Annotated in this window: 82 protein-coding genes, 2 tRNA genes, 3 rRNA genes and 1 riboswitch (2 of these 88 only partly in view); of the genes, 69 read left to right on the top strand and 18 right to left on the bottom strand. The window is 39.1% G+C overall.

Translation table 11 applies throughout. From position 1 onward, the window contains the following. Together glnD and map are read right to left on the bottom strand one after the other, a co-directional pair. Nucleotides 1–2100: the 5' portion of a [protein-PII] uridylyltransferase gene (glnD, locus tag PCNPT3_RS10620; protein WP_041771538.1), read on the bottom strand. Its footprint begins 519 nt before the window's first position; 2100 of the gene's 2619 nt are visible here — the first part of the coding sequence; the start codon lies at nt 2098–2100; the stop codon falls past the left edge of the window. A gap of 378 nt (nt 2101–2478) precedes the next feature. Then, nucleotides 2479–3276 (bottom strand): type I methionyl aminopeptidase, encoded by a 798-nt coding sequence (gene map, locus PCNPT3_RS10615; protein WP_015465867.1) that lies wholly within the window; start codon nt 3274–3276, stop codon nt 2479–2481. Nucleotides 3277–3663: 387 nt separating this feature from the next. Here map and rpsB point away from each other — a divergent pair, with 387 nt between their 5' ends. The 17 genes from rpsB (at nt 3664) to tilS (ending at nt 23527) form a co-directional block, all read left to right on the top strand. Next, entirely contained in the window at nt 3664–4395 is a 732-nt protein-coding gene (rpsB, locus tag PCNPT3_RS10610; protein ID WP_015465866.1) for a 30S ribosomal protein S2, read from the top strand. A 94-nt stretch (nt 4396–4489) separates the two neighbouring features. Beyond that, nucleotides 4490–5362, top strand: coding sequence for a translation elongation factor Ts (tsf, locus tag PCNPT3_RS10605; protein WP_015465865.1), 873 nt, complete (start codon nt 4490–4492; stop codon nt 5360–5362). Nucleotides 5363–5524: 162 nt separating this feature from the next. Further along, nucleotides 5525–6319, top strand: coding sequence for a UMP kinase (gene pyrH / locus PCNPT3_RS10600; protein ID WP_015465864.1), 795 nt, complete (start codon nt 5525–5527; stop codon nt 6317–6319). 17 nt (nt 6320–6336) lie between these two features. Next, the gene (gene frr / locus PCNPT3_RS10595) at nt 6337–6894 is read left to right on the top strand and encodes a ribosome recycling factor (protein ID WP_015465863.1); all 558 of its coding nucleotides are present in this window, start codon (nt 6337–6339) and stop codon (nt 6892–6894) included. Nucleotides 6895–6948: 54 nt separating this feature from the next. Further along, nucleotides 6949–7692 carry a polyprenyl diphosphate synthase gene (uppS, locus tag PCNPT3_RS10590; RefSeq protein ID WP_015465862.1) on the top strand — a complete coding sequence of 248 codons (744 nt, stop codon included), beginning with the start codon at nt 6949–6951 and terminating at the stop codon, nt 7690–7692. A gap of 60 nt (nt 7693–7752) precedes the next feature. Then, nucleotides 7753–8601, top strand: a complete 849-nt coding sequence (locus PCNPT3_RS10585) for a phosphatidate cytidylyltransferase (protein WP_015465861.1) — start codon at nt 7753–7755, stop codon at nt 8599–8601. 1 nt (nt 8602) lies between these two features. Beyond that, nucleotides 8603–9805 (top strand): 1-deoxy-D-xylulose-5-phosphate reductoisomerase, encoded by a 1203-nt coding sequence (gene ispC, locus PCNPT3_RS10580; protein ID WP_015465860.1) that lies wholly within the window; start codon nt 8603–8605, stop codon nt 9803–9805. Then, nucleotides 9799–11178, top strand: a complete 1380-nt coding sequence (gene rseP, locus PCNPT3_RS10575) for a sigma E protease regulator RseP (protein ID WP_015465859.1) — start codon at nt 9799–9801, stop codon at nt 11176–11178. Before ispC ends, rseP begins: the two co-directional genes overlap by 7 nt. 51 nt (nt 11179–11229) lie before the next feature. Next, complete coding sequence (gene bamA, locus PCNPT3_RS10570) at nt 11230–13650, top strand: outer membrane protein assembly factor BamA (protein ID WP_015465858.1); 2421 nt, start codon at nt 11230–11232, stop codon at nt 13648–13650. Nucleotides 13651–13786: 136 nt separating this feature from the next. Further along, the gene (locus PCNPT3_RS10565; RefSeq protein ID WP_015465857.1) at nt 13787–14296 is read left to right on the top strand and encodes an OmpH family outer membrane protein; all 510 of its coding nucleotides are present in this window, start codon (nt 13787–13789) and stop codon (nt 14294–14296) included. A 198-nt stretch (nt 14297–14494) separates the two neighbouring features. After that, complete coding sequence (gene lpxD / locus PCNPT3_RS10560; protein WP_015465856.1) at nt 14495–15511, top strand: UDP-3-O-(3-hydroxymyristoyl)glucosamine N-acyltransferase; 1017 nt, start codon at nt 14495–14497, stop codon at nt 15509–15511. A 16-nt stretch (nt 15512–15527) separates the two neighbouring features. Then, the gene (gene fabZ, locus PCNPT3_RS10555; RefSeq protein ID WP_015465855.1) at nt 15528–15980 is read left to right on the top strand and encodes a 3-hydroxyacyl-ACP dehydratase FabZ; all 453 of its coding nucleotides are present in this window, start codon (nt 15528–15530) and stop codon (nt 15978–15980) included. After that, nucleotides 15980–16768, top strand: coding sequence for an acyl-ACP--UDP-N-acetylglucosamine O-acyltransferase (gene lpxA / locus PCNPT3_RS10550; protein ID WP_015465854.1), 789 nt, complete (start codon nt 15980–15982; stop codon nt 16766–16768). Before fabZ ends, lpxA begins: the two co-directional genes overlap by 1 nt. A 52-nt stretch (nt 16769–16820) precedes the next feature. Further along, nucleotides 16821–17969 (top strand): lipid-A-disaccharide synthase, encoded by a 1149-nt coding sequence (gene lpxB / locus PCNPT3_RS10545; protein WP_041771536.1) that lies wholly within the window; start codon nt 16821–16823, stop codon nt 17967–17969. Next, on the top strand, nt 17962–18576 hold the full coding sequence (gene rnhB / locus PCNPT3_RS10540; RefSeq protein WP_015465852.1) for a ribonuclease HII: 615 nt from the start codon (nt 17962–17964) through the stop codon (nt 18574–18576). Before lpxB ends, rnhB begins: the two co-directional genes overlap by 8 nt. Before the next feature lie 63 nt (nt 18577–18639). Further along, nucleotides 18640–22152 carry a DNA polymerase III subunit alpha gene (gene dnaE, locus PCNPT3_RS10535; protein ID WP_015465851.1) on the top strand — a complete coding sequence of 1171 codons (3513 nt, stop codon included), beginning with the start codon at nt 18640–18642 and terminating at the stop codon, nt 22150–22152. 49 nt (nt 22153–22201) lie between these two features. Further along, nucleotides 22202–23527, top strand: a complete 1326-nt coding sequence (tilS, locus tag PCNPT3_RS10530) for a tRNA lysidine(34) synthetase TilS (RefSeq protein ID WP_015465850.1) — start codon at nt 22202–22204, stop codon at nt 23525–23527. Here the strand turns inward: tilS and PCNPT3_RS10525 are convergent. Beyond that, a complete protein-coding gene (locus PCNPT3_RS10525) occupies nt 23507–24400 on the bottom strand; it encodes a GGDEF domain-containing protein (protein WP_015465849.1) in 894 nt (297 codons plus the stop codon). The two genes, tilS and PCNPT3_RS10525, sit on opposite strands and share 21 nt — an antisense overlap. A 231-nt stretch (nt 24401–24631) precedes the next feature. Between PCNPT3_RS10525 and PCNPT3_RS10520 the strand changes: the two genes are divergently transcribed. Continuing rightward, on the top strand, nt 24632–26575 hold the full coding sequence (locus PCNPT3_RS10520) for a cation:proton antiporter (RefSeq protein WP_015465848.1): 1944 nt from the start codon (nt 24632–24634) through the stop codon (nt 26573–26575). 19 nt (nt 26576–26594) lie between these two features. Here the strand turns inward: PCNPT3_RS10520 and PCNPT3_RS10515 are convergent, their stop codons facing one another. Then, nucleotides 26595–27788, bottom strand: coding sequence for an NnrS family protein (locus tag PCNPT3_RS10515; RefSeq protein ID WP_015465847.1), 1194 nt, complete (start codon nt 27786–27788; stop codon nt 26595–26597). A 36-nt stretch (nt 27789–27824) separates the two neighbouring features. Between PCNPT3_RS10515 and frsA the strand changes: the two genes are divergently transcribed. The 4 genes from frsA (at nt 27825) to PCNPT3_RS10495 (ending at nt 32038) form a co-directional block, all read left to right on the top strand. Next, complete coding sequence (frsA, locus tag PCNPT3_RS10510) at nt 27825–29084, top strand: esterase FrsA (protein ID WP_015465846.1); 1260 nt, start codon at nt 27825–27827, stop codon at nt 29082–29084. 54 nt (nt 29085–29138) lie between these two features. Next, the gene (gene crl / locus PCNPT3_RS10505) at nt 29139–29531 is read left to right on the top strand and encodes a sigma factor-binding protein Crl (protein WP_015465845.1); all 393 of its coding nucleotides are present in this window, start codon (nt 29139–29141) and stop codon (nt 29529–29531) included. A 98-nt stretch (nt 29532–29629) separates the two neighbouring features. Continuing rightward, nucleotides 29630–30739, top strand: coding sequence for a glutamate 5-kinase (gene proB / locus PCNPT3_RS10500; protein ID WP_015465844.1), 1110 nt, complete (start codon nt 29630–29632; stop codon nt 30737–30739). Nucleotides 30740–30790: 51 nt separating this feature from the next. After that, nucleotides 30791–32038, top strand: a complete 1248-nt coding sequence (locus tag PCNPT3_RS10495) for a glutamate-5-semialdehyde dehydrogenase (RefSeq protein ID WP_015465843.1) — start codon at nt 30791–30793, stop codon at nt 32036–32038. 114 nt (nt 32039–32152) lie between these two features. On the opposite strand, the gene xseA is transcribed toward PCNPT3_RS10495, so the two are convergent. Beyond that, entirely contained in the window at nt 32153–33484 is a 1332-nt protein-coding gene (xseA, locus tag PCNPT3_RS10490; RefSeq protein ID WP_015465842.1) for an exodeoxyribonuclease VII large subunit, read from the bottom strand. A 636-nt stretch (nt 33485–34120) separates the two neighbouring features. Between xseA and guaB the strand changes: the two genes are divergently transcribed. The 21 genes from guaB (at nt 34121) to rpoS (ending at nt 58402) form a co-directional block, all read left to right on the top strand. After that, the gene (gene guaB, locus PCNPT3_RS10485; protein WP_015465841.1) at nt 34121–35587 is read left to right on the top strand and encodes an IMP dehydrogenase; all 1467 of its coding nucleotides are present in this window, start codon (nt 34121–34123) and stop codon (nt 35585–35587) included. Nucleotides 35588–35692: 105 nt separating this feature from the next. Continuing rightward, nucleotides 35693–37273 (top strand): glutamine-hydrolyzing GMP synthase, encoded by a 1581-nt coding sequence (gene guaA / locus PCNPT3_RS10480; protein WP_015465840.1) that lies wholly within the window; start codon nt 35693–35695, stop codon nt 37271–37273. A 205-nt stretch (nt 37274–37478) separates the two neighbouring features. Beyond that, nucleotides 37479–38030 carry a 1,6-anhydro-N-acetylmuramyl-L-alanine amidase AmpD gene (ampD, locus tag PCNPT3_RS10475; protein WP_015465839.1) on the top strand — a complete coding sequence of 184 codons (552 nt, stop codon included), beginning with the start codon at nt 37479–37481 and terminating at the stop codon, nt 38028–38030. 123 nt (nt 38031–38153) lie between these two features. After that, a complete protein-coding gene (locus tag PCNPT3_RS10470; protein WP_015465838.1) occupies nt 38154–39791 on the top strand; it encodes a CTP synthase in 1638 nt (545 codons plus the stop codon). A gap of 100 nt (nt 39792–39891) precedes the next feature. Beyond that, nucleotides 39892–41199, top strand: a complete 1308-nt coding sequence (gene eno, locus PCNPT3_RS10465) for a phosphopyruvate hydratase (protein WP_015465837.1) — start codon at nt 39892–39894, stop codon at nt 41197–41199. Nucleotides 41200–41497: 298 nt separating this feature from the next. Further along, entirely contained in the window at nt 41498–42058 is a 561-nt protein-coding gene (locus PCNPT3_RS10460; protein WP_015465836.1) for a hypothetical protein, read from the top strand. 310 nt (nt 42059–42368) lie between these two features. Then, complete coding sequence (locus PCNPT3_RS10455; protein WP_015465835.1) at nt 42369–44390, top strand: hypothetical protein; 2022 nt, start codon at nt 42369–42371, stop codon at nt 44388–44390. Nucleotides 44391–44597: 207 nt separating this feature from the next. Next, a complete protein-coding gene (locus tag PCNPT3_RS10450; RefSeq protein ID WP_232207361.1) occupies nt 44598–45017 on the top strand; it encodes a hypothetical protein in 420 nt (139 codons plus the stop codon). A 46-nt stretch (nt 45018–45063) separates the two neighbouring features. Further along, entirely contained in the window at nt 45064–45882 is an 819-nt protein-coding gene (locus PCNPT3_RS10445; protein ID WP_015465833.1) for an FTR1 family iron permease, read from the top strand. Continuing rightward, the gene (locus PCNPT3_RS10440) at nt 45879–47300 is read left to right on the top strand and encodes an FAD-dependent oxidoreductase (RefSeq protein WP_015465832.1); all 1422 of its coding nucleotides are present in this window, start codon (nt 45879–45881) and stop codon (nt 47298–47300) included. The genes PCNPT3_RS10445 and PCNPT3_RS10440 overlap by 4 nt, the downstream gene beginning before the upstream one ends. Before the next feature lie 30 nt (nt 47301–47330). After that, nucleotides 47331–47954, top strand: a complete 624-nt coding sequence (locus PCNPT3_RS10435; RefSeq protein WP_015465831.1) for a hypothetical protein — start codon at nt 47331–47333, stop codon at nt 47952–47954. Beyond that, nucleotides 47951–49399, top strand: coding sequence for a hypothetical protein (locus tag PCNPT3_RS10430; protein WP_015465830.1), 1449 nt, complete (start codon nt 47951–47953; stop codon nt 49397–49399). The genes PCNPT3_RS10435 and PCNPT3_RS10430 overlap by 4 nt, the downstream gene beginning before the upstream one ends. A 35-nt stretch (nt 49400–49434) precedes the next feature. Further along, the gene (locus PCNPT3_RS10425) at nt 49435–52362 is read left to right on the top strand and encodes a multiheme c-type cytochrome (protein ID WP_015465829.1); all 2928 of its coding nucleotides are present in this window, start codon (nt 49435–49437) and stop codon (nt 52360–52362) included. A gap of 237 nt (nt 52363–52599) precedes the next feature. Then, nucleotides 52600–52878, top strand: a complete 279-nt coding sequence (gene ftsB / locus PCNPT3_RS10420; protein WP_015465828.1) for a cell division protein FtsB — start codon at nt 52600–52602, stop codon at nt 52876–52878. A gap of 12 nt (nt 52879–52890) precedes the next feature. After that, on the top strand, nt 52891–53559 hold the full coding sequence (gene ispD / locus PCNPT3_RS10415; RefSeq protein ID WP_015465827.1) for a 2-C-methyl-D-erythritol 4-phosphate cytidylyltransferase: 669 nt from the start codon (nt 52891–52893) through the stop codon (nt 53557–53559). Nucleotides 53560–53563: 4 nt separating this feature from the next. Next, nucleotides 53564–54052: a 2-C-methyl-D-erythritol 2,4-cyclodiphosphate synthase gene (gene ispF / locus PCNPT3_RS10410; protein ID WP_015465826.1), complete on the top strand. Its 489-nt coding sequence runs from the start codon at nt 53564–53566 to the stop codon at nt 54050–54052. Nucleotide 54053: 1 nt separating this feature from the next. Beyond that, nucleotides 54054–55085 carry a tRNA pseudouridine(13) synthase TruD gene (truD, locus tag PCNPT3_RS10405; RefSeq protein WP_015465825.1) on the top strand — a complete coding sequence of 344 codons (1032 nt, stop codon included), beginning with the start codon at nt 54054–54056 and terminating at the stop codon, nt 55083–55085. Next, the gene (surE, locus tag PCNPT3_RS10400; protein ID WP_015465824.1) at nt 55082–55825 is read left to right on the top strand and encodes a 5'/3'-nucleotidase SurE; all 744 of its coding nucleotides are present in this window, start codon (nt 55082–55084) and stop codon (nt 55823–55825) included. The genes truD and surE overlap by 4 nt, the downstream gene beginning before the upstream one ends. A 14-nt stretch (nt 55826–55839) precedes the next feature. Next, nucleotides 55840–56421 carry a YqaA family protein gene (locus PCNPT3_RS10395; protein ID WP_015465823.1) on the top strand — a complete coding sequence of 194 codons (582 nt, stop codon included), beginning with the start codon at nt 55840–55842 and terminating at the stop codon, nt 56419–56421. A 3-nt stretch (nt 56422–56424) separates the two neighbouring features. Further along, nucleotides 56425–57357, top strand: coding sequence for a peptidoglycan DD-metalloendopeptidase family protein (locus tag PCNPT3_RS10390; RefSeq protein WP_015465822.1), 933 nt, complete (start codon nt 56425–56427; stop codon nt 57355–57357). Nucleotides 57358–57460: 103 nt separating this feature from the next. Beyond that, nucleotides 57461–58402: an RNA polymerase sigma factor RpoS gene (rpoS, locus tag PCNPT3_RS10385; RefSeq protein ID WP_015465821.1), complete on the top strand. Its 942-nt coding sequence runs from the start codon at nt 57461–57463 to the stop codon at nt 58400–58402. A 53-nt stretch (nt 58403–58455) separates the two neighbouring features. On the opposite strand, the gene PCNPT3_RS10380 is transcribed toward rpoS, so the two are convergent. The 4 genes from PCNPT3_RS10380 to PCNPT3_RS10365 form a co-directional block, all read right to left on the bottom strand. Further along, nucleotides 58456–58821 (bottom strand): diacylglycerol kinase, encoded by a 366-nt coding sequence (locus tag PCNPT3_RS10380; protein ID WP_015465820.1) that lies wholly within the window; start codon nt 58819–58821, stop codon nt 58456–58458. A 217-nt stretch (nt 58822–59038) separates the two neighbouring features. After that, the gene (locus PCNPT3_RS10375; RefSeq protein WP_015465819.1) at nt 59039–60481 is read right to left on the bottom strand and encodes a sensor histidine kinase; all 1443 of its coding nucleotides are present in this window, start codon (nt 60479–60481) and stop codon (nt 59039–59041) included. Next, on the bottom strand, nt 60468–61154 hold the full coding sequence (locus PCNPT3_RS10370) for a response regulator transcription factor (RefSeq protein ID WP_015465818.1): 687 nt from the start codon (nt 61152–61154) through the stop codon (nt 60468–60470). The genes PCNPT3_RS10375 and PCNPT3_RS10370 overlap by 14 nt, the downstream gene beginning before the upstream one ends. A gap of 2 nt (nt 61155–61156) precedes the next feature. After that, nucleotides 61157–62797, bottom strand: coding sequence for a phosphoethanolamine transferase (locus tag PCNPT3_RS10365; protein WP_015465817.1), 1641 nt, complete (start codon nt 62795–62797; stop codon nt 61157–61159). Between the two features lie 319 nt (nt 62798–63116). On the opposite strand from PCNPT3_RS10365, the gene PCNPT3_RS10360 reads away from it, so the two are divergent. The 10 genes from PCNPT3_RS10360 (at nt 63117) to PCNPT3_RS10315 (ending at nt 81171) form a co-directional block, all read left to right on the top strand. Next, nucleotides 63117–63647, top strand: coding sequence for a prepilin-type N-terminal cleavage/methylation domain-containing protein (locus PCNPT3_RS10360; RefSeq protein WP_015465816.1), 531 nt, complete (start codon nt 63117–63119; stop codon nt 63645–63647). Then, nucleotides 63641–64261 carry a pilus assembly protein PilW gene (locus PCNPT3_RS10355; protein WP_015465815.1) on the top strand — a complete coding sequence of 207 codons (621 nt, stop codon included), beginning with the start codon at nt 63641–63643 and terminating at the stop codon, nt 64259–64261. The genes PCNPT3_RS10360 and PCNPT3_RS10355 overlap by 7 nt, the downstream gene beginning before the upstream one ends. 318 nt (nt 64262–64579) lie before the next feature. Continuing rightward, nucleotides 64580–65722 (top strand): 3-phenylpropionate MFS transporter, encoded by a 1143-nt coding sequence (locus tag PCNPT3_RS10350; RefSeq protein WP_015465814.1) that lies wholly within the window; start codon nt 64580–64582, stop codon nt 65720–65722. 120 nt (nt 65723–65842) lie between these two features. After that, nucleotides 65843–66310, top strand: a complete 468-nt coding sequence (locus tag PCNPT3_RS10345; RefSeq protein ID WP_015465813.1) for an FxsA family protein — start codon at nt 65843–65845, stop codon at nt 66308–66310. Between the two features lie 169 nt (nt 66311–66479). Beyond that, nucleotides 66480–66725, top strand: coding sequence for a DUF1107 family protein (locus PCNPT3_RS10340; protein WP_015465812.1), 246 nt, complete (start codon nt 66480–66482; stop codon nt 66723–66725). Nucleotides 66726–66860: 135 nt separating this feature from the next. Then, nucleotides 66861–67151: a co-chaperone GroES gene (locus PCNPT3_RS10335; protein ID WP_015465811.1), complete on the top strand. Its 291-nt coding sequence runs from the start codon at nt 66861–66863 to the stop codon at nt 67149–67151. Nucleotides 67152–67192: 41 nt separating this feature from the next. Further along, entirely contained in the window at nt 67193–68833 is a 1641-nt protein-coding gene (gene groL / locus PCNPT3_RS10330) for a chaperonin GroEL (protein WP_015465810.1), read from the top strand. 648 nt (nt 68834–69481) lie between these two features. Beyond that, the gene (gene avs4 / locus PCNPT3_RS10325; RefSeq protein WP_156801525.1) at nt 69482–74206 is read left to right on the top strand and encodes an AVAST type 4 anti-phage nuclease Avs4; all 4725 of its coding nucleotides are present in this window, start codon (nt 69482–69484) and stop codon (nt 74204–74206) included. Nucleotides 74207–74894: 688 nt separating this feature from the next. Then, on the top strand, nt 74895–75785 hold the full coding sequence (locus tag PCNPT3_RS10320; RefSeq protein WP_015465808.1) for a metallophosphoesterase: 891 nt from the start codon (nt 74895–74897) through the stop codon (nt 75783–75785). Between the two features lie 589 nt (nt 75786–76374). Next, nucleotides 76375–81171 (top strand): NAD-glutamate dehydrogenase, encoded by a 4797-nt coding sequence (locus tag PCNPT3_RS10315; protein WP_015465807.1) that lies wholly within the window; start codon nt 76375–76377, stop codon nt 81169–81171. 706 nt (nt 81172–81877) lie between these two features. On the opposite strand, the gene pntB is transcribed toward PCNPT3_RS10315, so the two are convergent. The 4 genes from pntB to rapA form a co-directional block, all read right to left on the bottom strand. Next, nucleotides 81878–83251 carry a Re/Si-specific NAD(P)(+) transhydrogenase subunit beta gene (pntB, locus tag PCNPT3_RS10310; protein WP_015465806.1) on the bottom strand — a complete coding sequence of 458 codons (1374 nt, stop codon included), beginning with the start codon at nt 83249–83251 and terminating at the stop codon, nt 81878–81880. 2 nt (nt 83252–83253) lie between these two features. Continuing rightward, entirely contained in the window at nt 83254–84792 is a 1539-nt protein-coding gene (locus PCNPT3_RS10305; protein ID WP_015465805.1) for a Re/Si-specific NAD(P)(+) transhydrogenase subunit alpha, read from the bottom strand. Nucleotides 84793–85181: 389 nt separating this feature from the next. Then, entirely contained in the window at nt 85182–85841 is a 660-nt protein-coding gene (locus PCNPT3_RS10300; RefSeq protein ID WP_015465804.1) for an RluA family pseudouridine synthase, read from the bottom strand. Nucleotides 85842–85900: 59 nt separating this feature from the next. Beyond that, complete coding sequence (gene rapA / locus PCNPT3_RS10295; RefSeq protein ID WP_015465803.1) at nt 85901–88813, bottom strand: RNA polymerase-associated protein RapA; 2913 nt, start codon at nt 88811–88813, stop codon at nt 85901–85903. Nucleotides 88814–89422: 609 nt separating this feature from the next. Between rapA and PCNPT3_RS10290 the strand changes: the two genes are divergently transcribed. The 5 genes from PCNPT3_RS10290 (at nt 89423) to rrf (ending at nt 95082) form a co-directional block, all read left to right on the top strand. Continuing rightward, nucleotides 89423–90967, top strand: a 16S ribosomal RNA gene (locus PCNPT3_RS10290). A 142-nt stretch (nt 90968–91109) separates the two neighbouring features. Continuing rightward, a tRNA-Ile gene (locus tag PCNPT3_RS10285) sits at nt 91110–91186 on the top strand. Nucleotides 91187–91304: 118 nt separating this feature from the next. Beyond that, nucleotides 91305–91380: transfer RNA gene (locus tag PCNPT3_RS10280), tRNA-Ala, on the top strand. 476 nt (nt 91381–91856) lie between these two features. Beyond that, a 23S ribosomal RNA gene (locus PCNPT3_RS10275) occupies nt 91857–94748 on the top strand. A 218-nt stretch (nt 94749–94966) separates the two neighbouring features. Then, nucleotides 94967–95082: ribosomal RNA gene (gene rrf / locus PCNPT3_RS10270) — 5S ribosomal RNA — on the top strand. The 16S, 23S and 5S rRNA genes sit together here with 2 tRNA genes alongside, the layout of an rRNA operon. 1331 nt (nt 95083–96413) lie before the next feature. Here the strand turns inward: rrf and ribB are convergent. Further along, nucleotides 96414–97079 (bottom strand): 3,4-dihydroxy-2-butanone-4-phosphate synthase, encoded by a 666-nt coding sequence (gene ribB / locus PCNPT3_RS10260; RefSeq protein ID WP_015465802.1) that lies wholly within the window; start codon nt 97077–97079, stop codon nt 96414–96416. Nucleotides 97080–97177: 98 nt separating this feature from the next. After that, nucleotides 97178–97331, bottom strand: a riboswitch (FMN riboswitch). Nucleotides 97332–97527: 196 nt separating this feature from the next. On the opposite strand from ribB, the gene htpG reads away from it, so the two are divergent. Then, nucleotides 97528–99435 carry a molecular chaperone HtpG gene (gene htpG / locus PCNPT3_RS10255; protein WP_015465801.1) on the top strand — a complete coding sequence of 636 codons (1908 nt, stop codon included), beginning with the start codon at nt 97528–97530 and terminating at the stop codon, nt 99433–99435. A 128-nt stretch (nt 99436–99563) separates the two neighbouring features. After that, nucleotides 99564–100208, top strand: a complete 645-nt coding sequence (adk, locus tag PCNPT3_RS10250) for an adenylate kinase (RefSeq protein WP_015465800.1) — start codon at nt 99564–99566, stop codon at nt 100206–100208. Nucleotides 100209–100532: 324 nt separating this feature from the next. Here the strand turns inward: adk and phnX are convergent, their stop codons facing one another. After that, a complete protein-coding gene (gene phnX, locus PCNPT3_RS10245; RefSeq protein WP_015465799.1) occupies nt 100533–101375 on the bottom strand; it encodes a phosphonoacetaldehyde hydrolase in 843 nt (280 codons plus the stop codon). A 70-nt stretch (nt 101376–101445) separates the two neighbouring features. After that, nucleotides 101446–102558, bottom strand: a complete 1113-nt coding sequence (gene phnW, locus PCNPT3_RS10240) for a 2-aminoethylphosphonate--pyruvate transaminase (protein WP_015465798.1) — start codon at nt 102556–102558, stop codon at nt 101446–101448. Nucleotides 102559–102823: 265 nt separating this feature from the next. Here phnW and PCNPT3_RS10235 point away from each other — a divergent pair, with 265 nt between their 5' ends. From PCNPT3_RS10235 to hemH, 8 genes are all read left to right on the top strand, one after another. After that, the gene (locus tag PCNPT3_RS10235; protein ID WP_015465797.1) at nt 102824–103831 is read left to right on the top strand and encodes a putative 2-aminoethylphosphonate ABC transporter substrate-binding protein; all 1008 of its coding nucleotides are present in this window, start codon (nt 102824–102826) and stop codon (nt 103829–103831) included. A 106-nt stretch (nt 103832–103937) separates the two neighbouring features. Beyond that, nucleotides 103938–105041, top strand: a complete 1104-nt coding sequence (locus PCNPT3_RS10230; RefSeq protein WP_015465796.1) for a putative 2-aminoethylphosphonate ABC transporter ATP-binding protein — start codon at nt 103938–103940, stop codon at nt 105039–105041. A 9-nt stretch (nt 105042–105050) separates the two neighbouring features. Beyond that, nucleotides 105051–106775: a putative 2-aminoethylphosphonate ABC transporter permease subunit gene (locus tag PCNPT3_RS10225; RefSeq protein ID WP_015465795.1), complete on the top strand. Its 1725-nt coding sequence runs from the start codon at nt 105051–105053 to the stop codon at nt 106773–106775. 7 nt (nt 106776–106782) lie between these two features. Next, a complete protein-coding gene (locus PCNPT3_RS10220) occupies nt 106783–107496 on the top strand; it encodes a UTRA domain-containing protein (protein WP_015465794.1) in 714 nt (237 codons plus the stop codon). Between the two features lie 233 nt (nt 107497–107729). After that, nucleotides 107730–108635, top strand: a complete 906-nt coding sequence (locus tag PCNPT3_RS10215; protein WP_015465793.1) for an EamA family transporter — start codon at nt 107730–107732, stop codon at nt 108633–108635. Nucleotides 108636–108757: 122 nt separating this feature from the next. Further along, nucleotides 108758–110167, top strand: coding sequence for an FAD-dependent oxidoreductase (locus tag PCNPT3_RS10210; protein WP_015465792.1), 1410 nt, complete (start codon nt 108758–108760; stop codon nt 110165–110167). A gap of 74 nt (nt 110168–110241) precedes the next feature. Then, complete coding sequence (locus tag PCNPT3_RS10205) at nt 110242–111120, top strand: LysR substrate-binding domain-containing protein (RefSeq protein WP_015465791.1); 879 nt, start codon at nt 110242–110244, stop codon at nt 111118–111120. A gap of 116 nt (nt 111121–111236) precedes the next feature. Further along, nucleotides 111237–112196, top strand: coding sequence for a ferrochelatase (gene hemH, locus PCNPT3_RS10200; protein ID WP_015465790.1), 960 nt, complete (start codon nt 111237–111239; stop codon nt 112194–112196). On the opposite strand, the gene PCNPT3_RS10195 is transcribed toward hemH, so the two are convergent. Next, complete coding sequence (locus PCNPT3_RS10195; RefSeq protein ID WP_015465789.1) at nt 112193–113323, bottom strand: cupin domain-containing protein; 1131 nt, start codon at nt 113321–113323, stop codon at nt 112193–112195. The genes hemH and PCNPT3_RS10195 overlap by 4 nt on opposite strands. A gap of 179 nt (nt 113324–113502) precedes the next feature. Further along, nucleotides 113503–114846 (bottom strand): aminotransferase-like domain-containing protein, encoded by a 1344-nt coding sequence (locus PCNPT3_RS10190; RefSeq protein ID WP_015465788.1) that lies wholly within the window; start codon nt 114844–114846, stop codon nt 113503–113505. A gap of 312 nt (nt 114847–115158) precedes the next feature. Between PCNPT3_RS10190 and PCNPT3_RS10185 the strand changes: the two genes are divergently transcribed. Further along, on the top strand, nt 115159–115343 hold the 5' end (the start) of the coding sequence (locus tag PCNPT3_RS10185; protein ID WP_015465787.1) for an NAD(P)-dependent oxidoreductase. 685 nt of this gene lie beyond the right edge of the window; the window shows 185 of its 870 coding nt (coding positions 1–185); it begins with the start codon at nt 115159–115161; its stop codon lies beyond the right edge, outside the window.

Below are 115343 nucleotides of genomic sequence, written 5' to 3'. Positions count from 1 at the left end.
CGCATCACGATGATAAACAAAAATCTCGGTCGCATCTTTTTGAGCACTGGTACTGATCAGTACTAAGGGCTGCATTTTATTATAAGCGCCTAACAGGGCGCGGGTATGCCAAGCGATTTGTGCAGAGCGATAACGAAAAAAATAATCGAGTTTAAAATTTTTCCACAGATTTTTTACCGCATCTGTATCGGTACCTGTCTGTGCTAATAAGTCTAATGTTTTTTGTTTTCTATTTTTAATACGTTGGCGAAGATTACGAGGGCTATCGATGCCTCGACGGAGCATTTTTTGGGTGCTCGAATAAAGGTCACGTAATAAACTGCCTTTCCAGCTATTCCAGGTACCTTCATTAGTCGCGCAGATATCGGCGACAGTTAAACAATATAAATAGTTAAGATGGGTTTCATCTTGTACTATTTTTGCAAATTTTCGAATAACGCCTGGATCGCTTATATCTCTACGTTGCGCCGTAACCGATAAGGTTAAGTGTTGCTCAACAAGCCATGCAACAAAAGTACTATCAGCATGGTTTAATTGGTGTAATTGACAAAATTGATAAGCATCAACTGCGCCTAAGGCCGAGTGATCGCCATTTTGTCCTTTGGCAATGTCATGAAAAATAGCCCCTAAAAACAGTAATTCAGGTTTCTCTAAATAACGATAAATATCATGTGCTAATGGGTGTAATGCTTTTGTTTGCGGATAATTATAAATATATTTAAGCAATTTATGCGTATGTTCATCAACGGTATAAGCATGAAACAGATCAAATTGCATTTGCCCTACGATGCGGCTCCATTGCGGGATATAAGCACCAAGAACGCCATACTCATGCATCAAGGTAAATGCACGTCCCATGCCCTGAGGATGCTTTATTATACTCATAAATAAGCGTCGGCATTCAGGGAGTTCTTGTAACCATTGTTTCAAGTGCCGCCTTGCTTCACGTAACGCGCGTAATGTTGATGAGTAAACGCCGACAATACTGTCATCGCTGGCGATGTATAAAAACAGTTGTAAAATAGTATGCGGATGCGTTTTAAAGAGCCCGGTGGTTTTAAGCTCTATCATCTGCTCGCGGCATTGAAAATGCGCATCGATAGGAATGATTTTAGTGCTGTTTTTGTCATTGATAGCCTCATCAAAATATTGCAATAACATTTCATTGAGCTCTTTAATGTGATGAATTGTTTGATAAAATTCTTTCATCATGGTCTCAATCGCTTTACCACGAGCGCCTTGATATCCCAGTAAACTTGCGACTTCACCTTGGAAATCAAAAAGCAGGCGATTATCGGCGCGTCCAGTGACGCAGTGCAGTGCAAAGCGTACTCGCCAGAGTAAGGTTTGACAGTCAACGAGCTCATAATATTCACTTTTTGTAATATAATGATAACGCGTTAATTTGAGTAGGCTACTGACACCGAAATGGCGCTTTGCAACCCAAACGATGGTTTGTATGTCACGTAAACCGCCTCGTCCATTTTTTAAATCGGGCTCAAGGCTATAGCCATCACCGCGGCAATTTTTATGACGTGCTCTTTGCTCCTCTCTTTTTAAAAGGAAAAATTTCTCTGAGGGCCAAAAATCGTCGCGCTGTAGTAATTGTTGTAATTTTTTCAAGGTTTTTTTATTGCCTTGAATATGACGTGCTTCGAGCATACTTGTGGCAATACTGAGATCTTCTTTACCGCGGTTAAAGCAATCGTCTAAATCACGCACACTGTGCCCAATGTCGAATTTAAGATCCCATAAGAAAGTGATAAAGGCGGTTATTTTTTGCTCTTCATCCGTTGTAAAGCCATGCACAGACAAAATTAAAATGTCGATATCAGATTTAGGGTGTAACTCAGCGCGTCCATAGCCACCAACGGCCAGTAAACTCAATCGATAACACTTATCTAGGCCCATAAATTGCCACAACCGAGCCAGTAATAAATCGATATAGAGGGCGCGTTGATGCACTAAATAATTAATGTTCTCATTTTTTTTGAAGCGCGCAACTTGCCATTGATGAAATTCTTGGTGGTGTTTTTTAAGAAAAGAGAGGGTTAAATTATTGTGTTCTATTTTCGACGGGGAAAAAGGGCCTAAATGCATTTTAACCTCTGTAATACCAAAGGAACTAAAAAAGTGCTCAGTCTTGCTTGTTAAAATCATCCCTACCCGCGTTGTGAGTTTTGAAGTGAGAACAACTATCTCCTGCAACTCACGCCTTGTTAGTGCTGATTTTTCCGGCGTAATACACGATCACTTAATTAATTCCATTGGTAATAAATAAGGGAATAGAAAAGCCACTTCGTTTTTACTCAGTGGCTTTAGATATTAATCGTTGCTAATACCAAAGGAACTAAAAAGGTGATCCGTCTTGCTTGTTGAAATTATCCCTACCTGCGTTGTGAGTTTTGAAGTGAGAACAACTATCTCCTACAACTCTCGCCTTGCTAGTGTTAATTTTTCCTACGCAATACATGATCACTAAATTAATTCCTTTGGTATAATAATTCGGGCGAGCGTTTCTTCTGGGCGTAGCGTTAATACTTCAACACCGGTTTCAGTTACCAGTAACGTGTGCTCCCATTGCGCTGAAGGTTTTTTATCTTTAGTGACCACTGTCCATTCATCTTTTAATACTTTACAGTGATGTTTGCCTGCATTTAACATTGGCTCAATAGTAAAACATTGGCCTACTTTTAATATCTCACCTGTGCCTTTTTTACCGTAATGCAAAACCTGAGGCTCTTCATGAAAGCCCGCACCGATACCATGCCCACAATATTCACGCACAATGGAATAACTGTGTTTTTCAGCATGTTTTTGAATGGCTGCACCAATGTCTCCTAAACGTATACCGGGTTTAACCATCTCAATGCCAATATATAAACATTCTTGTGCAATACGCGCTAAACGAGTTCCTAAAATAGAAGGCTTACCCAGTAAAAACATTTGCGAAGTATCGCCGTGGTAACCGTTAATGATCACTGTGATATCAATGTTGAGCATATCGCCATCTTTTAACGGTTTATCATTGGGGATCCCATGACAAACAACATAGTTAATAGAGGTACAAATCGACTTTGGAAAACCATGATAATTAAGGGGGGCTGGGATCCCGCCTTGTTCATTAACGATAAAATCATGACAGAGTTGATTCAGCTCATTAGTGGTGACGCCCACTTTAACAAAGGGCGCTATCATGGATAACACATCTGCGGCTTTTTGGCCTGCAATACGCATTTTTTCTATTTCTGCAGGGGTTTTTATGATTGCTGGCATTTTTTATCTCTTTATCGTTAAATTATAAGAATACTATAATGAAATCTAGCGCATCACGCCAGTGGATATTGAGCTCATTGGTATCTGATCAGAATATAATGGAAATTTATGTTATAGATTACATTGCATGCTATTTTCTTTGTGTGAACGCGTGTTTACGGGTGCCCAAACGAAGAAAAGTTGAGCTAAACTTTAAAATGTGCTATAAAGCGCATCGAGAACGATGTTCATTTTTGATGAATGTTACTCATAATGCAGTGAACTTTATAAAAGTCACTAATCACACACACGTATCGACACGTAACTCGGGGTGCTGTTTTTAACTTGTTAAAGATGGTCGAGTTTATGGGGTACGTGGAAGCTTAACCCCTATAAAGGAAAATTAACATGGCAAATGTATCAATGCGCGATATGCTAAAAGCAGGCGTTCACTTCGGTCACCAAACTCGTTACTGGAATCCTAAAATGAAACCGTTCATTTTTGGTTCACGTAATAAAGTTCATATCATCAACTTAGAAAAAACAGTGCCAATGTTCAACAAAGCACTTAACTTTTTAGAAGCAAAAGCGGCTAAAAAAGGAAAAGTATTATTTGTTGGTACTAAACGTGCTGCATCTGAAGTTGTTAAAGAAGCTGCGCTTAGCTGTGACCAATTCTACGTTGATCACCGTTGGTTAGGTGGTATGTTGACTAACTGGAAAACAGTACGTCAATCAATCAAACGTCTTAAAGATCTTGAAATTCAAAGTAAAGATGGCACATTTGAACAATTAACTAAAAAAGAAGCGCTAATGCGTTCTCGTGAGTTAATCAAATTAGATAAAACGCTTGGCGGAATTAAAAACATGGGTGGCATTCCTGATGTTATCTTCGTTGTTGATGCTGATCATGAGCATATTTCTATTAAAGAAGCTAATAACCTAGGTATTCCAGTTATTGCTATCGTAGATACTAACTCATGCCCAGACAATATTGATTTTGTTGTTCCTGGTAATGATGATGCAATCCGTGCTATTAAACTTTATTTAGAAGCGGCTGCTCAAACTATCAATGATGCGCGTGCAACTGAAGTTGTTGTTGCAACAGATGGTTTTGTTGAAGAAACAGCTGAAAAATAATCTTCTATTTTAATAGAAGCTCTTATTAACAATCTTAGATTGGTTATCTGGGGCTCTAGGGCCCCTTTTTTATAGATTAAATAGGAATTTGACCATGGCTATTACAGCTAAACAAGTTAAAGAACTTCGTGATCGCACTGCTGCGGGCATGATGGATTGTAAAAATGCATTAGTAGAGTCTGATGGCGACATCGAACTTGCCATTGAAAACATGCGTAAATCAGGTGCAATTAAAGCGGCTAAAAAAGCGGGTCGTATTGCAGCTGAAGGCGTTGTTATTACAAAAATAGTTGACAATACTGCCGTTATTATTGAAATTAACTGTGAAACTGATTTTGTTGCAATGGACAAAGGCTTTTTGGCATTTGCTAACAAAGTCGCTGAAATTGCACTTGCAAACAAAGTTGACGAAGTTGCTACATTAAATGCACTTGCATTTGATAGTATTACTGTTGAAGAAGCGCGTGCTCATCTTGTTGCTAAAATCGGTGAAAATATCTCTGTTCGTCGCATTCAAATTGTTAGCGGTGAAAACCTCGGTGCATATGTACACGGTGGCAAAATCGGTGTTATTTCTGTTCTTACTGGTGGCGATGCAACGCTTGCAAAAGATATTGCTATGCACATAGCAGCTGCTGCACCAACTTACGTTAAGCCTTCAGATGTACCTGCTGAAGTAGTAGCAAAAGAAAAAGAAATTCAGTTACAAATCGCAATCGACAGCGGTAAACCTGCTGAAATCGCTGAAAAAATGGTAACGGGTCGTATGGCTAAATTCACCGGTGAAGTGAGTTTAACAGGACAAGCGTTCATTAAAGATCCTTCGATTAAAGTTGCTAAACTTCTTAAAGATGCAAATGCAGATGTTGTGACATTTGTGCGTTTAGAAGTTGGTGAAGGTATCGCTAAAAAAGAAGAAGATTTTGCAGCTGAAGTTGCTGCGACAATGGCAGCTGCTGGTCAGTAATGCATTGTAGATGACAATAAATGTCTATTTATTGTAAAAGAAGAACCGCGGCAATGACTGCGGTTCTTTTATGTTAGGCAATAATGATTTTATCCTTAAAAATACTATTTAGTGTTATTACGAATACAATCAAGATCATATATATGTTGAGGAATAAATGTTATGAGTACTAATCCCAAACCCGCTTATCGTCGTATTTTATTAAAATTAAGTGGTGAAGCACTGGTCGGAGAAGAAGGCTTTGGTATCGATCCTAAAGTTTTAGATCGCATGGCATTAGAGATCAAAGGTTTGGTTGAAATTGGTGTGCAAGTTGGACTCGTTATCGGTGGCGGGAATATTTTCCGTGGTGCAGGCCTTGCTAAAGCGGGAATGAATCGTGTTGTTGGCGATCATATGGGCATGCTTGCAACAGTGATGAATGGTTTAGCAATGCGTGATGCATTACATCGTTCTCATGTTAATGCGCGTTTAATGTCTGCTATTCCACTTAAAGGTGTTTGTGATGATTATAACTGGGCGGAAGCGATTAAGCATTTAAGCTTGGGGACGGTTGTTATATTTGCCGCGGGAACCGGAAATCCTTTCTTTACAACAGATTCTGCTGCTTGCTTACGTGGCATCGAAATTGAAGCCGATGCGGTATTAAAAGGCACAAAAGTTGATGGTGTTTATGATACGGATCCTGTTAAAAATCCAAATGCAAAGTTATACTCTGAAATCGATTATCAAGTCGTACTTGAAAAAGAGTTGAAAGTAATGGATTTAGCCGCGTTTACACTGGCACGAGATCATAGTTTACCTATTCGTGTGTTTAATATGAATAAGCCAGGGGCATTAAATCGTGTTGTAATGGGAGAGAAAGAAGGCACTACGATCACTCACACCAAAAACATTGAATTTGTAAAAGTAGATAATGCGCAAGTTAAGTCAGAAACAGAACAAAAAAACAAATAAATTATTAGGATATTATTATGATCAATGAAGTAAAAAGTGATGCGCAAACACGTATGAGTAAAACAGTTGAATCATTTAAGAGTCAACTTGCAAAAGTGCGTACAGGGCGTGCACATCCGAGTTTATTAGATGGCATTATGGTGCCATATTACGGAAGCAATACCCCTTTACGTCAAGTGAGTAATATATCAACAGAAGATTCACGTACACTGACAGTTACGGTTTTTGATGCAACATTGATTGCAGCGGTAGAAAAAGCAATTATGGGCTCAAACTTAGGTTTAAATCCAATGTCTGCAGGCACGGTTATTCGTATTCCATTACCACCGTTAACCGAAGAGCGCCGTAAAGATCTTATCAAAGTTGTGCGTGGCGAAGCTGAAAATAGCCGTATTGCGATCCGTAATATCCGTCGTGATGCCAATGGTGATTTAAAAGGCTTAGAAAAAGATAAAGATATCAGTGAAGATGATTTACGTGTTGGTGAAGAATTAGTGCAAAAAGTAACGAATGACAGCGTAAAGAGTATTGATGATTTATTAGCAGTCAAAGAAAAAGAGTTAATGGAAGTTTAATTTAAGCCGTGCAGGTACAATTTATTGTACCTGCCATGTCTATGTGGAACGACTGTGACGATATTAAATAAACAGACAAAAACACCCCAACACGTTGCCATTATTATGGACGGTAATGGTCGCTGGGCTGAAAAAAGAGGCAAACATCGTGTTTTTGGACATAAACATGGTGTTAAAGCGCTGCGTAAAGCGATCACCTTTGCAACAGAAAACAAAATTGGCGCATTAACCGTTTTTGCCTTTAGCAGTGAAAATTGGCAACGCCCTAAGCAAGAAGTTAAAATGCTGATGGAATTGTTTTTTAGCGTGCTGGGCAGTGAAGTTAAAAAACTGCACAAGCATGGTATCAAGTTAAAAATCATTGGTGAGTTAACCGGGTTTAGTTCGCGTTTACAAAAAAAAGTACTCGAAGCTGAAAAATTAACTGAAAATAATCAAGGTTTAATACTCAATGTTGCAGCTAATTATGGTGGGCGTTGGGATATTACACAAGCGACTCGAACACTGCTTGAACGTGTAGAAAATGGCACTTTAAAGGCATCTCAAGTCGATGAAACAATGATGCAAGATGCACTAACCTTATCTAAAATCCCCCAAGTTGATTTAATGATCCGTACCGGAGGAGAACATCGTATTAGTAATTTTCTACTCTGGCAACTCGCTTATGCTGAGCTTTATTTTACGGATACTTTATGGCCTGATTTTGATGCAAGTGACTTTCAATTTGCATTGGATGTTTTTTCGGGTAAAGAGCGTCGATTTGGACAAACAAGTGAGCAAGTTCGAGATCTAGACTAATCGTTTATCGACAATAGATACGAAGATGCTTTGATACAATAATTTATAAATGGATATTTTGTGAAACAACGAATTATAACGGCGCTTATCCTTGCGCCACTTGCCATCGCCGGCATATTTCTACTGCCTTTAAAGTTTTTTATGCTGTTTTGTACGGTAATTTATCTATTAGCTAGTAAAGAATGGGTCAACTTCGTGACGGAAAAAAGTCATTGGGTGCTTTATTTTTTAGCCCTTGTCTTAGGTGTCAGTTTAGTCTTTATCCCTGCAGAAAGTTTATGGCAGGCAACGGGCGTTTCTCCTATTTTAATGAACATTGTCATAGCGGGTGGAGTTTGGTGGGTGGTCGCATTATTAAAAGTAGTGACTTATCCTCGTAGCGCAACTATCTGGAAAAACAGTAAAGCATTAAAAGTGTTTTTTGGTGTGTGCACTTTATTACCTTTCTTTTGGGCGATGGTTATTTTACGCTCGGTGAATATGTATCATGATTTTTATTATGGCGCGCAACTATTAATGTTTGTTTTTCTGCTGGTGTGGGCTGCCGATACGGGCGCTTATTTCGTTGGAAAACGTTTTGGCAAGCATAAGTTGGCCATTAAAGTCAGCCCCGGGAAAACCATCGAGGGTTTTTTAGGCGGCGTCGTGTGCTCTATGTTGATAACATTACTGGCCAGTCTTTATTTTGATATTAGCAGTGAAAAAATGCCTGTGTTTTTCATTGCAGCTTTTGTTACTTGTTTAGTTTCTACGCTTGGCGATTTAAGTGAAAGTGTGTTTAAACGTGAAGCTGGTCTGAAAGATAGTGGCTCTTTGTTGCCGGGACATGGAGGCATTTTAGATCGTATTGACAGTTTAACGGCAGCTGTGCCTGTGTTTACATTAATGTATATCACTTGGATAATGTAAAATGAAAAATTTGGCGGTGTTAGGAGCAACGGGATCAATCGGTAGTAGCACGTTAGATGTTTGCTCTGCAAACCCAACGTTATATCGGGTAGTCTTATTGGCAGCATTTAAAAGTGTTCAGAAAATGCTTTCATTATGCCTCCTACATCAACCAAAATATGTGTCGATGTTTTGCCCTCATGCACGTTTAGAGTTACGTGAATTATTAAAACAAGCCGACTCTAAAAGCATAGTATTAGATTCTGAAGAAGAGCTTTTACAACTTCTTGGCAGTAATGAAATCGATTCTGTTATGGCTGCCATCGTAGGTGGCGCGGGGCTAACATCAACACTTGCAAGTGTGCATGCTGGTAAAGAAATTTTTCTGGCCAATAAAGAAGCGCTGGTAATGTCAGGGCAACTCTTTATCGATGCGGTTAAATCGTCAGGGGCAAAATTGTGGCCTGTGGATAGTGAGCATAATGCGATTTATCAGGCGTTATCACCCCGTTTACAAGATACATTAGGTTATTGTGATTTAAGCGCTGAGGGTGTAAATAAAATATTACTGACAGGCTCCGGTGGTCCTTTCCTTAATAAACCGTTAACCGAATTTTCAACTATTACACCGGCGCAAGCCATCAAACATCCTAACTGGTCAATGGGCCAAAAAATATCCATCGATTCGGCAACCATGATGAATAAAGGCTTAGAGTATATTGAAGCGCGTTGGCTTTTTAATACCAGTAGCGATCAATTACAAGTGATATTGCATCCGCAATCGGTTATTCATTCCATGGTGCAATATAAAGACGGCAGCGTCATCGCGCAGATGGGTAATCAAGATATGCGTATTCCTATTGCCTATGTAATGGGTGGCACGCAGAGGATCGAGAGTCATGCGGGGAATTTTGATTTCTTTAAAAGTCCCTCATTAACGTTTATGGAGCCTGACTTAAAACGCTACCCTTGTTTACAACTCGCCATTGATGCGTGTTATGCAGGGCAAAAAGCGACGACGATGTTAAATGCAAGTAACGAGGTGGCAGTTGATGCTTTTTTAACAGGGAAAATAAAGTTTACACAAATCGCAGAGCTTGTTGAGCGCGTATTAAATAAGCCTCTCAATGACGCATCAGAGCGTTCAATTGAGAGCTTACTCGACATTGACTTACAAAGTAAATTAGCCGCCAAGGCTATTATTGATCAGGGTTTATTATGTTAGCCATATTATGGAATTTAGGCGCCTTTATGGTCGCTTTGAGTATTTTAGTCGCAATCCATGAATTTGGGCACTTTTGGGTAGCACGCCGTTGTGGCGTTAAAGTGCATTGTTTTTCAATCGGTTTTGGAAAAACACTTTTTAAACATACCGATAAATTAGGCACAGAGTTTATTTTTGCGCTTATTCCTTTAGGCGGATATGTCAAAATGCTGGATAGCCGCATAGAGACGGTAAGTGCGCAGGAACTTCAATATGCCTTTGATAAAAAGACGGTGTGGCAACGCATTGCGATTGTAGCAGCAGGGCCCATTGCTAACTTTTTACTGGCAATTATTGCTTTCTTCTTTATGTTTATGATTGGTATTAATACGGCAAAACCTATTATTAGTACGGTAGCGCCCGATACTCCTATGTCTGTTTTAGAGACACAAGCTCCTTTTCAAATTGTTAGTGTGAATGATAAATTAACCGCGGAATGGGATTCACTTCACGTGGCGTTATTGGGTGAAATTGGCCAAGAAAGCATCAAAATAGGCCTGCGATCGTTAAATGACGGTGCGCTAGCTGATGTGAGTGAACCTTTACAATATTTTACTGTCTCATTGACTCATTGGAAATATTCACCGAAAAAAGAGTCGATAGTGACGAGCTTAGGCTTACAGCCTTATCGTCCGTCAGTGCATTTAAAAATAGCATCGATTATGCCAGACAGCGCTGCATTTAAGGCAGGACTAAAAGAGCAGGATAAGTTACTTTCGGTTAATAATGAGCCTTTAGAAACGTGGTCTGATTTTGTAAAAATCATTCAAAATAATGCAGGTACAGCGTTACAGTTACAGATCCTGCGTGGTGCATTAACACAGACAATTAATTTGGTACCCGCATCTCGTGAGAATGCATCGGGTGAGACACAAGGTTATGTCGGTATTATGCCTGTCATAGAGGCGTACCCTGAAGAGTTTCGCGTATCGTTAAAGTATTCAGCGCCACAAGCCTTTATTAAAGGTGTGCAAAAAACAGCGCAATTAACATCGTTAACTTTTTCTACTTTAACAAAATTAGTCAGTGGTGATATTTCAATAAAAAGTTTAAGTGGCCCGGTAGGCATTGCCAAAGGTGCAGGCATGAGCGCGACGTATGGGATCCAATATTTTCTTGGGTTTTTAGCCTTGATCAGTGTTAATTTGGGATTAATGAATTTGATCCCTCTGCCTGTATTAGATGGAGGACATTTACTTTATTATGCTGTAGAAATAATAACGGGTAAGCCTGTTCCCGAAAAAATACAAGAAATTGGATTTCGCATCGGTGGCGCTATTTTAATGCTACTTATGAGCATTGCGATATTAAATGATTTTAACCTGTTGTCGTGATTATAAAATATAAAACACAGAGATAAGTGTTGTAAAGGATTAAAGAATAAAATGATTAAGCGATATTTATTGGCCTCTTTATGGGTGTGTGCTAGCTGTTTTTCTACGTTTAGCATGGCGCAGAAAATGACAATATCAGATTTACAATTTAACGGCTTACAGCGCATTACGTTAGGGGCTGCATTATTGAGTCTGCCTATTAGAGAAGGAGATGAGGTCGATGACTATCAGCTTTCGCTTGCATTAAAAAAACTTTATGCGAGTAAGTATTTCGCGTCCATAGAGTTAGAGCGCTCTGGAAATATTTTAATCTTTAACGTAAAAGAGCGTCCCTCTATTAGTAACGTTGCATTAACAGGTAATGATAAGTTAAGTGATGAGCAAATTTTTGATTCGTTAAAATCTTCCGGTATCAAAGAGGGAGAGCCTTTAGATAGAACCACCTTGTCGAGTATAGAAAAAAGTCTTGAAGACTTTTACCATAGTATTGGTAAATATAGCGCTAAAGTGGAAACGGTCGTAACAACTTTGCCACGTAATCGCGTGGCTATTCAGTTTATATTTCGAGAAGGGTTAACCGCCAAGATCCTGCAAATTAATATTGTCGGTAATAGTGTTTATAGTGATGAAAAATTATTAAAGCGTTTAAGTTTAAGGGATTCTGGCGGATGGTGGGATGTTTTTGCTGATGATAATTATCAGAAACAAAAACTGGCTGGCGATTTAGAGGTGATCAAAAGTTATTATTTAGATCGTGGCTATATCCGTTTTAATATTGATGAGACGCAAGTTGCATTAACGCCAAATAAAAAAGGGGTTTATGTCACGGTTAATGTCGATGAAGGTGAAATTTATAAAGTCTCTGATGTTAAATTTATTGGCAATTTATTAGGTAAAGAAGAGACAATACGCGCGCTTATTTCGTTTGGTAAAGATGATATTTATGCAGCCTCAGAAGTGGCGTTTGCAGAGCAAAATATTCGTAAATATTTTGGACGTTTAGGTTACGCTTATCCTGAAATTAAAACCTATCCAGAAATTGACGACGAAGCGCATCAAGTTATAGTCAATTTTTCGATTGAACCGGGCCAGCGTGGTTATGTGCGTAATATCAATATATCCGGTAATAGTACTACAAAAGATATTGTGCTACGCCGTGAAATGCGCCAAATGGAAGGTAGCTGGTTATCGAGTGAAAAAATTGAGCAATCTAAAGCGCGTTTAAACCGTTTGGGATTCTTTGCTAAAGTGGATATTGAAACGTCGCGCGTTAGCAATGATCTGGTTGATATTAATGTAAAGGTCGAAGAGCAATCTTCTGGCTCATTTAATGCGGGTATCGGTTATGGCACGGAATCAGGAATGAGCTTAAGTGCCGGCATACAGCAAAATAACTTTTTAGGATCGGGTGATAAAGTCGGTTTTGAAGCTAAATTTAATGATTACAGTACTAATGCCAGTATTAATTATACGACGCCTTATCTCACCAAAGATGCGGTAAGTGGTGGCGTGCGTATCTTTTATGATAAGTTTGAAGCGGGTGATGCCAATATTATCGATTACACGAATAAAACTTATGGTGTGCGTTTTAATTTAGGTTTTCCTGTGAACGAAATAAACCGCTTAGGCTTCGGTGTAGGCTGGGAAAGTAATGGTATTTCGCAGCTGAATTCGTACGCGCAATTACAAACATTTTGGGATATTTATGGATCATTACTCAATGATGATAGTTCTGTTGATTTCCAAAACTTTGACGTGACAGCGCGTTGGACACGTAATAATTTAGATAAAGGGCAGTTACCGACGCAGGGGATGAAGCATTCCTTATGGGCAAAAATGACGGTGCCGGGATCTGATCTTCAGTATTTTAAAATTAATTTTGAAATAAGTAATTATCAACGTATTAGTGATGATGGTGATTGGACGACGCTTTTACGTGCCTCCGCAGGTTACGGTAATGGCTATGGAAAATTTGAAGGAAGTGATCAAATATTGCCATTTTTTGAAAATTATTATGTGGGTGGTTACCGCACTTTACGTGGTTTCTCAAGTAATACGGTAGGGCCTCGGGCGATTTATCTTTCGGAGATAAATGGTAACAATAGCGGTGAGATAACCGATAAAGCCTTGGGTGGTAATGCAAAATATACGTTAAGTGCAGAGCTTATTTTTCCTGTGCCTTTATTAGATGAAGCATACACGCGTCAAGTTCGCAGTAGTTTATTTATTGATGCGGGTGAAGTGTGGGATACTGAGTTTAACTATGCACAATATAGCCAGGCGAGTTGTTCATATAACTGTGATTATTTTGGTGATTATTCAAAACCGGGCAGGATCCGCGCGTCTATTGGTACACAGTTAACGTGGATCTCACCGATGGGGCCTTTAGTCTTTACTTTAGCTTGGCCAGTGAAAAAGTATGAAGGTGATGATACAGAAATATTCTCTTTTAATATTGGGAATTCTTTTTGATCAATACTGATATGCTTTGATCTTATTTTAATAAGCGCTGATGTGATAGATATACATCAGCGCTTATTAAATGTATGACCTTAGATCCTTGTGGATCTTTATTTTTTTTATATCATATTATTTACGGAGTCACAAAATGAAAGGTTTATTTAAAGTTATGATGCTTAGCGTTGCAATACTTGCAACCTCTAGCGTATTTGCTGCTGATGCACAAAAAATTGGCGTTGTTTATCCTTCTAAAATAATGAAAGAGTCCCCACAACGTGCACGTATTATTAAAAAATTAGAGTCTGAGTTTAAGGGGCGTTACCAAGCTCTGCAAGCGCTAGAGAAAAAAATAACTAAATATGAAACAACATTAAAACGTGATTCAGAGTTGATGAAGCCTGCAGAAGTAACGGCGATACAGCGTAAAATACAAGTGAAAATGTCTGAATATAAGATCAATCGTAAAGCATTTGAAGAAGATAATCGTCGCCGCCAAGGTGAAGAGCAACAAAAAGCGTTGATCGTCGTACGCGATGTTATCAACTCCGTTGCTAAAAAAGGTCATTATGATCTGATCTTAAATGGGGAGCAAATTATTTTTGCAACGCCAGCATATGATATTTCAGATCTAGTGATCCAAGAGATCAGTAAAAAGTAGAGAGTAAGAAAGACTCTTAGATATAGATAAAAAACCGAATTCCTCTGCTTTTTACGCTACAATAAAGGCGTAGAAACTGCAGGGGATTTACATTAATAAAAGTATCTGTTTTTTTTAAAGAAAAGATAAAATTCTCTGCATTGAGGTTATTATGTTTTCTTTAAAAAAAATAATTGTTAAAGATAATGGATAGACAGTATGAAATATAATTTGTCAAAATTAAGCGAGCTACTAAACGCACAATACAGTGGTGATGGTGAATTAATATTGTCGCATTTGGCGACATTTGATAGTGCCCGTGAAGGCGATATCACCTTTGTTTCGGATAAAAAACTATTAACGAGAATAGGGCAATGCCAAGCGAGTGCTATTGTTTTACCGAGTGAACTCCAAGCGACTTATCAAGGTAACGCGCTGTTTATGGATAACCCATATGTGGGTTATGCCATGCTTGCGCGCATCTTTGATACTACGCCTGTATTGCGCCAAGGAATTGCAAGCAGTGCGACTATTCATCATTCTGCAACGATTGGTGAAAACGTGGCGATTGCTGAAAATGTGGTAATTGAAGCGGGTGTTAGCATAGCCAATAATTGTCAAATTTCTGCAAATGTCGTCATCGGCTTAAATAGCTCGATTGCAGATGAAACTAAAATATACCCTAATGTGACGATTTATCATTCATCACAAATTGGTAAGCGCTGTATTATACATGCCAATACAGTCATTGGATCGGATGGTTTTGGTAATGCACCGTATCAAGGTAAGTGGATAAAAATACCACAAATCGGCAAAGTTATTATGGGTGATGATGTTGAAATCGGTGCATCTACCACCATTGATCGTGGCGCATTATCAGATACGCTAATTGCAGATGGTGTTAAAATTGATAATCAATGTCAGATTGCACATAATGTGGAGATTGGTGAAAATACTGCGATAGCAGGGGGCTCGAATATAGCGGGTAGCACGGTTATTGGGAAAAATTGTATTATAGCGGGCGGTGTGCAGATGAACGGGCATATTACAATAGCAGATAATGCCGTGATCACGGGTAACAGTATGGTTGTGCGTAGCATTAAAGAAGCGGGTGTTTATTCATCAGGCGTCCCAGCAACGACCAATAAAGAATGGCGTAAAACGACGGCATATACATTAAAAATAGCACAGTTGTTTAAACGAGTTAAACAACTTGAAAAAAAAATACAAGAATAAAAATAAGGAAAATTCCATGAGCAACGAGTTAAATTCATTAGATATTAAAGAGATCATGGATCTTCTTCCACATCGCTACCCTTTTTTATTAGTCGATCGCGTGATTGATTATGAACCAGGAAAAACGCTACAAGCCATTAAGAATGTATCTTTTAATGAGCCTCAATTTCAAGGGCATTTTCCAGGACACCCTGTGTTTCCTGGCGTTATGATCATTGAAGCCTTAGCGCAAGCGACGGGTATTTTAGCGTTTGCAACATATGGCAAGCCTGCACCGAATGAACTTTATTTTTTAGCGTCTATTGATAAAGTACGTTTTCGTAGACCCGTTGTACCGGGTGATGTATTAGAGCTTGAAGTTATCTATTTGAAAGAGCGTCGCGGTATGGGTAAATTTGAATGTACTGCTAAAGTCGATGGTGAAGTCGCTTGTCAGGCGATGATAATGTGTGCAAGAAGAGAGGTTTAATGATTGATTCTACAGCAAAGATACATGCAACCGCAATTGTTCACGAAAGTGCAATTATTGGTAAGAACGTCGAAATAGGCCCTTATACGATTATTGGTGCGCGTGTTGAAATAGGCGATGATTGTTGGATTGCACCTCATGTTGTGGTGAATGGTCCTACTAAAATGGGTAAAGGCAATAAGATTTTTCAATTTGCCTCCATTGGTGAAGATTGCCAAGATTTAAAATATAACGGTGAAGAAACATTTCTAGAGATTGGCGATAATAACGTCTTTCGTGAAAGTTGTACTATTCATCGTGGTACTGCGCAGGATGAAAGTACCACCATCATTGGTAATAATAACTTATTAATGGCTTACGTACATGTGGCGCATGATTGTATCTTGGGTAATAATATTATCCTTTCCAATAATGCGACCTTAGCGGGTCATAGCGTGTTAGGCAATCATGTTATTATTGGTGGACTTTCTGCTTTGCATCAGTTTACCCGTGTGGGTGAATACGCGATGGTTGGTGGGTGCTCTGCGGTAAATAAAGATATACCACCTTACTTTATGGCATCTGGAAACTATGTTCAGGCACAAGGTATTAACTCGATTGGCTTAAAACGCAGTGGTTTTAGTAGTGCTGCTATCATGGAAATCAAACGCGCTTATAAAGCACTTTGCCGTGATGGTAATCAGCTCAGTCAAGCGCAAGAAATTATCAAAGCGAAAATTGACAATTGTCCTGAATTACAAATACTCTATGATTTTATATGCGTCGAGAGTCGAGGCATTGTGAGATAGGTTTTTGAATAAAAAAAAAGGCTCTCAGAGCCTTTTTTTTGCAGAGGATTTTATGAAAAAAGTATTACGTATCGGCCTTATTGCAGGAGAAGCTTCGGGTGATATTCTCGGTGAAGGATTAATTAAAGCATTAAAGGTTCACTATCCGGATGCTATTTTTGAAGGTATTGCAGGGCCTAAAATGATAGCCCAAGGGTGTGTTTCTTTGCATCCTTTAGAAGCGTTATCGGTGATGGGTTTTGTAGAAGTTCTCGGTAAATTGCGCAGTATTTTAAGTATCCGAAAATCAATCATTGCACATTTTTTAGAAAATCCTCCTGATATATTTATTGGTATTGATGCCCCTGATTTTAATTTGACGGTAGAGTTGAAATTAAAACAGCAAGGTATTAAAACGATCCATTATGTGAGCCCCTCTGTGTGGGCATGGAAGCAATGGCGCATTCATAAAATAGCCAAAGCGACAGATTTAGTGTTAGCCTTTTTACCTTTTGAAAAAGCATTTTATGATAGATTTAATGTTCCCTGCCAATTTATAGGCCATACCTTAGCGGATCAACTGCCCTTAGTGCGTAACAAATCAAAAGCGCGTAAAGTATTGAAACTCGATGATGATCAAAAGTTATTAGCGATTTTGCCGGGTAGCCGTAAAGCGGAAGTTGCCATGCTTGGGCCATTATTTTTAGAGTGTGCAAAGCGTATTCACAAAGCGCATCCAGAATATGAATTTATTGTTCCTATGGTTAATGCACGCCGTAAAGAGCAGTTTATGTTACAAATAAAAGAAATCGCCAGTGAGCTACCTATTACGTTATTTGATGGACACTCTAGTGACATTTTACAATCGGCTGATCTTGTTTTATTAGCATCGGGTACGGCAGCATTAGAGGCGATGCTTGCTAAAGCGCCGATGGTCGTCGCTTATAAAGTGAGTGCCATAACCTATCTGATAGCCAGGGCGCTCTCGAGCGTTAAATATACGTCTTTACCCAATTTAATTGCCGATAAAGAAGTGGTAAAAGAGTTAAATCAGCAAGACTGTACGGTTGATAATATGCAACAGGAACTAGAGCGTTTAATTGGCGCGGGAGGCGATGACATGGTGCATACCTTTACACAATTACACCAACAAATAAAATGTAATGCAGATGAGCAAGCCGCTTTAGCTGTGGTGAAATTATTAGAGAATAAAAATGAGTAAAATAAATAACGTTTTTGCAGAGATTGTTTACCCTGATGTGGACTATATTGCCGGTGTTGATGAAGTTGGCCGGGGGCCTTTAGTGGGCGATGTGGTGACGGCTGCTGTGATATTAGATGCGAATAATCCTATTGAGGGATTGGCTGATTCTAAAAAGTTAAGTGAAAAAAAACTGGCATTATTATTTACTGAAATTCAAGAAAAAGCCTTATGTATTTCAATTGGGCGAGCGTCACCGACCGAAATTGATGACATAAACATATTACAGGCAACGATGCTCGCTATGCAACGCGCTGTGCAAGGACTCTCCTTGCAACCTAATTTTGTTTTTATTGATGGTAATCGTTGCCCTACATTAAATATGGCCTGCGAAGCGATAGTTAAAGGCGACGCACGCGTCGCTGAAATCAGTGCGGCGTCAATCATTGCTAAAGTAACGCGTGATGGTGAGATGCGCGAGCTTGATGCGCGGTATCCTCAATATGGCTTTGCTAAGCATAAAGGTTATCCAACCAAAGCGCATTTTGAAGCGCTAGAGAAATATGGCCCAATCGATGAATATCGAAAAAGCTTTAAACCCGTAAAAAAAGTATTAGGTTTATTATAACGCCTGCCGGGCATTTTTTTGTGCCCGTATTTCAATAATCACCCTGTAGCAGATGGAAGCTCTATGTCCGAATCCAGTGTAAGTCATGATCCTAAATTTATTCACTTAAGAGTACACAGTGACTTTTCGATGGTTGATGGTTTAACCAAAGTAAAAGCGTTGATTGCAAATACAGCCGCAATGAACATGCCTGCCATTGCCTTAACCGACCAAACTAATTTTTGTGGCTTAGTGAAGTTTTATACTGCAGCACATAGTGCGGGTGTAAAGCCATTGGTGGGTGTCGATTTTTGGGTGCAAAGTGAAATTTTAGAAAAAGAGCAGTTTCGCATTACGGCTCTTGCAATGGACAATGAGGGTTATAAAAATATAACGGAGCTTATATCCAAAGCTTATTTTCGAGGCCATGTTGGTGGGCGCGCAATTCTTGATCAAGATTGGCTCAAAGAATATAACCACGGTATTATTTTACTTTCTGGAGCCAAAGAGGGCGACTTGGGTAAAATGTTATTAAAGGGCCATTTTGAATTGGCGAGTGAGATAACGCAATTTTATCAAACTTATTTTCCACAACGTTATTATCTTGAATTGATACGCACAGGGCGTGTTAAAGAAGAGACGTATATACACCATGCTCTCGAGTGGGCTGAAAAACATCAATTGCCGGTGGTGGCTACCAACCAAGTCGTTTTTTCTAACAAAACATTATTTGATGCGCATGTTATCCGCGTGTGTATCAATCAGGGCTATACATTAGGCGATGAACGTCGCCCGCATGATTACAGTGAAGAGCAGTATTTACGCAGCCCAGAAGAGATGTGCGAGCTCTTTTCAGATATCCCTGAAGCATTGCAAAATAGCGTTGAAATAGCCAAGCGTTGTAACGTGACACTACGGTTAGGTGAGTGTTTTTTACCCGACTTCCCTACGCAAGGTAAACCCATTAATGATTATTTTATTGAGGTTTCTCGCCAAGGTTTAAACGCCCGTTTAGAGTTTTTATTTGATAAAAACAGTGCTGATTTTGCGCAGATACGCGCGCCTTATGATGAGCGCTTGAGAATTGAACTCGAGGTCATTAACTCGATGGGATTTCCGGGTTATTTCTTGATTGTAATGGAGTTTATTCAGTGGAGTAAAGACAATGGAATACCGGTCGGTCCAGGACGTGGGAGTGGTGCGGGATCATTGGTTGCATACGCACTTAATATTACCGATTTAGATCCATTAAAACTCGATTTACTGTTTGAGCGATTTTTGAATCCAGAGCGTGTGTCGATGCCCGATTTTGATATCGATTTTTGCATGGAAAGACGTGATGAAGTGATTGATCATGTTGCGCAATTATATGGTCGTGATGCGGTTTCGCAAATTATTACCTTTGGGACTATGGCCGCCAAAGCGGTTATTCGTGATGTGGGCCGAGTACTGGGTCATCCTTATGGTTTTGTCGATAGTATTTCTAAACTGGTTCCGCCGACGCCAGGCATGACGCTGAGCAAAGCGTTTGAGGAAGAGCCTCGCTTGCAAGAGCGCTACGATGGCAGTGAAGAAGTGCGCGACTTGATTGATATGTGTCGAACATTGGAAGGCACTATTCGTAATGCGGGTAAACATGCCGGTGGCGTGGTTATTTCACCCACGACCATTACCGATTTTGCACCTTTGTACTGTGATGATGAAGGTAAGAATCCCGTTACGCAATTTGATAAGAATGATGTTGAAACCGCGGGTCTGGTTAAATTCGATTTTCTAGGTTTGCGTACCCTCACTATCATTCAGTGGGCATTGGATATGGCCAATGCGCATAAAAGCGATCGCGGTGAAGAGGCGATTGAAATAGAGCGCATAAGCTTAACGGAGCCTAAATGTTTTGAGCTTTTAAAACGCTATGAAACCACTTCGGTCTTTCAGCTTGAATCACGCGGTATGAAAGATCTTATTAGGCGTCTACAACCGGATTCCTTTGAAGATATGATAGCCTTAGTGGCGTTATTTAGGCCCGGTCCATTAGGCTCTGGCATGGTAGATAACTTTATTGAGCGTAAACATGGTCGTGAAGCGGTCTCTTACCCCGATGAAAAATGGCAACATGAATCACTCAAAGAAATACTAGATCCTACTTACGGTATTATTTTGTATCAAGAGCAAGTGATGCAAATTGCGCAGATATTATCGGGTTATACCTTGGGTGGCGCTGATATGTTACGCCGCGCGATGGGTAAAAAGAAACCTGAAGAGATGGCGAAACAACGGAGCACCTTTGAGCAAGGTGCGATTAATAATGGCATAGATGGCGAACTCGCCATGAAAATATTTGATTTAGTAGAAAAGTTTGCGGGTTATGGTTTTAATAAATCACACTCGGCGGCCTATGCGTTAGTGTCGTATCAAACGCTGTGGATGAAAACATTTTATCCTGCCTACTTTATGGCAGCCGTACTTTCTGCGGATATGGATAATACCGACAAAGTGGTTATTTTGGTGTCAGAATGTCAGCGCATGGGGCTTAATCTGTGTCCACCTGATGTGAATGAAGGCCAGTTTAAATTTAATGTCGATAAAAACCTGCGCATTATTTATGGTATTGGGGCGGTGAAAGGTGTGGGTGAAGGCCCGATTAATGCCATTATAGAGGCGCGCACGATTGGTGGGGATTTCCGCGATCTTTTTGATTTTTGTAATCGAGTGGATTTAAAGCATTGTGGTAAACGTATTATTGAAAAATTAATATTAGCCGGTGCATTAGATAATTTAGGCCCTCACAGGGCAGCTTTAATGGAAAATTTACCCTTAGCCTTAGCGTCTGCAACGCAGCATAAAAGGGCTGAATCATTTGGTCAGTGCGATTTGTTTGGTGTGTTAACGACGGACAGTGCTGATATTGAAAATAGATTTTCTAAAGTTGAAAAATGGCCTGAGAAGCAGTGGCTTGCGGGTGAAAAAGAAACCTTAGGATTATATTTAACCGGGCATCCGATCAATCAATATGAAGCGCATATACGGGCGTTTCATTGTAAGCCTATTGTTGATTTAAGCAGTGACCGCCGTGGACAAAATAGCCGAATAGCGGGGCTTATTATTGGCCTGCGTGTGATGGTGACCAAAGCGGGTAAGCGTATGGGGATTTTAACCGTAGACGATAGAACCGCACGCATCGATATCACCATCTTTGCTGATCTTCTTGACCAATATGAAGCGTTATTAGTGATGGATAAAGTCATTGTATTACAAGGCCAAGTGAGTGAAGACTTCTTTAATGGTGGTCTTAAAATGAACGCGAGAGAAGTGATGAGTATTGATCAGGCGCGCGAGCGTTTTGCCTCTAAATTGCGTTTAAAAATAAATAAAGAAAAGATAGCAGATGATTTTCAGGTGCATTTTAACGAGGCATTGCAAGTCGCTAAAGGTGGTTTGTGCCCCGTTTATATACAATATACGCAGGAAAAGGCATGTGCGGAGTTAGCGTTAGGTTTATCGTGGTCGGTGACACCGAGTGATGATTTACTTTTTGCGTTGCAAAAATTACTGGGCGACGACAACGTCAGTTTGCAATTTGAACAAATAACAAGTTAGGTTTTTAAGCTATTGATTTATTAACCTAACTTTATGAAGATGAGAAAAGATGAAAGATTGTGATTTATTACCTTATTTACAAGCGCAATTAAAAACACTTGCGCCACAATGCGATAATTTTAAAATTGCATTAAGTGGTGGCATGGACTCTGTGGTGTTATTACATCTTTTTTCTCGTTTACATAACGGCAAGGTGATGGCACATCATGTGCATCATGGCCTTAGCGCACATGCGGATGACTGGCTACTTTTTTGCAGTACATTATGCAAAGCGTTGAATGTCGACTTTTGTGCGACCCGCGTGCACTTAGATAAAAAAAACAGAAGTAGTTTGGAGGCGGTGGCGCGTGAGCACAGGTACAAAGCGTTGCAAGAAAATGCATCGGTAACGACCTGTTTAGTCACTGCGCATCATCAAGACGATCAACTTGAAAGTATCTTGTTAGCCCTTAAAAGAGGTGCGGGATTAACCGGGTTACAAGGTGTTTTGGCGACGCAAAAATTGCCCAAAGGGATGCTGATAAGGCCTCTTTTAGATGTATCTCGCCAGCAAATTGAAGATTATGCTGCCTTGTTTTCATTGGCGTGGATTGAAGATGAAAGTAATCAAGATCAACGTTTCGATCGTAATTTTATTCGCCACAGCATCACCCCATTATTAAAAGCGCGCTGGCCAAGCATTGCTAAAACGGCGGCCCGCAGTGCATTGCACTGCCAAGCGCAGCAAACCCTGATCGATGAATTAACCGAGGTTGATTTCAAGCTGTGTATAAGGCGATTATTAAATGATGCAGTGCTTAATATCAGTGCATTAAAAGCCTTAACCGCCACGCGGCGCAGTAATGTATTACGGCAGTGGTTTAAAAGTGTTGAACTTGCATATCCCTCGACAAAACAGCTTATTGCACTTTGGCATGATATTGCCCTTTGTGATGAGGGCGCTTGTCCTAAAATGAATTTTAAATCGATGAGCGTACGTCGTTATCAAGATGATCTTTATTTTGTAGATGAGCAAAAAATGCAGATTGAAAAAGAGGTGTGTGTTTGGAAGGGTGAAGACATATTATTTTTGTGTGCGGGTAAATTGCAGATAAAAATATCCGCCAATGCGGGTTTTACCGCGAAGCAACACTGCGTTGAAATTCGATTTCGGCAACATTTGCCGGCAAGTTTATCCTGCCAGCCGATACATCGTTATGCATCTAGAAGTATAAAAAAATTATTACATGAATATAACTTGCCACCTTGGCTACGCGCACAAGTGCCATTTATTTTTATCGATGGCGAGCTTTATGCGGCACTTGGTCTGTGGCAATGCCAAATGCAAAAAATATGTTTAACAACGGATGAGACTCTAAGCCTTTCCTTTGTTTGATTTTTTATGTTTATAAAGATCTTCATCTGCTTCTTGGAACAGCGTTAATGCGGTTTTGCTTCTATCCCAGTGAGCACAACCCACACTGCTTGATAAAGAAAGTGTACTTAAAAAAGGATCCTCTTTTAGGGCGTCACTAAGGCGCTGTTGCACTTTATTACTCGATTTATCTGTTGTAGCCTGTAATACAATGGCAAATTCATCACCCCCTAAACGAAATGCCATATCCGATGCACGTATGACGGTCGTTAACAGATGCGCAAATTGTTGTAACACCTGATCGCCTTTAAAGTGACCATAAGTATCATTAATATTTTTGAAATCATTGACATCAAAAATGAGTAAGGATAAACCTTTATTATCACGATAATTCTTGTCGATGGCGAGTTGTAATACCTCATCGTAATAGGCTCTATTACCAATGTTAGTGAGGTGATCTTTAAACACCATAATGTTTAATTCACTCAGTTTTAACGTATGTTTTAACATCGGTAAAAGTAATAGGTGTAATTCCATTAATATTTTGTTATCGCGATGGCTAAGTGCCTGCTCACTTTCATAAGTGAGTTGACCAATACAAGGACTAGTCGAAGATAAAGGAAAATGAAACGTTTTGGCACACTTATAATTCGTTTTGTTATCTTTATTAAAAGAGGTATGTGCGGATTTAAAGCTGATATTAAAAGGGCGGACAAATTTTGCCACTAGGGTGCAAAAACTTGCCATCATGATATTAATATCTAATGATCCTTGCAATAGCTCTAAGCAGGTAAGCTTATCTTTTGTTGTTAATATCGCAACGTTAGAAAGCACTTCTAATGTTGGGCTATGTGCATATAGATAATCTCTACGCTTATGTGATATTACTTGCATAAAACCTCCTATTTAACATGATGTCTCTTTTTATTTCACCGTCTGTTTACCTTGTAATAACTTATGCAGTTATTATGCCAAATTTGGTTTTTAGGATATTTATACGCAATAGTGTATACGTTTTTAGGTTGTGTCTATGCTTAAGTGGATTGTCTTTTTGATCACATCAAGGATACGCCTTACGTATTTGTCATTATTGCACTTTAATTTTAATTAAAGGGAGTGATTATTGTGCTAACAGATCTGCTCTTATTATTGTTCTCCGCCATTATTAGCGTGATTTTATTACGTAGACTGCGTATGTCTAATATCGTCGCTTACCTTTTTGCAGGCTTTCTACTCGGGCCTTCTCTGTTTAACTTAATTGATTATCATCAAGAAATTGAATTGATTGCTGAATTTGGTATTGTCTTTTTAATGTTTTCATTAGGGTTACAATTTAGTGTAAAAACACTCATTAAAATGCGTCGTCTTGTTTTTGGTGTCGGTGCTCTACAGGTTTTTTTCTCCTTTTCTCTTTTTTACTTGTTGAGTCAATTTTTTGCCATGACTTGGCAGCAGTCTTTTACAATAGCGGGGATATTGACAATGTCTTCGACCGCCATCATTGTCAAATTATTGTCAGATCAGCAACGTTTGCATTCTCGTGCTGGAAAATTGTCGATTTCTATTTTACTTTTTCAAGATCTCGCCGTCGTGCCCTTTTTAATTACTATCCCTATTATTGCCATGCCCATGCTCCCTGGTGAGCTTATGTATGAGTTATTGAATGCCTTTATGAAAGGTAGTTTTGCTGTACTTGTTTTACTTTCTATTGGGCGTTGGATTTTACCTAAGTTTTTTGATGAGATAGGTACACTACGGTTCGATGAAATATTTATATTGTCCGCTTTGTTTGTGACGTTATGCAGTGCTTGGTTTACGCAAAAATTAGGTCTGTCTATGGCGCTCGGCTCATTTTTAGCGGGGATGATGCTTGCAGAGAGCCATTATCGGCATCAAATATCGGCGGACATTCGGCCCTTTAAAGATATTTTAATGGCCGTCTTTTTTATCTCTATTGGATCCTTACTCGATTTTAATGTTTTAAAAGACAATGTGTGGTTGTTATTACTTCTCGTTTTCGTACTGATCAGCGCTAAAATAATCAGTATTAGCGTGGCAATGTTAGTGATGAAAGAGCGGGTTAATATCGCGTTAAGTGTCGGCATATCATTGGCTCAAATGGGGGAGTTCGGATTTATTTTGGTGGCATTAGGCAGTAAATATCAGATATTAGATGCATCTTTATCGTCATTACTGATAGCTGCAGGGGTGATCAGCATGTCATTAACGCCTATATTAGTGAAATACAGTCAAGTCATTAGCACTGGCGTATTACATCACTCAGAAAAAGTACTACGCCCTAAAAAAATACTACCTGGGCAATATACTGATCACACCATCATTTGTGGTTATGGCCGAGTAGGTCAAACGCTGTGCCGTTTTATGCGTGCACAATCGTTGCCTTTTGTGGTACTCGATAGAGATCCTGTGCGTATTAAAGATGCCGATAAAAAAGGCGTTAAAGTAGACTTTGGTGATGCTAATAGTGCGGATATATTATTGTTATGCGGTATTAAAAGTGCAAAACTATTGGTTATTACGTTTGATGATTTAGATAAATCACTGGCATTATTAGCACAAGTACGCGTTTTAAATAGTAACGTAAAAGTGTTAGTACGTACTAGCAATGAAATAGGATGTGCAAGGCTGCGGGCAGGGGGGGCGAACTACGCGATAGGCGAAGTACTTGAAGGTGGCTTGATGTTAGCCGCTCAAGTCTTATTTTTAAGTGGCACGAGTAGAAAAAATATCACTGCAGAATTAGAGGCCGAGCGTCAAAGATATGGGCTACCAATGTCTTGTTTTTTTGATAAAAGCCATAAACCTGAATCAGAAAGGTCAATGGCCCCCTTATATGTGATGCAATTAAAGCATGAAGACATGCTCATTGGGCGTCGCTTTAATGCGAAAGATTTCCCTCATATTGATTTGCAATCATGGCGTTGTAAAAAAGGGGCGTGTATCGAAATCGCTACTGATGACGTCTTTAAAGAGGGAGATATATTGTTATTGTCGGGCAATAAAACAGCTATCTCAGCGGTGCTTAAAATGTACCGAGGATCGATGTGATCCTCGGTGTTTAAAAATATTAACCGGGACGTTTATCAAGACGTGCCTGCAGTAACATCTTTGCATAAAATAAAATAAAGAGGCCAAAGGCGCCGACCCACAACGAAATGCTTAGCCAATAACTCATTAAGGTGAACTGAGGATAAAACAAAGGTAAAAAAGCACGTATTACACCGGCGAGCAAGATACTAACAAAAGCGATACTCATCCATTTAGAGGGGCGTAGAGGTCGGCCTGTATGACCCAAAGAGACTCGACTTATCATGGCTAAAATGATACCTCCAAAACCTGCTATTGCAGTTAAGTGCATCATTCCTGTAGCATTAAATTGTGGCATAAATAAAGCTAAAGAGTAGAAAATCAAACCACTTGATAATAATAAATAGCTAAAATGCAGAGACCATAAAAGAGCAACGGGTAAGGTGATCAATGGGCGCCAGCGTAGTACTCTGCATAAATTAGCAATACCAGTAATCAGCGCTAAATAAGCGCTGACGGCTTGATATTCGGGAAACCAAGTTAAGAGCGCTAAGGCAAGTAATGGGAATAAAGAAAGGTATTCAATGTAGCGATTACTTTGCACTTTTTGGGTTGAAGTACCTTTACTGGTAAAGAAAGGGATCACGCGTCCCCCCATCATTGCGATAATAAAAAATACTAAAAACAACATACTCCAGATCGCATGTTGTGAAAGCATGTAATCGTGGGTTTTAAAGCCGATCAAACTGAGTGCATTTAATAATGTCATGATAAGTAGCAGTGGCACAAAAAATAAATTACGCCATTGCTTCGCATGAAAAATAGCTTGCGCTAAGACGAGGGCTGCCAGTGGCATCCAACTTAACTCAAGCGCCATCGTTAACCAGAATAAATTCTCAGGAATTATAAAAAGCGCTATTCGTGCTAATATCCACAAGCTAAATAATAGCGCCAGTTTTTTGCCTTTTAATCCAGGGTAACCGGTCCAAGTCTGCACTGCGGTCAGTAAAAACCCGAGAATGATGGCACCTGCAAAGCCAAAAAGCATCTCATGAGCATGCCACTGCGCACTGGGTATGGGTGAGTTTAAGTGTATATTCGCACTAAGTAATAGCCCCCAAAGTAGTAAACTTACGATAGAAAAAAGGCTACCGACGAGAAAAAAAGGCCGAAAACCAAGACGAAATAGTGGAAATATTTTTTGCTCGGTGGCATTGTCAGTTATCTGTATCATGTCGCTTCCTTTAAATTTTAATTTGCTGAGTAACTTATGTCTGAGAATTTATCTAAAATACTTTTTACACAAAAACGTCATGTACAAGAAACTTCTGCAATTATCGCTAATTCTTCGACAAAAAAAAACCTTAAACTGAATGATGTTATCAAGGAGGGGGAAAGTCGTGATGGCTGGTACCGTCTTCTTAAATTTTTATTGTGGTCTTGGCAAGGTATAGAGGCAATTGATTGTTATGACGTTCTATCTAAAATATCCTCATCAAAAAACCCACGTAGCGAAACGGATATTCTTGATTCTGTGATTGGTTTTCGCTCTGGTAATTGGGCTTATGAGTGGACTCAAAAAGGCATGTATTACCAAAAAAAAGCGAAAGAGTTTGTTGAGGAGGGTAATAATAGTCGTGCTCAAAAAGCCTTTTATAGCGCCTCACAATTTTATAGTGTGGCAAGTTACCCGCATTTGCGAGGCGATGAACTGAGTATACAGGCGCAGTTGTTGGCTTTTCAGAACTATAGAGAGTCATTTAAGTATGCGAGTAAAAGCCTATTAAAAGAGATAAAAGTTCCGTTCCAAGGTAAACAAATTATTTGTTACTTACATCTTCCCCATACTGAGCATATTCATCCTTTAGTTATCGTCAGTGGGGGGATCGATATGTTGCAGTGTGAAATGTATTCCCTATTTGAAAACGATTTGGCGCCAGCGGGCATTGCAATGTTAACGGTAGATATTCCCGGTGTGGGCTTTTCATCACAAGTAAAACTAACGGAAGATGCATCGCAATTACATCAAGCGATCATACATTATATGCAACATGTGCCTTGGGTGGATCAAGCGCGGATCTCATTAATGGGCATGCGCTTTGGTGGAAACATCGCGACGCGGTTGGCTTTTCTAGAGCCCAAATCGATTAAATCTGTGGTGTCAGTTGGTGCAACGGTCTCTTCTATCTTTGATGATAAGGACAAATTTAAAGCGCTACCTCCTGTCTTACTTGATTGTTTCGCATCACGCTTACAAGTCAATAATTCTGATGTCGCGCAACTCTATCCACTCTGCATGCCTTTTTCACTTGTTAAGCAAGGGTTACTCGCTCGTAAACGTATTGAAACACCTTTTTTAAGTATTGGGCATAAGCATGATATGCTGTGTGACGAGAAAGACCTGATAGCGATAGCTAGGGCAAGTTGGGAAGGAGAATCTCAGATCCATGATAAACCTCCCATTTTTACATCTTATTTACACTCTTTACGTTATTCTGCCCAATGGTTAACAAGACATCTTCTTGAGTGAATGGTAAATTGTTTGTTAAATTGTTTATTAAATTATTTATATAGGAGTTAATGTATGACTGTGGCCATAAAAAAAATGCCATCAAGAGGGCGGTTATTTAAGTTATTCACCGATTTAGGCCCTTATTTTCGGAAACTACAATCAACACAAGATAGTTTCTTTTTTGATTGTTTAGAGATTTGTGTTGATGCTGCAGCCGATCCTGCAGAGCGAGAGTTTTATGGCTGGTGGGCAATGCTGTACCGCACGGATGATGGATTTGAATTTGAACGCTTTGATGGTCTGTTTGATAAACAAGGTGATTGGACTGCGCACAAATTTAAAAAAGCAGAGCAAAAGCAAATTGATGCTGCCTTTGAAACTTTTTTATTAAACATCACCGCGTTGATAGAAGAAGAAACGGGTAGCACTTTATGCGCTCGAGAAGCTACGCTTACAGAAGTTTAATCGTTTTACTTGCTGATTTTGCATCGGCAAGGCACATCGGTATATACTAAAAAACAGCAACATATCGTTGCTGTTTTTTTATAAGAAAATTAAAGTCCATGAAAATTAAGAATAAAACGATTGTTGTTAAGCTTGGTACAAGTGTATTAACCAGCGGTACTAAAAAATTAGATAGAGCGCATATGTTAGAAATTGTGCGTCAATGTGCATTACTACATAAGCAAGGACATCATATTGTTGTGGTCACCTCTGGGGCAATTGCTGCCGGAAAGGAATATTTAGGTTTCCCTGATATCAAAGATACGATTGCCAATAAGCAGATGTATGCAGCCGTAGGGCAAGGGCAACTTATTAAAGAATGGGAAGCTCTTTTTAAGATTTATTCAATACATGTGGGACAAATGCTATTAACGCGTGCCGATTTAGATGATCGTGTGCGTTTTTTAAATGCTCGAGACACCCTAAAAACCTTGTTGAAATATAATATTATCCCCTTGATCAATGAAAATGATGCGGTGGCAACCAGTGAAATAAAAGTGGGCGATAATGATAATTTATCGGCACTCGTTGCTCTGCTAGCAGATGCTGAGCAATTATTACTGTTAACGGATCAACAGGGACTGTTTACTGCCGATCCGCGCTTTGATAAAAGTGCGACCCTTATTCGTGAAATAACCCAAATAGATGAGTCAATACATGCACTCGCAGGGGGCAGTGTCGGAGGTCTTGGTACCGGTGGAATGGCAACTAAAATTGAATCGGCAACGGTGGCAAGTGGCGCAGGCATAGAAGTTATCATCGCGTCGGGCTCTCGTGAGAACGTGATCATTGATGCGGTGCAGAATAAATCAGTTGGCACGCGTTTTAGCGTCCTTAAAAATCGCTTAGAAAAACGTAAGAATTGGATTTTTGCAGGTTCGCGTATCTCCGGGAAAATAATCATCGACACAGGAGCTGCGCACGCACTGCTTAAATCAGGCAGCAGTTTACTCGCCAAAGGTATTGTCGGAACGCAAAACACCTTTTTACGTGGCTCTGTGGTGATGGTTTGTGATGTTAATGGCAATGACTTGGCACGTGGCGTGGTGCGTTATAAAAGCATGGACATTGAAAAAATCAAAGGCATACATTCACATATGATTGAATCATGTTTAGGTTTTGAGCATGGTAGCGTTGTCATGCATCGAGATGATTTAGTGTTACTTTAAATACGTGAACGTGAACGTAGATGTTGATATGTGTGCATTAAGGAATAAAAAATGGATTTATTAGAGATTGGAAAATTAGCACAACAAGCAAGTTATGAGTTGGCCCTTTTAGATAGCCATACAAAAAATGTTGCTCTTGAGACGATTGCCAGCGCATTAGAGGCGCAGCAAACACTCATTTTAGAGGCGAATAAGAAAGATATCGAGTTGGGCATTAAAAACGGCTTGAGTGATGCGCTTTTAGATCGTCTGCTGTTAGATGCGCCGCGATTAGCCGGGATCATTAGTGATTTACGACAAGTGATAGCATTAAAGGATCCGGTGGGAGAGGAGTTTGAGAGTCAAGTGCTCGAAAATACCTTAAGATTATGTAAGCGCCGCGTGCCGGTGGGGGTTATCGGGGTTATTTATGAAGCCCGCCCTAATGTCACCATAGATATCGCAACATTATGCTTAAAAACAGGTAATGCCTGTATTTTACGTGGCGGTAAAGAAACCATTCATTCTAATATTGTTTTGGTTAATATTATCCAAAAAGCACTGCAAGATGCGGGCTTACCAAAAGCTGCTGTTCAATACATTGAAGACACGGACAGAGCATGGGTTGCGAAACTCCTTAAAATGGATCAGTTCGTCGATATGATCATTCCTCGCGGTAATGCCGGTTTACAAAAATTTTGTAAAGAAAACAGTACGATCCCCGTTATCGTTGGCGGAATAGGCATTTGCCATCTCTACGTAGAAAAAACAGCGGATATTGAAAAAGCATTAGCTATCATCGAAAATGCAAAAGTGCAACGTCCTGCAGTATGTAACGCGCTGGATACATTGTTGGTTGATGCGAGCATTGCCTCAGCGTTTTTAACTAAATTAGCCGATAAATTATTGCCTCTTGGGGTCACATTAGTAGCAGAAGAAAAAGCCAAGGCTATTTTAGGTGAGCGCGCGATCAAAGCGCAAGCGGATGACTTTTCACGAGAATGGTTATCCTTGAACCTTGGCGTTAAAGTGGTGAGCGATTTAGATGAGGCTCTTGCGCATATTCGTAAATATAGCTCGCAGCACAGTGACGGTATATTAAGTAACGATTTGGCGCAGACGACTAAATTTGTTAATGCGGTAAATTCAGCTGCAGTATATGTGAATGCCAGTACACGTTTTACGGATGGCAGTCAGTTTGGTTTAGGCGCTGAAGTTGCTGTATCAACACAAAAATTACATGCCCGTGGACCGATGGGGTTAAGTGCATTAACCACGTATAAATGGATTGGTGTGGGCGATTATTTAGTGCGCCAATAAAATACATTGGGGTTATAAACTATCTCTACTTATTGTTATTTAAGCGCCCTAAGCCAGCACTTAAACAGGGCTTATTAATAATGGCGCTTAAATAACACGTTGCACGGATCTCTTTTATTTAATGATCCGAGCTTGTACTTCACCTTTTGCAAAATGGATATTGAGTTTACTTTCTTCTTTTAAGCTAGTCGCATCGGTGACCACTTTTCCTTGAGCGTCTTTAACGATAGCATAACCTCGAGCAAGGGTCGCAAGAGGACTTACCGCATTGAGTCTCGCCATTTTAGTTTGTAAATACATTTGTTTTTGTTGCAACGTATTCAATAAGCTATTTTTTAAACGCGTGTATAATTGGATCTGTTTTTGCTTTTCAATTTCGATGTTTTTCTGTGGGCTATTTTGCTGTAAATGCGCATTAAGGCTGGCATTTTTTTGTACCGCTCTGTGCAGCATTTGTTGCATTGCATGGCTTAAGCGTAAACTCAACTCATCCGTCATTAATGTTTTTTGTTGTAATTTATGTTGTGGATCTTGTTGTCTTAATTTTTCTTTTAAAAGAGCATGTAAATGCGAATTATGCTGCATATAACTATGAATAGCGCGTTGTAGACGTGTTGTTAACGTACTTAACTGCGTACTGACAAAGGTTTTATTTTGACTGACCAGTTCAGCTGCCGCTGACGGCGTTGCAGCTCTAATATCGGCAACAAAATCACTAATAGTCACATCAATTTCATGTCCTACCGCACTGATAATAGGTAACTGGCTATGAAAAATAGCATAGGCTACGTTAATATCATTAAAACAATATAAATCTTCTAATGAGCCGCCACCTCGACCTACAATTAAAAGATCACACTCATGGCGCGCATTGGCAAGGTTAATTTGTGCCACAATGGAGGCGGCACTACTTTTTCCTTGTACCAAGCTGGGATAAATAATAACTTCTAAGCGTGGATCGCGTCGTTTTAAAACACTTAAAATATCAAAGAGAGCAGCCCCCGTTGAGGATGTAACAATACCCACGCGTTTAATGATTTGCGGTAAGGGTTTCTTATGCTCCGCAGAAAACAGGCCTTCACCTGCGAGTTGGCATTTGAGCGCTTCAAATTGTTGCTTTAAAGCACCGTCGCCTTCAGCTTGCATACTTTCAATGATTAATTGATAGTCGCCACGTGTTTCATAAAGACTGAGTTTACCGCGCACTAAAACTTGTTGACCGTGTTTTGGTGTAAATAGGGTGCGCCGGTTATTACCTTTAAACATGGCACACTTTACCTGAGCACTATGATCTTTTAAGGTAAAATACCAATGCCCAGATACGGCAATGGTTAAATTTGATATCTCTGCCGATAACCAGATAACACCTAAGCCATCTTCTAAGAGTGATTTAGCTGCGCGATTAAGACGCGTTACACTATAAATGTTTTTATTTTCAGAATTCATTTTAATTATCATTATTAGCAAAAGAGTAGGTATAAGTGTTTATTTTTTTATAACGCTTAAGTTGAACTTATATACGCATGATACTTCAAGCTGCAAAATCAGCAAGCCAAATTGGACTTAGCTTATAGGCATAAAATTGAAACATAGTTATTCTACGTTGAGGCTTTATACCAACACATCAAGGACAAAGAGAAGTTCAATTTGACTGCTCTTTTTGGGGCGAACTCAAATATCACTTGTGCGTTGCAAGCAACCTAAAGGGAATAACGATCGCCAGTACAGGTAATGCATATTGAGGCAACATGGACACATCTCACTGCTGATAGGTTTAATGAATAACGGTTAGGATGGGATCAAAACCCGCTAAAATGTACGGAAAATATAAAGTGGTACCTTTATTTTATAAAAAGATGTCAATATGTCTGTGTTTTTTTGCCAAATACGGCGCGACATGTGAATTATTAATATATATAATGCTAAGTAATTATCACATTATAATATTTATTGTGATTAGTGTCCCAAAAAAGCATTTCCGCCTTGAATTTTAAATATCAAAGCCCTATAATCCTTCAGCAATATAATACCCGTAACAAAGGTATTGATCAATCCTCCCAACTATAAGTGAGATATTGCAACATGCTAAGAATAGTCAAAGATGCATTAACATTTGATGATGTATTACTCGTCCCAGCCCATTCAACTGTTTTACCCAATACTGCTGATTTAAAAACAATATTAACGCCCACGATAGCGTTAAATATCCCTGTTGTTTCAGCTGCTATGGATACGGTTACTGAAGCGCGTTTTGCGATTGCGTTAGCACAAGAAGGTGGCATCGGTTTTATCCATAAAAACATGTCAATTGAAGTGCAAGCGGAACAAGTACGCTTAGTGAAAATCCACGAAAGTGGTGTTGTTGCAAACCCTATTACTGTTTCTCCTACTACGACCCTATCAGAAATCAAAGCGTTAACTGAGCAACATGGCTTTGCTGGTTACCCTGTTGTTGAAACCTCTGGAAAGTTAGTCGGTATTATCACCGGACGTGATGTTTTATTTGAGACTGACTTGAATAAGTGCGTAGCAGATGTGATGACGATTAAGCAAAATCTCGTTACCGCAAGCCCGAATACGGCGCGTGATGAAATTGAAGCATTAATGCATTCTAAACGTATTGAAAAAGTATTATTAGTCGATGATGCTTTCAAACTGCAAGGCATGATCACGGTTAAAGATTTCCGTAAAGCTGAGCGTAAACCTAATGCATGTAAAGATTCATTGGGCCGTCTACGTGTTGGCGCTGCTGTCGGCGCAAGTGCAGGTAATGAAGCACGTATTGATGCACTCGTTGAAGCTGGCGTGGATGTGTTATTAATCGATTCTTCACATGGCCACTCTCAAGGTGTATTAGATCGCATTAAAGCGACGCGTGCAAGTTACCCTGATTTACAAATTGTAGGTGGTAATGTCGCAACCGGTGATGGTGCTAAAGCACTGGTAGCCGCTGGCTGTAACGCGGTAAAAGTAGGAATAGGCCCTGGTTCTATTTGTACTACACGTATCGTAACTGGCGTAGGCGTACCACAATTAACGGCTATTTCTGATGCGGTTGAAGCGCTCAAAGGCACCGGTATTCCCGTGATAGCGGATGGTGGCATTCGTTTTTCTGGTGATATCGCAAAAGCACTTGCTGCTGGTGCATCTTGCGTCATGATGGGCAGTATGTTCGCGGGCACAGAAGAGTCTCCTGGCGAAATTATTTTATTCCAAGGTCGCTCATTTAAGTCATATCGTGGTATGGGATCATTAGCTGCGATGTCAAAAGGCTCATCTGATCGTTATTTCCAAAGTGATAATGCGGCTGATAAATTAGTGCCAGAAGGCATTGAAGGCCGCGTTGCTTATAAAGGCAAAGTAAAAGAGATCATTCATCAGCAAATGGGTGGCGTACGTTCATCTATGGGGCTGACAGGATGTGCCACGATTAAAGAAATGAATACTAAAGCTATGTTTGTGAAAATAACCAGTGCGGGCATGGGCGAAAGTCATGTGCACGATGTGGCTATCACCAAAGAAGCACCTAATTACCGCATGGGTAGTTAAGTTTTTAGTTTTATAACGCTATTTATTTCAGGGTAGTAATACCCTTTGCCAATATTAAAAATAAAAGAGGGGTAACTCTCTTTTATTTTTTTAAAAGGATCAACAATGACAAAAAATATCCATAAGCAACGTATTTTAATTTTAGATTTCGGTTCGCAATATACGCAACTGATCGCGCGACGTGTACGCGAAATAGGGGTTTATTGTGAGCTTTGGAGTTGGGATGTTTGCGCTGCGGATATCAAAGAATTTGCACCAACAGGGATCATTCTAGCTGGTGGGCCTGAAAGTGTGACAGCGCCTAATTCACCTCGTGCACCAGAATATGTTTTTAATGCTGGCGTGCCTGTATTAGGTATTTGTTATGGCATGCAAACCATGTCTGAGCAATTAGGTGGCAGCGTTATTAAAGGTGAAGGCGAGGGCGAGTTTGGTTATGCCCAAGTTAAAGTGCAACAAGCATCAAAATTCCTTGCGGGAATTGAAGATGGACTGACAGATGACAATAAGAGTTTACTTGATGTATGGATGAGTCACGGCGATAAAGTGTCTTCTATCCCAAGTGGCTTTGTAACGTTAGCGAATACGGCAACCTGTGAATTTGCAGCCATTGCTAATACTGATAAACATTTTTATGGTGTGCAATTTCACCCTGAAGTGACGCATACGCGTCAAGGCGAAGCAATGCTACGTAACTTTGTCGTTGATATTTGTGGCTGCGCCACGTTGTGGACATCAGCATCTATTATTGACGATGCAATCGCGCGAATGAAAGAGCAAATTGGTGATGATGAAGTTATTTTAGGCCTTTCAGGTGGTGTTGATTCCTCTGTTGTTGCGATGTTATTACAGCGCGCTATCGGTGATAGACTGACTTGTGTTTTTGTTGATAATGGCTTGTTACGTCTTGATGAAGGCGATCAAGTAATGGAAATGTTTGCAGGCCGCTTCGGTCTGAAAATAATTCGTGTTAACGCGGAAGATCGTTTCTTAAATGAAATGGCCGGCGAAAGTGATCCTGAGAAAAAGCGTAAAATCATTGGCCGTGTTTTTGTTGAAATCTTTGATGAAGAATCAAAGAAATTAGAAAATGCTAAATGGCTTGCACAAGGCACTATTTACCCTGATGTTATTGAATCTGCTGCCACTAAAAATGGTAAAGCACATGTGATCAAATCGCACCATAATGTGGGCGGTCTACCCGATGATATGGAAATGGGTTTAGTTGAGCCATTACGTGAATTATTTAAAGATGAAGTACGTAAAATCGGTTTAGAGCTCGGACTACCTTATGACATGCTTTATCGTCATCCTTTTCCAGGTCCTGGTTTAGGTGTTCGCGTATTAGGTGAAGTGAAAAAAGAATATTGTGATTTACTGCGCCGTGCGGATGCAATTTTTATTGAAGAATTACATAAAGCCGATCTTTACCATAAAGTCAGTCAAGCCTTTGTGGTGTTTTTACCCGTACGCTCTGTTGGCGTGATGGGTGATTGCCGTAAATATGATTGGGTTGTTGCACTGCGCTGCGTTGAGACCATTGATTTTATGACCGCGCGTTGGTCACATCTTCCTTATGACTTAATCGGACATGTGTCGAACCGTATCATTAATGAAATCGATGGTATTTCGCGAGTTGTTTATGATGTATCAGGTAAACCACCGGCAACGATTGAGTGGGAATGATCCTCTGAGTTTGTGATAACGACTAAAAAGGTGCTTTATGAAGCACCTTTTTTTATGTTTGAAAATATATCTATTTGCATTGTTACCGGTAAATAAAAGGTGATTTTACGCATTATAAATACCGCGTGTAAGCGCTACTTTAGGGCTATTTATGCTATCTTTAGCAATAAAATTGGTCTGCATAATGCAAAGAGGGAATGTGAAAGTGAATGAGATAGATCTAGAGGGCTATTATCCTCAAGCTAAAATATTTAAAAGTCCTTTTTGTAACACGCGGCCGAACGAGCAGGATATCAGTTTGTTGGTTATTCACTGTATTAGTTTGCCAGAAGGGCATTATGGTGGCACGGCAATACATCAACTGTTTATGGGTGAATTAGATTGCCAAATACACCCTAGTTTTTCTATTTTACAAAATTTAGAAGTGTCAGCGCATTGTGTTATTTACCGCGATGGTCGCATTGTACAATATGTACCTTTTCATCTGCGCGCATGGCATGCGGGACATTCCTCTTTCTTAAATGTGACGCAGTGCAACGATTACTCGATAGGTATTGAGCTTGAAGGAACAGTATCGTCGGCCTATACAAAAAAACAGTATCGAGCCTTAGCAAGACTAACTAAGCAGCTAAAGTTAGCTTACCCATTGATAAATAATGAGAGAATTGTCGGCCACAGTCACATTGCACCACAACGTAAACAAGATCCCGGTAATAAATTTGATTGGGAGCATTATTTTTCATTATTAAAACTGTGAAGTAGATTGTCGAAGTTATGTCTGTTTGTTATACTACTTCTCCATCCGTACGGGATTAAATAAATCAAAATAACCGTACAACAAACTACCATTATTTATTATTCCTAAATTCTCAGGGTTATTATGACGACAAAATATATTTTCGTAACAGGTGGCGTGGTTTCATCGCTTGGTAAAGGTATTACAGCTGGATCATTAGCTGCTATTTTAGAAGCGCGTGGCTTAGACGTCACTATTTTAAAATTAGATCCCTACATAAATGTTGATCCAGGAACAATGAGTCCAACTCAACATGGTGAAGTTTTTGTAACGGATGATGGCGCTGAAACGGATCTTGATTTAGGTCATTACGAACGTTTTATTCGCACCCGTATGACCAAACGTAATAACTTTACGACAGGGCGTATTTACTCTGATGTATTAGCGAAAGAGCGTCGTGGTGATTATTTAGGCGCGACTATTCAGGTGATCCCGCATATTACTAATGAGATCCAAGAGCGCATTGTTGCCGGTGGTAAAGGACATGATGTTGCGATCGTTGAATTAGGTGGCACGGTGGGTGATATTGAATCACAACCTTTTATTGAAGCTATCCGTCAATTAGGTCTTAAAGTGGGACCTCAAAATGCAATGTATATACATTTGACTCTTTTACCGTATTTAAAAACGGCGGGTGAGATCAAAACAAAACCAACGCAACATTCGGTTAAAGAATTACGCAGTTTAGGGGTTCAACCCGACATTCTTATTTGTCGTAGTGAAGTTGCCTTCCCTGCGAATGAGCGTGCAAAAATTGCATTATTTTGTAATGTGCAAGACAAAAACGTCATTTCATTACGTGATGTAGACTCTATTTATAAAATTCCGGCACTTTTAAAAGCACAAGGTTTAGATGAGCTTTGCGTACAGCGTTTTGGCTTTAAATGCCCAGAAGCTGATTTAAGTGAGTGGGAAAAAGTGGTTTCCGAAGAAGCAAATACATCACATGAAGTCGTCATTGGCATGGTAGGTAAATATATTGAATTACCAGATGCTTATAAATCGGTCAATGAAGCATTAAAACATGGCGGTTTAAAAAACGCGACGAAAGTGAACATCAAATACATTGATTCACAAGACGTAGAAGTGAAAGGTGACCTTGCGTTGCAAGGTTTAGATGCGATTTTAGTACCTGGCGGGTTTGGTACGCGTGGTATTGAAGGCAAAATTCTGGCTGCGAAATTTGCGCGTGAAAATAAAATACCTTATTTAGGCATTTGTTTAGGCATGCAAGTCGCCTTAATTGAATTTGCACGTAATGTTGCAGGTCTTAAACACGCTAATTCAACCGAGTTTAAAGCAGATTGTAAGCAACCTGTTGTTGGCTTGATCACAGAGTGGATTGATAAATCAGGTGAAGTTGAGCTACGTACTGAGAGTTCTGATCTTGGTGGCACAATGCGCGTTGGCGCACAAAAATGTCATCTAAAAGCCGGCTCTAAAGTGCGTGAAATGTACGGAAATGCAGAAATATTTGAACGTCATCGTCATCGTTATGAAGTGAACAATCGTTTCTTACCTGAACTTGAAAAAGCAGGCTTGTCGATTGCAGGTTTATCGGCAGACAAAAAATTAGTAGAAATTATCGAAATTCCAAATCATCCTTGGTTTGTTGCTGCGCAGTTCCACCCTGAGTTTACATCGACACCTCGGGATGGACATCCTTTATTTAAAGGCTTTATAAAATCTGCGATAGATCATCAACAAGGACGATTTAAATAGTTTGTGGTTGACATCACATTCTGTTTTGTTAGAAACTGACACATAGAATGTTATTTAGTGACTAACGTTACATATTTTTTAAATACTGAAAGGAAACATTATGTCTAATATCGTAAAAGTACTAGGTCGTGAAATCATGGATTCACGTGGTAATCCAACTGTTGAAGCTGAAGTTCATTTAGCTGACGGTTCAATTGGTATGGCTGCCGCTCCTTCTGGTGCTTCTACTGGTTCACGTGAAGCATTAGAATTACGTGACGGCGACAAATCTCGCTACTTAGGTAAAGGTGTTCTTAAAGCCGTTGCTGCTATTAATGGTCCAATCGCTGAAGCGCTAATGGGCAAAAGTGCAATCGCACAAGCTGAACTTGATCAAATCATGATCGACCTTGACGGTACTGAAAACAAAGCTAAATTCGGCGCAAACGCGATCCTAGCTGTTTCTCTAGCTGCTGCTAAAGCTGCTGCAGTTTCTAAGAAAGTACCTCTTTATGCTCACATCGCTGACTTAAACGGTACTCCTGGTGTTTACTCTATGCCTCTTCCAATGATGAACATCATCAATGGTGGCGAGCATGCAGATAACTCTGTTGATATCCAAGAATTCATGATCCAACCTGTTGGCGCTAAAACTTTCCGTGAAGGTCTACGCATGGGTGCTGAAGTATTCCATAGCCTAGCTAAAGTACTTAAAGCTGAAGGTCATTCAACGGCAGTTGGTGATGAAGGTGGTTTCGCACCGAACCTTGAGTCTAACGCTGCTGCACTTGCTGCGATTAAAGTTGCTGTTGCAAATGCTGGTTATGAGTTAGGTAAAGACATCACTTTAGCGATGGATTGTGCAGCTTCTGAGTTCTACAACAAAGAAACGGGTATGTATGAGCTTAAAGGTGAAGGCAAAACATTCACATCTGAAGAGTTTAACTACTTCCTTGAAGGTCTTGTTAAAGATTACCCTATCGTTTCTATCGAAGATGGTCTTGACGAGTCAGATTGGGCTGGTTTCAAACACCAAACAGAACTTCTTGGTGATAAAATCCAATTAGTAGGTGATGATTTATTCGTTACAAACACTAAGATCCTTAAACGTGGTATTGATGAAGGTATTACTAACTCTATCTTAATCAAATTTAACCAAATCGGAACGTTAACTGAAACTCTAGCTGCAATCAAAATGGCGAAAGATGCTGGCTTCACTGCTGTTATCTCTCATCGTTCTGGTGAAACTGAAGATTCAACAATTGCTGATCTTGCTGTTGGTACTGCTGCAGGCCAAATCAAAACGGGTTCTTTAAGCCGTAGTGATCGTGTTGCTAAGTACAACCAACTTCTACGTATTGAAGAAGCACTAGGTGATAAAGCACCTTACCGTGGTCTTGCTGAAGTTAAAGGTACATTTAACTTCTAAATTTAAAACCTAATATGTTTTAAATATAATCCTCGCTTCGGCGGGGATTTTTTGTTTTAAAGTTTATAAAATGTCACTTACATTACCTATCAACACCTCTTTATTTTTATTGTTATCTCTTATTTTATAGCCTGCCTAAGCCCGTGGTTCTTTAAAACCTCTACTTTTATGTTTATTTGTATAAAAATAGTCATTGCAGTAATGATTTTTTTAATGATGTCGCATCACCCCATTGATAAAAATTTATATTTAATGCTAGAATCGTTCATCATTTTATTTCCTTTTGGGACTTTATTGCATGGAATTATTTGTACAAATATTAGGTTGGACAAGTGTTGTTTTTTATATTTTATTATTACTCTTTAATGGAATGAAAAATGTACGTATTGCATCGTTTCTTTCTATCGCTAATGACGTGGTGTGGGGGATAATGATTGGTGTGATGCCCAAAGTATTCTTAAATTTAGTGATAGGCAGTGTCTCCACTTATCGTTACGCGTGTGATTTTACGAACATCCCTAAAAAATGGATCAACGTTTTTCTTGGTTTTATGATCGTAGCTTTAATATATTTTCTTTATTTTGCCATTAACTCTTATTTGGCAGCTCCGTCTTTAGGTCTTCTTTTAACGTGGGCTGACTTTGTGCTGATCCTACTTGCATTGAGCGTTAAAAAAATACAATATTTTCAAATGTTTATTTTCATCTCCGCCTTTGTCGGTGGCTATGCATATTATTTACTGGGCATTGAGCAGATGGTCGTGATCAAAATTATTGTGGCATGTATTACATCTTATAAATTATTTATTCATCCTTCTTTTCCGCAATTAGAAGATAAATTAATTTTCTGGAAAAAATAAACTAAGATTGCTCGTCAATTGAGCAAGAAAAATTTTAGGATTAATTTTCAAAAAAAGCATCTCAAGCTATTGAGGTGCTTTTTTTTATTCTTATTTTAAGGATGCTTTTCTTTTAAGACCCCTAAGTGTCATGCCCTGTTGCGCGTATGTGAATGTTTTTTTAAAGAATTGTAGCTATTGATAATGACTTTCATTGTTGATTTGTGTCTTAAATTATGTAGAATGAGAACTATTCTCGTTTACTAAGAGTTATAAATCATTTAAGCAATTTTGCTTTCGCGATGACATGGAAATATAAAAAGGATAATTTGTGAAGAAATCAATAATAAATATGGCCATTACAGCTGCGTTTTTTTCATCTGCTGTAAGTGCTACTGCCCAAGTAACTGTTCTAGATAAAACACTTCAACCAGCTGCTAATTTCCTAGCATATACTGAATTTGAATTGTCTGGTGAGCCTTTAGCGGAAGCACTTGGTTTAGATTTAGATGTGTTAGATCCAAATCGCGTGGATGAACCTACCGCTTTTGATTTTGCTGCGGGTATTGAAAGTTATGAATATTCTGAAGAAGCAATGTACGCTTTAAACTACCAATCTACTATGGGCCCACATCTTGTAAACGGTCCATCGAACCAAGCACGTGGTGGTAAAATGGCGGATCTTGGTAAACGTGTTATCACGATGGCAGAAGCGGTTGGTTTCCCAATCTCTGAAGTTGCACAAAATATGTACCCTATTTCAATCCCTTATGTTTCAGGTGTTCCTGAGTTCGCTCAAAAACCTGATGTTACCACTGTCAATGGCGATGAAATAGAAATGCTGGGCGCAAGCGGTACTGAAAAAACAGTACAAACAGTTATCCCTGCTTATTTCCGTGATTACAAGTCGTTAGCATGGAACAGTGCAACATTTGATAAATCATTCAACCCAGCAGCAACGGGTGGCATTTTATTAAAAGAAGTTATGTGGTCACAAGATTTCTTAGGTGGCATGCACGTTACTGCAACAGATGAAGAAGTTGAAGCTAACTCATCTGTTATGGATCAAGATGGTAAGCATAGTTTAGGCGTGTCAGCAGCAGATGGCTTTAATGGCATGATGTTAACTGAAATGTCGATTGATAAACTACTTATCATGCAACAGCAGTTAGGCTTTAATGGTAAAAAATTAGGCGTTAAATTTGGTCCTGATTATGACCCAAGTAAAGGTGCTATTTGGTTCGCACATAAAGTTGCTGTTACACAAGGCAATAAAAATGGTGTGAACTCGATTGAAGGTTTACGCGTTAGTGATGCAAGCTCTTCATTACGTGACACATGGTTAACACTATGGCCTGTTGCTGAGTTCTTTGCTTATACGGATCAACGCACAGCTAATACGGCTCAAAATCCTGCTTTCTTAGCTGTTTTTGATGGCGCACCTTTTGCAGCCGCTCCTGCGAAAAATATTGATGCGAACACTAAAAATGATGTGATTGCTAACGATGCATTCTCACTCGCGAATAATATTTCAAACTTATTATTTAAAAACATGTTGGCATTACATTACAACAAAGCGAATGGCACGTTTGTAACAGAGTATAAAGATGCGAAACAAGGTAACTATGTTTCAACTTACGATGCTGCATACTCATTAGTTGCTCTGTCTATTTATCAACGTGCTAAAGATGCACTACCTGTTGGTTATGCATCTGCTGATTCTGGTGATGTAAACCTACATAGTGTTGAAGGTAAACAAGCATTAATGATGATCAAAGGCCAAGCTGATTTTATTATTAATCAGTTAATGAGTAAAAATAACCTTGTATTTGATGGTGTGACACTTGCTAAAAACAATATCAAAACCAGCACTCAATCATTAGATGCACAGTTTGCAGCTATTCGTGGTCTGGTTGCTGCTTACCTCGCAACGGATGATACAAAATATAAAGACGCTGCACGTGCTATTTATATTGCCGTTGATAAGAACATGTTTGATAAAAAAATCAACACATGGGCTACCGTACCCGGAAAAGCGACAGTGCATACGCCTTACACAGAAGCTGCTATTTCAGGCGGTTTACGTGAAGCTATCTTACATTTGAAAAATGAAGAAGGCGAAAATGAGCCTGCTTTAGAGTTAAGTGCATTAACGGATCGTTACGTAGGTTGGTTCCGCACTGTTATTAATGGTGGCATGCAACTAGCAGAATGGATGGGTGATTCAGGTGAAAACCAAATCAAAGGTAGCAACTCTGTTGATACTGATGAAGATGGTGTGAAACAAATCATTGCAGCTGGCGGTAAATTTGGTACTGCTATGACAATGGCAAATAAAGCAATTGTTAAGTAATATAGAGAAAGTGTAAAGGGTATTTGTTTTACTTATACCCATGTTACATCAATAGGCTTTATCAGGCAGCGACATAGTTCGCTGCCTTTATAGTTTCTGCCTTCATGAGTAATAGGCCTTTTATAGAAGAGAATAACGATCATGTTGATGTTGGCTCAGTCGTATCATAAATCACTAAAAAATAGGCTCACACAGTTTTGGAAATATTTGGCCTACCATCATAAATGGGCTGAATCCTTACTTTACTTGATGTTTATTAGTGGCTTGTTACTTTGGGAAAGTGTGAACAGTAGTTGGCAAATTCAGCGTTGGATGTTGCTCTTACATATTGTCATCGGCGCGACATTATTTTCTATTATCATGGGCGCCTTTTGGGCATCACATCGACAGTTTTTATACTCGAGCAAAAACAAATTTCTTCGCCAAACTGGATTGTTTATCGAATGGTTGCTAATAACCAGTTGTCTCAGTGGTTTCTATTTACTTTTTTACGGTGCACCGGGTAATACCTTTTCTGCATTAATTCAAAATATTCATTTTTATTCCTCTTGGTTACTTGCCCCGCTGGTGTTTCGACATGCAATGCGCTGGAGCGTCCTTAATTTTAAAAAATTTATAAAACATTAAATGCCAGGCAGTGCATTTTTAATTTAACAATAAGAGAGATCCATTTATGTTAGCCAGTTTTTTAATTACGCTTCGCGAAGGCGTTGAAGCCTTCTTATTAGTGGGGATTGCATTAGCTTACTTAAATAAGTTAAATGCGAAGCATTACCATAAATATATTTATATTGGTGCGTTTGTGGGGTTGTTACTTTCATTAATTGTGGCAGTGGCTTTTCAAGTGCTTATTGATCAATTTAGTCATGCCTTATATCGTCATTATTTAATGGCTGGGGTTCTTATTTTTGCGACCATTGTTTTAACCTATATGGCTATCTGGATGCAAGGTCAAGCTAAAGCGCAAGTTGCTAAAATGCAAGATGACTTAAGTTTAATGGTGAGCACTCAAAACTTATGGGGCTTAATATTCTTAGCGACGCTTGCGGTGTTACGCGAGGGTTTTGAAACCATTCTCTTTTTCTCCGCGTTGATGTATGCAAATGCTGGCGAGTTAAATGCGCAGGGCACTATGATTGGCGCGATATCAGGATTAGTCTGTGCCGCCTTATTGGTTTGGGCCATTCTTAAAAGTACGCGTAATGTGCCATTACAATCTTTTTTCCGTTGGACAAGTTTACTCATTATTATTATCGCTGCTGGTTTATTATCGTCGGCAATTAATATGTTGCAAGCTGCCGATATGATCCCGATCATTCAAGCACAAGTGTTTGATATATCATCGATATTGGATGACCGAAGTGTTTTTGGTACGTTTTTACGCGCATTATTTGGTTATAATTCATCACCGAGTTTATTACAGTTGCTCACATGGGGCGCTTATATGAGCACATTTATCTTTTTTTGGAATAAAGGTTATAAAAAAGCATGACACTTTCATCAGATCAACATATTAGCGTTCTTGGCGCAGGACCTGCGGGATTAATGGCCGCTTGGGAATTAGTCGAAGCGGGGCACTCGGTAACTATCATTGAGCGTAATGACCATGTGGGCGGGATGTGCGCGACGCAAACGTTTACAGGCGAACACGGTGAATATCGTTTTGATTTTGGTGGACATCGTTTTATTACCAAAAACCCTAAATTATTAGAATTTGTCGACAAATTAATGGGTGATGATTTACTTTTTGCGCAACGTAAAAGCGTGATCCGTTATCGTGGACGTACTTATAAATATCCTCTTGCACTGTTTGATATCATTAAAAATGCCCCCTTATCTTTGTTATTGGGCTGCACACTGGATTTCTTTACGCTGTTGTTTAAACCTAAAGAGACGATTAAAGGAGAGGTAAGCTTTGCGCAGTGGATAGAAAGTCGTTTTGGAAAAACATTATATAAACATTTTTTTGAAGGTTACACCGAAAAATTATGGGGCATACCCCCGAGCACGCTATCGGGTGATTGGGCAGCACAGCGTATTAGTTTAATGGATTTGAAGGATGTTTTACGTCGCTTATTACCGGGACGAAAATCATCAGTGCGCACTTATGCGCGTCAATATCGTTATCCTAAATTAGGTTTTGGGCAATTGTATACTCGCCTTAGTGAAGAGTTAAAAAATAAAGGTGTGCAGATAATTCTGAGTGCAGATGTCTGCGGGGTAAACATGAATGCGCAAAAAAATATTGAGAGTATTACTTATAAACAAGGTGATGCATTAAAAAAATTAGAATGTACGCAGGTGATCAGCACCTTGCCTTTGCCTTTAATGTGCAAATTAACGGGATTTGATAGTGGCCTTGCATTTCGTTCGTTGCGTTTTCTTAATATGCCGATGGCGACAGAGAATATCTCAGAAAATACGTGGCAATATTTGTCGGATCCTGAAATTCTTGGCACGCGCTTACAAGAGCCGAAGCGCCGTTCGAAGTATATGGCGCCCGAAGGACGTACTTCTGTGATGATTGAGATCCCTTGTGATAAAGGGGATGATATTTGGAATATGGACGGTGATAAATTACAACAACGGGTGCTTGAAGATTTAAAAACATTAGGGGTTAATACCGCGCATGCGAGTAAAGAATATTTCACGTCTTATACTGAGCATGCTTATCCATTGATGGATATGAGTTACCAAGGCAAGCGCGAAAAAGCGATCACGCATTTAGCGCAGTTTGATAATTTGATCATGACCGGACGCCAAGGTACATTCCGCTATATTTTCACCGATACGGCAATGGAAATGGGGATGATGGCAGCCCAATCTTTACTTGATGGGATCGATCGTCGCCGTGAAATTTTTGATTTTCGTAATGAAAAAACCGTCATAGAAGTGCAAAGTGTGGCATAACATTATTTTTTATATATAAGGGATTTTTTAATGCAAAATATGAGCATCAAAATACGGGGTTATGTGAGCCTTGAACTGCGGGTGTTAAGTTTGCGGGTATTAAGTCCTCTGCTATTGAGTCTGCTGCTATTGAGTGGAGGTTATGCGCAGGCATATTCTTATGCGGCTGCCGGAAAAGAGCCTTTAATTGATGGGCGTGAAATCATTTTATCGGCTTTAAATGCAAATGACTTTAATGCTGCAGCGCAAGGCGCTGCGGGCTTAAAGAAGGAGTTCGCGTATTTGTTAAAAGAGCATAACATTGATTTGTTTACGCCGATGCAAGAGGCGTTAGCCTCTAAAGATGCCAGCGCAATAAAAGTTGTGCTTGATAAGGCATTAGAGGAGGAAATTGTACGCCGTTTAGAGGGCGCGCAGAACAATTTAGGTGACTATCAAGTTGCCAAGGTATTGGTCGTAAAAAGTAAATTGTTTTTAGATCTCCTGCTGCCTAATTATGATGAAAAAACACGCGCACAAGCAAACCTGGCTATCCAAGGGGTTTTGACGGCTATTGGTAATCCCGGCGTCTTTGGTGTTGGCCAAGCCCCTGCAGATGAAAATGCGTTTAAAGTGCAACGTGATCTCTTAATGAAAACGATTCAAACCCCTTGATAGAGACCTCTGATAGACACGTTAATAGTGATGAGGGCCCGTTTTTATATTTTTTTTGCGCGCTCATTATTGCGGCAGCGTATGCGCTATGGTGGCATTGGATCACGGCGTTTCCGCTACAAATAAGCAGTGATGACGCCTTAAATTTTTCGCGTGCCGTGTCGCGATTTTCTGTTTTAGAGTTTCGTCCTCACTTTCCGGGTTATCCTGCTTTTGTTGGTTTATCGCGCTTATGTGCGATTTTTGTTGAGAATAGTATCGCGCCTATTTGGGTCTCGTTACTTTCTGCGTTGTTGCTTCCCTTATTAGTTTCTTATTTAGTGTTGTTATTGTGTCACTCAAAAATAGCAGCAACAGGGGCTCTTTTACTGACATTAATACAGCCTCTATTAGCCTCAATGGCATTAAGTGGGTTATCAGATGCCAGTGCAATGGTCTTTTTTTTACTGGCATTAATCGTTTTTTTTAAAAAAAGATATCTTTGTGTGGGATTGGCACTCGCTTTAATGTTGTCAACAAGGCCATCTTACTTGCCTTTGTCCATTTCTTTGTTTGTGAGTGCTTACTTCAACTGTCTTTCGGGTAGTAAATGGCGTACTTATTTACAAATGAGTGTCTTTATTGTGCTCATTGGTGTTATCTCACTGCTTTTTATTATTGCCCACGATGGCTTAGCTTATTTTGATGAAGGTATGCGCTTTACGCTGGGGCATTTTTTGATTTGGGGAAATACCGCGCAAGGTGAGCACAATAGTTTATTACAATGGTTTATTACGTTACGCGAAAATTTTGGATTATTGGGTATTTGCGCACTCTTATTAGTATTGCCTTATAGCTTTTACAAAGGCTATAAAGTGTTTAAAACGCAACAAACTCATGTTGATGTCGGCGCTTTGTGTGCGAGGCAAAGTGCTTTAATCGCGCTGCTAGCAACACTTAATTGGGCATGGATAAGTCTGGCTCAAAACCCCGATAATGTGCGTCATTTCGGGCCTATTTTGTGCTTAGGAATTGTATTGATTTGCACACAAATACAACAGGTTAATAAATATTTAACGGTTTTTAAATGGCAGATAAATTTAGGTATGACAATGGCACTTTGTTTAATGCTCTATGTCGTGCAATGGGTTTATCCTTCTTATCAAAAAACGGTTAAACTGGCCCCTATTCAGCAAGCCATGCTGTGGCTAAAAAAGCACCCAGAAAGCAAAGTGTTAGGCAGTAATTATAGCGTTAATTTATTACGTGCTAGCATGCCAGGTTTTTCTGTCTACGACATGTATTATCCGAGTAGTACTTGGGCTTTAAAAAAAGAAAGCGAAGACTCGGCTCAGCGTGTTTGGCAACTATCAGCAACAAAATCGATGCAACAGAGATGGATTGCGCAATTTCCCCCCCGATTTATGGGCGAAAGGCATCTTTTTTTATATCAAATTAGTCAGTAAATATTTTCTGCTGTCATAAATAAGAGTACAGATAAATGAGCGTTATACGTAAATATCAAACGACTAAGTCACTTTTTTTATGCTTAGTGTTATTTAGCCTGCCCACTTGGGCTTCGGTGAAAAGTAGCTCGGTGTTATTTTCTCAAAATAATACCCGAATTATTAGTGCAAATTTTGATGCGGGTAGTGTCAGTATTATTGATGCCAAAACGGGCGAATTGCTTACCGAGGCGACGATTGGTCGAGATATTAGGCGAATAGCTTTAACGGCGGATGGACGTTTATTATTGGCGACCGATCAGTTAAACGATAAAATTATTTTACTTGATGCAAAAACCCTAGAAACAAAACACATTAGTCAAGTTGCCTCCCGTCCTTTTGGGGTGGTGTTTGATGCCTTAAATCAGCAGTTTTACGTGAGCAGTTTTGAGCGAAGCCAAATATTGGTTGTTAACAAAGAAGGGCGTGTCACGCAAAGCATTAAGACGGCTGGTACGCCACGAGGCTTAGCTATCACCGACGATGGTAGGTTATTGGTCACGCATGCGTTACTCGGACAAATTTCTATTTTCGACGTCAAAACAAAGCAGCCTGTTTTACAAAAAATAATTCAGTTACAAGATAGCCCTGCGGATGCGGTTTTAAGTAACCCGCAAGGTAAACCACGGTTACTCGATAATATTGTTATTTCGCCAGATGGGACGCAAGCATGGCTCCCTCATGTATTGTGGTCATTTGCGCATGATTTCCAATTTCAATCAACGGTTTTCCCTACTGTATCTATTATCGACTTAAGCGTGGGTAATGAGCATGAGATCGTGGATGAGCGTAAACAATTATTTAAACAAATTAATATTATTGAAAGTGGCAATCGCATTCGTATTATCTCTAACCCGCATGATGGGGCATTTACCCAAGATGGTAAAAAAGTTATTTTCACATTAGCTGGCTCTGAAGATTTATTGATTTTTGATCTTTCTCGTCAAGGTAAGAAAAATAAAAAACGTCATCGTCGCAAAAAATTTCAAGGTGGCGTCAAAGCAACACAAATATATCGTAATGTTCCAGGGGATAATCCGCGCGGCATTTTAATTAATGGTCGAGATCTTTGGGTACAAAATGCAATGTCGTTGGATCTGGTTAAGTTTGATACCGGTGCTGCTGGGCCTTTTGCTAAAGTTAAATTACGACAAGCCCATTTTGCACCCTTGGTTAAGCATGATCCCTTACCTAAGCAACTACGCCGAGGTAAAACATTATTTAATCGTGCCAATATGAGTGATGATCCCGATTTTCCGATGGCGGGTGATTTCTGGATGAGTTGTAATTCTTGTCACCTTGACGGCTTTAACTTTACCAATAAGCAATTGATGCAAGATGCTAAAAAAGATCGTTTTGAGAATGCCATTACTGGACATGTTGATGTTAGGAAAATGATTGCGGGTGATGTGGTGGGTGCTTACATTGATATTATTCAAAAAACACAAGGGGGCATGGGGGGCGATCCTCGTGAAGGTAAGTTGCCTGCGGTAAGTGTTGAGAGTCCGCCGATAGAGGTGGTAAAAATGATGTCGGCATTGAACGAATATGTGCGCTCTTCAGAAAATTTACCTTACCTTTCAACGTGGCTAAGACTCGATGATAAAAAGCGTTATACGCATCCGAGTGAGTGGATAAACTCTGCGGAGTGTGCAGAGTGCCATACGACCATTTACGACCAATGGGCAGATTCGAATCATGGGATGAAAATGGATCATCCTTATTATCGATTCCAAGAGGACTTTGCAGCCAAAGAAGAAGGTGAAGAATTTAGAGTGCTTTGCAGAGGTTGCCATGGTCCGCAAATGGTTATCAATAATGACGTTAAAGCCTTATCTGGTTTTGGAGATATGCATGAAAAAGGCGGACAAGCATTAAAAGATGCGTTAGCACATGGACAAGCCGTCAGTGAACGCGGGACGGGTTGCGTATTTTGCCACCGTATCACTAAAGCTGAAAATGCCGGTGGTAATACGGATATGACGGTGAACATTAAAGATCGAGATAGTTATATTTTTGAAAACTCATCAAATGCGTTATTAAAATGGCTATCAGAAAAACAAATAAATTCACTACCCAAAGCGCATAAAGACTCGTACTCAAATAAAGAGTTATATAACAGCTCCTTGTATTGTGCTACTTGTCATAATGAATTTACAACGGGGGGGGGCGCAAATATAAATGATAACTTTGGTGAATGGTTGGCATCTCCTTTTAACGATCCGGAACATCCAGAAAATAATAAAACCTGTATAGATTGTCATATGACACAAGATGTGACTGATTTTAATAATAAAGTCGGCGGGAAATCAACGAATGATGGGCCGATGAAGTCAAACTTACGCTCTCATCATTTTGTCGGCGGGAATTACTTCTTTACCGGAATGCGTAGCCCTGAGCATAAAAAAATGAGTATCGATATTTTGAAAACGGCATTAACGCTCACTATTGAGAAAAATGCAGGGCAGTTAATTGCACATGTAACCAATGTTAATTCAGGTCATGATATGCCAGGTGGCGCGCGCCGCCAAGTTTGGCTAGAAGTGATAGTGACCGACGCAAGCGGCGAGCAAGTTTATACAAGCGGGGTTATGAAAGATGGCTATATACCTAAAGATACACATCGATTTATTAAAATTGGCGTAGATAAAGAGGGGAAACCGGTGGGTTTACGTTTTTGGCGATATGTAAAAATTGGCCAAGATACGCGCATTAAATCAGGGCAAACACGTCAAGAATTCTTTGATTTACCGCCGAATATGCAGTATCCCATTACGGTGTCGACACGTATTTTATATCAGGTCTTTGCAAAAGGATTAACAGAAAAAGTACGTAAGGCATATCCAGATGAAAACATACCCGATCCAGAGGTTATTGAATTACAAAAAGTACAACGCACTTACAATAGCGCGCTGGAGAAGTAGTTGATTAAAGGGTGATGCGCGAAACGTGTCGTTATTATGCCAGCACCTAGATCTCGGCGTAATATTAAAGTGATGGATTTTATGTAAAGGTTGATATAATGATATATCAACCTTTTTCATATGCACTTTAATTTTATTGTTATCGTTTTGACTTCTTTCTTATTTTTTTTATTGTGCTTTTTTATCTTTTTTGCCGTTAATATGCAAAAATAGCCCTTTATGCGGGAGGGCTATGTTATGCGTATATTTTTTATGATATTAGTGTTTGTTTTTGCGCTTGAGCAGTACCACCTGTGGTGGGGTAAAAACGGCATGCAAGAAAATAAAGTGTTAGTTAAAGAAGTGGATTTGGCCATTAAAAGTAATGCTGAATTAATGAAACGTAATCAATTGATGTTTGCTGAAATAGATGATTTAAGGCAAGGTAATGAGGCGATCGAAGAGCGCGCTCGTAATGAATTAGGGTTGATAAAAGAAGGGGAAACTTTTTTTCGTATCGTTCCCAAAAAACATTAAAAAGAGGTTCTTTTGAAATTTACAGTAGTGATCCCAGCCGCTGGCATTGGTAAACGTGTAGGTGGCGATATCCCTAAACAATATTTAAAAATAGGGGCTAAAACTATTATTGAATACAGTTTAGCGCCTTTTATTGCCCATCCACACGTTCAGCGAATTATTGTGTCGCTTGCACGTAATGATGTTTGGTTTAAAAACTTAAGTATTGCATCTCATCCTAAAATTAAAATTGTTGAAGGTGGTGCTGAGCGTGTAGATTCGGTTTTAGCCGCTTTACATAAAATTGATCATAAGGATCATGTGCTTGTACATGATGCCGCGCGCCCCTGTTTACAAAAATCCGATTTAGATAAATTGATCAAGCATGTATTAAAAACGAAGCAGGGCGCTATCCTTGCCTCGAAAGTGCACGATACGATGAAGCGCAGTGATGCAAACAACAATATTATAAAAACAGTGCCTCGTGAAAGCTTATGGCACGCGTTGACGCCCCAAATGTTTAATAATGGCTTATTAATAAAAGCAATATTAGCGATGCAAGGGAAATGCGATATCACTGATGAAGCTTCTGCTATGGAGTTTTATGGGCAACCAGTGCAGTTGGTAGAAGGTCGCAGTGATAATATAAAAGTGACGCGTTTTGAAGATTTAAAATTAGCAGAATTTTACTTAAAAGGATAAAAGTATGATCCGAATGGGACATGGCTTTGATGTACATAAATTTGGTGGTGTCGGGCCGATCACTATTGCTGGCGTAAAAATACCTTATACACAAGGATTACTGGCACATTCGGATGGCGATGTTGCTTTACATGCTTTGTGTGATGCTCTTTTAGGGGCGTTGGCCTTAGGTGATATAGGGCGTCATTTCCCCGATACTGATGCACAATATGCCGGTGTAGATAGCCGAGAATTATTAAAAAAGGTATTTGTTTTGGTGAAAAACAAAGGCTATAAAATAGGTAATATAGATATTACCATCATCGCAGAAATGCCTAAGATGGCACCTTTTATTGATGAGATGCGATCGGTCATTGCCTCGCTTGTTGATGCGCAGATAGATCAAGTCAATGTAAAAGCGACGACCACTGAGAAGCTCGGATATGTTGGGCGTAAAGAGGGGATCGCAACACATGCGGTGACATTATTACTTAAACAGAGTGTTGAAATTTAAAATGACAGAAGAAACATCAAATAATGCATTTAGTCTCGATTTTAGTTTTTTATATGGAGAGCCTAAAAGTAATGCGCTTTATAAGCAATCTTGTAGCGACTTTATCGTCCGTGAAGATTTAGGTTTTGAGCTCACCGGTGAAGGTGAGCATGTGTGTTTATGGGTGCAAAAAATCGGTGAGAATACACAATACTTAGCGAAGCAACTTGCTAAATTTGCGGATATTCCCGCGCGCAATGTAAGTTACGCTGGCCTTAAAGATAGGCAAGCAGATACTTGGCAGTGGTTTTCATTGCATATCCCGGGGAAAATCACCCCTGATTTTAGTTTGTTTAGCGCTGAAGGGGTGACCATTCATAAAGTTATCCGTCATCATAAAAAAATTAAAACGGGCGCGTTAGCGGGTAATTATTTTGAGGTGACGTTACGTGAAGTTAGTAACAAAGTAGAACTTGAAAAAGCATTGATCAACATACAAAAAGGGGTGCCTAATTACTTTGGAGAGCAACGCTTTGGTTTTGGTGGTTATAATGTTCAAGCTGCGGAGCATATGTTTGCAGGGCGAAAAATTAAAGATAGATTTAAACGCGGTATGTATTTAAGTGCAGCGCGTAGTTATCTGTTTAATAAAGTGTTATCCGCGCGTATTGATGATGGTATTTATAATACGCCACTACTTGGCGACTGTGTGCAGTTTGTAAGTAACCGCTCTTTTTTCCCTTTGACTGAGCTTGATGAAGACGTTTTAACGCGCCTTCGCGATCGCCAAATATGTTTAACGGGCCCTTTATGGGGGGCTGATGAGCTAACTTCTGAGCTTGATGCGCTCGAGTATGAAACACAAAAATTAAAGCCTTATCCTATGTTGCAAGAAGGCTTAGCCAAAAATGGTTTAAAACAAGCACGTCGACATTTGTTATTAGTGGCTGATCAATTTTCAGCTCATTGGCACAATGAAAATACGCTGACGATCAAATTTTATTTGCCGTCAGGGTGTTATGCAACCAGTATTTTACGAGAACTCATTAAATGAGTTTATTGTTAAGTAATGATGATAGCGTGCATGCACAGGGGCTTAACGCATTATATTTAGCGTTAAAAAAACGAAATAAAGTGATAGTGGTCGCCCCTGATCGCAATCACAGTGGTGCAAGCCATGCATTGAGTTTAGAAGATCCTTTGCGTATGCAGGTATTGAAAAATGGTTTTGTAGCGGTAAGTGGCACGCCAACCGATTGCGTGCATTTAGCATTAAACGTTATCTGTAAAGAAAAGCCGCAAATGGTTGTCTCTGGTATTAATCACGGCGCTAATATGGGCGATGATGTTCTTTATTCTGGTACGGTGGCAGCTGCCATGGAAGGGCGATTTTTAGGTTTACCTGCGATGGCTATTTCGCTTGCCGGTAAAGAGCACTTTGCCTCGGCTGCTTTTTATGCGCAACTATTAGTTGAAAAATTATTACATCATGCTTTAGATGCTGATCAAGTACTCAACGTGAATGTACCCGATCTGCCCTTAGATAAAATCAAAGGTATAAAAGTAACGCGTTTAGGCAAACGCCATCAAGCTGAAATGTGCGCTGAAAGTAAGGATCCTCGTGGTCGAAAAATATTCTGGGTCGGCCCGCCAGGAAAAATAGCAGACGCCGGAGAAGGAACGGATTTTCATGCAATTAATCAAGGCTATGTATCTATTACCCCTTTAAAAATCGATTTAACCGCCACTGAGCAATTAGCCCCTCTTGCTGATTGGTTAGCAACCTCTAATTAATAACGAGACTGACAGTGAAAATTTTTTCCCCTATGTACAAAAAAGTTATGCTTTACTCCCAACATAAACATGCCGCTTATTACCTGTATTTTATGGCATTTGTTGAATCTATTTTCTGGCCTATTCCTGTGGATATTATGCTTGCCCCAATGGCCCTTTCAAAACCTAAAAGCGCTTGGAAGTTTGCATTTGGTGCGACGCTCTTTTCTGTTTTGGGTGGTGCTGTGGGATATTATATTGGACAGGCATTGTATACGCCGGTGGTATTACCTTTTATTGAGTTTATGCACTACCAAGATAAGATGTTAAGTGCGCAATCATGGTTCTCTCAGTGGGGAGTGATGGTTATTTTCATTGCAAGTTTTACACCTATTCCTTTTAAGGTTTTTACTATTAGCGCCGGTATCGTTGCTATGGCTTTTTGGCCTTTTATTTTAATTGCCTTGATTGGCCGCGCAATGCGCTTTTTTTTGGTGGTGACATTAATGGTTGTTGGAGGTCAAAAAATGGAAGAGAAGTTAAGTAAATATATTGATGTTTTAGGCTGGATTGTGGTGTTTGCTGCTGTTGTTTTATATTTATTTATGCAGTATTAAAGTATGCGTTACTTGTTTGGCGCTTTTATTTTAAGTTTTTTTCTATTGGGTTGCACCTCGATAGAGAGGCGCGCGCCAGTCAGTGATTTAACCTTAACTGGTTTTCAAAAACCACTGGTTCGAAAAGCAAAGGGATCAACTTATCAGGTACAAAAAGGGGATACGCTTTATAGTATCGCGTGGGTTAATAATCTACCGATAGATGCATTGATAAAAGTGAATCAACTTTCGCGTCCGTATACGATATATCGCGGTCAAGTTTTGATGTTACATAAACAGTCAAAAAAACATACTCACCACGCATCTGAAACGCCTAAAAAACAGACTTACCACGCATCTAAAGCGCCTAAAAAACATACGATCAAGGTGATTGAGCAAATTAAGCCCACATCTCCTCAGGCGCTAAAAAGTGATCCACATTACGAAAATGCACGAAAAGCGAAGATAAGTGCATGTACAGGGCAACGCTGTGTTAAAAAGACGCATAAAAAGCTTGTGCAGAAAAAAACAACAGTTTATGCTCAACCTTATGTTGATAAAAATGTGACTGTTGACAGGAAAAAAGTCAATGCATGGAAATGGCCCACTAAAGGCAAGTTGATAAAAACATTCTCTGCTTCTAAAGCCGGAATGAAAGGGATCAGCTTGAGCTCTCAACGTGGTACACCTATTTATGCGGCAGCTTCTGGTAAAGTGGTTTATGCTGGAAGTGGATTACGTGGTTATGGAAATTTGATCATTATTAAACATAGTTATGATTATTTAAGTGCTTATGCACATAATGAACGACTATTGGTACATGAAAATGAATCAATAAAACTAGGTCAAAAAATAGCAACAATGGGAGATAGTGGGACGAAGAATGTATTTTTACATTTTGAAATTCGCTATCGAGGTAAGTCTGTTGATCCGTTACGTTATCTGCCGAAACGTTAGATCTACACGGTTATTCTCTGGTAAGGTAAATTGCCTTTAGATAAGGTTATCACTCTCGACGGAGTGTTAATAAATATATTTAATATCAAGAGGTTTAACAACAATGACGATCGCGGTAAAAACAGAAAAGAAAAAAAAAGGGGTAAAGAAAGCTACGTCTTCTAAGCTAGCACCGAAGGTAACGAAAACAAGATCAAGCTCGGACACAAAGGTTATGGATGCCACACAATTGTATCTGGGTGAAATTGGTTTTTCTCCTTTATTAACGGCTCAAGAAGAAGTGTATTACGCAAGACGCTCTTTACGTGGTGACGATGTTGCCCGTAAACGTATGATCGAAAGTAACTTACGACTGGTGGTTAAAATATCACGTCGTTATACTAATCGAGGTTTATCTCTTTTGGATCTTGTTGAAGAAGGTAATTTAGGTTTGATCAGAGCGGTTGAAAAATTTGATCCTGAGAAAGGTTTTCGTTTTTCAACTTATGCTACCTGGTGGATAAGACAAACGATTGAGCGCGCCATAATGAATCAAACGCGTACAATCCGATTACCTATTCATATTGTGAAAAAATTAAACGTTTATTTAAGAACAGCAAGAGAGTTATCCCACTCGTTAACGCATGAACCAACGGCGGAAGATATTGCGTTAGCTTTAGATATACCTGCGAAAGATGTATCTAAAATATTAAAGCTTAATGAGCGCATTAGTTCGGTAGATATTCCTATTGGTAATAATTCAGATAAAGAGTTACTTGATATTATTCCCGATCGGAAAGAAATTATCCCCGAGAATGAATTAGAAAATGAAGATATGAAATTACGTATCGTTGAATGGCTTGAAGATTTAAACCCCAAACAACGTGAAGTATTGGCAAGGCGATTTGGCTTGTTGGGCTATGAGGCTGCAACACTTGAGAACGTCGGTAAAGAAATTGGCTTAACGCGAGAGCGTGTTCGTCAAATTCAAGTCGAAGCATTAAAATGCTTACGAGAAGTACTCTCTCAACAAGGATTATCGATAGAGTCATTATTTCATATTTAGTGATCGATAAACAAACGCACCGTTAGGTGCGTTTGTTTTTAAAACTATTATCTTTATATTTTTGGTAATAATATCATTGCCCAAGTTATCACGGTTAACACTAAGGCCACAAAAACACCTGCAGAGCCAATATCTTTAGCTCGGCCACTCAGTTCATGTATCTCTGCACCTATCCTATCTACCACCGCCTCGATTGCTGAATTGACAAGTTCCATTATGAGCACTAAAAATAAACATGCGATTAAAGCAAGCTGTTCAAGTGTATTGACCGGAAGCCAAAAAGTAAGTGTCGATAACACAACTAACAGAGATAATTCTTGTCGAAAGGCCGCTTCATGTATCCAAGCTGCTTTTAAGCCTTGTAATGAATATTTAGTTGCAAAAATAATGCGTTTAAGTCCTGTCATACCCGGTTTCATAGTGCTCCATTGATCCGTTTTAAATTTTATTATAATAACATGTTATTTGTACCCATGTTAGCTCAGATACTTTATCTGCCGGTGCAAACTACGCGTGATTTTAACGCTTGTACATTGTTATATGTTGTTATAAAACATTAATGTAGCGTCATACTCTTTCAAATTTAGATCGCGGATATAAACCCCAATTGGATTTCTGGTTGTGCATGATCTCGTGTTATGCGTTTTTATCTGTTGGCGTTTTACTCACAAAAAAGGTGAACTTAATATGCATAGGATCTTGTTGGCTGATGCCTAATTGTAATTGATTGCGATCGCAAATGTTTTGTACAATCGATAAGCCTAAGCCATGGCGGTTATTGTTACTACGTGCATTTTCGATGCGAAATAAAGGCTCATTTAATTGTATTAACTCACCTTCTGCAAAGGGGGTAAGTAGTTTATTCTCAATATTTATCTGTATTTTGTTTTCTTCAATTTCATTTATGACTAAAAATATTTCAGAGTGTGAAGGACTATAAAATAAAGCGTTATCGAGTAAATTAATTAAAATGATATGCAGGCTAAAAGTATCGATGCAGATCATCGAGAGAGCACTATTGTTAATAAATGTCAGGCGCTGCTTAATATCGCTATATTTAAAGGCAAGTTCATCGAGCAACTCAGGAATAAATATAGCTAAAGATAGGTTACTTGGGGCTAAATTAAAGTTAGGTGACGCACTGTGGTGTAATAATAATAAATTATTAACTAAATCTTTCATTTTTAGTCCGATACCAAGTACATCTTCTTTATAGGTCGATGCAATACAAGGCTCATTAGGGTATTTTATTAATATTTCACTGAGGCTAATGAGCTCTGCTATCGGCGTTTTTAATTCATGTGCTATATCGGCTGCTAGTCTTTTCTCTTTTTTGAGTAGCGTATAATTACTTTGAATAAAATGATTTAAATCATCTCGGATAGGTTCAATTTCTTCTATTTTTAATGTCGAAGAAGGTAGCTGAGTACGTCCTGCGCTGATGTCGATCGTTTTAAGCTGCTCTACGAGTTGAAAAAGAGGGAAAAGGCTTTGGCTTATCATGTGGATCAATGCGTAACGCATGAACAAAACGCTTAAGAAAAAGCCGCTGATTAAAATGCCATCAATTAAATATTCAATAAAATGAACACGTGATGCTGGGACGGCTAGGGTCATATAAACTGCATTATTGAATGTTGAGGCGCCCTCGTTTAAGTTGTTTTTTTGGGGGGCTAAAAAATGGCAAACAATGCTTTTTCCAGATCGTCCGTCGGGTAAGGTAACATCATAGATTTGATAGCTATCGAGGGGGATCTCTGTGCGTAGCAGGTTTATATCTGGAAATGTTTGTAGTGAAACGGATCGTATCGAGCTTTTGTTTTTCCATAATTGAAAATATTGTGGGTTTTCTGTGTCTGAAAATTCAGTTAAAAATTTACTTTTCAAATCAAAAAACAATTCATTTTCATTCATATAGGCCAATGATTTCATATAATTCGATTTTTCTATTAGCGCATTTTCAAAAGATTCTAAGGCGAGATTATCTACATTTTGATCAATAATAAAAAAAGTAAAACCGACGATACATGCAATCATTAAGGTTATTTTTTTGACTAAGCTTTGTTTAATTGAGCGCATTTTTATTACTCACATAATATCCAAAACCACGTTTGTTTTGGATCAGAGGCTCGGCGCCAAGTTGGCGTATTTTTTTTCGGATCGTTGATAAATGTGCTTCAATACAATTTTTTGACAGGCTCTCAAAAGAGCCTGCTACCGCTTCACTTATTTGCTCTATATTGATGACTCGATTAGGCGCTAAAAATAAGCATTCAATAATTAAAAATTCATTTTTGGTGAGGTTAATTAATTGTGATTGGTAGGTCAGTGTTTTAGTAAATAAATCTAGCGTATATTGCGATATCGAGATTTTATTGTTTTTATTAGTGATATTGCCACGACGTGCAATCGATACTATCCGTGCATGTAATTCATCGAATGAGAAAGGTTTGGTCATGTAATCATCCGCACCCGATAAAAGGGCATCTATTTTATCAGCGGGTAGGGACTTTGCCGATACCACAATTACTTTTGCTTGTTTTCCCATCTTTCTGAGCGTTTTTAATAGGCTGATCCCATCGACATGTGGCAACATTAAATCTAATAAAATGAAATCATAATCATTACTTAAGCACATACTTAACCCTGTTGAACCATCACCACTGGTATCGACACTGAACCCCAAATGTTTAAATCCCACCATTAAGCTACGTCGCAGGGGCTCTGAATCTTCAATAATAAGTAACTTCATGTTTATCCTTTGTTGCAAGTAGAAAATAGATCTAAATTATTATCCTTTAAGCGGGTATTTACGCCTAATAATCCAAGCATACTGTGGAAAAAATTGTCATGTGAAAGACCGCCAATAGCCCCTTTTTTACGTATACAGGCGCTATCAAAGCTATGTGCTTGCATATATTGCTCAGGTAGCCAGAAGGACCAAGGTACATGAGTCTGTTCTTTTGGGGCAAAAGCATAAGGCGTACCATGTAAATATAAGCCTTTTTCACCTAAGGATTCACCATGATCTGAAATGTAAGTTAATGCAACATTGTAATTACTTTGTTGCTTTTGTAACGCTTTAATTGCGAGAGAAACAATAAAATCGGTATAGACGAGACTATTGTCATAAACATTGACTATCTCTTCATCGGTGCAATGTTCGATGTCTTTTTGATCGCATGAGGGTGTATAGCGACTTTTCTCACTTGGGTAACGCTGCCAATAAGTAGGGCCGTGGCTACCTTTAAGGTGTAAAACGATAAGGCGATCGATGTTGTTTTTAGTGGCCAGTTGTTGCTTTAATTCACTAATAAGTGCCTCATCAAAACAATTATTTGAAGAGCAATATGGTTTTTGATTTTTTGTGGATACTTCTATTTTCGACAAACGCTTTGCGACGCCTTTATCCCCGCCATCATTTTCGATCCAAGTGATACTAACACCACTTTTTTGCATGATATCTAATAAATTATCTTCTGTGGTTGCGCGCGCTTTATTGTAATTGGCTCTGCTCATGTTTGAAAACATACAAGGCACAGATAAAGCGGTGTAAGTACCACAAGAACGCGTATTTAAAAAAGGGATCATATCTAATGATTTAGTATAGGGAGATGAATTTCTTGTATAACCATTATAAGTATAATTTTGAGCGCGGGCAGTTTCACCTAACACCACGACGACTAAATTAGGTTTGTTATTTTTTGTGAGCGACAATGTGGCGTCATTTCCGAGCTCTTTAAAAGGTAGCACCTTAGTCAGGTATTGGTGGTTTAGATATCTTACGAAATTAAAGGCATATGCCGGTAAGATCATTTTATTTAAGTAGGCATTGTTTCTGCCGATCGATGCGTAATCTTTATAATAAAAGAAAGCAATGAAAAAGATAATAAGGCAGGCACTTACTACGAGTATGGCGCGATGTAGTATTTCTTTAGCGATATTTTTGGCATATTTTATTTTGATGAAAAAAAGTAAAATAGCAGGAAGAGCGCCCAAGACAAGAAAATACATGACGCTGTATGCATTGAGATAGGTAAGTGACTCATTTAAGTCTGTCGATAAAAGGTTTTCAATCATCGTCGTATCAAAGAGCACATGGTATTGCTTTGTGGCGTAAAAACTCAGTGATGACGTAAGGATCAAGGGGATCATGATTATTTTAAATAAATAGGGCAGTGAGATACAAGAAAAAACAATAATAAAAGCACTTAACAACAAAAGGGCGCCACTATATGCCACTAATGGAGGGCTACTTTTAGCTAAATCAAAAAATAATTGCAATAAGGGCTGATTAAATATCAGCGCATAATAAGCACTTAAACATAAAATGAGCGTGTTCATTTTAAAGACTAAGTGTTTTTCTTTTAATTGTTTTAAAAAATTTAAAATCATCTCTAATATCCATCCAATAATAAAATCAGGCCTAATATATAAGATGAAACTTAAGGTTAACTTAAGACAAACTTAAGTTAAGTTTTAAATGAAAATATAACTTAAGAAATGCCTATTATCAGGTAAATAGAAGGCTGACAGGCTAACTAGTAAGGTCATTGTCATCATTGGGATTGTCATTGTAAAAGTGACATTAAGGATTAGACCGTTTTGATGGGGGTGACTCTTTTAAGCTTTATTACCTAACTATTTACCTTGCGGTATGCCAATGCGGGATGTTGAGAGACAATAGTTATGTTCAGGGATGGATAATAATGTGATGTATAAAATTAAATATAAAGCATTTACGCTGATAGAATTATTAGTGGCGTTGTCGATACTCAGTCTTTTACTTAGCCTTAGTATTCGCGGTTACGATGCGTTAGTGACGCCACAACTCCTGCGCGCTCGTGTCGAGCATGTTTATCATTTTTTACGTAGCGCGCACGCCAAAGCCATCACTTTGGATAAAAAAGTATATGTGTATTTTTGTAACCCTAAAAGTCCAAGACAATGGGAAATGTTAATGAGTACATTATCTAGGTGTGATTGTTTATCTCCCTCATCTTGTTTATTAGAGGGGCGAAAAGTGAGTATAGAGCTTAGTGATGCTAAGTCGTTATTTGTAGAGGCGCACGACATCACCTTTACCGGTAAACGCATCTCTTATATGCCGATGCGCTTTAGGATCAATGCGGGCAGTATTACCATATCTGATAAGGCGGGGCGCCGTTTAAAAATAATTCAATCAATACAACGTTTAAAAGTGTGCGCGCCACACAAAACGCTGTGGTCTTATAAAAAATGTTGAACATAAACAAAGGACTTTCATTAACGGAGTTATTACTGTCTCTTTTATTTGGCTCTTTGTTATCGTTGATGCTATTTAATGTTTATCTGCAAAGTAGTACGCATGCTTTAAATAGCCTTAAATATATGCGTTTACGTAACGATTTACAGTCTCTTATGTGGGTGATGGAATATGATATTAGGCGAGCAGGTTATGGTGGTGATAACTATCAAGTCGGTGATTTAAAAAATAAAAGTATTGATATTAATGACGCTAAAAATTGCATTGTTTTTTATTACAATCATGATCAATCGTTATCATTACAAAGTCGTCATAAAATGGGTTTTTTATTTGATCCCAATACCTTTCAAATTTTTGTTGCCTCGAATGTATTACCCCGCGCGAGTCAATGTTCATCTAATCGTTGGCGTGCATTGTCAGATGTACACTTTATAAAAATTACCGCCCTTGTATTTACTGAGCAGGTCATCATAAAAAATCACAAAACGACACATTATGTGCATATAAAATTACAAGGTGAGTTAACTGGCGATCCTCGTTATATTTACACTTTAAAGACAACACTACGCTTAAGAAATATATCCTCTGCAGAGACTCTATCGCTTCAAAATTAAAATGTATCAAGCCATTTTGGTGCTCGCGCCAATAACACTTTGGTGTAGCAATCAATGAAAAGGGGATCCTTCATAACAAGGTTGCGCCTGAAAGTTTATTCGAGCCAGTGGCATATAAAGATTTTTTATTTAACATGGGAATATAATTGGCTTTTCGGTATCATATAGTTAAGTGATAATTGTTTTTTCTTCTTTATATATTAACGCTGTTTTTAATCAATAATCATTGCTTTTAAAGCGTGTACTATACGCGACCGAATAACAGATTTTAGTTTGTTTTTTTGGGTTTCTTTTTTATTTTTATCATGAGGTGTTTGTGTGTTTACGCTTAAGGCTAAATCGTGGTTAACAACCTATTTTATTAATTTCTATTTTATATGGGGTATTTTCCTGCCTTTTTGGGGAATTTGGCTCGTTGGTGAAGGCGTAACCACAGAGCAAGTTGGTTTATTGTTCTCCGTAGGGCTAATATTACGTTTTATGAGTAGTTTTACGGTGTTACCCCTCGTTTCAACAGGGAGCGCAACGCTAAAATTAATACGTATTCTTAGTTTTATTCTTTGCATCTCATTTAGTGCCCTTTTTTATCTTAACGATTATTTCTGGCTGGCGAGTATTACGCTTTTTATTAACTTTATGATGGCCCCGATGATGCCCCTTGGGGATATTATTGGTAGCCGTTTAGTACAACAAATTAAACTCGATTATGGCAAAGTACGTTTATGGGGCTCTCTTGCTTTTATTGCAGGATCAACCATGGTTGGTTGGTTAATTTCTGAATTTGATTTACAGGTCATACTCTATTTAATTGTTTTAGTCTCTGTGCTCATGTGCTTTTTTACCCTTGCCAAACTCACTCCCAAGCTCGTTGATGTCGAAGAAAAAGACAGGAAAAAAACATCATTATGGTTACTGTTTAAAAAGCCTGAAGTATTTTTGTTTTTATTAATCGTTGGCTCTATCCAAGGTAGTCACGGTGCGTACTATGCTTTTAGTACCATTTATTGGGACAGTGTAGGCCTTGCAGGTAAAGACATTGCTTGGTTATGGGGAATTGCAGTTTTTGCTGAAGTACTGGTATTACGTTTTAACCAACAACTGTTTTCACGTTGGTCGATTAAACAAATGATATTACTGGGGCTCATCGGTGGCATCATTCGTTGGAGTGTTTTTTCTTTTACCACTGATTTTTATGGGTTAATGGCTATCCAAACATTCCATGGTTTAACGTTTGCCGTCACACACCTTGCCGCGATGCGTTATATCAGTCGTCAAAAAAGTTCACATTTAGTGGCTTATCAAAGTTTATATTCGGGTGTTGCTTTGGGGCTTATGATGGCTATATTTACTTATATTGGTGGCATTACATATGAGCAGTTACAAGGTAACTTGTTCCTCTTGTCAGCTGCATTACTCTTACCTGTTTTTGTCTTGTTAAAAATATGGAAAGTAAAAGAGTGAACTATTATGAAGATAAAGTGACTAATTATTGCCTTTATTTTTTCAGAAGAGTTGAAAAAGGCATAAAGAGCCCTTATCTTTTTAAGTAGTTATTAAGGATTTGATCATTAAGGAATAGATATGTTTGCTCGATTATTTGTAATTTTTAGTGCTGTTTCACTATTAGAAATATTTGTACTTGTTAAAGTGGGCAGTTTTTTGGGGCCATGGCCTACCGTTGCATTGGTATTAGTCAGTGCGTTAGTCGGGTCAGCTTTAGTGCGTAGCCAAGGCTTGCAACTTATACAGCAATTACAACAACGCATAGCGCAAGGTGAAATGCCAGGGCAGCAACTGATTGAAGGCGGAATGTTATTAATGACGGGCGTTCTTTTAGTGACGCCCGGCTTCGTGACCGACTTTTGTGGATTATTATTATTACAACCGAATATTCGAGCCAGTATAGCGCGCGTTATTTTGTCTACTATAAAATTAAATCCAGCATCAATGTCTACGGGGTTTTCTCAAAATAAGCCTTTTAAAAATGAAAGTTTAGGAGATGGAGATATTATTGAAGGTGAGTTTGAGCGTAAGGATGATGATAAATAAAGTTTGAGCTGGATCACGTTATTAGTTTTTTTAACCTTAAAGATGTTGTTTTACAAGCGGAAAGTGCAGATTTACTTTAACTTTTGGTATATTTCACTATCTTGTCATCTTGTTATGTAAATAATATGAGCAAATGCATATTATTCGTTATAGGCGCACAGAGGTAAAGATGAATATTAAAAATTCAATCACACTAAGAAGTTTTAAAAAATATCACCCACGACAAATTGCTAAGTTTGTAAAAGGATTTTTTAATGGACGGATTTTTATTGTTGGATTAGGTCGTTTACGTGTTATCGAAGGTAGAGTCGTTGCTTATCAATACCAGAAGAAACAACAAAATATTCTTATTGTAGTGAGTGAGATAAATCAAATCATTACAGAAATGTCACAGCGTAAACAAGTACTAAATTAACGCTGAGTTCACCTTTTGAAAAGCCACATCATTTGATGTGGCTTTTTTACAAAATAATTCTTTATCCTCTTGATATTCAGATTACTATCCCCATTTAGTTAGTACACCACATCATATTAAATCTAAGGAAAAAAAATGACTATTCGTCCTTTACATGATCGAATTATTTTAAAACGCATGGAACAAGAAACTACATCTGCTGGCGGTATCGTCTTAACGGGTAGCGCTGCTGAAAAGTCGACTCGCGGTGAAGTTATTGCAGTGGGTCATGGTCGTATTCTAGAAAATGGTGATGTACGTCCATTAGATGTAAAAGTCGGTGATGTTGTTATTTTTAGTGATGGTTACTCGGTAAAAACAGAAAAAATTGATGGCGAAGAATTGTTGATTTTAAGTGAAAATGACATTCTAGCGATTGTAGAATAATTAAATAAGTTAAATCGAGTTTATCAAATAAGGAAAAAAAGATGTCTACGAAAGATGTAAGATTTGGAAATGACGCACGCGTTAAAATGTTAGCGGGTGTAGATATATTGGCAAATGCGGTAAAAGTAACATTAGGTCCTAAAGGCCGTAATGTAGTTATCGATAAAGCGTTTGGTGGCCCACAAATAACTAAAGATGGTGTGACGGTTGCTAAAGAAATTGAACTTGAAGATAAGTTTGAAAACATGGGTGCTCAAATGGTGAAAGAAGTTGCTTCTCAAACCAATGATGCTGCCGGTGACGGAACGACTACTGCAACTGTGCTTGCACAAGCTATCATCGTTGAAGGCCTAAAAGCGGTTGCTGCGGGTATGAACCCAATGGATCTTAAACGTGGTATTGATAAAGCAGTAAAAGCTGCCGTTATTGAATTAAAAGCTATTTCTACGCCTTGTTCTGATCCTAAAGCGATCACACAGGTTGGTACTATTTCTGCTAACTCTGATATTGAAATTGGTGAGATCATTTCTGAAGCGATGCAGAAAGTGGGAAAAGAAGGCGTGATCACTGTTGAAGAAGGTCAAGGTCTTGAGAATGAATTAGACGTTGTTGAAGGTATGCAGTTTGATCGTGGTTACCTATCTCCTTATTTCACAACGAATCAAGAAATGGGTACTGTTGAACTTGAAGCGCCATTTATTTTATTAGTTGATAAAAAAATCGGTAACATTCGTGAACTATTACCGACACTTGAAGCCGTTGCGAAAGCATCTAGACCTCTTCTTATTCTTGCTGAAGATGTTGAAGGCGAAGCACTTGCTACATTGGTTATTAATAACATGCGCGGCATTGTTAAAGTTGCAGCGGTAAAAGCACCTGGTTTTGGTGATCGTCGTAAAGCGATGTTACAAGATATTGCAGCTTTAACTGCGGGTACTGTTATCTCTGAAGAGATTGGTTTAGATCTTGAAAAAGTACAACTTTCAGACTTAGGTCAAGCAAAACGTATTGTTATCAGTAAAGACGAAACAACCATCATTGATGGTGCTGGTGATCAAAAAACTATTCAAGCACGTGTTAGTCAAATTAAACAACTGATTGAAGCTTCATCATCTGATTATGATAAAGAGAAACTACAAGAGCGTAGTGCTAAACTTGCTGGCGGCGTTGCTGTTATCAAAGTGGGCGCAACCACTGAAGTTGAAATGAAAGAGAAAAAAGATCGTGTTGATGATGCATTGCATGCAACTCGTGCTGCGGTTGAAGAAGGCGTTGTTGCGGGTGGCGGTGTTGCATTAGTACGCGTTGCTGAAAGACTTAAAGACTTAAAAGGTGACAATGCGGATCAAAACGTAGGTATTAGCGTCGCTTTACGTGCGATGGAATCTCCACTTCGTCAAATCGTCAGTAACTGTGGTGAAGAAGCGTCTGTTGTAACGAATAAAGTACAAGAAGGCGAAGGTAACTACGGTTACAATGCAGCAACGGGTGAATACGGTGACATGCTTGAAATGGGTATCTTAGATCCTACTAAAGTAACGCGTAGCGCATTACAATTTGCAGCATCTGTGGCGGGTTTGATGATCACAACAGAATGTATGATCACAGATACACCAACGCCAGCATCTGCTGGTATGCCTGAAATGGGCGGTATGGGTGGCGGTATGGGCGGTATGATGTAAGCCTATTGCCAAATACTAGAACTTTCTAGTAAAGCCCGTAAGCTTAGTGTTTACGGGCTTTTTTATTGATTTTTTATTAAATTATTTTATATAAACCTATCAAATCAAACGTTAACAGATAAATTTTTAGCTAAAAATACAAATCAACTCACGTTAAAATAACCCACAGCCAGATCTCATATTGACTATGTTAGGGAGGAGTTATCAATTAATTTTAACGCATCGATTATGTTTGAACGTCAGTGAAATAGCCGGGAAACAGAAAAACCAGACAGTGTTGAATTAAATGAAAGTATCTGTGCGCTTGTAAAGATTGGCATCAATAAAGTTCAAATAGATAAACTGCTCATTGTTCTCGTATAACCGTTTATAAGGCTCTTTCTAATTAGTTTGTGATACTCATTCTCCAGTAGTCATACTTACTTTCACTCATTTAGTGTGTAGCATCATTAATACAAAAGCTAAGCCGAATCACCGTTCGATACCTCTTAGTTACTACATATATCCACCATTAATGTTTCTCTAGTAAGTTATACGTTATTCTTTTATTTGTAAGTTACATCAAACCGACTTAATAGTTTTAGCCAACCAAAAGGAGTAAAGTATTCATCAATGATTTTCAATTTATTTCAAGGTAAAATAACTCGAATGATTAAGCCAAATTGGGATATATTTAAAGCTAAATTCTCGGAAAATCCACAATATCATTTTGAATGGTTTTGCTATCTATTATTTTGTAAAGAAACTAAGAAAATATATGGTGTCTTTAGGTATAAGAACCAGTCTGCTATAGAGACCAATCCTGTTGATATTGACGGTCATTGTATAGGTTTCCAATCTAAGTTTTATACTACTACTTTATCAAGTAATAAAGCTGAGTTAATTAGTACTTTAGAAAAAGCTAAGCGAGATTACCCAAAGCTTACCAAGTTGCTTTTGTATACAAATCAAGAGTGGGGGCAAGCTTATCCCCAAAAAAACAATCCAATCAAAAAAGCAGTAAAGTCTGCCACACAAATAGAAATTGAGAATAAAGCTAGTCAACTAGGCATAGTTCTAGAGTGGAGAACAGCTAGTTACTTTGAATCTCCTTTCGTATCTCAGACTTGTGCTGACATTGGTAAATACTTTTTTATTAGTAATAATTCTTTATTTGATCTTATCAATGCGCAGGAGCGTCATACACAGTCAATATTAAAGAATATTAAACAAAGCATTCCGTTCAAGGGAAATGATATATCTATTGAACGAGCAAGTGTTTTAGATTCATTAAAAGAAACCTCAAATAAAGTATCAATAGTGTGTGGCAAAGGAGGCGTCGGTAAGACTGTTGAGATTAAAAAGTTCTACCAAGAGTTTAGATATTCTCAACCAATTTTTGCATTCAAGGCTAATGAATTCGAAATTAATGAATTAGACGACCTTATTAAAGGCTGGTCTACAGATGATTTTTTAAGTCTTTTTGGTGATTCGCAGGATAAGGTCTTAGTTATTGACTCTGCCGAAAAATTGATGGATTTAAACAACCAAGAACCTATTAAAGAATTTATTGATTTATCGGTAGCACGTGGCTGGAAGATTATTTTTACAACAAGAGACCATTACTTTGATGATCTTAACCATCTTTGCTTAGACGTCCTTGATGTAATACCAAATAAACTTTACATACCAGAGTTAACAGAAGATGAGTTAGATGGGTTAGCAAACAAGTATTCCTTTAATGTGCCAAGTGATTCAAGATTACGGAGCTTATTAAAATTGCCTTTTTATTTAAATGCATACCTCAAATTTTACAATGGAGATACGAAACAACCATTGGATACGATAAGATTTAAGGATCATCTATGGAACAAAAAGATTAAGAACGGAGATATAAAAAGGGAAAAAGTTTTTAGCGAACTGGCTTTTCAACGAGCTAATACTGGTAAATTTTATTTGTCTGTTACAGCTGAAGATATAGAAGCTGCTGATGCGTTATCAAAGGACGAAGTTCTTGGTATAGATGGTACTTCATTCTTTATTAGTCACGATATATATGAAGAGTGGGCACTAGAAAAATTTATTGATATTAGTTTTAAAAATAAGTTGTCAACACTAGCGTTTTTTACTTTGATAGGAAATTCTCTAGCCATAAGAAGAAGTTTTCGCTTATGGCTATCAGAACAACTGTTTGTTAACGAAACAGAAATAAAAAGCTTTATTGAAAATGCAATCGATGATGATGCTATAGAACCTATCTGGAAGGATGAGGTAATCACGGCGGTTTTACTGTCTGATTATTCATATACTTTTTTTGATAGTTTTGAAACTGAGCTTTTACAAAATAATTTAGAGTTGCTTCAACGTATTAATTCTATTTTACGTATTACTTGTAAAGAAATTGATAACTCAAAGCTTAACCGGTTAGGTCTCAAGCTAAGTGATATTACCTATTTTACCATACCTAAAGGTGCTGGCTGGTCGGCCTTTATAAACTTCATATTCGATAAAAAAGATAATATTGGTTTAGTAAATTTAAAGCCATTTATTTCAGTACTAAACGAGTGGAATAGTTCCGTAAAACAAGGAGAAACTACTCGTAAGGCGAGTTTGTTATGCCTTGAATATTATAGATGGCTTGAATCTGAAGATTCCTATATTGGAAGTGGAAAATTTACAGATTCAGTAATTAAAACCATTGCATATGGCGCAAATGAAATAAAAACAGAGCTTGCTCTTGTAATAGATGAAATATGCGGATTACAAAAAGAATCGAAGAACATTCCTTATGAGCATCTTGCAAAATTAATATTGAAAAAACTAGATGGGGTGTATATAGCAAAAGCTCTACCGGAAAAAACGCTGGAACTTGCAAATTATTGCTGGTTAAAAAACCATCAGTCAGATGGTTTTTCTAGAAGGCACCGAGATGCAGAAAATATATTTGGTGTTGTGGATGGCTATGATTTTAATTATCACCCTGAAAGTGCATTCCAAACGCCAATTTTTAACTTGCTTGGCTTTAGTCTAAAAGCAACTGTAGATTTCATACTGGGCTTTATAAATCAAGTTACCCTAAATTTGGTTAATCACTATGGTAAGGATAAGTTTTACACACATGAATTAACTATAGGTGATAGGACTAATAAAATTTATATAGACGAAGACTTATGGAGTTCATATCGCGGTGCTGGTAATACGCCTAATCTCATCAAATCTATATTGATGGCTCTGGAAAAGTTTCTCTTAAAAAATGTAGAACATTTTACAGGCGATAATTTAGAAGCATGGCTTAAATATATGCTGAAGAATACTAACTCTTCTGCAATATGCGGTGTTATTAGCAGTATTGTCCTCGCAAATAAAGTTAAGCTTTTTAATGTTGCAAAAATATTGTTTGAAGTTAAAGAGTTTATTAAATTTGATACAGCTAGATTAGTATTCGATAGCCAGCATAAAGCTCAACTAGAGATGTTAGGAAATATGACTGGTGGCTTTCAACATGAGCAATGGCATCACAATGAAAGAGTTAAGGCGTGTGATGCTAATCATAGAGCCAACTCTCTTGAGAAGCAGTGTTTATGCTATCAAGTATTTGCTCAGGAAGGTGTTGATGAGGCTGAAGTCCAACGTAGGAAAAAAGCTATATGGGAGTTGTTGGATAGTTATTATGGCGAATTAGAAGTTGATAAAGACTTAAAAAACTCAAAATTATGGCGAATGAGTTTGGCTAGGATGGACAGTCGAAAAATGGACATAACGACAGAGGAAGTTGAAGGGAAAATTGCGGTTTACTTTAATCCTGAGTTAGATCCTGATCTCAAAGATATGTCTAAAAGTCATCAGGAAAAACAACAACAAGATAACAAGTTCTTGCCTCTATGTCTTTGGGCGCGCCATAAAATTGATAAAAAGGAAGACAGTAAAAAATACGAACAATATGAATATGATCCAAATCAGGTCATAGCTGACTTAAAAGATCTTTTTGAAAAGTTAACCGATGAAGAAAACCCACCTTCTGAAAACTTTGTGCTTTTTAACCGCTACACACATATATATGCGTCAGCAGCACTTATAAAATACTACCATACTGTATTAGATGAAAATGACTTAAGCTTTTGTTTGAGAATTATAGAGGACTGTCTAAATCAACTTTTTAATTATGATTATCGATATCAAATACGCGATGGTATGGATGCATGCTTTACTGTTATCTCTGATTTATTCGTGATTTCCCCTGAAAATATATCTATTTATAAAGTGATGCTCATTGCAGGGTTAATGAGGACAGACTCTACAACTATGATGGGTTCTCAAAGATTTAATGCTTTTGCCATTGTGGCGATAGTAGAGTTGTGGAACATCTTTGATAAAGATGTTCAAGCTATTTACTGGGGATATTTAACTTTATTTCCTATCTATATTGAGCTTATAGACACTATTAGAAAAGAGGGCGCTGAGCGTAAACAGTTTAATATTGACCTTTCTGGGGTATGGGAAAGATTATTTGAAGAGAATGAAAGTATTTTAAAAAACATTGAAATTAACAATATAGTTGAGCTTAGTGAGGCTGATTATACCCCGTTTGATTTACACACTAAATCGGTGGCAATTTATATACTTCCTAATGATTCAAGAGCGTGGGTACTTGACTCTTTTAAATGTTTAATTAATACGTCTGTGAATACTATTTTTGGTGATGACAGAAGGAATTCTAATAATTATCAGGCTAGGCATGATTTTTTAAGAAAGTTTTCTAGTTACTTATTATCCGTACAAACTTGTTATATTCCTGAGCTTATAAACCCACTGTTAGAGCAGTTTAATTTGTCAGAAGGTGCTGCAGATTTATTAGAAGAAATAGTTAGAGCGCAAGATGGGCTAAATTCATACGAAAACTTCTGGCTAATTTGGAATTTATTTAAACCCAAGGTGATTCAGCTGGCTCAGGAGAAACACTTAAGCTATCGTTTTGAAAAAATAGTGAAAAATTATTTGTTTGCTCTATCATTGTGGAAAAAAGATGCGAAAAATTGGCATACGTTAAAAGATAAGAACTCACGTTTCTTTAATGAAATGGCAGGAAAACTTTCTAATTCTCCATCAACTCTCTATTCATTTGGAATGTTACTAAATGGCATAGGAAGTCAATATTTACCCCAAGGAGTAGGTTGGATAGCCAAAATTATAAAAACGAATAGTGCTTTATCAAAATCTGACTTAAGTGATGATACTATTTATTACCTCAAAGTTTATATGAGAACGTTTCTGTATCGAGAAAGAAGTAAAGTGCGCCGTACTCCTGAATTAATGGTCAACACATTGATAATTCTTGACTTGTTAATTGATCAAGGAGAAGTCTCTGGGTACTTAATGAGAGAAAATATTCTATAAATAAAACATAGAAAGTTGATTGTATTAAAGTTAAGTACCTAAAAATAATTTTGAGGTACTTAACTTTATATTATAGAGTGCAACTATCTTGACTGCGACCGATAACTCTAGGGTTTAATAAGGGGGATCTTTGTTTTTGATGTTATTTCATTTAAATCAGCTTGTTGTTATCTTATGGGCGGTATGATGTAAGCCTATATTGTTGATTTAGGTTGTTATAAAATAAGAGCTTAAATCTACATGTAAACAAAGAAGGGATGCTTAGTTGAAGACAACGGCATCCTTTTTTTATCTCTTTTTTTAGTTATAGTTCCATTCTCATTTTTTAAGCGCCACCCTGATCGCTATTTTGTCGATTGAATTTTAATATCTTATCTGAAATGTAATAATATGTATTAGATTATTGAATAGGCTGTCATTAATTCGTTTTACTTTAAAGAATGATTATACCGAAGGAATTAATTAAGTTTTCAAGTATTGCGCAGGAAAAATTAACTCTAGCAATGCATGAGTTGTAGGAGATAGTTGTTTTCACTTCAAAACTCACAACGCAGGTAGGGATAATTTCAACAAGCAAGACGGGTAACCTTTTTAGTTCCTTTGGTATTTAACCAAGGTATCGATCTATTGACCTATATTCTCCACCTGCACTGTCTGATGTAAGTTAACTTTCATTTGAGGAATAGTAATGCTTAAAACGCCGTTAAAAAAACACCTTTATTTTATTGGTGATATACATGCAAGGCACCATAAACTGGTCGCTTTATTAGCACATATAGATTTTGATATTAATGTGGCGAGTTCAGCACTAAAAAGTGGGCAATTAGTTTTTATGGGTGATTTAATCGATAGCGTCCCAAGTTGTGATGGCGACCATTTAGCTTTACTTGAGCAGGTTGAATCTTTAGTGAAACATGAGCATGCTTTTTGTTTATTGGGCAATCATGAGTTTAATGCCATTGGTTGGATGACTAAAAAAACAGATGGAAACTGGGCGCGAGCACATAATAAAAACAATAAAATACAACATCAAGCTTTTTTAGAGGCGGTTATAGAGGGCTCAAAAGAGCATGAACGTTGGATAGCTTGGTTTAAATCATTACCTCTGTTTATTGATTTTGGGGAAGTCCGAGCTATTCACGCTTGCTGGGATGAAAAGGCTCTTGCGCGTCTTAAACCCTATCTAAACTCTGATAATAGTTTAAAAGAAGCCCATTGGCAGGATGCGTTTGATGAAAGCCATGAGCTGTTTACCTTGTGTGAAATCTTATTAAAAGGACCAGAAAGGGAGCTTCCTACCGGCGACTCCTTTGTAGATAAGACAGGTAAAGTACGTACTCGTGAACGCATTAAATGGTGGGGTGACGCATTATCTGAAGAGATAATAAAGCCTGTTGTCATTGGTCATTATACGTTATCTGGCTTACCTGAAGCCTTATCTGAAAAAGTGTTGTGCGTTGATTATAATGCAGCAAAAGGCGATAACCCTTTAGTGTGTTGCTCTGTTGAGTTGGCACCTGCGGACAAGGTAGCGTCTGTTAGCAATTACATTTTTCATTATGTCAATAAACCTAAATAGCGTAGGCGGGTGTAAAAATACGTTTAAGATTTGAAATGAAGATTCAAAATGTATTTAAGTTAAAACTTGTACATAGTCGCTTGTAGTCATTCCCTAAAGGATAAGGCATTTAAAAAAACAAACGTAAATCGGTAAAGCATCTTGATAGTGTACTTATACCAAGGAATTAATTAAGCTTTCATCTATTGCGCAGGAAAAATTAACACTAGCAATGCGTGAGTTGCAGGAGATAGTTTTTCTCACTTCAAAACTCACAACGCAGGTAGGGATAATTTCAACAAGCAAAACGGATCACTTTTTTAGTTCCTTTGGTATTAGTGTTAAACAGTGAAGATGTTATGCTGAAAGAGGGGCCTATGCTCAAGATCGGCCCTCACGGAAATTGATTTTTTTTGTTTTTCTTATTGCTCTTATGTTCATTTTTAATTCTCTAAATCAGTAAATTAAGGGCTCTTTTTAATAACTCGCTACAATGTTTACTTTTTTTTTACATTTGGCGTGTATATATCGCATATCCTTAAAAATTACCTTTTTTAAATAAGATTAATAGCCTAGCCTTAACTTCTCTCTATTTAAGACAGGTGCGATTATGAGTTTAATACTTAACCAGAAAAATGATATTTTAGAGCAAATCTTCACACAATTAAAAACCCACTTTTCAGATAAAGATCAAAATACACTACAGTTATTTATCAATAATGTTTACCGTGATGTAGTGATCCGCGATTTAATTCAAATGTCACAAGAAGATTTGAATGGCTTGACCGTTTCCTTATGGAGAGAGATACAGCAATGGAAGGGAGATAAAGCGAAGATCAGAGTATTTAATCCTGATGTAGAGCAAGATGAATGGCAATCAGCGCATACGGTGATCAGCGTTTTATCGCCGAAACAGCCTTTTGTCATAGATACTTTAAAATTGATCTTGAGTGAACAAAATATTAAGTTGCACCATATTTTTTATAGTGAGATGGCAAGCGTACGTAATAAAAGTGGAAAACTAAGTGCATTAAATGCAGAAAGCTCCAATGAATTATTACTTTATTTTGAAATTGATCATACAAGTTCAAAACAAGATAGAGATGTAATAGCGAAAAAAATGGAATTGGCCTTAGAAAATGTCAACTTGGTTGTTAATGATTTTGTAGGTTTGAAACATAATATTACGGAAGCGCTGAAGTTTAGTAACAAAGATAAATTTAATAAAACGATCATCGATATTGATGAGCAACAAACTTTTTTAAGCTGGTTATTAGACGATCATTTTACCTTTATCGGTGGTGATAAATTTACTGTTAACAATGGCAAGCTAGAATTGCTTGAAAATAGCCAACTCGGCTTACTTAAAAGCCCTGATTTTTTACAAAAAGCACTGCCATTTGAATTATTCCAAACATTACAAAAACATTCTTTAATGCATTTTAGTAAAGCGTCAGAGCGTGGCATGGTGCATCGCGCAGCCTACCCAGATGTTATTTATGTCAAACGTTTTAATGCAAGTGGAGAGCTCATCGGCGGGTATCGTTTTATTGGTTTATATACATCCTCTGTTTATAGTGGAACCCCTCGTGATATCCCGATCATCCGCAAGAAAATTAAAAATATATTAACAAGAGCCGATTATCGTCTTGGTAGTCATTATTACAAAGAATTAGCCCAAATATTATGTACTTATCCGGTAGAAGATTTATTACTTTGTAATGAAAGTACGTTATTAAATAATGTAATTGAAGTTTTACATGCTCAAGAGCGTAAAGAGTTAAAGTTGTTTTTACGCTGTGCGGGCAACAAGCAGTTTGTTATTGCCACTATTTATGTACCGAGAGATGTTTATAATACGAAAGTCAGACTGATTTTTGAAAAATTAATTTGTCGTGCGCTTGATGTGGAAGATATTGATTACCAAACCTATTTAAGTGAATCTAATTTAGCCCGCTTACGTTTGGTTCTGCGTTTAAAGGCGCCTTTAAACCAAGTGTTAGAAGAGCAAGCGATTCAAGATCGTATGAAACAATTAACCAAACGTTGGGATGATGAGTTGCATCATTCTTTGATTGAACGTTTTGGTGAAGAGCAGGGAATAAAGCTTAGTACTAAATATAATTTTGCGTTTCCAAGTAGCTACCAAGAGATTTTCAGTGCACGTGTTGCAGTGACGGATGTCGAGCGTATTGAGTCACTTTATAGTGATACAAGTAAATCTATGACGTTGCGTTTTTACCGCTCTATTGAGGCCAATAGTAGTGATCTTAAATTAAAACTGTTCCATCAAGATGGCGCATTACTATTGTCTGATCTTATTCCTATTTTAGAAAATTTAGGTTTGAAAGTAGCAGAAGAATACCCTTATAAAGTAATGCCAGTAGGAGAAGATTCTTTTTGGTTATATGATTTCACCTTAATTTATAATCAGGGTAAAGACTTTGATGCGGATGATTATAATGAAATTTTTAGTGATGCCTTTTTATCTATATGGTACGGCGAAGCTGAGAATGATCCGTTTAATAAGCTTATCTTAGGATCGGGCCTAACATGGCGTGATGTGAGTATATTACGTGCTTACGCTAAATATTTAAAACAACTTTGTTTCGGGTTTAGTCATTATAGTATTGCTAAAACATTGTTACTGCATAGCAAATTGGTTAAAGACATTGTTCAACTCTTTATTAAACGTTTTGATCCCGTTAATCCCATTAGTTTAGAAGATCAACAAAAACGCCAAGATAAAATTATCAATGCATTAAATGACGTGACGAACTTAAATGAGGATCGTGTTTTACGTAAATATGTCGAACTTATTATGGCAACATTACGGACTAACTATTTCCAATTAAAAGATGGAAAAGTGCATGATTACATCAGCTTTAAATTTGATCACGATAAAATCTCCGATATACCGTTACCGCGTTTAAGTTATGAAGTATTTGTTTATTCACCGCGTTTTGAAGGTGTACATCTACGTGGTGGTAAAGTGGCTCGAGGCGGACTACGTTGGTCGGATCGAGGCGAAGATTTCCGTACGGAAGTGTTAGGCTTGGTTAAAGCGCAACAAGTTAAAAACTCTGTGATCGTACCCGTCGGTGCAAAAGGTGGATTTTTTGCTAAACGCTTGCGTCCTACGATGGGCCGTGAAGAGTTTATGAAAGAGGGGATCCATTGTTATAAAATGTTTATCAGCGCCTTACTTGATATGACAGATAACTTAAATAAAGGCGAAATTTTACCTCCTCTTGATATGGTACGTTATGACGGTGATGATCCTTATCTTGTCGTCGCAGCCGATAAAGGCACTGCAACATTTTCAGATATAGCCAATGAGCTTGCTACTGAGCGTAATTTTTGGCTTGATGATGCCTTTGCTTCTGGTGGTAGTAATGGTTACGATCATAAAAAAATGGGAATTACAGCACGTGGTGCATGGATCAGCGTACAACGGCATTTCCGTGAGTTAGGTGTGAATGTACAAGAAAAACCTATCAGTGTTATCGGCATCGGTGATATGGCGGGAGATGTATTTGGTAATGGTATGTTAAGTTCAAAAACCATTGCTTTAATCGGTGCATTTAACCATTTACATATCTTTATCGATCCATCACCTCGTGATTTAGGTGCTAACTATAAAGAACGTTTACGTCTCTTTGAAACACCGAGAGTAGGATGGAATGACTATAACAAAGCATTGATATCTACCGGTGGTGGTATCTTTGATCGCACTGCAAAATCAATAAAAGTGACGCCAGAGATGGCTAAGCGTTTTGATATTTATCAAAAGCAAGTCACTCCAACAGAGTTAATTAATTTCTTATTAAAAGCACATGTTGATCTTCTTTGGAATGGTGGTATCGGCACGTACGTTAAAGGTTCGATGGAAAGTCATGCGGATGTTGGTGATAAAGCCAATGATTTATTGCGTGTTAATGGCTGTGAATTACGTTGTAGCGTTGTCGGTGAAGGCGGTAATTTAGGCTTTACCCAACGTGCTCGTATTGAGTTTTCATTAGAGGGGGGACTTTGTTTCACCGATGCGATTGATAACGCCGGTGGCGTGAACTGTTCAGATTTAGAAGTGAATATTAAAATCCTTTTGGATAAAGTGGTATCTAAGGGTGATTTAACGGTTAAACAACGTAATGTTTGTTTAGAAAAAATGACCCCAGAAGTTTCAGTATTAGTGTTGAAAAACAATTATCGTCAAGCACAAAGCATTAGTATTTCCTTTATGGATGGTTATCAGTGCCTCGAAGAGTATCGACGTTTAATCAGTGATTTAGAGGAAAAGGGCAAGCTTAATCGTGGTTTAGAGTTTATTCCTGCAGAAGAGGAGTTAAATGAACGTAAAGCATTACAAAAAGGATTAACCCGCCCAAGCCTTGCCGTTATGTTGTCTTATGCTAAAAATGAAATGAAAGAAGAATTAGCAAATGCCAAAATAGCCGATGATCCGTATTTATTAACCGAAGCGGAAAAAATATTTCCATTAACATTGGTTAAAAACTATAAGCAGGAGATCCATGGTCACCCTCTGATCAATGAAATTGTTGCAACTCAAGTGAGTAATGATCTGTTTAATATTATGGGCTCTACTTTTGCTCATCGTACAATGGCGAGTTCAGGTTGTTCTTTCCTAGAGTTAAGTAAAGCATGGGTGGCTGCACGTGATATTTTCTCATTAGACAGTATTCTTGAGCAAATAGAAGCGTTGGATAATAAAGTTGATTATAGTGTGCAGTGTCATTTAATTGCAGATCTCAAAGATATGGTAAGTCAGGGAACGCGCTGGCTTATTCGCAATCACCGTGATGAACTTGATACTGGACTTTTAATTGAAAAATACCAAGCATCAGTACACGTTGTGGGAAGTGAAATTGAGACCGTATTAATGGGTAATGTCGTCACGCATAGAACGGCGTTGGTGAAATCATTAACCGAAGGCGGTGTGACCACAGAGCTTGCTCATCAGCTATCTAGTTGTGATCAAATTTATGAACTATTAAGTGTTATTTCTGTTTCTAATAAATTAGAAACGGATGCGCATTTAGCGGCGCAAGTGTATTTCTTTGTCGCAGATAAATTACAACTATTTGAAGTGGCAAAACAATTACACTTATTGCCAAAAGATACACATTGGCAAGCGCTTGCACATGAAGCGATGCGAGATGATCTAGAATGGCAACATAAGCGTATGACGCAAGCTGTTTTACTTGAAATGCAAAAAGAAGGGCATAAAGGCGGCGTGAAACAAGCATTTGATACGTGGCAAGCACAACATCAAAACTTAGCCGATCGTTGGTACCGTATGTCTGAGGCTTTACTTGCCGTTAAACTTCCTGAATTTAGTATGTGTCAGGTCGCATTGCGTGAGTTACTTGATTTATCGAGTAGTTAATAGGTCGCAGTCTATAAATATAATACCAAAGGAATTAATTAAGTTTTCATGTATTGCGCAGGAAAAATTAACACTAGCAAGGCGTGAGTTGTAGGAGATAGTTGTTCTCACTTCAAAACTCACAACGCAGGTAGGGATAATTTCAACAAGCAAGACGGGTAACCTTTTTAGTTCCTTTGGTATAAGGCTATTATTTGCCTTTTTAAAGCAACATCAGTCTAATGATGTTGCTTTTTTTTATGCGTTTTTTGGTATTTAGGTGTGAGGCAGTAGATAAAGGTTTTGGATAAAACAGGGGCTTTATTAACATGTTTTTTTATTAATATGAGAGAGGACGCCTCTGTGGATTTAATCGCTCTGTACCAAGTCGATTATTAATCAGGAGAGTAAACGGCGCGTTAATTATTGTGCTTATTAGATACTTCATGCGGTGTTTATTCGGCATTGTAATGTTATACCAACGGAATTAATTAAGCTTCCATGTATTGCGCAGGAAAAATCAACACTAGCAATGCGTGAGTTGTAAGAGATAGTTGTTCTCACTTCAAAACGCGGATATTTCTAAATAGTGGGGGAGATTTGATAGGGTGATAAGTGCGTAATAACATGTCGCGCAATAGGTTAAATACAGTGACAAAATAAAACGTATAAAAAAATCCGCAACGTTGATTAACGAAGCGGATTTTTTTTATACTAGAGGGCTATTTTATAAGTTTTTTAAAATAGCAGTGACGGATACTTTCGCATCACCTAATAGCATTTCTGAGTTTTCTTTAAAGAACAGTGGATTTTGTACGCCGGCATAGCCAACACCCATAGAGCGTTTAAATACAATTACTTTACTTGCATTCCAAACACTTAGCACTGGCATACCTGATATAGGCGTACCTGGCTCATTGGCCGCAGGGTTAACCGTATCGTTTGCACCAATGACTAATACAACGTCTGTTTTTTCAAAGTCATCATTGATTTCGTCCATTTCTAACACGATATCATAAGGTACTTTTGCTTCCGCTAAGAGTACATTCATGTGACCTGGAAGACGCCCTGCAACAGGGTGAATACCAAAACGTACGTTTTTACCTTTAGCGCGTAATATTTTGGTAAGCTCGGCAACAGGGTATTGCGCTTGTGCGACAGCCATACCGTAACCCGGTACAATCACGATGTTTTTAGCGTTAGACAAAGAGTCAGCAGCTTCAACTGCATTCGTTTCAAAATGCGTACCTTGGTCAATATCTGCATTTTGAGCAACAACTTCATTACCAAAACCGCCCAAGATAACACTGACAAAAGAGCGATTCATTGCTTTACACATAATGTAAGAAAGAATTGCGCCACTTGAACCCACTAATGCACCCGTAATAATCAAAAGATCATTCGATAGCATAAAGCCTGTCGCAGCAGCCGCCCAACCTGAATAAGAGTTCAGCATAGAGACCACAACCGGCATGTCTGCACCACCGATAGATGCAACAAGATGCACACCGAAAAGCATGGCAATAATTGACATAATGATCAAGGCAGTTAGACCAAGGTCGCCACTAACAAAGCTAACCAAAAGGAAAGCCGAGGCTGCCATTGCTGTTAGGTTTATCCAGTTTTTACCCGGTAATGATAAAGCCGTACTTTTAACGCGTCCACTTAGCTTACCAAAAGCAACAATTGAGCCGGTAAAGGTAACCGCACCAATAAAGATCCCGATGAAAACTTCGACATCATGGATGCTTTTAGCTGCACCAATAAGAATGCCGTGATCCATATAAGAGTTGAAACCGATAAAGGCAGCTGCTAGACCTACAAAGCTATGTAAAATAGCAATAAGCTCTGGCATAGATGTCATTTCGACTTTTAATGCTAAACGTACACCAATTAAAGCGCCCACGATCATAGCGACCGTAATATAACCTAACCCAGAGACCTGAGAACTCGCAATCGTAGCAACTACCGCTAGGATCATACCTAGGATACCGAAGAAATTACCTCGTTTTGCTGTTTCTTGGCTACTGAGTCCATTAAGGCTAGAAATAAACAGGATGGCCGCAATAATATATATGGCTGTAATTAATCCTTGAGACATGATTATTTATCCTTTTGGAACATTTTCAACATACGATGTGTGACAGTAAAACCGCCCACTATGTTGATACTTGCAATAAGAATTGCAATGGTAGATAACACGGTAACAATAGCGTTATCGCTACCAACTTGTAATAAAGCACCAATAATAATAATGCCACTAATTGCGTTCGTTACGCTCATTAAAGGGGTATGTAGAGAATGTGCTACATTCCAAACCACACCATAACCGATGATACAGGCAAGTATAAAGACGGTAAAATGAGCTAAGAAATCGCTTGGCGCTACACTGGCAATATAACCAAACACACTGACAGCAAGCAATGCTGCAACGGGTTTGATATATTTATTAGGTGTTTTTTCGACAATCACTTTTGCCACGGTCGCTTCAACTTTTGGTGCTGCACTTACTTGGATCGGCGGAGCCGGCCAAGAGATTGCGCCATCTTTTACCACGGTTGCGCCGCGGATAACTTCATCGTCAAAATCGATATCAATAAGACCATCTTTATTTTTACAAAGTAATTTCATTAAATTAACTAAGTTTGTTGAATAAAGTTGGCTTGATTGCGTTGCAAGACGACTTGGTAAATCAGTATAACCAATAATGCGCACGCCATTGTCGGTAACAAAGACTTCATCTTTAACGGTTAACGCTGCATTACCACCTGCAGCTGCTGCCAAATCGACAATAACACTGCCGGCTTTCATAGATGCAATCATCTCTTTTGAGATGAGTTTAGGTGCTGGTTTTCCAGGAATAAGCGCAGTGGTGATAATAATATCTACTTCTTTCGCTTGCTCAGACATCATTAACGCTTGTGCATCTTGATAACCTTTGCTCATGGTTTTTGCGTAACCGGTACCGCTAGCTTCTGCTTCATCTTCTTGGTAGTTCACTTCCAAGAATTCAGCGCCCATACTTTCTACTTGTTCTTTTACTTCGGGGCGGGTATCAAAGGCGCGTACAATTGCGCCTAAACTACCTGCGGTGCCGATAGCTGCAAGACCTGCAACACCCGCGCCGATGATCATTACTTTTGCTGGTGGCACTTTACCGGCTGCTGTAATTTGACCTGTAAAGAAACGGCCAAATTCATTCGCAGCTTCGATAACCGCACGGTAACCTGCGATATTCGCCATTGAACTTAATGCATCTAATGCTTGAGCTCGAGAAGTACGAGGGACACTATCCATAGCAATAACACTGATGTTTTTTGCTTCGAGTTGTTTAAGTAACTCGGGATTTTGTGCTGGCCAGATAAAACTGACTAGCGTTGCGCCCTCTTTAATCATATCGATTTCAGCTGAGGTAGGCGCATTTACTTTAAAAATGATATCTGCTTGCCATACTGAGGTGACATCATTAGAAATAGTGGCTCCAGCGTCTTGATAAGCTGGATCAGAAAAGCTTGCGCCAGCGCCCGCGTTTTGTTCAACAAGAAAGCTAAAACCTTGTTTGATCAACAGCTCTACCGTTTTAGGTGTTGCTGCGACACGATTTTCATTTTCTTGGATCTCTCTTGGTATACCTATTTGCATAGTAAGTCCGTGATCGTTTAATGTGATGAAGAGTAGATATGAAATATTAGCAACTACTGCTAGTTCTATTTAATCTTCGATTATCTTTATTGTTTTATTGTAAATAAAAGTTAATGACAAATATTAGAGAATAATGATGAGCTCGGCTACTCTTTTAATGATTTTATGGGATGTTTTTTTTCGAAAAGAAAGAGAAGTGCTCTATACATAGGATACGCTTAACTTTTTTTATTAAAATGCAGAGCTCAAATATTATTTACCTATCTTACCTTGTTAAAAAAAGGGGGGGAATGTTAATTTAAGTCTTTTCATACTTATCGGATGAGTTCAGCTAAATACGGTTAATTTTCATCCTACCCCAAGATTCAAAACCTGCAAACACGTCTCTTTTAAAATGTAACCGGACAATCAAAACTGATGCGCTCTTCTGTCGTGGGATGTATTAAGCTGATTTTAGCAGCATGCAGAGCTAACCGTTGTGTCGATAATTTTTTAGCTAATTCACTGCCATAAAAATCATCACCAAGAATGGGGTGACCAATTTGTTGCATGTGAACGCGCAGTTGATGCGTGCGCCCTGTAAGCGGGGTGAGTTCTACCAGGGTGCTGTCATTTTCACGGCTGACAACTTTCCATTGCGTTTGTGAACTTTTTCCTTGCTCAAAATCAACAATTTGGCGAGGGCGGTTTTCCCAATCACAACGAATCGGGAGATCAACTAAACCAGCGTCTTCTTTAATATATCCCTCTACACGCGCAAAATAAGTTTTAGCGATAACTTTTTGTTGAAATTGACGGCCAATATGACTTTGTGCCGATTTACGCATGGCAAGCACAATAAGACCTGATGTGGCTAAATCTAAGCGGTGTACTACACAAGCATTCGGCCAAACACGTAAAATACGCAGCGCTAAACTGTCGCGGTGTTTTATTTCTCGACCCGGTACGCTTAACAGTCCCGCTGGTTTATTAAGGACAACGATATCATCATCTTGATATAAAATATCAAGGTAAGGTGTCTGTGGCGGATTATAAACAAAATGTGGCATATTTAATTCTTTTGTCTTTTTAGGAAGTGACCATCCTAACAGATGATCACTTTTTTATTTTAGGATTGTGTCGAAACAATAAAGCGGATGGCATCTAATTTTAATTGTGTTTTATCTAAGATGCTTTCAAAGCTACGTTGCTGATCCCGAATAAAGACTAATTCTTCTTCGCGAATATTAGGGTTAACGGCTTGCAGTATTTGTAAGCGATCATGTTCACCTTGCAGTGTTTGCTGCATATCTTTCTTCGCTTCAGATAAAATATCCTGCATTAATGCTTGGGCAATAGGCAAAGAATCTTTAATCAGTTGATGTATTAAGGGCTGTGATGTATTGGCAATTTTTCGACTGATATGACGATTAATAGGGCTTAATTGTCGATTAAAGCTATCAAAAGTAACATTTTGGCCAAGATCTTTGCCTGTTTTATCTAATAATAAGCGAATAGGCGTTGTCGGTAAAAAACGGCTTAATTGTGCATTATCAGTATTTATTGCTTCAACAACATAAATCAACTCTAAAAACGTAGTGGCAGCAGGCAATGCATTATTCTTTAAAATCGCAACCGAGGTAGTCCCGGTGTCACTGCTTAATATCATTTCCATCCCGCCGGTGATCATCGGATGTTCCCAGCTTAAAAAATGTACATCGTCACGGCTTAATGCAATTTGACGATTAAAGGTAACACAAGCACCATCATCAGGTAGTCCCGGGAAGTTAGCGGTTAACATGTGCTCGGTAGGGCGTAGCACAATACAATGATCGCTTTGATCTTCTTGTTGCACGCCTACCACATCAAAAAGCTGTAACGCAAAGGTGGTAAATTCAGGGCGTTGATCTATTTCACAAATATCATCAATAAGGTCGCTTTTTCGCAGAAGTCCACTTGAGTTTATTTCTAATAAACGATCTCGTCCTTGCTCTAACTGTTTTTTCAAACGTGTATTTTCAGTGCGCGTTATGCTTAGTAAGTCAGAAAATTCATTATCATCATTATTGCAAGTGGCAAGTAACGTTATCAATTTATCTTTTACTTTTTGATATACCATTTGTCCGGTCGGGGTTGTTTGCGTAAATGCAGATAGCCCATCTTCATACCAATTTTGTAAAAAGGCTTGTGCAGTGTCTTTTAAGTAAGGCGTGTAAATTTGAATATCGCAATGTTGACCTATTCTATCGAGGCGGCCAATACGTTGCTCTAATAGATCCGGATTGATGGGTAAATCAAAAAGGACTAATTGATGTGCAAATTGGAAGTTTCGACCTTCAGATCCAATTTCAGAGCAGATCATCACCTGTGCACCACCTTCAGTCTGTGCAAAATAAGCAGCTGCTTTGTCGCGCTCAATTAGGGATAAACCTTCATGAAATACGCCAGCCTTAATAGCTTCTCGTGTGCGTAATGCTTCTTCTATGGCAAGCGCCGTCGTGGCTTGCGCAGTAATGATCAGTATTTTTTCATCTTTAAGCTGCAGTATTAAATCAATCAACCAACTAATACGTGGATCAAAGGCGCACCAAGAGTTATCCGTAGTGCCTTCAAAACGTTGATACATTTGCTCAGGATAAAGAGAGCTAAAAGCTTGCTCTTCAAGTGTGCCTGATGGCAACATTTTTGAGACTTTCATCGCGGTTTTGTATTGATCGGGTAGTGCTAACGCGATTGATTTTAAAATGCGCTTAGGAAAACCTTTGATGGCAGCGCGCGTATTACGAAAAAGTAGGCGCCCCGTACCGTGTCTGTCTAACAAACTGGTAATTAATTCATGCTGAGCTTGTTGGCGTTCACTGTTTTCAGGAGGAAGATCTTCAATACTATTTAATAAGGGTTGTACATCTTGCTCAGATAATAATTCAGTAATGGCATTTTGCTGCTCATTACTTAAGGCTTTATTTTCAAGAAGTAGATTAACCGCATCAACAACGGGTTTGTATGTTGCTTCTTCTTTAACAAACGTTTGGTAATCGAAAAAACGACTAGGATCAAGTAAACGCAGGCGTGCAAAATGACTTTCATGGCCTAGTTGCTCTGGTGTTGCTGTTAATAATAAGACACCAGGTATTTCATTTGCGAGTGCTTCAATGACTTGATATTCGCGACTAGGTTTGTCTTTATGCCAAATTAAATGATGCGCTTCATCGACAATAAGCAGATCCCAGTCTGCCTCTAAAGCAGATTCAAAATGAACTTTTTTACGTAGCATATTAATGCTACAAAGAATAAGTTGCTCTGTTTCAAAAGGATTGACGCCATCGACATAAGCATCACTGCAGCGACTGTCATCAAAAATACTAAAGTGCAGGTTAAAACGTCGCATCATTTCTACGAGCCATTGATGCTGTAGATTTTCAGGTAGCACGATTAAAACGCGTTTGGCACGACCGGTAATAATTTGCTGGTGAATAATCAGTCCCGCTTCAATGGTTTTACCAAGGCCCACTTCATCAGCTAATAAAATACGGGGGGCATGACGCTTACCGACTTCTTCTGCGATATAAAATTGGTGTGGGATCAAATCAACGCGCGCACCTAATAATCCTCTGTGATTGGATTTTTGTTGCTGATATTGGTTAGTAAATGATTTATAGCGCAGAGCGAAACGTTCAAATTTATCAATTTTACCGGCAAAAAGTTTATCTTGTGGTTTATTAAATTTAATAAAATTATTTAAAAATGTTTCTTTAAGAGTGACTTGCTCATCGGTCTCTAGGTTAGTACCTATATAGACAATTAAATTATCGACTTCATTTATTTCAGAAACTAATATTTTTTTATCATCATGACTTAATATTTCATCCCCTATATTATAACGAACACGGGTGATGGGGGCTTCTGTAATAGCGTAAAGTCGCTGTTCACCAGAGGCTGCAAATAATAATGTTAGCATGCGCGCATCAATAGCTACGATTGTGCCTAAGCCTAATTCTGATTCTGCATCGCTTATCCAGCGTTGCCCCAAAGAAAATGTCATAAAATACCACTCAAAAAATAAAACAGGAAAAATAGAGGAGGCGTATATTACCTAAATCTGAGCATAAAGTGTTAGTGCTAACGTAAATATACGACAAATTTTATATTTTATTTTAATTAAGAGATAAACGCATATAAATGAAGAGAAATGATGTGCTGTCTAATAAATAATCAGTTTGTTATTTATTTTTAAATATTGCAAATAAAGCCTTGCCAATGTGATTAAGATCCCTATAATGCGACCCCACAGACACAGCAAGTAACGCGAGTTACGCAGTGTTTGGTGAGACAACGATTTGATTATTAACTTAATTAAAACGTTGACAAATCTCACTGGTGACGTATTATACGCACCTGCCGAAAGGCACGCTCTTTAACAATTTAATCAAACAATCTGTGTGGGCACTAGATGATGATTTCAAAAAAGTCCTTATGGTGATTTTGCTTTGCAACTTCATTAAGAGGACAAAAAGAATCAATATCAGTGACACACGAATTAATTCATTAATTCAGAATAACAACAAGTACTTTTCACTAGTTGATTAGTTACTTAGTTTTAGTCAGTAATATTGAGTCGCATTGTTGGTAACAACATTGCAAATTAAACTTTAAATTGAAGAGTTTGATCATGGCTCAGATTGAACGCTGGCGGCAGGCTTAACACATGCAAGTCGAACGGTAACAGAGAGTAGCTTGCTACTTTGCTGACGAGTGGCGGACGGGTGAGTAATGCTTGGGAATATGCCTTAACGTGGGGGACAACAGTTGGAAACGACTGCTAATACCGCATAATGTCTACGGACCAAAGCAGGGGACCTTCGGGCCTTGCGCGTTTAGAGTAGCCCAAGTGGGATTAGCTAGTTGGTAAGGTAATGGCTTACCAAGGCGACGATCCCTAGCTGGTCTTAGAGGATGACCAGCCACACTGGAACTGAGACACGGTCCAGACTCCTACGGGAGGCAGCAGTGGGGAATATTGCACAATGGAGGAAACTCTGATGCAGCCATGCCGCGTGTGTGAAGAAGGCTTTCGGGTTGTAAAGCACTTTCAGCGAGGAGGAAAGGGTAGTAGTTAATAACTGCTATCTGTGACGTTACTCGCAGAAGAAGCACCGGCTAACTCCGTGCCAGCAGCCGCGGTAATACGGAGGGTGCGAGCGTTAATCGGAATTACTGGGCGTAAAGCGCGCGTAGGTGGTTAATTAAGTCAGATGTGAAAGCCCAGGGCTCAACCTTGGAACTGCATTTGAAACTGGTTGACTAGAGTTTTGTAGAGGGTGGTAGAATTTCAGGTGTAGCGGTGAAATGCGTAGAGATCTGAAGGAATACCAGTGGCGAAGGCGGCCACCTGGACAAAGACTGACACTGAGGCGCGAAGGCGTGGGGAGCAAACGGGATTAGATACCCCGGTAGTCCACGCAGTAAACGATGTCTATTAGAAGTTTGTGGCTATATGCCGTGGGTTTCAAAGCTAACGCATTAAATAGACCGCCTGGGGAGTACGGCCGCAAGGTTAAAACTCAAATGAATTGACGGGGGCCCGCACAAGCGGTGGAGCATGTGGTTTAATTCGATGCAACGCGAAGAACCTTACCATCCCTTGACATCCAGAGAATCACCTAGAGATAGATGAGTGCCTTCGGGAACTCTGAGACAGGTGCTGCATGGCTGTCGTCAGCTCGTGTTGTGAAATGTTGGGTTAAGTCCCGCAACGAGCGCAACCCTTATCCTTACTTGCCAGCGGGTCATGCCGGGAACTTTAGGGAGACTGCCGGTGATAAACCGGAGGAAGGTGGGGACGACGTCAAGTCATCATGGCCCTTACGGGATGGGCTACACACGTGCTACAATGGCAGATACAAAGGGTTGCTAACCTGCGAGGGTATGCGAATCTCATAAAGTCTGTCGTAGTCCGGATCGGAGTCTGCAACTCGACTCCGTGAAGTTGGAATCGCTAGTAATCGTGGATCAGAATGCCACGGTGAATACGTTCCCGGGCCTTGTACACACCGCCCGTCACACCATGGGAGTGGGCTGCACCAGAAGTCATTAGCTTAACCTTTCGGGGATGGCGATGACCACGGTGTGGTTCATGACTGGGGTGAAGTCGTAACAAGGTAGCCCTAGGGGAACCTGGGGCTGGATCACCTCCTTATACGAAAGAAACACGTTTAGTGTCCACACAGATTGTTTGATTAGAATGATAAAGAGATGTATAGATAATTGTATCGCTTATAAAGAGCGGTGAGGTCGGCTTTGATTTTTCAAATCTGTCCAGACCCACAATTACTTTAGTTGGGTCTGTAGCTCAGTTGGTTAGAGCGCACCCCTGATAAGGGTGAGGTCGGCAGTTCAAATCTGCCCAGACCCACCAATTTTTGATTTACTCTGTGTTAAATGAAAGCTCGTTTAGAAAAGACTAAACTACGCCATCATTTGCCTTGATTAAATCCAAAATAATGGCCAACTAATATCTATACAAAAACCATGTTGGGGCTATAGCTCAGCTGGGAGAGCGCCTGCCTTGCACGCAGGAGGTCTGCGGTTCGATCCCGCATAGCTCCACCACTTCTTATGAAGTGTACCGACATGAAAACCAAGATAATAGAAGTTTTCGATAAGTTATTAAATTTATCAAAAACTTTTTACGAAGTTTGCTCTTTAACAATTAGGAAAGCTGATAAAGTTCTTACTTAACGTATTAGCATAATAAACCATCCACTGGATGCTTTATTACATATGCATATTACGTTAAGTATAAACGAAATTGTTCTCAGTAATTAGTATTTATATTAATTACTGTAATCAAGCAAAAATAAAAACAGCTGCAATTCACGTAAGTGAAGTGCAGTTTGTACGTATCTACTCAGTTATTTATAACTGATAGGTGCACGAAAAACGAATGTGTTTTTCATAGTAAAATATGAGGATCGCAAGCGTCTTGGAAACGACATATAACATCTAAATTTTATAATCTTATGTGTTTTTTGAATGTTATTAATATTCATAAAAACGCTTAAAGACAGTATCTTTAGGTATTGTATGGTTAAGTGAATAAGCGTGCACGGTGGATGCCTAGGCAATTAGAGGCGATGAAGGACGTGGTAATCTGCGATAAGTCCAGGGGAGTTGATAACAAGCGTTATATCCTGGAATTTCCGAATGGGGCAACCCGGCACTTAGTGTCATCGTTAAGTGAATACATAGCTTAACGAAGCGAACGAGGGGAACTGAAACATCTAAGTACCCTTAGGAAAAGAAATCAACCGAGATTCCGATAGTAGCGGCGAGCGAAATTGGAACAGCCCTTAAGCTGTTTAGAAGTTAGTAGAATGCTCTGGAAAGTGCAACGATACAGGGTGATAGTCCCGTATATGACAACTTCTTTATAGTGAAAACGAGTAGGTCGGGACACGAGAAATCCTGACTGAATATGGGGGGACCATCCTCCAAGGCTAAATACTCCTAATTGACCGATAGTGAACCAGTACCGTGAGGGAAAGGCGAAAAGAACCCCTGTGAGGGGAGTGAAATAGAACCTGAAACCGTGTACGTACAAGCAGTAGGAGCCGACTTAGTTCGGTGACTGCGTACCTTTTGTATAATGGGTCAACGACTTAATTTCAGTAGCAAGGTTAACCGTTTAGGGGAGCCGTAGGGAAACCGAGTCTTAACTGGGCGAATAGTTGCTGGGATTAGACCCGAAACTTGGTGATCTAGCCATGAGCAGGTTGAAGGTTGAGTAACATCAACTGGAGGACCGAACCCACTAATGTTGAAAAATTAGGGGATGACTTGTGGCTGGGGGTGAAAGGCCAATCAAACCAAGAGATAGCTGGTTCTCCTCGAAAGCTATTTAGGTAGCGCCTCATGTATCACTGTTGGGGGTAGAGCACTGTTTAGGCTAGGGGGTCATCCCGACTTACCAACCCTATGCAAACTCCGAATACCAACAAGTGCAATCATGGGAGACACACGGCGGGTGCTAACGTCCGTCGTGGAAAGGGAAACAACCCAGACCGCCAGCTAAGGTCCCAAAGTATATGTTAAGTGGGAAACGATGTGGAAAGGCTTAGACAGCTAGGAAGTTGGCTTAGAAGCAGCCATCTTTTAAAGAAAGCGTAATAGCTCACTAGTCGAGTCGGTCTGCGCGGAAGATTTAACGGGGCTAAACATATCACCGAAGCTGCGGATGCATAATTTATTATGCATGGTAGAGGAGCGTTCTGTAAGCCGTCGAAGGGAAAGGTGTAAACCATCCTGGAGGTATCAGAAGTGCGAATGTTGACATGAGTAACGATAAGGGGGGTGAAAAACCCCCCCGCCGGAAGACCAAGGGTTCCTGTCCAACGTTAATCGGGGCAGGGTGAGTCGACCCCTAAGGCGAGGCCGAAAGGCGTAGTCGATGGGAAACGGGTTAATATTCCCGTACCCTTTATTATTGCGATGGGAGGACGGAGAAGGCTAGGTGGGCCTGGCGATGGTTGTCCAGGTTCAAGTATGTAGGCGGGAGACTTAGGTAAATCCGGGTTTCTATTAACGCTGAGATACGATGTCGAGTCACTACGGTGATGAAGTCATTGATGCCATGCTTCCAGGAAAAGTCTCTAAGCTTCAGATAATAAAGGATCGTACCCCAAACCGACACAGGTGGTCAGGTAGAGAATACCAAGGCGCTTGAGAGAACTCGGGTGAAGGAACTAGGCAAAATGGTACCGTAACTTCGGGAGAAGGTACGCCTACGACGGTGAAGTCCCTTGCGGATGGAGCTGTTGTAGGCCGAAGATACCAGATGGCTGCAACTGTTTATTAAAAACACAGCACTCTGCTAAATCGTAAGATGACGTATAGGGTGTGACGCCTGCCCGGTGCTGGAAGGTTAATTGATGGGGTTAGCGCTTGCGCGAAGCTCTTGATCGAAGCCCCAGTAAACGGCGGCCGTAACTATAACGGTCCTAAGGTAGCGAAATTCCTTGTCGGGTAAGTTCCGACCTGCACGAATGGCGTAATGATGGCCATGCTGTCTCCACCCGAGACTCAGTGAAGTTGAAATCGCAGTGAAGATGCTGTGTACCCGCGGCTAGACGGAAAGACCCCGTGAACCTTTACTACAGCTTAGCAGTGAACTTAGAGCCTACATGTGTAGGATAGGTGGGAGGCAATGAAACCAGGTCGCTAGATTTGGTGGAGTCAACCTTGAAATACCACCCTTGTATGTTTTGAGTTCTAACCATGGCCCCTGAATCGGGGTTTGGGACACTGTTTGGTGGGTAGTTTGACTGGGGCGGTCTCCTCCTAAAGAGTAACGGAGGAGTACGAAGGTTGGCTAATCACGGTCGGACATCGTGAGGTTAGTACAATGGTATAAGCCAGCTTAACTGCGAGACAGACACGTCGAGCAGGTACGAAAGTAGGTCATAGTGATCCGGTGGTTCTGAATGGAAGGGCCATCGCTCAACGGATAAAAGGTACTCCGGGGATAACAGGCTGATACCGCCCAAGAGTTCATATCGACGGCGGTGTTTGGCACCTCGATGTCGGCTCATCACATCCTGGGGCTGAAGTCGGTCCCAAGGGTATGGCTGTTCGCCATTTAAAGTGGTACGCGAGCTGGGTTTAGAACGTCGTGAGACAGTTCGGTCCCTATCTGCCGTGGGCGTTTGAGAATTGAGAGGAGCTGCTCCTAGTACGAGAGGACCGGAGTGGACGAACCGCTGGTGTTCGGGTTGTCATGCCAATGGCATTGCCCGGTAGCTACGTTCGGAATCGATAACCGCTGAAAGCATCTAAGCGGGAAGCGAGCCTCGAGATGAGTTCTCACTGGAGCTTTAAGCTCCCTAAAGGGCCGTTGGAGACTACAACGTTGATAGGCAAGGTGTGTAAGTACAGTAATGTATTGAGCTAACTTGTACTAATTACCCGTGAGGCTTAACCATACAATACCCAAAAGTATTGAGCTTAATAAAAGATTCGAGTATTGAGAAGATTATTAATCTTCTTTTGCGAGAGTGAAGATATTAAGACTTAGATTTGAAGTATTGTATTGAGTAACCAAGAGATGATTGTAATCAATCAAATACGTTTGCGAAGACATATTTTACGAAACAAATTGCAAGATTAGACACAATCCAGCTTTTCTAATTAAGATTTTTAGCTTGGCGATAATAGCGCTGTGGCACCACCTGATCCCATGCCGAACTCAGAAGTGAAACGCAGTTGCGCCGATGGTAGTGTGGGGTCTCCCCATGTGAGAGTAGGTCATCGCCAAGCGCCTAATTAACGATAAATCCCTGTTGACTGATGTCAACAGGGATTTTTTCGTTATTAGCTTGGCTAGATGACCACTCTCACATGGGAAGTTAAGAGCGCAACGCAGTTGCTTTCATAACATGTGATAGTAGGGCGAGTATCGCGACAGCGATGTTTACGAGCGGATGAGCTCTGCGAATCCCGACCGTCGCCAAGCGCCTCTCTTTATAAAAGACAAGAATAACCCAGTCGGTTTTTTCTGACTGGGTTTTTTATTGCCTGCGATTTATGACTTACTCTCACATGGGAAATAAACAGCCTGCCGTAGGCAGAAGCATATTATGTGATAGTAGGGCGAGTATCGCGACAGCGATGTATACGAGCGGAGGAGCTCCGCGACTCCCGACCGTCGCCAAGCGCTCTCTTAATAAATTCCAACGATAAACCCCAGTCCTTCTACGAAGGGCTGGGGTTTTTTCGTTAAAGGCTTGGCAATGACCTACTCGAACATGGAACATAAATAGCCTGCCGAAGGCAGATACATATTGTGTGATAGTAGGGCGAGTTTGCCGACAGGCAAGTTTACGAGCGGATGAGCTCTGCGGATCCTGTCCATCGCCAAGCGCCTCTTTTTATAAACACTTCACTATATAAAGCAGATTTTTTCGTTATTAGCTTGGCTAGATGACCACTCTCACATGGAAAATAAAGAGCGCGGCGAAGGCAGAAGCATATTATGTGATTTTAGGGGCGAGTTTGCCGGCAGGCAATTTTCTTGATCAGACTAAGCTCTGCGAATCCTGGAGGGTATTGCCGACAGCGATGTATTTGATCGGAGGAGCTCTGCGACTCCTGTCCATCGCCAAGCGCTCTCTTAATAAATTCCAACGATAAACCCCAGTCCTTCTTTGATGTGCTGGGGTTTTTTCGTTATTAGCTTGGCAAATGACCTACTCGAACATGGAAATAAACAGCGCAACGAAGTTGCTTTCATAACATGTGATAGTAGGGCGAGTATCGCGACAGCGATGTATACGAGCGGATGAGCTCTGCGGATCCTGTCCATCGCCAAGCGCCTCTTTTTATAAACACTTCACTATATAAAGCAGATTTTTTCGTTATTAGCTTGGCTAGATGACCACTCTCTATGGACCGTTAGACTCAAATTAAGCGAATTGATATTGAATTATGTTAAAAGTGGCTTTTCTTATCGATTAATTTAGACGCTATTGATGAAAACTTTAAATAAGAGATGAGGCGTTAGGATGAGATATTAAATATATTCGGGGCTTTTAATTTTTTAGGGGGAATAATAAAAGCGCATTTAAAAAATGCGCCTTGTTAGTGTTTTTTTATTGATTCTTTTTAAGATGAATAACTAAATCTTCAATACTTATTACCGGGAAATCATTCTCAGCTGCATAGCGTAATGCTTGGGTCAAACGAACCATAGTACCATCTGGATTGGTAAGCTCACAGATAACTCCAGCAGGATTTAATTGTGCAAGTTTCATTAAATCAATACTTGCTTCAGTATGTCCGCGGCGTTTGAGTACCCCACCTTCGACAGCTTGTAATGGAAATACATGGCCAGGTCGCGATAGAGATTGAGGCGTAGCTTTAGGGTTGATTGCCGCTTTAATAGTCGTAACGCGATCTAGTGCTGAGACACCTGTGGTTACACCTTCATGAGCTTCAATTGAAACAGTGTAAGCGGTATTATTTTGACTGTTATTATCAGTTACCATTTGCGGGATATCTAATGTTTCACATCGCGATGTCTCTAGGCATAAACAGACAATGCCGCTGCCTTCACGGATCATTAATGCCATTTGCGCAGTCGTTAAATGCTCTGCTGAGAATATAAAGTCTACTTCATTTTCGCGACTTTCATCATCCACAACTAAAACGCCTTTACCTTGTTTAAGGGTAAGGATGGCTTCTTCGATAGTAGATAGGGTGTTGATTTTAACGATGTTATTGCTATGCGTTATATTTTTTTCTTGAGTTTGATCCATTATAAAATCCTAATATAGGGAGATGAATCAAGGCATATTAAGAAATATCACATCAAGAAGATGTGATACAGAATAGGCATCATCGCTCGATGATGTATATTCATTCTCTTTTATCCGGACTTTAACCGTCGGCTCCAGGTTTTCACTGGATCTGCTGACCTTTATATTTTTCAATATAAAGCGCTCGTGGGCTGTTGTAACGTTTTACAAATTACCACCGGTGGGGAATCTCACCCCGCCCTGAGAATAGTGCTTATTAAGCACGCAAAGTATAAGCTAATAAATTAATAAAAGGGCAGATAAATTCAAATTATTTTGTTTGGGATCATATTATTAAATCTTTTGTAACATTTGCATGAAGGGCCTTGAAAAAGGAAATAGCCCCCCCATTTTATATATATCGTTTAATCAGGATCTTTATTGATTCTTTCAAAGAGAAAAACATATTATGGAACAACAACAAAATCATACTTTTAGTGCCGACACCGGTAAACTTCTTAAATTAATGATCCATTCTTTATATTCTAATAAAGAAATATTCTTACGTGAGCTTGTTTCTAATGCAGCCGATGCGGCTGATAAATTACGTTTTAAAGCACTTTCTGATGATTCTCTTTTTGAAAATGACAGTGTGCTACGTGTACGTTTAAGTTTTGACAAAGAAGCTAAAACTATCACTATCAGTGATAACGGTATTGGCATGACGCGTGATGAAGTTATTGAGCACTTAGGTACTATTGCAAAATCAGGTACGAGTGATTTCTTTGAGCAACTCTCTGGCGATCAAGCGAAAGACACGCAATTAATTGGTCAATTTGGTGTTGGTTTTTATTCTTCATTTATTGTTGCTGATAAAGTGGTTGTTAATACACGTAAAGCAGGTGCTGCCGCTGATACGGGGACTTCATGGTCTTCAACGGGTGAGTCTGATTACAGCGTCGTAAGTATGAGTAAAGAAGAGCGCGGAACAGAAATTATTTTACATCTTCGCGATGATGAAACTGAATTTTTAAATGATTATAAATTACGCACCGTCGTTGCTAAATATTCTGATCATATTAGCATTCCTGTTGAAATGTATGTTGAAGCCATTGCTGAAATTGAAAATAAAGACGGTGAAAATACACCGGCTGTTCCTGCAAAATGGGAATCAATTACCAAAGCATCTGCTTTATGGAGTTGCGCAAAATCTGATCTTAAAGATGAAGATTACCAAACATTTTATAAACATATCGCCAATGACTTCGAAAACCCATTAACGTGGAGTCACAATAAAGTTGAAGGCGAGCAAGAGTACACGAGCCTTTTATATATTCCTAAACGTGCTCCTTTTGATTTGTGGAATCGTGAAAAAGCACATGGTTTAAAACTATATGTACAACGCGTTTTCATTATGGACGATGCAGAGCAGTTCATGCCAACCTATTTACGTTTTGTAAAAGGGATCTTAGATTCAAACGATTTACCGTTGAATGTTTCTCGTGAAATTTTACAAGATAATCGCATCACTGCAAAATTACGTAGTGCATGTACTAAACGCGTTCTTTCTATGCTAACTAAATTTGCGAAGAAAAATGCTGAAGAATACAATGTTTTTTGGGAACAGTTTGGGCAAGTATTAAAAGAAGGCCCTGCAGAAGACATGGGCAATAAAGATAAAATTGCTAAACTATTCCGTTTCTCATCAACGCACACTGATGCTATCGAGCAAACAGTATCGTTAGACGCATACATTGAGCGTATGCAGGAAGAACAAAAGCATATTTATTACATTACTGCTGATAGTTTTAATGCAGCTAAAAATAGCCCGCATTTAGAATTGTTACGTAAAAAAGGCATTGAAGTTTTATTACTGAGTGATCGTGTTGATGAATGGTTATTAAGCCATTTACCTGAATACGCCGATAAGAAATTCACATCAGTGACGCAAGGCGATTTAGACTTGGGTAAACTTGACAGTGAAGATGATAAAAAAGAGCAAGAAAAACAAGAAACTGAATTTGCTAGCTTCATTGAGCGAGTTAAAGAAGTCCTAGGTGATAAAGTGAAAGAAGTGCGTATTACGCATCGCCTAACAGCAACACCTTCTTGTATTGTTGCTGATAGTGATGACATGAGCACGCAAATGGCAAAACTAATGGCGCAAATGGGTCAACCTGTTCCAGAAAGTAAGCCTATTTTTGAATTAAACCCTGAACATGTCATGGTTATCAAATTAGCCGATATGGCAGATGAAGAGTTATTTAAGCAATGGTCTGAACTATTGTTTGAACAAGCGATATTATCTGAGAAGGGTAGCTTGGATGATCCATCTGAATTTGTTAATCGTATTAATAAATTATTACTGGGCGGATAGTTAAATAAACTCACATAATAGAGAAGGTCAGTTTAATACTGGCCTTTTTTTTATGCTTAAAGTTGAGAAAAAGTGATTAAACGTGTAAATTTCTACTTTCTATTTATAAAAACCAAAAGGATACAAGCATGCGCATTATTTTATTAGGAGCTCCAGGTGCGGGTAAAGGCACACAAGCCCAATTCATAATGGAAGAATATGCTATTCCACAAATATCGACGGGTGATATGTTACGCGCTGCTGCTAAAGCCGGTACTGAGCTTGGCTTGCAGGCAAAAGAGCTAATGGATGCGGGTCAGCTTGTTTCTGATGATCTGATCATTGCTTTAGTCAAAGAGCGTATCGCACAAGATGATTGTGCAAAAGGATTTTTGCTTGATGGTTTCCCTCGCACTATCCCACAAGCTGATGCAATGAAAGATGCTGGCGTATCGATAGATTTCGTTTTAGAGTTTGATGTGCCGGATGAAGAAATTGTTAAAAGAATGGCAGGGCGCCGTGTGCATTCTGGCTCTGGTCGTACTTATCACCTTGTTTATAACCCACCAAAAGTGGAAGGTAAAGACGATGTAACAGGTGATGATTTAAGTATTCGTCCTGATGATGAAGAAACAACAGTGCGTAAACGTTTAGATATTTATCATTCATTAACAGCGCCTTTAGTTGCTTATTATCAAGCAGAAGAAAAACAGGGCCGTGGTAAACATTACAAATTTGATGGTACTAAATCAGTTGATAGTATCAGCGCTGCAATAAGTAAAATTCTGGGTTAAGAAATAAACTTATTTATAAATATTATATACCCATGTTATTTCAAGGTGCTTTGTCAGGCACAAGCTCGGTAACCAGAGCAAGGCGTAACATGAACGAATGGTTATTCCCTTTGTAATTGTTGCAACGCAGGGGGGGGGGCGAGCTTGCGCCCCGAAGGGCAAGGTAACTCGCACCCATCTGCGTTGTTATAAAATCTCGACTTAGAACGACTAGGCTTCAATTTTATGCCTAGCATCTTGGCACGATTTTCCTTGCTGACTTTGCACCTTGAAGTATCATGGGTATATAGGGGCTTTTGGCCCCTTTTTTATGGGTATAGATTTCTAAGGGCGCTCTCCTGCCTCTAATCTTTTTTCAATTTCAGTTAATACACTGGGTAAGTCATCGATAGTATCAATCATATAATGCGGGTTTGATTTTGCTAAAACGACGCGTGCTTTTTGCCTTGCCTGCTCGAGTGTTTTTTTGTCTGCTTGCTGGTATTGCTGATAAGTTAAACCGGCTTCGTTACCGGAAAGTAATAATGCAACAGTCCACATTCCTGCGTTATGACCCTCTGTAATGCCGGGAGTCGAATCATCAACTTTAATACAATTCGCAACGTTACTAACCCCTAAATCAATGACATTCTTTAACACCATAAAAGGTGCAGGGCGACCACCGTGCTTAAGATCGTCAGTGGCGACAATACAATCTGGCACATAGCCATGTTTAGCTGCGACTGGAATTAATATATCCATGACGGCGCGCGGATAACCCGTACAAGATCCAATTTTAATGCCTTGTTTTTTTAAATCATTAACAACATTAATGGCATTTAAAATAGGCGTCGCATGATCCACTACTTTTACTTTTTGTAAGGGAATAAAGCGTTGATAGATTTTATCTATATCAGCATCATCCATCGATTTTCCAAATTGTGTTACCCAGCGTTGATTAACACTGTCTAATTTGCCAACTGCCTTAATATGATCCCACTTTCCAAGGCCCATCGGTACACGTGCTTCTTTAAGTGTTATTTCAAAAGCATATTCTTTTTGGAATGCTTCTACGAAAATAGTTGTGGGAGCAAAAGATCCAAAGTCGACAATAGTACCGGCCCAGTCAAAAATCACGGCTTCAATAATATTTTTTCGATCTGTTAGCCTTTTTTGTATGTTGTTCATCATCTATTACCTTAGTTATTCGTTAGTTAATTTAGATTTATATGTTTTTAGCTAAATATTAAACACTGGCTTAAGCACATTGTGCTTTTTCCCAGTACATCACCTTTTTAATAGCACTCAGGAGGCGCGTAATATCGTCCGGATAAACTTCTCCAATATTGCCAATTCTAAAGCAATCCGCATCACTGACTTTGCCGGGATAAATAACAAAACCGGTTTCTTTTAATTGCTCATAAAAACGTTTAAATTGATAATCACTGGCACGTGGTGAATAAAAGGAAGTAATAATGGGAGAGTGTAGGGCGTCGTTTAACAACGTTTCAAAACCAAGCTCACGCATCCCTTTTACTAAACGTTGTTGGTTTGTCTGGTAACGATTTTGGCGTTGAATAATGCCACCTTCTTGGGCCAATTCGAGTAAGGCTTGATAAAAAGCGCGCACGGTATGTGTCGGGGACGTAAAACGCCATTTACCATGATTTTCTTGCATACATTGCCACTGCGCATATAAATCTAAAGTGAGTGATCGCGCTTGATCTTTACATGCTTGCATTGCTGATTTTTTGGCAATAATAAAACCAAATCCGGGGACGCCTTGAATGCATTTATTAGCGGAACTTATCATAAAATCAATCTCTAACTCGCCAATATCCATGACAATGCCACCAAAGCTAGACATCGCATCAACGATCACAATTTTATTGTGTTTTTTAGCGATTTCACAAAACTGTTGAAGTGGATTTAACATGCCGGTTGTGGTTTCACAATGCACCATTGCGACATGGGTAATACTAGTATCGCGATTTAACATTGCTTCAAACTGTTGTAAATCGACAGTTTGCGTTTCTTTGTGTTGTAAGGTGACATAATTTATTTTTAGATACTGTGCAATTTGGCCGATACGCGCACCATAAGCGCCATTATCAATAACCAATAACTTATCTTGCGGGCCAAGTGCGCTACCAATAGTAGCTTCTACACTTGCCGTCCCCGAACCCTGCATTAAAACACAGGTGTAATTGTCATGTGTGGTTGCCAGTTTTACCAGTTTATGGCGAATAACGTCAACAATCTCTTTATTGTATTGGTCATCCCAAGTGCACCAATCTTTAAGCATTGCTTGGCGCACACTCTGTGAAGTAGATAAAGGACCCGGAGTTAACAATAGATAATCATTTTTCATATATCGCCTCTTTATTTGGTGTAGACCAGAATTTAATTTCACTTTAACGGCTCAAATTTGATTGGTAAATAGCCAATAGGACGATTTAACAAAAGTTTAATATTCGAGAAAAAATAAAGTGTTTTTAGATATAAAAATTATTAATTGTCTTAAATCGGTAATAAATTTGTCATAAATCACCTGTAAGGTTTTGCGTTGTACAACGGTGACAGCCCCATAAAAATAGAAATGAAAATTGGCAATAAAAGCCAAATGGAGAGATAAAATGAAAATGAAACTTATTAACGTAGCACTTGCAACAGTATTCACGCTAGCTGCAACAGGTGTTATGGCAAAACAGCAGGTTATCGTATATACCGCTTTTGAAACGGATATTTTAGCTAAATATAAAAATGCCTTTGAACAAGAAAATCCAGAAATAGAAATAAAATGGGTACGTGATTCAACTGGGATCATCACCGCTAAATTATTAGCCGAAAAGAATAACCCACGAGCTGAAGTTGTTTGGGGGGTTGCTGGCTCTTCAATGGCGCTATTAAAAAATGAAGGGATACTAAAAACGTATACGCCAAAAAATTTGAGTGCGTTAAATAATGCGCTAAATGATCCACAACCTAACCAAGCTTGGTTTGGTAATGACGCTTACTTTAATGCAATTTGTTTTAACGATATTGTGGCAAAACAATATCATCTTCCTAAGCCCACATCATGGGATGATCTCACAAAACCTATTTATAAAGGGCATATAGCGATGCCAAATCCTGCATCTTCTGGCACAGGATATATGCAAGTTTCGGCCTGGTTACAAACCATGGGTGAATCTCAAGCCTGGGATTATATGCAGAAGCTAGATAAAAATATTGCGCACTATACACATTCAGGATCAAAACCTTGTGTACAAGCAGGTATGGGTGAAGTCGCTATCGGTATCTCTATGGCAAGTCGTGGCGCGAAGCTTAAAACGCAAGGCGCGCCCCTTTCCGTTATCTTGATAGATGGCATCGGTTGGGAGTCTGAGGCAGTCGGTTTAGTCAAAGCAAGCGCTGCTGCTAAACGTGTGGTTGATTGGTCTATTTCGAAAAATGCCAATGAGCTGTATATCGAAATGTATCCCGTAGTGGCGCATAAAGACGTAAAAGCCACCGTTCAAAACTTCCCAAATGTTAAAAAAGCAATGGCCGATATGGACTTTGCACGTATGGGTGATGAACGCGCGGCTGTTTTGAAAAAATGGTCAGAAAAGTTTGATAGTAAATCTGAACCTAAAAATTAAATGTTGGTGAGGTAAAGAGGACACTTCTTTACCTCATATTATTTTCCTTATTCGCAATGGCGAGAGATGGATTGGTTCTCAATTTTTTATTTATTAGGTTTTTATTATGAAAACATATCTACGGATTGAAAATGTTGTCAAAAAATTTGGACAATTTACCGCATTGCAAAAGATCTCATTAACGATCAAAGAAGGCGAGTTTGTTTGTTTTTTGGGGCCTTCTGGTTGTGGGAAAACGACTTTATTACGCAATATATCGGGCTTAGAGGCTCTGACCTCGGGACGTATTTTCCAAGGGGGAGTCGAAACGACACATTTGCCAGCTGAAAAACGTGATTTTGGTATTGTATTTCAATCCTATGCATTATTTCCTAACTTAACAGTACAAGAAAATATCGCGATTGGGTTACAAAATACAGGCCTAGGGAATATTGAATGCAGTAAAGTCGTCGAACAATGGTTAGAGATGGTAGGGCTTTTAAGTGAAGCGCATAAATACCCAAGCCAACTTTCCGGTGGTCAGCAGCAACGTGTTGCATTGGCTCGCGCCTTAGCCTTATCTCCAGGTTTGTTATTATTAGATGAGCCATTATCTGCACTTGATGCCAAAGTGCGCATTCACTTGCGTGAAGAAATCTGCAAATTACAACGTAAACTGGGTATTACAACCGTCATGGTCACACATGATCAAGAAGAGGCACTTGCCATGGCAGATAGGATCGTTGTCATGAATAAGGGGGTAATTGAGCAAATTGGTACCCCGCAGGAAATTTATGAAAAGCCTGCTAATCGTTTTGTAGCGAGTTTTGTTGGTATTACTAATTTTATTCCTGTGTCGGTAATTAATAGCCATCTTATGCGAGTGGGAGAGGATTTGTTGAGTATCCCACCCAAAATACAAGAGCGAGTCACTGTTGGAAACGTATTCGATTTAGCTATCCGTCCCGAAGGTTTATATTTTTGTGAAAAAGGTGAACAAACTATTGCGGTTAATATTAAATTTATTGAGTTCCAAGGTCCGTACTGCCAAGTTGAATGCCGCTTATGGGATGATTTAGTTGCGCCGAGTATTTATGTCAATGTCCCCATTCGTGAAGCGCGAAAATTAAATTTGAAGCAACAAGAAACTCGCTATTTAGCAATAGATGATACGCACTTAAATGTTTATCCATCACAGCAGAAAAGATCTCAAACTGTTCAGGCAGCTTAAGGGTAACTTATGAATGTCACGCCGATCAATGAATTTAAAAATCCCCCACATAAGTCTATAAAACGTTATTTTAATCGTTTTAGCCAAGAGCAATTGATTTTATTGATCAGTCTTACTTTGATCTCTTTATTTTTACTCTTATTTATTGTCGCACCCTTATGGAACATACTACGTAGTAGTGTGTTGGATAGCGCTGATAATTTTGTAGGGATAGTCAATTTTCAAGACTATTTTGCATCTCGCGCCGTTTGGTATTCATTAACGAATACCCTGACGCTCGGGATCGTTGTTATGTTTGTTGTCGTATCTCTCGCTTTTATTTATGCCTACGCACTAACCCGATCCTGTATGCCGGGCAAAAAACTTTTTAAATTATTTGGCATGGCGCCTATTTTAGCGCCTTCATTACTCCCTGCGATAAGTCTTATTTATCTTTTTGGCAAGCAGGGCGTGGCAACGCCATTACTTTTTGGTCATTCTGTTTATGGTTTTATTGGTATCGTATTGGGTCTCATATTTTGGACGTTCCCACACGCTTTAATTATTTTATCAACCTCACTCCGTACTTCAGATGCGCGCCTTTATGAAAGTGCGAAAGCATTAAAAACAAGTGCATTTAAAACCTTTTTTGTGGTGACGTTACCGGCTGCAAAGTACGGGCTTATCAGTACATTAATTGTCGTTTTTACGTTAGTTGTTTGTGATTTTGGCGTCGCAAAAGTCATTGGTGGAAGTTATAACGTATTGGCGACAGATATATTTAAGCAGGTGGTCGGCCAACAAAATTTCTCGATGGCAGCGGTGACAGGACTTGTTCTCTTATTGCCTGCGTTGTTTGCTTTTGTTGTTGATCGCTGGGTACAAAAAAAGCAGCAGAATCTTTTTGATAGTCGCTCAGTGCCTTATCAGCCAGAGCCTCAAGCGTTACGCGATGGGATTTGTTTTGTATATTGTTTATTTATTTCAATATTGGTGCTGGTGGTGTTAGGTATGGCTATTTATGGATCATTAGTGACCTTTTGGCCTTGGAATAAAGCATTATCCTTTAATAATTACAACTTCTCAGAGATAAGTACCTATGGATGGGAACCTTTTTGGAACTCATTACAATTGGCGAGTTGGACTGCCTTATTAGGTACCTTTGTTATTTTCATTGGTGCTTATAGCATGGAAAAAGGACGTGCATTTATTAGGTTGCGTCGTTTTTTACAGATGTTGAGTGTCTTACCGATGGCAGTACCCGGTATGGTACTAGGGCTCGGCTATATTTTCTTTTTCAATGATACTCATAATCCCTTAAGTTTTTTATATGGCTCTATGTTTTTGTTAGTGCTCAATACCACGGTTCATTATTATACGGTGGCACATATGACGGCTATCTCAGCTATTAAACAACTACCTATTGAGTTAGAGGCAAGTGCCATATCCATTAAATTACCACAATATAAATTATTTTGGAAAGTAACGTTACCCGTCTGTTTACCTGCGGTGTTTGATATCGCAGATTATTTATTTATTAATGCCCTAACGACCACCTCGGCAGTTGTCTTTTTGTATTCAACCGACACGATACCGGCCTCTGTCTCAGTGTTAAACATGGATGATGCAGGGCAAACAGGCGCTGCAGCCGCGATGGCTGTGATGATCATGCTGGTTGCACTACTGGCTAAAATGCTACATTTGATCCTTGATAAGTGCTTTGAGAATTCAACGCAAGCATGGCGTAAGCGCTAAGGATCCTGTGCAGTATATTAAAATTAAAGAAAGGATTATTGCGCAAATCGAATCTGGTTTGTTTACTAGCGGGAAAAAGCTCCCCTCTGAGCGCAAAATGGCGCAAGCGTTTGCCACAACGCGGGTAACAATTCGAGAGGCGCTTAGTGCATTGGAGGCGGAGGCGCGTATATATCGAGAAGTGAGACGAGGCTGGTTTATTTGTCCTAAACCTTTGCGTTATGATCCGCATTTAACGCTGAACTTTTTACAGATGGCTAAACTTCAAGGGCGAGGCGCGTCCACAACATTATTGATGGCGCAACGTACGTTAGCGACTCAGCAAACAGCAAATTTATTGCGAGTACCTCTTTTAAGTGAGCTCTATCATTTGATCCGTGTACGTTACTTAGATCAACGGCCCGTGGTATACGTGATTAATTATATCAAAGCGTATTATTTTGAAAACTTTCTCGATGTGGATTTTACACCGTCATTAACGCTTGCCTACCAAAAACATTACTCAGTTAGCTATCAAAGCACCCATTATCGCGTGAGTAGCACCTCGTTATTTGGAGACGCAGCCACGGCATTAAGAGCAAAACAGGGGAGTCCTGCGATGTTGGTTGAGAGAGTCAATTACGATAAGCAAGGGCGTTTAATTGATTGTGACCTTGAATATTGGCGCCACGATGCGTTGTGTATTGAGTCGGTTGCTCAGTTTATTCCCTTGCCGAGTTAATGTTGTAGAGGGTGATTATTTGTGGGTTTTACTGAGGTGTTATTTTCACTCAATCTGCCAATAGCAGGCCAAATTACTGCAAATGGCAGGCCAAATTATTGCAAAGGGTAGGCCAAATTTAACGTATCTACACCGTTATAAAACATCAACGTAGAATAACTGTTTTTTATTTTATGCCGTGAGCTGTGCCTATATTGCTTGCTGACTTTGCATCTGAAGTATTAAGGGTATTTATGTCAATTTTTGCCATCTTGTTGATTATTCTCTCCGCATTGTTACATGCAAGTTGGAATATATTAAGTAAATCCAATAAAACATCGGTTCACGTTTTTTTCTTTATGGCATCACTTTGCATGGCATTATTATTATTGCCTTTCTTATTATGGTTTTATTTCTCGGCAGGTTATGAACATTTTAGTCCTAGATTTTGGTACTTAATCTTTTTCAGTGGCATTTTTCAAATTATTTACTTAATGGGGCTAGGACTTGCCTATAAAAATGCGGATGTAGGCGTTGTGTATCCCATCGCAAGAGCTCTTCCTGTTTTAATTGTTGGTGCGTTTGGTTTTTTGCTGGGTGATATCATTTTAGTGAAACAGTGGCTAGGTTTTTTACTGATCACCGGAGGGTGTATATTGGTGCCCTTAATTTCGCTACGCCAATTTAAGTTATCGCATTATCTGCATGTCAGTATTGCTTGGGCTGTGCTAGCGGCTATTGGCACTACGGGTTATTCCATCATTGATAAGTTGGCTCTAAGTGAATTATTATTACACTTAGAGTCGCAGCATACGCAAGCACAGATAGCTATTTTTTACTTGGGGATGCAATTTTGGGCTGCGACCTTACCCTTAGGAATAAGCTTTATCCTAACCGGTAATTCACACTATTTTAGGCAAGCGTGGAAAATAAAAAAACCGGCTTTTTTAACTGGATTTATGATGGCCGGTACTTATGGTCTCGTGCTCTATGCCATGCTATTAACGACTAATGTAAGTTTGGTGGTGGCATTAAGGCAGGTAAGTATTATTTTTGGTTTGTTATTGGGTTTTATATTCCTAAAAGAAAAAATGTATATGCCCCGTATTATGGGCTGCTTATTGATGTTATTAGGCTTGGTGATTGCTTTGTCAGGGTAAAAGTAGCGTAAGAAAATATGGCGTTAAGCGTCACTAATCAGCACTTAATGTTCATTGGAAAGGGTTATATCCTGTTGTTATTCAGATTGCATATTGTATGTAAACAACCTAAGGATTTACGCATGAACACATCGAAAAAACACCTATCTTATTGGCTTAAAGACGCTTTAGAAAAAGAAAAGCCGGCCCCTGCAAAAACATTACAACAAGATATAGAGACAGACGTATTAATTGTGGGTGGTGGATATACGGGGTTATGGACTGCCATATTACATAAGCAACAAGCCCCTGATAAAACAGTCACTCTTATTGAAAAAGGACTCTGTGGCAGTGGTGCATCAGGCTCGAATGGAGGCTGTTTATTAACCTGGTCAAGTAAGTATCCTACGTTAAAAAAACTCTTTGGTGAAACGCAAGCGCAATGGCTGGTTAAAGAATCAGAGCAGGTTATCTTTGAAATAGAAGACTTTTGCGCAGAGCACAATATTGATGCACAATTATTGATTAATGGCAGCTATTACAGCGCAACAAACAGTGCACAGCAAGGTACTATGGCGCCTTTAGTTAGCGTTTTAGAGGCATTAAACATTAATAGTTGGCAAGCGTGTGCAAGTAATACATTGGCCTCTAAAACCGGCTCTAAAAAAAATAGAGAAGCTTATTTTTCTAAGGCTGCAGGTACGGTGCAACCTGCAATGCTTGCAAGAGGGTTACGAAAAGTAGCATTATCATTAGGTATTAACATCTATGAAAATACGCAGATGTTATCGCTGCATTATGGACAACCTGCACGCGTTATTACGGAGCAAGGCTCGATCACCGCAAAGCAGGTGGTTTTAGCGATTAATGCTTGGATGGCTGAAAAATTTAAAGCCTTTAAGCACAGTATTGTAGTGGTGTCGTCCGATATGGTGATAACAAAACCTATCCCTGAATTACTAAAAAAACACGGGCCTGAAAAGGGGGTGAGTGTCGTCGATTCACGTATTTTTGTGCACTATTATCGCGACACGATAGATGGTCGATTGATGTTAGGAAAAGGCGGGAACTGTTTTTCATTCGGCAATAAAATAGAGCCGATGAGCAATCAAAAAACACGTTACTTACCTTTATTAAGCAACGCTTTTTCGAACTTATTTCCGCAACTTAACGTCACTGAATTTGCCGATAACTGGACGGGAGGATCGGATAGGACAATTACCGGACTTCCTTTTTTTGGTAATATTAAAGGTCAGCCTAATATTATTTATGGTTTAGGTTATTCCGGAAATGGTGTGGCACAGACGCGCATTGGCGCTAAAATATTAAACGCGATGTTATTAGGTAACAATGACAAATGGGCCAATTGTGGATTGACCGGTGGGCCACGTGGTTACTTTCCGCCAGAGCCTTTTTGCTGGCTTGGCGCGATGTGTGTGCGTAATGCCATTAGGCGCAAAGAAGACGCGGAAGATAATGAGCAACATCCTCGTTTAATAGATAAATGGCTTGCAAAACTTGCAGGAACGGCCGGTAAAGCGGATAAAATATAAATGCTTATGTAGGCTGACATTAAATTGTCATATAAGTAGGCTATCTTACAATATTTATTAAATAGGGTAAGTCGATGCGCAAACTACCACCTTTAAATGCGTTACGTGCTTTTGAGGCGGCTGCGCGTCATCAAAACTTAAGTAAAGCCGCCAAAGAGTTAAATGTGAGCCGCACGGCGGTAAGTCAACAGGTTAAACAACTAGAGTTATATCTAGATGCACAGCTGTTTATACGTAATGGCTCGTTATTACAATTAACCGATCAAGCTGCGCATTACCTCCCGCTACTCACAAGTAACTTCGATCGCTTAGAAAAAGGCACATTACATCTTTTTGAACGTAATAAGAAACAACAGCTGATCATGCGCATAGCACATAGCTTTTGTCAGCAATGGTTATTGCCTCGATTGGCTGATTTTAAACGCCAACACCCTAACATCAGTATTAAAATATTAACCACGAATAATATTTATCCACAAAAAAATGAAAATATCGATTTAGAGATCCTCAATGGTTATGTGGATGTCATGGATCCTGATGCGATAAAATTAACGCAAGAGTCGTGGCTGGTGGTGGCGAGCCCTCACCTCAAAAGGTTGCAGTCATTGCAGACGCTCGAGGATTTAGCCTTAGCCGATAAAATAAGTACGTTGGGATACCATGAAACATGGCAAGATTGGTTTTTATTACAGAACTATGCCGATAAAGTAACAGAGCCTCATCTTTTATTTGAAAATAGTCAATTATCCATTGAAGCGACGATTAATGGCCTCGGAATATTATTTGTACGCTCGTTGTTAGTTGCGGATGAGCTAAAAGAGGGGCGTTTAGTCGCTTTAAGTGAGGTGACATTAAGCAGTAAAAGTCATCATTATTTAATATGTTACCAAAATCATGCACCCAAAGAAGCATTAGATAATTTTACACAGTGGCTATTGCAATGTTTTCGTTAGTTGACCTATTTGACTTTTTTTTAGTGAAGCGTAATAGAGGGTAACCCATCAACCATTTAACATGATATTATTTAATGGGGACTCAGTCCCCATTTTTAATGGATAAATGGGATCATATGAATAAAAAACGTGCGGTACTCCTTGTTAATTTAGGAACACCTGAGCAAGCAACGACAAAAAGTGTACGCGCTTTTTTAAAATCTTTTTTATTAGATAAACGGGTTGTTGATATGCCTCGTTTATTTTGGCTACCTATTTTATATTTAGTGATCCTGCCCTTTAGAGCGCCACGGGTCAGTAAGTTATATCAAAAAATATGGGAAAAAAAAGGCTCACCGTTACGAATATTGAGTGAATCTTTAAATGAAAAAGTGGCTCTAGCATTAGAAAAAGATAATGTAAAATGTGTATTAGCGATGACTTATGGCGCCCCCTCAATAGCCAATACGCTACAAAAACTCAGTGATGAAGGTATCACTGAGTTAACGATTATTCCTCTTTATCCTCAATACTCGGTATCGACCACCGCGCCTGTTTTTGATCAAGTAGGGCGTTTCATAAAGGGTCAAATTAATTTTCCAGGGATAACCTTTAAAAATAACTATCATGATCATCCCTTGTATATCGATGCACTATGCCAGTCAATACAAGCGCATTGGTTAAATCATGGGCGTGCAGAGAAATTGATTTTTTCTTTTCATGGGATCCCACAACGCTATGTTGAAAAGGGCGATCCTTATCAGTGGCAGTGTGAGCAAAGTGTTGCTTTAGTGGTTAAACAGCTCGGATTAAATTCGCAAGACTATTTAATTGCTTATCAATCACGTATGGGACGAGAAGCATGGCTTATGCCGTATGTTGATTTAGAGTTGAAATCAATGGCTAATGAGGGCTGTTCGAGTGTTGATATAATTTGTCCTGCTTTTGCAACCGATTGTTTAGAGACGCTCGAAGAGATGGCGATGCAGAACAAAAAAATATTTATAGAGGCGGGTGGTAAAGACTTTCATTATATTAGTTGTTTAAATGACGAGCGTAGCCATATTGAGTTACTGCGTACGCTCGCATTAAATTAATTACTGTACCAGTAACCACTATTAACAAGAAAAGTGAAAAAGTTCTGTGCATTTTCATTTTCAGTTAATAACTCAATTAATTCACTGCCGACTTCATCTTGATCACATAAATGGTGACCGAGCTTATTAAACTCACTGCAGTTATATTGTGTGCCATTAATATAAATAAAGTCTGCATCTTGTTCAAAGTAGATAGCGCGTAAGCCACCTAAACGGGTGAATTGGGCGCCTTCATTAAATAGCGCTAATATTTGGGTATTTGAATGCGCTTCATCACACACGGCAATATCCAAATCATGCACACTTTCACTGAGCATTTTACCAAGCCAAGGCATTAGTTGCTCGGGTGTTTGGCAACTTTCTAGCATTGTTTTGTGTAAACCAATCAGTTCATGAGCTTCAATTTTCCCTGGTTTTTCACGATGTTGCATATTTTTATCAAGATAGCGCACGCAGTTATCTTGCTCATCAATGCAGTGATCAGTAAAGCTACTTAACAGATCATTTTGATCGGGTGCACGAAAGCCAACGCTGTAGTTTATAGATGGCTCGATAGCATAACCTTCATGCGGGAAACCAACCGGAATATACAAGATATCACCGGGCTCAAGCTCTACATCAATAATGGCATCAAAGGCTGCACAATGCTTTAATGCTGCATGGGCTGTAAATTCATTTAGCTCAGTTTTAGCGCCAACACGCCAATGTCGTTTACCTAAGCCTTGAATAATAAAAACGTCATAATTATCGATATGAGGTCCGACACCGCCGTTCACACTGGAGTAGCTGATCATTAAATCATCAAGGCGCCAGTTTGGTAAAAATCGAAAAGGTCGAATGAGTTGCTGTGCATCTTCATGCCAATGATCAACGGCTTGTACTAATAAAGACGTTCCTTTTTGCTCAAGCTTATCAAAAGAAGTAAATGGGCCATGTTCAGCTTGCCATTTATCTTGCTCATCTCGGTATACAAGGCGGCTTTCAACTTCTTCTTCCATTGCAAGTCCGGCTATTTCATCCGGCATAATGGGATCTTGAAAATCAGCAAAGCCTTGTTTTATTAATAAGGGCTTTTTTTGCCAATAAACGTCTAGAAAGTGATTGATATCTAAATTGAGTTGGAACATAACGCCTCAGCTAATTAAAAAGTAAGAGAAAAGAATGAGTATAACCTTATGTTCCTTTCAGATGCAAAAAGCCACTAATATATTATCGACATAAGCCGTTTGAGAGACTCTAACATGTATTATTAGGCACTCACGAAAATAACGGCTAGACGCAACCTTGTTAAAAATTATCCCCTTGGTTAGTCGGCGTCATTCGAATGAGAGGGGTTATCTAATAAATGTTTTATGGCGTAAATACCTTGTTGGAAGATTTTTTCATCTTCGATGCCCATTAAGGCTAAGCGAATGTGTCCTGAAGGCGTTTTACTGGCGCTAAAATGATCGCCATGACTGACTAATATATTTTTTTGATTAGCAGCTGCAATAAAATCATCAACACACCATGCTGGTGGCAATTTTAGCCATAAGTGATAGGCTGCGCTACTGTCCTTCATACTTAATGAAAGCACTTTTCGAGCAAATATTTGTCTTGATTTGGCAATGTGACGTTGATTATCTGCCATCTTAAAGGCTTCGCCCGAGAAAATTAAAGCGCTACTAATGGCGTAATTTAAGGAGGAGGCTTGCCAAACCGACGTTCGGATCGCCGCATAAACCTTTTGTAATTGATGTGTGGGTGTTTTAATAAAAGCGCAACGTAAAGCGGGACTAATCGCTTTGGATAGCCCTGAAAGATAGAAGCTTTGCTGCTCAATAAAATGGGAGATAGCGGGAATATACTGCTGATTTAAAAACCCATAGATATCATCTTCAATTAGCCACGCATCACTGCCTTTTATGACGTTAGCTATTTCAATTCTGCGCGCCTCCGGCATAGTGAGCGCGGTTGGGTTTTGCTGTGAGGGCACAACAATGACTAACTTGGGTTGGTGCTCAGTGAGTACGTTACGCAGTGCATCAGCACGCATTCCTTGTGCATCACAGCTTACCTCTATGAGTTTTACGCCATGTGCGTGTGCGATAGAGAGTATACCGGGGTAAGTTAAACTCTCAATCGCAATGCTATCGCCTGCTTGCGTATAGGCTCTCATTAAAATATCGAGGGCGCTTTGAACACCAGGGGTTAATAATATTTGGTCGACACTGGCGTCTTTTAACGCATATTTTTTAGCCCATAAAAGAGCTGCTTGGCGATGCTCAATCGCGCCCGTATCTGCGCTATAAGAAAGAAGTTCTGGGGTGAGCGTTTTGAACACTTCGAGACTTGCTTGAGATATTTTTGGCAGGTTAAGACCAACACAAGGCTGGATAATTGAAAAGTTAAACTGGTTGTTATTAGCATCTGCTTGGATCACAACTTCAAATTTACTCGCACTACAGACAAAAGTGCCTCGACCGACAAACGATTCTACTTTTTGGCTATCAACAAGGCATTGATACGCTTTGGCGATAGTGACCGGTGTGGTTGAAAATTCAGTCGCCAGTGCGCGATGCGTGGGTAATTTAGTGTTTTCGCCATACAAGCCAGAATGGATCCGCGCTTCAATAATTGAAGCTATGTTTTTAAATTTACTAATACTCACGTGATCCCCCTCAAAACAACATAACTAATCATACGTTAAGTCAATAAATCAGCAATAGGTAATGATAGCAAAAGAACTAAAAAAATGATCAGTCTTGCAGGAAAAATTATCCAAACCCGCGTTGTGATTTTTGAATTGAGAACCACTATATCCTGCAACTCACGTCTTGTTAGTACTCATTTTTCCGGCGTAACACATGATGACGACATTAATTGCATTGCTATTAGTCGCAGTTAAAGAAAATAAAATTGACATAGGTCAATTTTATTATTAAGCTGTTTTTTTGTGCTATTGACGATCTAAGGAAATAAAATGCAACCAATAAAAGTAAGTTTTGTAGGACTTGGGGTGATGGGAATGCCCATGGCAAGCTATTTGCAAAAAAATGGCTATGTGACCACTGTCTTTAATCGTACGACGCAAAAAGCCAAACAATGGGCGCAAAAAAACCAAGGTGAATATGCGTTAACCCCTAAAAGTGCGGTCGAAAATGCACA

The sequence above is a fragment of the Psychromonas sp. CNPT3 genome, from assembly GCF_000153405.2.
Taxonomy (GTDB): domain Bacteria; phylum Pseudomonadota; class Gammaproteobacteria; order Enterobacterales; family Psychromonadaceae; genus Psychromonas.
This window is presented reverse-complemented; position numbering and strand designations above follow the sequence as displayed.

Bases quoted from the DNA above. Each gene is read 5' to 3' on its own strand.
- map (WP_015465867.1), bottom strand. From the start codon at position 3,276: ATGCCAGCAATCATAAAAACCCCTGCAGAAATAGAAAAAATGCGTATT.
- rpsB (WP_015465866.1), top strand. From the start codon at position 3,664: ATGGCAAATGTATCAATGCGCGATATGCTAAAAGCAGGCGTTCACTTC.
- tsf (WP_015465865.1), top strand. From the start codon at position 4,490: ATGGCTATTACAGCTAAACAAGTTAAAGAACTTCGTGATCGCACTGCT.
- pyrH (WP_015465864.1), top strand. From the start codon at position 5,525: ATGAGTACTAATCCCAAACCCGCTTATCGTCGTATTTTATTAAAATTA.
- frr (WP_015465863.1), top strand. From the start codon at position 6,337: ATGATCAATGAAGTAAAAAGTGATGCGCAAACACGTATGAGTAAAACA.
- ispC (WP_015465860.1), top strand. From the start codon at position 8,603: ATGAAAAATTTGGCGGTGTTAGGAGCAACGGGATCAATCGGTAGTAGC.
- rseP (WP_015465859.1), top strand. From the start codon at position 9,799: ATGTTAGCCATATTATGGAATTTAGGCGCCTTTATGGTCGCTTTGAGT.
- bamA (WP_015465858.1), top strand. From the start codon at position 11,230: ATGATTAAGCGATATTTATTGGCCTCTTTATGGGTGTGTGCTAGCTGT.
- PCNPT3_RS10565 (WP_015465857.1), top strand. From the start codon at position 13,787: ATGAAAGGTTTATTTAAAGTTATGATGCTTAGCGTTGCAATACTTGCA.
- lpxD (WP_015465856.1), top strand. From the start codon at position 14,495: ATGAAATATAATTTGTCAAAATTAAGCGAGCTACTAAACGCACAATAC.
- fabZ (WP_015465855.1), top strand. From the start codon at position 15,528: ATGAGCAACGAGTTAAATTCATTAGATATTAAAGAGATCATGGATCTT.
- lpxA (WP_015465854.1), top strand. From the start codon at position 15,980: ATGATTGATTCTACAGCAAAGATACATGCAACCGCAATTGTTCACGAA.
- lpxB (WP_041771536.1), top strand. From the start codon at position 16,821: ATGAAAAAAGTATTACGTATCGGCCTTATTGCAGGAGAAGCTTCGGGT.
- rnhB (WP_015465852.1), top strand. From the start codon at position 17,962: ATGAGTAAAATAAATAACGTTTTTGCAGAGATTGTTTACCCTGATGTG.
- dnaE (WP_015465851.1), top strand. From the start codon at position 18,640: ATGTCCGAATCCAGTGTAAGTCATGATCCTAAATTTATTCACTTAAGA.
- tilS (WP_015465850.1), top strand. From the start codon at position 22,202: ATGAAAGATTGTGATTTATTACCTTATTTACAAGCGCAATTAAAAACA.
- PCNPT3_RS10525 (WP_015465849.1), bottom strand. From the start codon at position 24,400: ATGCAAGTAATATCACATAAGCGTAGAGATTATCTATATGCACATAGC.
- PCNPT3_RS10515 (WP_015465847.1), bottom strand. From the start codon at position 27,788: ATGATACAGATAACTGACAATGCCACCGAGCAAAAAATATTTCCACTA.
- frsA (WP_015465846.1), top strand. From the start codon at position 27,825: ATGTCTGAGAATTTATCTAAAATACTTTTTACACAAAAACGTCATGTA.
- crl (WP_015465845.1), top strand. From the start codon at position 29,139: ATGACTGTGGCCATAAAAAAAATGCCATCAAGAGGGCGGTTATTTAAG.
- proB (WP_015465844.1), top strand. From the start codon at position 29,630: ATGAAAATTAAGAATAAAACGATTGTTGTTAAGCTTGGTACAAGTGTA.
- PCNPT3_RS10495 (WP_015465843.1), top strand. From the start codon at position 30,791: ATGGATTTATTAGAGATTGGAAAATTAGCACAACAAGCAAGTTATGAG.
- xseA (WP_015465842.1), bottom strand. From the start codon at position 33,484: ATGAATTCTGAAAATAAAAACATTTATAGTGTAACGCGTCTTAATCGC.
- guaB (WP_015465841.1), top strand. From the start codon at position 34,121: ATGCTAAGAATAGTCAAAGATGCATTAACATTTGATGATGTATTACTC.
- guaA (WP_015465840.1), top strand. From the start codon at position 35,693: ATGACAAAAAATATCCATAAGCAACGTATTTTAATTTTAGATTTCGGT.
- PCNPT3_RS10470 (WP_015465838.1), top strand. From the start codon at position 38,154: ATGACGACAAAATATATTTTCGTAACAGGTGGCGTGGTTTCATCGCTT.
- eno (WP_015465837.1), top strand. From the start codon at position 39,892: ATGTCTAATATCGTAAAAGTACTAGGTCGTGAAATCATGGATTCACGT.
- PCNPT3_RS10460 (WP_015465836.1), top strand. From the start codon at position 41,498: ATGGAATTATTTGTACAAATATTAGGTTGGACAAGTGTTGTTTTTTAT.
- PCNPT3_RS10445 (WP_015465833.1), top strand. From the start codon at position 45,064: ATGTTAGCCAGTTTTTTAATTACGCTTCGCGAAGGCGTTGAAGCCTTC.
- PCNPT3_RS10440 (WP_015465832.1), top strand. From the start codon at position 45,879: ATGACACTTTCATCAGATCAACATATTAGCGTTCTTGGCGCAGGACCT.
- PCNPT3_RS10435 (WP_015465831.1), top strand. From the start codon at position 47,331: ATGCAAAATATGAGCATCAAAATACGGGGTTATGTGAGCCTTGAACTG.
- PCNPT3_RS10425 (WP_015465829.1), top strand. From the start codon at position 49,435: ATGAGCGTTATACGTAAATATCAAACGACTAAGTCACTTTTTTTATGC.
- ftsB (WP_015465828.1), top strand. From the start codon at position 52,600: ATGCGTATATTTTTTATGATATTAGTGTTTGTTTTTGCGCTTGAGCAG.
- ispF (WP_015465826.1), top strand. From the start codon at position 53,564: ATGATCCGAATGGGACATGGCTTTGATGTACATAAATTTGGTGGTGTC.
- truD (WP_015465825.1), top strand. From the start codon at position 54,054: ATGACAGAAGAAACATCAAATAATGCATTTAGTCTCGATTTTAGTTTT.
- surE (WP_015465824.1), top strand. From the start codon at position 55,082: ATGAGTTTATTGTTAAGTAATGATGATAGCGTGCATGCACAGGGGCTT.
- PCNPT3_RS10390 (WP_015465822.1), top strand. From the start codon at position 56,425: ATGCGTTACTTGTTTGGCGCTTTTATTTTAAGTTTTTTTCTATTGGGT.
- rpoS (WP_015465821.1), top strand. From the start codon at position 57,461: ATGACGATCGCGGTAAAAACAGAAAAGAAAAAAAAAGGGGTAAAGAAA.
- PCNPT3_RS10380 (WP_015465820.1), bottom strand. From the start codon at position 58,821: ATGAAACCGGGTATGACAGGACTTAAACGCATTATTTTTGCAACTAAA.
- PCNPT3_RS10375 (WP_015465819.1), bottom strand. From the start codon at position 60,481: ATGCGCTCAATTAAACAAAGCTTAGTCAAAAAAATAACCTTAATGATT.
- PCNPT3_RS10370 (WP_015465818.1), bottom strand. From the start codon at position 61,154: ATGAAGTTACTTATTATTGAAGATTCAGAGCCCCTGCGACGTAGCTTA.
- PCNPT3_RS10365 (WP_015465817.1), bottom strand. From the start codon at position 62,797: ATGATTTTAAATTTTTTAAAACAATTAAAAGAAAAACACTTAGTCTTT.
- PCNPT3_RS10360 (WP_015465816.1), top strand. From the start codon at position 63,117: ATGTATAAAATTAAATATAAAGCATTTACGCTGATAGAATTATTAGTG.
- PCNPT3_RS10355 (WP_015465815.1), top strand. From the start codon at position 63,641: ATGTTGAACATAAACAAAGGACTTTCATTAACGGAGTTATTACTGTCT.
- PCNPT3_RS10345 (WP_015465813.1), top strand. From the start codon at position 65,843: ATGTTTGCTCGATTATTTGTAATTTTTAGTGCTGTTTCACTATTAGAA.
- PCNPT3_RS10340 (WP_015465812.1), top strand. From the start codon at position 66,480: ATGAATATTAAAAATTCAATCACACTAAGAAGTTTTAAAAAATATCAC.
- PCNPT3_RS10335 (WP_015465811.1), top strand. From the start codon at position 66,861: ATGACTATTCGTCCTTTACATGATCGAATTATTTTAAAACGCATGGAA.
- groL (WP_015465810.1), top strand. From the start codon at position 67,193: ATGTCTACGAAAGATGTAAGATTTGGAAATGACGCACGCGTTAAAATG.
- avs4 (WP_156801525.1), top strand. From the start codon at position 69,482: ATGATTAAGCCAAATTGGGATATATTTAAAGCTAAATTCTCGGAAAAT.
- PCNPT3_RS10320 (WP_015465808.1), top strand. From the start codon at position 74,895: ATGCTTAAAACGCCGTTAAAAAAACACCTTTATTTTATTGGTGATATA.
- PCNPT3_RS10315 (WP_015465807.1), top strand. From the start codon at position 76,375: ATGAGTTTAATACTTAACCAGAAAAATGATATTTTAGAGCAAATCTTC.
- pntB (WP_015465806.1), bottom strand. From the start codon at position 83,251: ATGTCTCAAGGATTAATTACAGCCATATATATTATTGCGGCCATCCTG.
- PCNPT3_RS10305 (WP_015465805.1), bottom strand. From the start codon at position 84,792: ATGCAAATAGGTATACCAAGAGAGATCCAAGAAAATGAAAATCGTGTC.
- PCNPT3_RS10300 (WP_015465804.1), bottom strand. From the start codon at position 85,841: ATGCCACATTTTGTTTATAATCCGCCACAGACACCTTACCTTGATATT.
- rapA (WP_015465803.1), bottom strand. From the start codon at position 88,813: ATGACATTTTCTTTGGGGCAACGCTGGATAAGCGATGCAGAATCAGAA.
- ribB (WP_015465802.1), bottom strand. From the start codon at position 97,079: ATGGATCAAACTCAAGAAAAAAATATAACGCATAGCAATAACATCGTT.
- htpG (WP_015465801.1), top strand. From the start codon at position 97,528: ATGGAACAACAACAAAATCATACTTTTAGTGCCGACACCGGTAAACTT.
- adk (WP_015465800.1), top strand. From the start codon at position 99,564: ATGCGCATTATTTTATTAGGAGCTCCAGGTGCGGGTAAAGGCACACAA.
- phnX (WP_015465799.1), bottom strand. From the start codon at position 101,375: ATGAACAACATACAAAAAAGGCTAACAGATCGAAAAAATATTATTGAA.
- phnW (WP_015465798.1), bottom strand. From the start codon at position 102,558: ATGAAAAATGATTATCTATTGTTAACTCCGGGTCCTTTATCTACTTCA.
- PCNPT3_RS10235 (WP_015465797.1), top strand. From the start codon at position 102,824: ATGAAAATGAAACTTATTAACGTAGCACTTGCAACAGTATTCACGCTA.
- PCNPT3_RS10230 (WP_015465796.1), top strand. From the start codon at position 103,938: ATGAAAACATATCTACGGATTGAAAATGTTGTCAAAAAATTTGGACAA.
- PCNPT3_RS10225 (WP_015465795.1), top strand. From the start codon at position 105,051: ATGAATGTCACGCCGATCAATGAATTTAAAAATCCCCCACATAAGTCT.
- PCNPT3_RS10215 (WP_015465793.1), top strand. From the start codon at position 107,730: ATGTCAATTTTTGCCATCTTGTTGATTATTCTCTCCGCATTGTTACAT.
- PCNPT3_RS10210 (WP_015465792.1), top strand. From the start codon at position 108,758: ATGAACACATCGAAAAAACACCTATCTTATTGGCTTAAAGACGCTTTA.
- PCNPT3_RS10205 (WP_015465791.1), top strand. From the start codon at position 110,242: ATGCGCAAACTACCACCTTTAAATGCGTTACGTGCTTTTGAGGCGGCT.
- hemH (WP_015465790.1), top strand. From the start codon at position 111,237: ATGAATAAAAAACGTGCGGTACTCCTTGTTAATTTAGGAACACCTGAG.
- PCNPT3_RS10195 (WP_015465789.1), bottom strand. From the start codon at position 113,323: ATGTTCCAACTCAATTTAGATATCAATCACTTTCTAGACGTTTATTGG.